The organism is Planotetraspora sp. A-T 1434, assembly GCF_025420585.1.
Classification (GTDB): Bacteria; Actinomycetota; Actinomycetes; order Streptosporangiales; family Streptosporangiaceae; genus JAOEGB01.
In genome coordinates, this window is record NZ_JAOEGB010000007.1 from 1 (window position 1) to 113,149 (window position 113,149).

At 70.4% G+C, this 113,149-nt stretch carries 104 protein-coding genes, 1 pseudogene and 2 riboswitches; of the genes and pseudogenes, 44 read left to right on the plus strand and 61 right to left on the minus strand.

What is annotated here, in order from left to right:
* Positions 1-241 (plus strand): annotated as a pseudogene (locus N5079_RS10870) (aldehyde dehydrogenase); the annotation flags it as partial.
* A 184-nt stretch (positions 242-425) separates the two neighbouring features.
* Here N5079_RS10870 and N5079_RS10875 read toward each other — a convergent pair.
* The 6 genes from N5079_RS10875 to N5079_RS10900 form a co-directional block, all read right to left on the minus strand.
* Positions 426-776: a hypothetical protein gene (locus N5079_RS10875; protein WP_261583496.1), complete on the minus strand. Its 351-nt coding sequence runs from the start codon at positions 774-776 to the stop codon at positions 426-428.
* Positions 777-885: 109 nt separating this feature from the next.
* A complete protein-coding gene (locus N5079_RS10880) occupies positions 886-1,047 on the minus strand; it encodes a hypothetical protein (RefSeq protein ID WP_261583497.1) in 162 nt (53 codons plus the stop codon).
* Between the two features lie 361 nt (positions 1,048-1,408).
* Positions 1,409-3,067 (minus strand): extracellular solute-binding protein, encoded by a 1,659-nt coding sequence (locus tag N5079_RS10885; RefSeq protein WP_261583498.1) that lies wholly within the window; start codon positions 3,065-3,067, stop codon positions 1,409-1,411.
* A gap of 22 nt (positions 3,068-3,089) precedes the next feature.
* Entirely contained in the window at positions 3,090-4,031 is a 942-nt protein-coding gene (locus N5079_RS10890; RefSeq protein ID WP_261583499.1) for a carbohydrate ABC transporter permease, read from the minus strand.
* Positions 4,028-5,020, minus strand: coding sequence for an ABC transporter permease (locus N5079_RS10895; RefSeq protein WP_261583500.1), 993 nt, complete (start codon positions 5,018-5,020; stop codon positions 4,028-4,030). The genes N5079_RS10890 and N5079_RS10895 overlap by 4 nt, the downstream gene beginning before the upstream one ends.
* Positions 5,020-5,226 carry a hypothetical protein gene (locus N5079_RS10900; protein ID WP_261583501.1) on the minus strand — a complete coding sequence of 69 codons (207 nt, stop codon included), beginning with the start codon at positions 5,224-5,226 and terminating at the stop codon, positions 5,020-5,022. The genes N5079_RS10895 and N5079_RS10900 overlap by 1 nt, the downstream gene beginning before the upstream one ends.
* Positions 5,227-5,869: 643 nt before the next feature.
* Between N5079_RS10900 and N5079_RS10905 the strand changes: the two genes are divergently transcribed.
* A complete protein-coding gene (locus tag N5079_RS10905) occupies positions 5,870-6,562 on the plus strand; it encodes an SDR family oxidoreductase (protein WP_261583502.1) in 693 nt (230 codons plus the stop codon).
* A gap of 40 nt (positions 6,563-6,602) precedes the next feature.
* Here N5079_RS10905 and N5079_RS10910 read toward each other — a convergent pair whose 3' ends face one another.
* Positions 6,603-7,280 carry a cytochrome b/b6 domain-containing protein gene (locus tag N5079_RS10910; protein ID WP_261583503.1) on the minus strand — a complete coding sequence of 226 codons (678 nt, stop codon included), beginning with the start codon at positions 7,278-7,280 and terminating at the stop codon, positions 6,603-6,605.
* On the minus strand, positions 7,237-7,896 hold the full coding sequence (locus N5079_RS10915) for a molybdopterin-dependent oxidoreductase (RefSeq protein WP_261583504.1): 660 nt from the start codon (positions 7,894-7,896) through the stop codon (positions 7,237-7,239). Before N5079_RS10915 ends, N5079_RS10910 begins: the two co-directional genes overlap by 44 nt.
* Before the next feature lie 463 nt (positions 7,897-8,359).
* Between N5079_RS10915 and N5079_RS10920 the strand changes: the two genes are divergently transcribed.
* Complete coding sequence (locus tag N5079_RS10920; protein ID WP_261583505.1) at positions 8,360-8,788, plus strand: organic hydroperoxide resistance protein; 429 nt, start codon at positions 8,360-8,362, stop codon at positions 8,786-8,788.
* 574 nt (positions 8,789-9,362) lie between these two features.
* On the opposite strand, the gene N5079_RS10925 is transcribed toward N5079_RS10920, so the two are convergent.
* The 4 genes from N5079_RS10925 to N5079_RS10940 form a co-directional block, all read right to left on the minus strand.
* Entirely contained in the window at positions 9,363-9,857 is a 495-nt protein-coding gene (locus N5079_RS10925) for a hypothetical protein (RefSeq protein WP_261583506.1), read from the minus strand.
* A gap of 225 nt (positions 9,858-10,082) precedes the next feature.
* Positions 10,083-11,495, minus strand: a complete 1,413-nt coding sequence (locus N5079_RS10930; RefSeq protein WP_261583507.1) for a WGR domain-containing protein — start codon at positions 11,493-11,495, stop codon at positions 10,083-10,085.
* A gap of 100 nt (positions 11,496-11,595) precedes the next feature.
* Positions 11,596-12,576 (minus strand): SGNH/GDSL hydrolase family protein, encoded by a 981-nt coding sequence (locus tag N5079_RS10935; RefSeq protein WP_261583508.1) that lies wholly within the window; start codon positions 12,574-12,576, stop codon positions 11,596-11,598.
* Complete coding sequence (locus N5079_RS10940; RefSeq protein ID WP_261583509.1) at positions 12,554-13,633, minus strand: alpha/beta hydrolase; 1,080 nt, start codon at positions 13,631-13,633, stop codon at positions 12,554-12,556. Before N5079_RS10940 ends, N5079_RS10935 begins: the two co-directional genes overlap by 23 nt.
* A gap of 173 nt (positions 13,634-13,806) precedes the next feature.
* On the opposite strand from N5079_RS10940, the gene N5079_RS10945 reads away from it, so the two are divergent.
* On the plus strand, positions 13,807-15,021 hold the full coding sequence (locus N5079_RS10945; protein WP_261583510.1) for an SPFH domain-containing protein: 1,215 nt from the start codon (positions 13,807-13,809) through the stop codon (positions 15,019-15,021).
* 59 nt (positions 15,022-15,080) lie between these two features.
* Positions 15,081-16,193, plus strand: a complete 1,113-nt coding sequence (locus tag N5079_RS10950; protein WP_261583511.1) for a hypothetical protein — start codon at positions 15,081-15,083, stop codon at positions 16,191-16,193.
* Positions 16,194-16,286: 93 nt separating this feature from the next.
* Here N5079_RS10950 and N5079_RS10955 read toward each other — a convergent pair whose 3' ends face one another.
* Genes N5079_RS10955 through N5079_RS10965 form a run of 3 tightly spaced genes read right to left on the minus strand, consistent with a single transcriptional unit; the run spans position 16,287 to position 18,798 of the window.
* Positions 16,287-17,081 (minus strand): SAM-dependent methyltransferase, encoded by a 795-nt coding sequence (locus tag N5079_RS10955; protein ID WP_261583512.1) that lies wholly within the window; start codon positions 17,079-17,081, stop codon positions 16,287-16,289.
* Between the two features lie 47 nt (positions 17,082-17,128).
* Positions 17,129-17,617, minus strand: a complete 489-nt coding sequence (locus tag N5079_RS10960) for a PaaI family thioesterase (protein WP_261583513.1) — start codon at positions 17,615-17,617, stop codon at positions 17,129-17,131.
* 5 nt (positions 17,618-17,622) lie between these two features.
* On the minus strand, positions 17,623-18,798 hold the full coding sequence (locus N5079_RS10965) for a thiolase family protein (RefSeq protein ID WP_261583514.1): 1,176 nt from the start codon (positions 18,796-18,798) through the stop codon (positions 17,623-17,625).
* An 81-nt stretch (positions 18,799-18,879) separates the two neighbouring features.
* On the opposite strand from N5079_RS10965, the gene N5079_RS10970 reads away from it, so the two are divergent.
* Both N5079_RS10970 and N5079_RS10975 read left to right on the plus strand, forming a co-directional pair.
* Positions 18,880-20,415 carry an AMP-binding protein gene (locus tag N5079_RS10970; RefSeq protein WP_261583515.1) on the plus strand — a complete coding sequence of 512 codons (1,536 nt, stop codon included), beginning with the start codon at positions 18,880-18,882 and terminating at the stop codon, positions 20,413-20,415.
* 65 nt (positions 20,416-20,480) lie between these two features.
* The gene (locus N5079_RS10975) at positions 20,481-21,434 is read left to right on the plus strand and encodes a winged helix-turn-helix transcriptional regulator (RefSeq protein WP_261583516.1); all 954 of its coding nucleotides are present in this window, start codon (positions 20,481-20,483) and stop codon (positions 21,432-21,434) included.
* On the opposite strand, the gene paaN is transcribed toward N5079_RS10975, so the two are convergent.
* The 3 genes from paaN to N5079_RS10990 are packed head-to-tail and all read right to left on the minus strand — an operon-like array spanning position 21,409 to position 23,704.
* Positions 21,409-23,085 carry a phenylacetic acid degradation protein PaaN gene (paaN, locus tag N5079_RS10980; RefSeq protein WP_261583517.1) on the minus strand — a complete coding sequence of 559 codons (1,677 nt, stop codon included), beginning with the start codon at positions 23,083-23,085 and terminating at the stop codon, positions 21,409-21,411. The two genes, N5079_RS10975 and paaN, sit on opposite strands and share 26 nt — an antisense overlap.
* 37 nt (positions 23,086-23,122) lie before the next feature.
* Positions 23,123-23,347, minus strand: coding sequence for a hypothetical protein (locus N5079_RS10985; protein ID WP_261583518.1), 225 nt, complete (start codon positions 23,345-23,347; stop codon positions 23,123-23,125).
* 30 nt (positions 23,348-23,377) lie between these two features.
* On the minus strand, positions 23,378-23,704 hold the full coding sequence (locus N5079_RS10990; RefSeq protein ID WP_261583519.1) for a chorismate mutase: 327 nt from the start codon (positions 23,702-23,704) through the stop codon (positions 23,378-23,380).
* A gap of 130 nt (positions 23,705-23,834) precedes the next feature.
* Here N5079_RS10990 and N5079_RS10995 point away from each other — a divergent pair, with 130 nt between their 5' ends.
* The gene (locus tag N5079_RS10995; RefSeq protein ID WP_261583520.1) at positions 23,835-24,371 is read left to right on the plus strand and encodes an NUDIX hydrolase family protein; all 537 of its coding nucleotides are present in this window, start codon (positions 23,835-23,837) and stop codon (positions 24,369-24,371) included.
* 27 nt (positions 24,372-24,398) lie between these two features.
* Here N5079_RS10995 and N5079_RS11000 read toward each other — a convergent pair whose 3' ends face one another.
* From N5079_RS11000 to N5079_RS11020, 5 genes are all read right to left on the minus strand, one after another.
* Positions 24,399-26,147, minus strand: coding sequence for an MFS transporter (locus N5079_RS11000; protein WP_261583521.1), 1,749 nt, complete (start codon positions 26,145-26,147; stop codon positions 24,399-24,401).
* A 31-nt stretch (positions 26,148-26,178) separates the two neighbouring features.
* The gene (locus tag N5079_RS11005) at positions 26,179-26,655 is read right to left on the minus strand and encodes a MarR family winged helix-turn-helix transcriptional regulator (protein ID WP_261583522.1); all 477 of its coding nucleotides are present in this window, start codon (positions 26,653-26,655) and stop codon (positions 26,179-26,181) included.
* Positions 26,656-26,735: 80 nt separating this feature from the next.
* Positions 26,736-27,980, minus strand: a complete 1,245-nt coding sequence (locus tag N5079_RS11010; protein WP_261583523.1) for a cytochrome P450 — start codon at positions 27,978-27,980, stop codon at positions 26,736-26,738.
* Positions 27,981-28,118: 138 nt separating this feature from the next.
* A complete protein-coding gene (locus N5079_RS11015; protein WP_261583524.1) occupies positions 28,119-29,657 on the minus strand; it encodes an alkaline phosphatase D family protein in 1,539 nt (512 codons plus the stop codon).
* Between the two features lie 777 nt (positions 29,658-30,434).
* Positions 30,435-30,935, minus strand: a complete 501-nt coding sequence (locus tag N5079_RS11020; protein WP_261583525.1) for an ATP-binding protein — start codon at positions 30,933-30,935, stop codon at positions 30,435-30,437.
* Positions 30,936-31,021: 86 nt separating this feature from the next.
* On the opposite strand from N5079_RS11020, the gene N5079_RS11025 reads away from it, so the two are divergent.
* From N5079_RS11025 to N5079_RS11035, 3 genes are all read left to right on the plus strand, one after another.
* Positions 31,022-31,846 (plus strand): helix-turn-helix domain-containing protein, encoded by an 825-nt coding sequence (locus N5079_RS11025; RefSeq protein WP_261583526.1) that lies wholly within the window; start codon positions 31,022-31,024, stop codon positions 31,844-31,846.
* The gene (locus tag N5079_RS11030; RefSeq protein ID WP_261583527.1) at positions 31,837-32,118 is read left to right on the plus strand and encodes a DUF397 domain-containing protein; all 282 of its coding nucleotides are present in this window, start codon (positions 31,837-31,839) and stop codon (positions 32,116-32,118) included. The genes N5079_RS11025 and N5079_RS11030 overlap by 10 nt, the downstream gene beginning before the upstream one ends.
* A 257-nt stretch (positions 32,119-32,375) precedes the next feature.
* Positions 32,376-33,557 carry a metallophosphoesterase gene (locus tag N5079_RS11035; protein WP_261583528.1) on the plus strand — a complete coding sequence of 394 codons (1,182 nt, stop codon included), beginning with the start codon at positions 32,376-32,378 and terminating at the stop codon, positions 33,555-33,557.
* Positions 33,558-33,572: 15 nt separating this feature from the next.
* Here the strand turns inward: N5079_RS11035 and N5079_RS11040 are convergent, their stop codons facing one another.
* A complete protein-coding gene (locus N5079_RS11040) occupies positions 33,573-34,040 on the minus strand; it encodes an NUDIX domain-containing protein (protein WP_261583529.1) in 468 nt (155 codons plus the stop codon).
* Positions 34,041-34,133: 93 nt separating this feature from the next.
* Complete coding sequence (locus N5079_RS11045; protein WP_261583530.1) at positions 34,134-34,697, minus strand: DUF1003 domain-containing protein; 564 nt, start codon at positions 34,695-34,697, stop codon at positions 34,134-34,136.
* 158 nt (positions 34,698-34,855) lie between these two features.
* On the opposite strand from N5079_RS11045, the gene N5079_RS11050 reads away from it, so the two are divergent.
* On the plus strand, positions 34,856-35,473 hold the full coding sequence (locus N5079_RS11050) for a helix-turn-helix domain-containing protein (RefSeq protein ID WP_261583531.1): 618 nt from the start codon (positions 34,856-34,858) through the stop codon (positions 35,471-35,473).
* 32 nt (positions 35,474-35,505) lie between these two features.
* On the opposite strand, the gene N5079_RS11055 is transcribed toward N5079_RS11050, so the two are convergent.
* The 5 genes from N5079_RS11055 to N5079_RS11075 all read right to left on the minus strand — a co-directional run bounded on the left by N5079_RS11055 (position 35,506) and on the right by N5079_RS11075 (position 42,591).
* Positions 35,506-36,642 carry an alpha/beta hydrolase family protein gene (locus tag N5079_RS11055; protein WP_261583532.1) on the minus strand — a complete coding sequence of 379 codons (1,137 nt, stop codon included), beginning with the start codon at positions 36,640-36,642 and terminating at the stop codon, positions 35,506-35,508.
* Positions 36,639-37,661: an LLM class flavin-dependent oxidoreductase gene (locus N5079_RS11060; RefSeq protein WP_261583533.1), complete on the minus strand. Its 1,023-nt coding sequence runs from the start codon at positions 37,659-37,661 to the stop codon at positions 36,639-36,641. The genes N5079_RS11055 and N5079_RS11060 overlap by 4 nt, the downstream gene beginning before the upstream one ends.
* Positions 37,662-37,674: 13 nt before the next feature.
* The gene (locus N5079_RS11065) at positions 37,675-38,019 is read right to left on the minus strand and encodes a TIGR04076 family protein (protein WP_261583534.1); all 345 of its coding nucleotides are present in this window, start codon (positions 38,017-38,019) and stop codon (positions 37,675-37,677) included.
* Positions 38,019-39,677, minus strand: coding sequence for an amidohydrolase family protein (locus N5079_RS11070; RefSeq protein WP_261583535.1), 1,659 nt, complete (start codon positions 39,675-39,677; stop codon positions 38,019-38,021). The genes N5079_RS11065 and N5079_RS11070 overlap by 1 nt, the downstream gene beginning before the upstream one ends.
* A 181-nt stretch (positions 39,678-39,858) precedes the next feature.
* Entirely contained in the window at positions 39,859-42,591 is a 2,733-nt protein-coding gene (locus N5079_RS11075) for an AAA family ATPase (protein WP_261583536.1), read from the minus strand.
* Between the two features lie 373 nt (positions 42,592-42,964).
* Here N5079_RS11075 and N5079_RS11080 point away from each other — a divergent pair, with 373 nt between their 5' ends.
* From N5079_RS11080 to N5079_RS11100, 5 genes are all read left to right on the plus strand, one after another.
* The gene (locus N5079_RS11080; RefSeq protein WP_261583537.1) at positions 42,965-43,915 is read left to right on the plus strand and encodes a DNA polymerase domain-containing protein; all 951 of its coding nucleotides are present in this window, start codon (positions 42,965-42,967) and stop codon (positions 43,913-43,915) included.
* 158 nt (positions 43,916-44,073) lie between these two features.
* Entirely contained in the window at positions 44,074-44,955 is an 882-nt protein-coding gene (locus N5079_RS11085; RefSeq protein ID WP_261583538.1) for an ABC transporter permease, read from the plus strand.
* Between the two features lie 25 nt (positions 44,956-44,980).
* Positions 44,981-46,003: an ABC transporter substrate-binding protein gene (locus tag N5079_RS11090; protein WP_261583539.1), complete on the plus strand. Its 1,023-nt coding sequence runs from the start codon at positions 44,981-44,983 to the stop codon at positions 46,001-46,003.
* A 2-nt stretch (positions 46,004-46,005) separates the two neighbouring features.
* Complete coding sequence (locus N5079_RS11095; protein WP_261583540.1) at positions 46,006-46,827, plus strand: ABC transporter ATP-binding protein; 822 nt, start codon at positions 46,006-46,008, stop codon at positions 46,825-46,827.
* Positions 46,828-46,947: 120 nt separating this feature from the next.
* The gene (locus N5079_RS11100) at positions 46,948-47,088 is read left to right on the plus strand and encodes a hypothetical protein (RefSeq protein ID WP_261583541.1); all 141 of its coding nucleotides are present in this window, start codon (positions 46,948-46,950) and stop codon (positions 47,086-47,088) included.
* A 74-nt stretch (positions 47,089-47,162) separates the two neighbouring features.
* Here the strand turns inward: N5079_RS11100 and N5079_RS11105 are convergent, their stop codons facing one another.
* Complete coding sequence (locus N5079_RS11105; protein WP_261583542.1) at positions 47,163-47,684, minus strand: hypothetical protein; 522 nt, start codon at positions 47,682-47,684, stop codon at positions 47,163-47,165.
* Between the two features lie 137 nt (positions 47,685-47,821).
* On the opposite strand from N5079_RS11105, the gene N5079_RS11110 reads away from it, so the two are divergent.
* Positions 47,822-48,808 carry a helix-turn-helix transcriptional regulator gene (locus tag N5079_RS11110; protein WP_261583543.1) on the plus strand — a complete coding sequence of 329 codons (987 nt, stop codon included), beginning with the start codon at positions 47,822-47,824 and terminating at the stop codon, positions 48,806-48,808.
* Between the two features lie 3 nt (positions 48,809-48,811).
* Here the strand turns inward: N5079_RS11110 and N5079_RS11115 are convergent, their stop codons facing one another.
* Positions 48,812-52,498, minus strand: a complete 3,687-nt coding sequence (locus N5079_RS11115; RefSeq protein WP_261583544.1) for a S8 family peptidase — start codon at positions 52,496-52,498, stop codon at positions 48,812-48,814.
* A 190-nt stretch (positions 52,499-52,688) separates the two neighbouring features.
* Here N5079_RS11115 and N5079_RS11120 point away from each other — a divergent pair, with 190 nt between their 5' ends.
* The 8 genes from N5079_RS11120 to N5079_RS11155 all read left to right on the plus strand — a co-directional run bounded on the left by N5079_RS11120 (position 52,689) and on the right by N5079_RS11155 (position 58,370).
* Positions 52,689-53,081 (plus strand): DoxX-like family protein, encoded by a 393-nt coding sequence (locus N5079_RS11120; protein ID WP_261583545.1) that lies wholly within the window; start codon positions 52,689-52,691, stop codon positions 53,079-53,081.
* The gene (locus N5079_RS11125; RefSeq protein ID WP_261583546.1) at positions 53,078-53,971 is read left to right on the plus strand and encodes a BtaA family protein; all 894 of its coding nucleotides are present in this window, start codon (positions 53,078-53,080) and stop codon (positions 53,969-53,971) included. The genes N5079_RS11120 and N5079_RS11125 overlap by 4 nt, the downstream gene beginning before the upstream one ends.
* A gap of 26 nt (positions 53,972-53,997) precedes the next feature.
* A complete protein-coding gene (locus N5079_RS11130; protein ID WP_261583547.1) occupies positions 53,998-54,771 on the plus strand; it encodes a DUF2071 domain-containing protein in 774 nt (257 codons plus the stop codon).
* On the plus strand, positions 54,768-55,499 hold the full coding sequence (locus tag N5079_RS11135; RefSeq protein ID WP_261583548.1) for a class I SAM-dependent methyltransferase: 732 nt from the start codon (positions 54,768-54,770) through the stop codon (positions 55,497-55,499). Before N5079_RS11130 ends, N5079_RS11135 begins: the two co-directional genes overlap by 4 nt.
* A complete protein-coding gene (locus N5079_RS11140) occupies positions 55,496-55,918 on the plus strand; it encodes a hypothetical protein (protein WP_261583549.1) in 423 nt (140 codons plus the stop codon). The genes N5079_RS11135 and N5079_RS11140 overlap by 4 nt, the downstream gene beginning before the upstream one ends.
* A gap of 65 nt (positions 55,919-55,983) precedes the next feature.
* Complete coding sequence (locus N5079_RS11145; RefSeq protein ID WP_261583550.1) at positions 55,984-56,721, plus strand: hypothetical protein; 738 nt, start codon at positions 55,984-55,986, stop codon at positions 56,719-56,721.
* The gene (locus N5079_RS11150; RefSeq protein WP_261583551.1) at positions 56,708-57,832 is read left to right on the plus strand and encodes a helix-turn-helix domain-containing protein; all 1,125 of its coding nucleotides are present in this window, start codon (positions 56,708-56,710) and stop codon (positions 57,830-57,832) included. The genes N5079_RS11145 and N5079_RS11150 overlap by 14 nt, the downstream gene beginning before the upstream one ends.
* Positions 57,833-57,884: 52 nt before the next feature.
* Positions 57,885-58,370 (plus strand): GNAT family N-acetyltransferase, encoded by a 486-nt coding sequence (locus N5079_RS11155; RefSeq protein WP_261583552.1) that lies wholly within the window; start codon positions 57,885-57,887, stop codon positions 58,368-58,370.
* Here N5079_RS11155 and N5079_RS11160 read toward each other — a convergent pair.
* The 9 genes from N5079_RS11160 to N5079_RS11200 all read right to left on the minus strand — a co-directional run bounded on the left by N5079_RS11160 (position 58,356) and on the right by N5079_RS11200 (position 67,075).
* The gene (locus tag N5079_RS11160; protein WP_261583553.1) at positions 58,356-59,177 is read right to left on the minus strand and encodes a PIG-L deacetylase family protein; all 822 of its coding nucleotides are present in this window, start codon (positions 59,175-59,177) and stop codon (positions 58,356-58,358) included. The two genes, N5079_RS11155 and N5079_RS11160, sit on opposite strands and share 15 nt — an antisense overlap.
* Positions 59,174-60,193, minus strand: a complete 1,020-nt coding sequence (locus tag N5079_RS11165; protein ID WP_261583554.1) for a sugar phosphate isomerase/epimerase family protein — start codon at positions 60,191-60,193, stop codon at positions 59,174-59,176. Before N5079_RS11165 ends, N5079_RS11160 begins: the two co-directional genes overlap by 4 nt.
* Complete coding sequence (locus N5079_RS11170; RefSeq protein ID WP_261583555.1) at positions 60,190-61,074, minus strand: ABC transporter ATP-binding protein; 885 nt, start codon at positions 61,072-61,074, stop codon at positions 60,190-60,192. Before N5079_RS11170 ends, N5079_RS11165 begins: the two co-directional genes overlap by 4 nt.
* A complete protein-coding gene (locus N5079_RS11175; protein ID WP_261583556.1) occupies positions 61,071-62,003 on the minus strand; it encodes an ABC transporter ATP-binding protein in 933 nt (310 codons plus the stop codon). Before N5079_RS11175 ends, N5079_RS11170 begins: the two co-directional genes overlap by 4 nt.
* The gene (locus N5079_RS11180; protein ID WP_261583557.1) at positions 61,996-62,865 is read right to left on the minus strand and encodes an ABC transporter permease; all 870 of its coding nucleotides are present in this window, start codon (positions 62,863-62,865) and stop codon (positions 61,996-61,998) included. The genes N5079_RS11175 and N5079_RS11180 overlap by 8 nt, the downstream gene beginning before the upstream one ends.
* Positions 62,862-63,845 (minus strand): ABC transporter permease, encoded by a 984-nt coding sequence (locus N5079_RS11185; protein WP_261583558.1) that lies wholly within the window; start codon positions 63,843-63,845, stop codon positions 62,862-62,864. Before N5079_RS11185 ends, N5079_RS11180 begins: the two co-directional genes overlap by 4 nt.
* 3 nt (positions 63,846-63,848) lie before the next feature.
* Entirely contained in the window at positions 63,849-65,594 is a 1,746-nt protein-coding gene (locus tag N5079_RS11190; protein ID WP_261583559.1) for an ABC transporter substrate-binding protein, read from the minus strand.
* 19 nt (positions 65,595-65,613) lie between these two features.
* Positions 65,614-66,762: an ROK family transcriptional regulator gene (locus N5079_RS11195; RefSeq protein WP_261583560.1), complete on the minus strand. Its 1,149-nt coding sequence runs from the start codon at positions 66,760-66,762 to the stop codon at positions 65,614-65,616.
* 109 nt (positions 66,763-66,871) lie between these two features.
* Complete coding sequence (locus tag N5079_RS11200; RefSeq protein ID WP_261583561.1) at positions 66,872-67,075, minus strand: hypothetical protein; 204 nt, start codon at positions 67,073-67,075, stop codon at positions 66,872-66,874.
* Positions 67,076-67,243: 168 nt separating this feature from the next.
* Between N5079_RS11200 and N5079_RS11205 the strand changes: the two genes are divergently transcribed.
* Genes N5079_RS11205 through N5079_RS11215 form a run of 3 tightly spaced genes read left to right on the plus strand, consistent with a single transcriptional unit; the run spans position 67,244 to position 70,995 of the window.
* The gene (locus tag N5079_RS11205; protein ID WP_261583562.1) at positions 67,244-69,646 is read left to right on the plus strand and encodes an MFS transporter; all 2,403 of its coding nucleotides are present in this window, start codon (positions 67,244-67,246) and stop codon (positions 69,644-69,646) included.
* Positions 69,643-70,476: a YceI family protein gene (locus N5079_RS11210; protein WP_261583563.1), complete on the plus strand. Its 834-nt coding sequence runs from the start codon at positions 69,643-69,645 to the stop codon at positions 70,474-70,476. Before N5079_RS11205 ends, N5079_RS11210 begins: the two co-directional genes overlap by 4 nt.
* 36 nt (positions 70,477-70,512) lie before the next feature.
* Entirely contained in the window at positions 70,513-70,995 is a 483-nt protein-coding gene (locus tag N5079_RS11215) for a MarR family winged helix-turn-helix transcriptional regulator (protein WP_261583564.1), read from the plus strand.
* On the opposite strand, the gene N5079_RS11220 is transcribed toward N5079_RS11215, so the two are convergent.
* From N5079_RS11220 to cobN, 3 genes are read right to left on the minus strand one after another with little or no spacing between them, the layout of a single operon-like run.
* A complete protein-coding gene (locus tag N5079_RS11220) occupies positions 70,987-71,367 on the minus strand; it encodes a PPOX class F420-dependent oxidoreductase (RefSeq protein WP_261583565.1) in 381 nt (126 codons plus the stop codon). The genes N5079_RS11215 and N5079_RS11220 overlap by 9 nt on opposite strands.
* Complete coding sequence (locus N5079_RS11225; protein WP_261583566.1) at positions 71,351-72,592, minus strand: cytochrome P450 family protein; 1,242 nt, start codon at positions 72,590-72,592, stop codon at positions 71,351-71,353. The genes N5079_RS11220 and N5079_RS11225 overlap by 17 nt, the downstream gene beginning before the upstream one ends.
* Positions 72,593-72,609: 17 nt before the next feature.
* Entirely contained in the window at positions 72,610-76,200 is a 3,591-nt protein-coding gene (gene cobN, locus N5079_RS11230) for a cobaltochelatase subunit CobN (RefSeq protein WP_261583756.1), read from the minus strand.
* Between the two features lie 40 nt (positions 76,201-76,240).
* Positions 76,241-76,406, minus strand: a riboswitch (cobalamin riboswitch).
* Here cobN and cobG point away from each other — a divergent pair.
* Positions 76,407-77,696 carry a precorrin-3B synthase gene (gene cobG / locus N5079_RS11235; RefSeq protein WP_261583567.1) on the plus strand — a complete coding sequence of 430 codons (1,290 nt, stop codon included), beginning with the start codon at positions 76,407-76,409 and terminating at the stop codon, positions 77,694-77,696.
* Between the two features lie 14 nt (positions 77,697-77,710).
* On the opposite strand, the gene N5079_RS11240 is transcribed toward cobG, so the two are convergent.
* Positions 77,711-78,787, minus strand: coding sequence for a cobalt-precorrin-5B (C(1))-methyltransferase (locus tag N5079_RS11240; protein WP_261583568.1), 1,077 nt, complete (start codon positions 78,785-78,787; stop codon positions 77,711-77,713).
* Positions 78,788-78,822: 35 nt separating this feature from the next.
* Between N5079_RS11240 and N5079_RS11245 the strand changes: the two genes are divergently transcribed.
* A complete protein-coding gene (locus N5079_RS11245; protein ID WP_261583569.1) occupies positions 78,823-79,614 on the plus strand; it encodes a cobalt-precorrin-6A reductase in 792 nt (263 codons plus the stop codon).
* Here N5079_RS11245 and N5079_RS11250 read toward each other — a convergent pair.
* Together N5079_RS11250 and N5079_RS11255 are read right to left on the minus strand one after the other, a co-directional pair.
* The gene (locus N5079_RS11250) at positions 79,577-80,230 is read right to left on the minus strand and encodes a response regulator (protein ID WP_261583570.1); all 654 of its coding nucleotides are present in this window, start codon (positions 80,228-80,230) and stop codon (positions 79,577-79,579) included. The genes N5079_RS11245 and N5079_RS11250 overlap by 38 nt on opposite strands.
* Positions 80,227-81,432, minus strand: coding sequence for a sensor histidine kinase (locus N5079_RS11255; RefSeq protein WP_261583571.1), 1,206 nt, complete (start codon positions 81,430-81,432; stop codon positions 80,227-80,229). Before N5079_RS11255 ends, N5079_RS11250 begins: the two co-directional genes overlap by 4 nt.
* 132 nt (positions 81,433-81,564) lie before the next feature.
* Between N5079_RS11255 and N5079_RS11260 the strand changes: the two genes are divergently transcribed.
* The 4 genes from N5079_RS11260 (at position 81,565) to N5079_RS11275 (ending at position 84,414) form a co-directional block, all read left to right on the plus strand.
* Positions 81,565-82,530: an alpha/beta hydrolase family protein gene (locus N5079_RS11260; RefSeq protein ID WP_261583572.1), complete on the plus strand. Its 966-nt coding sequence runs from the start codon at positions 81,565-81,567 to the stop codon at positions 82,528-82,530.
* The gene (locus N5079_RS11265; protein ID WP_261583573.1) at positions 82,523-83,716 is read left to right on the plus strand and encodes an acyltransferase family protein; all 1,194 of its coding nucleotides are present in this window, start codon (positions 82,523-82,525) and stop codon (positions 83,714-83,716) included. Before N5079_RS11260 ends, N5079_RS11265 begins: the two co-directional genes overlap by 8 nt.
* 141 nt (positions 83,717-83,857) lie before the next feature.
* Entirely contained in the window at positions 83,858-84,169 is a 312-nt protein-coding gene (locus N5079_RS11270) for a DUF6247 family protein (RefSeq protein ID WP_261583574.1), read from the plus strand.
* Positions 84,166-84,414, plus strand: a complete 249-nt coding sequence (locus N5079_RS11275) for a hypothetical protein (RefSeq protein ID WP_261583575.1) — start codon at positions 84,166-84,168, stop codon at positions 84,412-84,414. Before N5079_RS11270 ends, N5079_RS11275 begins: the two co-directional genes overlap by 4 nt.
* Positions 84,415-84,666: 252 nt before the next feature.
* Here N5079_RS11275 and N5079_RS11280 read toward each other — a convergent pair whose 3' ends face one another.
* Genes N5079_RS11280 through N5079_RS11320 form a run of 9 tightly spaced genes read right to left on the minus strand, consistent with a single transcriptional unit; the run spans position 84,667 to position 93,964 of the window.
* Positions 84,667-86,226, minus strand: coding sequence for a precorrin-2 C(20)-methyltransferase (locus tag N5079_RS11280; RefSeq protein WP_261583576.1), 1,560 nt, complete (start codon positions 86,224-86,226; stop codon positions 84,667-84,669).
* Entirely contained in the window at positions 86,223-86,849 is a 627-nt protein-coding gene (locus tag N5079_RS11285; protein ID WP_410007776.1) for a precorrin-8X methylmutase, read from the minus strand. The genes N5079_RS11280 and N5079_RS11285 overlap by 4 nt, the downstream gene beginning before the upstream one ends.
* 50 nt (positions 86,850-86,899) lie before the next feature.
* Positions 86,900-87,652, minus strand: coding sequence for a precorrin-4 C(11)-methyltransferase (cobM, locus tag N5079_RS11290; RefSeq protein WP_261583577.1), 753 nt, complete (start codon positions 87,650-87,652; stop codon positions 86,900-86,902).
* A complete protein-coding gene (gene cbiE / locus N5079_RS11295; protein ID WP_261583578.1) occupies positions 87,649-88,866 on the minus strand; it encodes a precorrin-6y C5,15-methyltransferase (decarboxylating) subunit CbiE in 1,218 nt (405 codons plus the stop codon). The genes cobM and cbiE overlap by 4 nt, the downstream gene beginning before the upstream one ends.
* On the minus strand, positions 88,863-90,260 hold the full coding sequence (locus tag N5079_RS11300) for a cobyrinate a,c-diamide synthase (protein ID WP_261583579.1): 1,398 nt from the start codon (positions 90,258-90,260) through the stop codon (positions 88,863-88,865). The genes cbiE and N5079_RS11300 overlap by 4 nt, the downstream gene beginning before the upstream one ends.
* Before the next feature lie 33 nt (positions 90,261-90,293).
* A complete protein-coding gene (gene cobO / locus N5079_RS11305; protein WP_261583580.1) occupies positions 90,294-90,896 on the minus strand; it encodes a cob(I)yrinic acid a,c-diamide adenosyltransferase in 603 nt (200 codons plus the stop codon).
* A 1-nt stretch (position 90,897) separates the two neighbouring features.
* Positions 90,898-92,952: a putative cobaltochelatase gene (locus N5079_RS11310; RefSeq protein WP_261583581.1), complete on the minus strand. Its 2,055-nt coding sequence runs from the start codon at positions 92,950-92,952 to the stop codon at positions 90,898-90,900.
* A 38-nt stretch (positions 92,953-92,990) separates the two neighbouring features.
* A complete protein-coding gene (locus tag N5079_RS11315) occupies positions 92,991-93,731 on the minus strand; it encodes a CbtA family protein (protein WP_261583582.1) in 741 nt (246 codons plus the stop codon).
* 20 nt (positions 93,732-93,751) lie between these two features.
* On the minus strand, positions 93,752-93,964 hold the full coding sequence (locus N5079_RS11320; RefSeq protein ID WP_261583583.1) for a CbtB domain-containing protein: 213 nt from the start codon (positions 93,962-93,964) through the stop codon (positions 93,752-93,754).
* Positions 93,965-93,997: 33 nt separating this feature from the next.
* Positions 93,998-94,145: riboswitch (cobalamin riboswitch) on the minus strand.
* A gap of 13 nt (positions 94,146-94,158) precedes the next feature.
* Between N5079_RS11320 and N5079_RS11325 the strand changes: the two genes are divergently transcribed.
* Positions 94,159-94,704: a histidine phosphatase family protein gene (locus N5079_RS11325; RefSeq protein WP_261583584.1), complete on the plus strand. Its 546-nt coding sequence runs from the start codon at positions 94,159-94,161 to the stop codon at positions 94,702-94,704.
* Here N5079_RS11325 and N5079_RS11330 read toward each other — a convergent pair.
* Positions 94,694-96,235: a cobyric acid synthase gene (locus tag N5079_RS11330; RefSeq protein WP_261583585.1), complete on the minus strand. Its 1,542-nt coding sequence runs from the start codon at positions 96,233-96,235 to the stop codon at positions 94,694-94,696. The two genes, N5079_RS11325 and N5079_RS11330, sit on opposite strands and share 11 nt — an antisense overlap.
* A gap of 509 nt (positions 96,236-96,744) precedes the next feature.
* On the opposite strand from N5079_RS11330, the gene N5079_RS11335 reads away from it, so the two are divergent.
* Entirely contained in the window at positions 96,745-98,982 is a 2,238-nt protein-coding gene (locus tag N5079_RS11335; protein ID WP_261583586.1) for an RICIN domain-containing protein, read from the plus strand.
* A 185-nt stretch (positions 98,983-99,167) separates the two neighbouring features.
* On the opposite strand, the gene N5079_RS11340 is transcribed toward N5079_RS11335, so the two are convergent.
* Positions 99,168-100,406: a family 16 glycosylhydrolase gene (locus N5079_RS11340; protein ID WP_261583587.1), complete on the minus strand. Its 1,239-nt coding sequence runs from the start codon at positions 100,404-100,406 to the stop codon at positions 99,168-99,170.
* A gap of 255 nt (positions 100,407-100,661) precedes the next feature.
* Here N5079_RS11340 and N5079_RS11345 point away from each other — a divergent pair, with 255 nt between their 5' ends.
* A complete protein-coding gene (locus tag N5079_RS11345) occupies positions 100,662-101,969 on the plus strand; it encodes an ROK family protein (protein WP_261583588.1) in 1,308 nt (435 codons plus the stop codon).
* Between the two features lie 5 nt (positions 101,970-101,974).
* Here the strand turns inward: N5079_RS11345 and N5079_RS11350 are convergent, their stop codons facing one another.
* Positions 101,975-103,819 carry a ricin-type beta-trefoil lectin domain protein gene (locus tag N5079_RS11350; RefSeq protein ID WP_261583589.1) on the minus strand — a complete coding sequence of 615 codons (1,845 nt, stop codon included), beginning with the start codon at positions 103,817-103,819 and terminating at the stop codon, positions 101,975-101,977.
* Positions 103,820-104,140: 321 nt separating this feature from the next.
* Here N5079_RS11350 and N5079_RS11355 point away from each other — a divergent pair, with 321 nt between their 5' ends.
* The 4 genes from N5079_RS11355 to N5079_RS11370 all read left to right on the plus strand — a co-directional run bounded on the left by N5079_RS11355 (position 104,141) and on the right by N5079_RS11370 (position 108,663).
* Positions 104,141-105,424 (plus strand): extracellular solute-binding protein, encoded by a 1,284-nt coding sequence (locus tag N5079_RS11355; RefSeq protein ID WP_261583590.1) that lies wholly within the window; start codon positions 104,141-104,143, stop codon positions 105,422-105,424.
* A 70-nt stretch (positions 105,425-105,494) separates the two neighbouring features.
* A complete protein-coding gene (locus N5079_RS11360; RefSeq protein ID WP_261583591.1) occupies positions 105,495-106,400 on the plus strand; it encodes a carbohydrate ABC transporter permease in 906 nt (301 codons plus the stop codon).
* The gene (locus N5079_RS11365; protein ID WP_261583592.1) at positions 106,397-107,284 is read left to right on the plus strand and encodes a carbohydrate ABC transporter permease; all 888 of its coding nucleotides are present in this window, start codon (positions 106,397-106,399) and stop codon (positions 107,282-107,284) included. The genes N5079_RS11360 and N5079_RS11365 overlap by 4 nt, the downstream gene beginning before the upstream one ends.
* Positions 107,281-108,663: a GH1 family beta-glucosidase gene (locus N5079_RS11370; protein ID WP_261583593.1), complete on the plus strand. Its 1,383-nt coding sequence runs from the start codon at positions 107,281-107,283 to the stop codon at positions 108,661-108,663. The genes N5079_RS11365 and N5079_RS11370 overlap by 4 nt, the downstream gene beginning before the upstream one ends.
* Positions 108,664-108,940: 277 nt before the next feature.
* Here the strand turns inward: N5079_RS11370 and N5079_RS11375 are convergent, their stop codons facing one another.
* Both N5079_RS11375 and N5079_RS11380 read right to left on the minus strand, forming a co-directional pair.
* Positions 108,941-110,176, minus strand: coding sequence for an ROK family transcriptional regulator (locus tag N5079_RS11375; RefSeq protein WP_261583594.1), 1,236 nt, complete (start codon positions 110,174-110,176; stop codon positions 108,941-108,943).
* Positions 110,173-111,390 carry an ROK family transcriptional regulator gene (locus N5079_RS11380; RefSeq protein WP_261583595.1) on the minus strand — a complete coding sequence of 406 codons (1,218 nt, stop codon included), beginning with the start codon at positions 111,388-111,390 and terminating at the stop codon, positions 110,173-110,175. Before N5079_RS11380 ends, N5079_RS11375 begins: the two co-directional genes overlap by 4 nt.
* 216 nt (positions 111,391-111,606) lie before the next feature.
* Between N5079_RS11380 and N5079_RS11385 the strand changes: the two genes are divergently transcribed.
* On the plus strand, positions 111,607-112,764 hold the full coding sequence (locus N5079_RS11385; RefSeq protein ID WP_261583596.1) for an AI-2E family transporter: 1,158 nt from the start codon (positions 111,607-111,609) through the stop codon (positions 112,762-112,764).
* 22 nt (positions 112,765-112,786) lie between these two features.
* Positions 112,787-113,137, plus strand: a complete 351-nt coding sequence (locus N5079_RS11390) for a spore germination protein GerW family protein (RefSeq protein WP_261583597.1) — start codon at positions 112,787-112,789, stop codon at positions 113,135-113,137.
* Positions 113,138-113,149 lie beyond the last annotated feature (12 nt).

The following is a 113,149-nucleotide window of genomic DNA, read 5'->3' on the forward strand; positions in this document are numbered from 1 at the left end:
CGAGATCGCCTTCGACTACGGGATGTTCTGGTTCAAGGGCCAGACCATGGGCACCGGCCAGTGCAACGTGAAGAACTACAACCGGCAGCTCTGCGCGCTCATCCACGAGGGAAAGGCCCGGCCGTCCTGGGTCGTCTCGCACGAACTGAACCTGGACCAGGCCCCCGACGGCTACGAGCACTTCGACCGGCGGGATCTCGGCTGGACCAAGGTCGTCATCCATCCCGGCCAGCTCAGCTGATACGCGGTGCCCGGCCACCGACGCCAGTGCGCACGCCAACAGCGGCCGGCCCCGGTCGAAGGCCGGCCGCCGCGATGGCGCGTCCATCGCCGGAAGGGTCCCTCTTCGAGCCGCCTTCCACCACGTTGCGGGACCTGCGCCTCATCTCCTAGGAGGGCTGGCGGTTCCTCGACGCTGACGGCTGTCACATCAGCTCATCCAGCATGCCGTGCAGGTGGGCGGCGGCCACCTCGATGTCGTCATACTTTCTCTGCGCGGCCCGCACTTCCGCCGCGATGACGCCGCACCGGTGCACCTTGTCGAAGTCGCCGTAGGGGAACTTATAGCGTCCTTTGTTGTCTTCGTCCTGTTCGTCGTCCAACCCGAGGTACCACTTCTGGTACTCACCGAATCCGTGTTGCTCGATAAACGTGTTTTCCTGCGCAGCCGACGGCTGATGTTCGCTCCAGTCATCCATCACATCCAATACGACCCGCTTCTGCTTGATCAGGTTCTTGGCGTGATCAAACGCCCGCTGATTCAGCCTCACCGCCATGGCCCTTGCCCCGATCTATCCCGCCCAGCAGTCCCTTATTACGCCGGTTGGCGGCCGCGTGGTGGTGCTTGACCGGGATCGTCGCACCGCGCCCACGACCGCGATGCCCTCACTCCTTGGGGAGTCGCTCAGCGAGCAACTGCTTGCCCTGCTCGCCCGTCGAGTGGCAATGGGCCTGGATTCCAGCGAACCAATCGGCGAGTTCCTCGTCGCCTTCGCGCCGAGCGTCGGCGATGTAGGTCTCCAGCTTCCAGGCCATCCTCAGAGACATGTGGAGCACGGTAATCAGGTCGTAGTGCTTGTCCTTGATCGGGCCTTTCGGCTGTTGCGACATGATCGGTTCCCCCGCCTATCCGACTGGCCGTAACCAGGCTGATGCCCGCCCCTCCGTTGGATAACACTGGTCCCTGGAGATCAGCACGCCGTCCTGCACCGGCGAGGCGAGTGCGCGAGGTTCTGTTCGATACCCACGTCGGAGCAGGATCGCAGGACGATGTCTGCCGTCTGCTGGCCGCGGCGCTGCGCTCCGTCCACAGGTGATACCGCTGAACACTACGGCGCTCAGCCGGACGTTGCCGACCGGAGCGGGCTCGGCCCACTCCGCGGTCGGCGCCGGCCGGCTGAGCGCGGTGTCACTTGCCGGCCTTGTACTTGTCGTAGTCCTTCTGGTTCAGTTCCAGGTACCGCTGCAGGCCGACGCCGTCGAGACCCTTGACGTAGGCGTCCCAGTCGGTGTCGATGTTCTTCGACCCAGTGATGAAGGCCAGCTGGCCCTGGGCGACATAGCTGTCGAGGTTGGTCTTCAGCGTCGCGAGCTCGGCGCTGGCGCTCGGGTCCGTCCAGACCGAGACGGTCGGGAAGAACTGCGCCTTGTCCTCATGGCCCTCGTACAGCTTGGTGGCCTGGAACAATCGCCGCTCCAATCCCTCCTCGGAGTAGATGTCCTTCGGCACCACCTGGGCATTGCGGTAGGCGAGGGGCATGTTGTACTGCGCCATCGCCTCCCAGGCGATGTTCTTGGGGTGCTGCGTACCCGGCGTGGGCTTGTACAGCGGCGTGGCCTTGTCGTCAAGCGCGATGTCGCCGGGCCCCGGCTTGGTCCAGCCCACGCCCTCCGGACCCATCACCGCGGTCTCGGTGCCCTCGGTCGTGTAGATGTAGTCAAGCATCTTGATCGCCGCGACCTGCGCCTCCTTGCTGGCCTTGTTGGTCAGCATGAAGGTGAAGGTGCTGGAGCTCGGGTAGTTCAGACTGCTGTAGCTCTTACCGGACGGCCCGGTCAGCGGCGGCGCGGCGTCGTACTGCTTGTCGCGGCCGTCCTTGGAGCCCAGCTGCACGAAGATGCCCGGGTACAGGAGAGGCGACGAGCCGATCGTGACGGCGTCGGGGTTGTTGCCGATCGCCTGGAGTGCCTCGGCGTTCTGGGTGAAGGAGGCCTGGTCGATCAGGCCCTCCTTGACCAGCGAGTGGATGTACTTCAGGCCTTCGCGCCACTCGGGCTTGGTCACCGGAGTGGTGACCTTGTCGCCGTCGAGGGTGAGCAGTCCGAACCCGCCGTTGTTCGCACCGGCCGGGGGGTAGGCGAACGCGCCCATCAGGTAGTCGATCAGGTGACCGTCCTGTGTGTCGGTGGTCATCGGGATCTCGTCGGCCTTGCCGTTGCCGTTCGGGTCCTTGGTTTTGAAGGCCTTCAGGACCGTGCGAAGCTCCTCTGTGGTCTTCGGCATCTGCAGGTTGAGCTTCTTCAACCAGGCGCTGTTGATCCACAGCTTGGCCGGGTAATAGCAGTGGAAGCAGTCCGACCATTGCGGCAACGCGTAGATGTGCCCGTCGGGCGCGGTCGACATCTCCTTGAGCGTCGTGTTGGAGTCCAGCGCCTTCTGGATGTTCGGCGCGTTCTCCTTGATCAGGTTCTCCAGCGGCACCGCGACGCCCTGCTTGCCGAGCTTCAGCACCTCGGCCTGGCTGAATCCGTCCACCCAGGGGATCAGCAGGAACAGGTCCGGGTAGTCGCCGCTGGCGAGCGCGATCTGCCTCTTCTCCTTGGCCGGCCCCGCGTCGTATGTGGTGGTCTGCCAGTGGAACTGGATCTTGAACTTGTCACTCATCAACTTGGTGACCGGGTTCGTGTCCAGATTCACGTCCGCGCCGGCGGGCGCGAACGTGTTGATGATTACCTTGCCGTCGGCGCCAAGCTTGGGCTTTGAGTCCTCGCTGGAACTGCAGCCCGCGACGCCCAGTGCCGTGGCGACCGCCAGTGCGGCGGCTGCCCTCGTGAAGCGTATTTCCATGGTTCTTTCCAATCGTGAGTTGCTAGCCCTTGACGGCGCCGACCAGCACGCCCTTGGTGAAGTGGCGGGCGACGAACGGGTAGATGATCAGTACGGGCAGGCTCGAGACGACGATGAGGGCGTACTTCAGGACGTTGGCGAGCTGTTGCTGCTGCAGTTGCTGGGCCACGTCCGCGGCGCCGACGTTGCGCTGGTTCAGGATGAGGACGTTCCTGAGCACGATCTGCAGCGGAAAGAGATCTTGATCCTTGAGATAGACCAGGGCGTCGAAGTAGGTGTTCCACTGGAAGATCACGTACATCAGCGCGAGTACGGCCAGCAGCGGCTTCGACAGCGGCAGCACCACCGACCGGAGATAGCGAAGCTCGCTCGCCCCGTCCAGCATCGCCGCCTCGTGGAGGTCCTCCGGGATGGAGTTGGCGAAGAACGTGCGTGCGATGATGACCTGCCAGACGCCGATGGCGTTGGGGATCAGGAGCGCCCAGCGGGTGTTCAGCATGCCGAGGTCCTGGATCACCATGTACGTCGGGATCAGGCCGCCCGAGAACAGCATGGTGAAGATCAGGCCGGTCATCAGCACGTTGCGCCCGAAGAAGTTCTTGCGCGACAACGGGTAGGCGATGGCGACGGTCAGCGTGACGCTGATCAGCGTGCCGAAGACGGCGTAGATCAGCGAGTTGTAGTACCCCCGCAGGATCTGCGGATTGTTGAGAGCGACCTCGTAGGCGTGCAGCGAGAAGTCGACCGGCCAGAAGGTCACCCTGCCCGCGGAGACGGCACTCGCGCTGCTGAGCGAATTGGCGACGATGTAGACCAGCGGCAGCAGTACCAGTCCCAGGATCACCGCGAGCATGATCGTCACGACGACCACGAACACCCGGTCGCGGAACGGCTCACGGATCCGCTCCTTCGCCACCGGCTTCCGCCGCAGCCTGGACAGGGGCGACGTCGTCAGCGCGCTCATCCCCACAACCCCTTCCCGGTGATGCGCTTGGCGGCGAAGTTGACGAACAGCAGCAGGCAGAGATTGACCACCGAGTTGAACAGGCCGACGGCGGTCGCCATGCTGAAGTCCGCGTTGACCAGGCCGGTCTTGTAGACGTAGGTCGCGATGATCTCCGACTGCGCGAGGTTCAGGTCGTTCTGCAGCAGGAAGGCCTTCTCGAACCCGATCGCCATCATGTTCCCCACGCCGAGCACCAGGATGATCACGGCGGTGGGCATGATTCCCGGCAGGTCGACGTTCCGGATCCGCTGCCACCGGCTGGCACCGTCGATCTTGGCCGCCTCGTGCAGCGCCGGATCGATACCGGCGAGAGCGGCCATGTAGATGACCGCCGAGTAACCCGTGGTCTGCCACACGTCGGACCACACGTAGATGTGCCGGAAGTAGTTCGGATCGCCGAGGAAGTCGACCGCCGGGATCCCGAACAGGCCGAGCGCGTCGTTCACGATGCCCAGCCGCGGCGACAGAATGAGGATCGTCATCGACACCGCCACGACGGTGGAGATGAAGTAGGGCGCATAGGTGAGCAACTGGACCGAGCGCTTGAACAAGCCGTCGCGAATCTCGTTCAGCGCTATGGCCAGCACGATCGGGATCGGGAAACTCGCCAGCACCAGGTAGAACGCCAGGATGAAGGTGTTCTTCAGCAGCGTGCCGAAGACCGGGTTACTGAAGAACAGCTCGAAGTTCTTGAACCCGACCCACTCACTGCCCCAGATCCCCTGAACGACGTTGTAGTCCTTGAACGCGATGACGGCGTTGCTGATCGGGATGTACTTGAAGATCACGAAGTACGCCACCGGCACGATCACCAGCAGGTACAGCTGCCAATAAAGCCGCCAGGAGTGTTGCGCCTCGGCCCAGCGGCTACGCCAATAGCGCGCGGGCGCGTTCCGGCGCCGGCGGGACGGGACCGGCGGGCTCGGGCGCCGCGTGGTGACCGCCATCAGTCCACCCGCAGGTCGGCGGCGGCGTCGAGGTCACAGTCCATGCCGATACCGGGTGCGTCCGGCGGCCAGACCCTGCCGTCCATGATCACTGATCCGGTCCGGGCGATGGCGCCGAGCTGCGGGATGTGCTCGACGAACCTGCCGTTTGGTACAGCACAGGCCAGGCTCATGTGCAGCTCCATCAGGAAACGGGGTGACCTCACAGTCACACCTGGTCGAGAGGGTTGAGAGGGGATCGAGTGGTTTGAGGTGATTTGAGAGTGCGTGGGATGGTACCTGTCGCGATATGACCGGCCAGTGGCCGGATCGACGAACGGATTGAGGCCGGCGGGGTCAGGGAACGACGAGCGGACTGGAGGCTGACCGGCCGCCCCGCGCGCCCACCGCCCACAGGAAGCGAGCGGCTGGACGCGGCCGGCTCATGCGGGTAAGCCCTGTCGATGAGCGCGCGAGCGGCCCTGGTGACGGCGACGGAGAACAGCTGGAGCCGGCGCGCGAGGCTTACCCGAGTGAGTGGGCCCTGGGTCAGCATCGCTGTGATCACCGCCGTGAACACAGCCATTGCCGCCAGTGTCACAGCGGGCTAAGCCGTGCCTTGCGGGAAACATAGGCGAAACGTAGGAGCAATATTTAACTTCGTCAAGTATTGATTTCGGCTCCAGACCGGTCCTACGCTCGGCGGCACCCCTGCGCCTGTCGCCCGCCGCAGAACCGAGGACCTGATGCCCGCGTGCTGTTCGACCCCGATCACCACCTGTGGCTGCCGCGCGGCCCGGCAACCGCGTACGCCGCCCGGCTCGCCGAGGACGGCGCGTCCGCGGTGCCATCAGCTCTAGGGTGAAGTCCATGTCCGAACGACCGACGGCGCTCGTCACGGGCGCCTCACGCGGGATCGGGGCTGCCGTGGCCCAGGCCCTCGCCCCTACGTACGACCTGGTCCTTGGCGGCCGGGACCGCGCGGCACTGGACGCCCTGTGCGCCGAGCTGCCTCATGCCCGCCCGTGGGCGGTCGAGCTCACCGAGGTGACCGCAGCCGACGTCGAGGGGATCGACCGGCTCGACCTGCTCGTCCACAGCGCCGGGATCGCCCGGCTCGGCGCCCTGGCCGAGACCCCCGTGGAAGTCTGGCGGCGGACGTTGGAGGTGAACGTCACCGCTGTGGCCGAGCTGACACGGCTGCTGCTCCCCGCGCTCCGGGCGGCTCGGGGCCACGTCGTTCTGATCAACTCGGGTAGCGGGCAGCGGGCCAACCCCAACTGGGGGGCCTACGCGGCGAGCAAGTTCGCCCTGCGCGCCTACGCCGATGTCCTCCGTGAGGAAGAGCACCACGAAGGCATCCGGGTCACCTCGATCTACCCCGGACGGGTTGACACCGACATGCAGAGGGACGTCCGCGCCCAGGAGTCCGGCCCGTACGAGCCGGACAGGTACCTCGAGGCCGGCTCGGTCGCGCGTGCCGTGCTGGCCGCCGTGACCGCGACGCCCGACGCCCACATGACCGAGATCAGCGTGCGTCCCTCGGCCGGTCCTACGCGATGAACGGGCACGTGCCCCTTCTTGATCTTGTGCTGCCCTCAGACTAGTGCTGGCTCGGACGAGATCCCGCGGTGTGGTCCTCCTCCAGCCACTTGGAGTGCCACCTCTTCGCCCAGGCCCGTTCCACGTAGCCTGTGCGCATCCCCCGCCGTGCGTGCGGATCCCGGTAGGCCATTCGCATGTGCCCGATCAGGACGAGGCCGATGGCCAGGGCCGTCACATCGTGCACGAAGATGGCGCTCGTCCGGGAGATCACCGGCAGGAGTCCGGTGAACCACATCAGCAGACCCGTGACCATCATGATGGGCACAGCTCCGGCGATCCACCCGGCGTAGATCTTCTGCCCGGCATTGAACTTGCCGGCAGGCCGTTCGGCAGGCGAGGTCCAGCCTTTACGAACCGCTCGCAGCCACTCCTTGTCGTACCGCGCCAATCGGTTCAGTCTGCGTAGATCGGCGCGGAACGCGGACGAGGCCAGGCCGAGAAGGAACGGCGCCGGCAGCAGGATCCCCGACCACTCGTGGACGACGACCACCAGGTGGCGGCGTCCGACCAGTTCAGCGAGCGGCTGCAGATACAGACAGGCCGCCGCCCCGACGCACAGCAGCATGAGCCCGGCCGTGGCACGGTGGACCAGCCGCTCGGCTCGGGTGAACCGCAATATGCGCCGGGAGCGCTCAGGCGGAGCCGTGGTGCCCGTCAAGCCAACCGTCGACGTCATAGCCGTACTCCTCCCAATAACCAGGGATGACCTTGTCGGTCACCGAGATGCCGGAAAGCCATTTGGCCGACTTGTAGAAGTACATCGGCGCCGCGTACAGCCGCACGGGCCCACCATGAGCGTGAGTGAGCGGCTTGTCCTGCATCTTCAGGGCCACCAGCACATCGGAACGGCGTGCCTGCGCGAGCGTGAGGCTTTCGCTGTACACGCCGTCGAAGCAGGTGAAGCGGACCGCCTGAGCCCCAGGTCGCACGCCGGCCGCGTCGAGGAGGTGCGAGAGCAACACCCCTTCGAAGGGCGTTCCCGGGACCCCCCAGCCGTCGGTGCACCGCACATCACCGACGATCCGGGTCTGCGGCAACTCTCGCAGGGCATCGAGCGTGTACGTCCCGGGGCGGTCGACGAGGCCATCGATGGTCAGCTGGTAATTCGTATCGTCCTTCCGGGGCACCGAGCCCGCGACGCTGAAATAGCGGAAGCCACCCGGATTGGGCAGCACCCCCGTCAAACCGGTGGGGTCCTTCTGCGAGACGGCCTCGAGGACCTTCCCCCAGCCACCCTGCACGTACGGCGCGGCGACAAGGCCCGCGGCGCCGGCGCCGAGCATCGACAACATCACCCGTCGCGCGATGGGGGGGCCGCTTTCGGCTCCATTTCGTGAATCAGACATATCGCCCATTCGAGCAGGTCGCCATCCTCATGGCCAGCGGCGACGGATGGCCGTAAGACTTCCGTCAGCTTTGCTCAGGTGCCTGGCATGGCACGCGAGCGCGGGGAGGGCTACGACGGCGCGGCGCTCGCAGTGGTGAACTCCGCATGCCACCCGCCGTTCCGCAGCTCAGCGCCGAGGGCCGGTGGACCGAGGCGACCCCGGCGCAGTCGCAGGACAGCGGAGCCCGGGACCCTCTCCGGGCGAGGCGCCGATCGGCTGAGCACTCCTTCCCATGCCCCTGGCGCGGCTCGCACCGTCACCACCTTGACAGGTGACTCCCGATATGGCCAACATAGTCATCACTTAGACCGGTGACGCACGCGAAGTGTGCCAGTTCGGATGAGCTCCCGCCAGGAAGGAAACAGCCATGAGTGCCAGCTACACCGCGGTCGTCACTGTGACAGGAGAGGGCCGCAACGGAGGCCGGGCCACGGCCGACGACGGTCTGCTCGACACCACCCTCGCCATTCCCAAAGAGCTGGGCGGCGCCGGAGGAGCGACCAACCCCGAGCAGTTGTTCGCCGCCGGCTGGGCCGCGTGCTTCCTCGGCGCCGTCAGGAGGGCCGCGGCACAGCGCAAGGTGACGCTGAAAAGCACAGGCATCACGTCCGAGGTGACCCTGCACCACGGTGACGACGGCCAGTTCGGTCTGAGCGCCGTCCTCAACCTCACGCTGGGCGGCGTGGACCAGCAGACCGCCGAAGAGCTCGGCGCGGCCGCCCACCAGCTCTGCCCCTACTCCAGGGCCACCCGCGGCAACATCCCGGTCACCATCCGGGCGACCGCCGTCGCCTGAAGTCCCGCCATCGGCGGCGCCGCACCGGCGGCGTCAGACCAGGCGCTCCGCATAGCGAAGGAGCATCGTGTTGTACATGTCGAATGTCGTGAAGGCCCTGTCGGTGGCCGTACTCCTGGGGGCCGTCGCCCTCGCCTGCTTCGCCCAGGTGTGGTGAGCCTCGAAGGGTGAACGGCGGGCGCGAGGGACACCGCGCCCGCCATTCACCGATCGGCCGCCTTTTCTTTATCTTGGTGAGACAGCGCATTTTTCGCCAAGGGGGCTGCGTGCGGATCCAGTGGCTCCTCCTGCCGCAGAGTCGGTCCGACTTCGTGGCCATGACGGCTGACGGCGGATACGCCGTGATCGCCCCCTCGATGAAGCGGCGAGCGTCTGGACGCTGGCGAATGAACCGGACCGGTTCGCCACGCTGAAAGGAATTTCCGAAGACCCCGTAGTGGCGGTCGCGGGGCGAAGTGATCCCACGCCTCCTGGTGGAGCTGCCCGTCATGGGACGGCTGGTGGACATCCCTGGGCCATGCCCTCAGGTCCGGTGAGCCGCCGGAACTCACACTGCCCGCTCGTGCGGAAGAGATCAGTGGCAGCGGATGTCCCAGCCTGGATCGGTGCTGTCGAAGATCTCGACTATGAAGGACGTGGGCCAGCCGTTGTCGAACCGGCTTGAGTATTTGGGGAAGTAAACCGTCACTTGCGCGCGCTCGCCATCAACGCCGGGGATGTCGGCCTGCTTGTAGTACTTCGTGATTTCCTCCTCGGGGAGCTGCGTCGTCAGCGAGAACCTGACGAGGTAGTCACAGTGATCCCCGTTCGATCGCAGTTCGACCGAGCCTTCCGCGTCATAGTCCGCGAACTCCGTAGAGGGAGGCAGCGGGTAGGCGTAGAACCGGTCGGTGAAGTCGTCCAGCCGTCCGTCATCGGCCCACATCGGGATCTTGACGAGGAGGAACAAGCCGAGCACCGGTAAAGCCAGAGCGATAACGAGAGCGATGAGGCAGCCCTTTACCGCGTTCCTCGGAGAGGACGGAAGCCGGGGAAGGTCATCGGAGGGAACGGGTGGATCAGTCTGCATCGCACCAACTGGAAAATCAGGGGGCACCGGATGGACATCTTCCAGCTCATGAAGATCCGCAGGCAAGATCAGACCGGCCGCTTCGCGTAGCGCGGCGTAGTCGCAGCACCCACCTCAGAGCACGTCCCCGGCGCCCGCGTGGGTTGCGCGGCGCCGGAGATCGTGGAGGCGGAGTGGGGCCGGATCCCAGCCCGTCCAGGACTCGCCGCATCAACCGCTGCGCTCTCAGACCAGCCGCCTGATCTCGCCGAAGGTGCGATAGAAGCCGCCTCGTCCCGAAGGGCGCACCCCCTCGACGAGGTAGCGCGCGCCCACCTCCCGGATCTCCTTGGGGAACTGCACGTTCCACAACTCGTAACCAGGGCTGACGACGCGGACGCGCAGCCGCTCCCCTTCACGCACGCACTCGACGACCACGCCGTCCCCGGCATGGGTGACCGTCTCCAACACGACGGACGGCTCCACCGCCGCTAGCGACGCCGCCGCCTTCACATCGAGGGGCTCCGGCACGGTGCCCTCCCGGGCCGCCGCGATCGCCATCTCGCTCGCGTCGATGCAGGCCAGAGAGCCGTCGGTGGTGACGATGTACAGGCGGTCGTCAAGGAACTGCATGGAGAAGGCCGACCCGCAACCCGTGCCGAGCTTCCACAGCCGCTCCCCCGAGGCGGCGAAGCAGTACACAGAGGAGTGGCTGTCACCGGCGAAGACGTAACGTCCCTCGGGCGAGGTCGCGCAGGAGTAGACGGGACCGTCGCACCGGTAGACGGCCTCGACGGCGCCGTCGCTCTTGGACAGACGGTGGACCGTGCGGCGGGCCGTGCCGGCGTAGACCGCGTGCTCCTCCTGCCAGCCGAACAGCACCTGATCGGCCACCGGCGTCTGCCAGACGGGGCTGCCGTCGGCGGCGTCGTAACGGGCCACACCACCCGAGTGGCCGTGGTAAACCGCGTCCTCGTCGCACCTGACCATCCACCCGGCGTTGCCCTGGCCCGTGCGCGACCACTGGAACTCGTCCTCGTAGTCGATCGTGGTGATCCGCCCGTCCCGGTCGGAGACGCCCAGGATTCCGTCGTGGATGTCGAGCCAGTAGATGTCGACCTCGGCGGCGATCTCATAGGCCGCCCTTGGCACCTTGCCACTCAGGTCGTACACCTTGCCGTCGTCGCAGCCCGCGTAGATCCAGAAGTCGTCGGCCACAATGCACTTGACCCCGTCCGGCAGCCGGAAGCGGCCCGTCACGGTGCCGGAGTGGGTGACGGTGTACACGTCGCCACGCTGGTTGCCGACCCAGCATCGCTCCTCGTCCACGAAGATGCCGAACGCGGAGGCGCCGCTGTTGAAGCGCCACAGGACAGGCGCCTGCTGGGCGGTGGAGCGGGTGCTGGCGATGGTCCTGCGGGTGACCGCCCTGGGCTGCCGTACGCCGCGTACGGCCGGCGCGTACCCCTTGCGCAGCTTCTCACCGACCTTCTTGGCCGCTGCGGCCTGCGCTTTCTCCTCGGTCGGGAAGATGGTGACCTTGGTCTGACCGGCCTCGCCGATGCGCCCGTAGGTGATCGTCACCTGTGTCCCGGACACGGTCGTCTCGTAGAACTTGTGTGATCCGCCGCCGTCTTCAGACAACTCGAGGTAGGTCATGTCCGCACTCTCCGGATAGCCAAACTTGATCAATTGGTCGGGAGACTAGAGCACGGCGATGACAAAACCGGTGCCGCGAACGAGCCGGCAGTGCCTACGGCTACCGCTGAAGGGCGGAGAGCACCTGGCGGGCGATGAGCTGGTGCCCGGTGGCGGCGGGATGGTCGCCGTCGGCCGCGAGGAGGGTGGTGTCGTCCCCCGTCGCGCCGTAATCCTTGAACGGCGTGTACAGATCGACATACCGTGCGCCCCCGGCCTGGGCCGACGCGGCGAGCGTGCCGTTCACCGCCCGCGTGAGACTGTCGCTGTTGGTGACGTACTTCTCCCCCTCGGCCCTGCCCATGGCGCCGTCCACGAAGACGTTCCAGTAACCGGTCACGATGATCCGGCTCCCCTGCCGTGTCTGCAGCGCCCGCACTCTGGCCAAGATGGCGTCCATGTTCGCGCGTAGCCGTACCAGATCGTCCTTGTAGCAGGCCATGCCGGCGCTCGGCCCGCAGTCGTCGTCGTCGATGGTGCCGCTGTCGAAGTCGTTGGCCCCGATCGTGATGATCGTCAGATCGGCGGAGAGCAGGGTCTGCCGCGCGGAGTCGTCCTTGAGCTGGTCGAGCAGTCCCTGGGTGGTGAGCCCGGCGGTGGCGAGGTTGTCGCTGACGACGTCCGTGCCCTGCTTCGCCGCAAGGGCCTCGCCGATCAGCGAGACGTAGCTGCTGCAGTCGCACGCGGATCCGGCCGGCACCGAGTCGCCGAGCCCCACCACGGTCTTCACCACGGTGTTCACCGTGGCGGGAGCGTGTGACGACGGCTTCTTCGAGCTGGGTCGCGAGAGCGGGGCGGCGAAGGCCCAGTCGTGCGCGACGAATACATGGGCCGCCGTGCCGCTCCGCGTCACTCCGGCGGCCGGGAGGTCGAGCAGGACGCCCAGCATCGTCATCACCGCCAGGAAGGCCGCTCGCGCCCGGAGCCGCGCCCGGCGTGCGATTCTCGCCTGGACACGCCGTGACCGGCGGGAGCCGACGTCACGTCCGTTGACCGACAACACGTCCTCTGCCAGGTCGCTAATGGAGCCGACGGGGGTCATGCAGCTTGCTGGAGATCCACTTGAGGGCCGCCGGCAGCATTGAGCTCCATATGCCGTAGTTGTGGCCCCCGGTGGGGAGGATGGACGAGAAGACCCGGGTCGGGGCACGAACGACCTGACGCAGCCGCAAGATGTCCGGTGCCGTGTCGGAGTCCTGACGGGTGCCCATGACCAGCAGCGACACCCGCGGATGGTGCCTGCCCAGCACCTGGAGGAGATCGTTGGCCTTCAGCAGCGCGGGCGACCGGGTCACGGCCTGCGCGGTCGGCGTGAAGTATCCGGACAGGCTGACGGCGGCCGCGTATTGCCCGGGATGTTGGACCGCGAGTTTGGCCGCGCAGAAACCGCCCTCCGAATATCCCATCGCGGCCCAGCCCGCCCCGTCCCTGCGGGCGCGGAAGTTGGCGGTCACCATGTCGCGGACGTCTTCGGCGGCCCAGGTCTCCGCGCGGGGGCCGCCGGGGATGTCGGTGCAGTCGGTGTCAAGACCTGGCGCCAGCTGCATCGTAGGGGCGACGAGGATGGCCGGCCGCGTCGCGCCCCTCGCCATCTCCTGAGTGAGGAGCCCGGTGATGTTGAGCATGGTGAACCAGTTGTGTACGGGTCCGGGATAACCGGGCAGCAGCTCGATCACAGGGAACAGCTCGTGCCGGTAAGCAGGCTGGCCGTACTGCGGCGGCAGCCACACGTAAACCGGTGCCCTGATGTGCGTTCTCGGCCCGTCGTAGTCGACGACCCGCACTCCGTCCTGGCCGAACGGCACGAATCTCTGGCTTGTCGAGGCCTGGAACCCGTGCCCGGGTGACGTCAGCGGCACGAGAGCGTCTCCCGCGTCACCAGTGCTGGAACCGGCCAGGTCGTCCCACGTGGCGTAGAACTCGAACTGGTCGTTGACGACGACCGCGACGGTGAGCACCGCGCATACCTGACAGAGGAGGACCAGAGCAGCTCGCCGCACGCCCTGCGACAGCGCCGGCCCGCGCAGCCGGCCACCGATCCACACGGACGCGACCGTCACCGCGACCGTCAGCACGATCGTCCCGACGAGAAGTGGCACCCCGAGAAGGCTCATCACAGCCTCACACTCTCTTGGCCCGCCCGGCTGAACACGACGGGACCTGTGCACGCTACTACAACCCCCGTCAAGTCCTCCTAAGTGGCGGCGCCTCGATCACCAGGCGCGTTGACCCTGGTCATGGCGAGCCGGAAACAGGGGTCTGGTCGTTGTTTGTGGCACTTGTTATGGTCGGCGGCGACGCCGAGCACGGGCCGCTCGGCATTCGTCAGGTGACGGCCGGGGGAAACGTGGGCTTCATGGACCGCATCCGCGGTGAGTTCGTCGACATCGTGGAATGGACGGACGACAGCAGGGACACCGTTGTCTGGCGTTTCCCGCGCTACGAGAACGAAATCAAGATGGGCGCCCGGCTGGTGGTCCGGGAATCGCAGACGGCCGTCTTCGTCAACGAGGGCCGCATCGCCGACGTTTTCACCCCCGGCACCTACGTCCTCGAGACGCGGAACCTCCCGCTGCTGGCGACGTTGAAAGGCTGGAAGTACGGCTTCCACTCGCCGTTCAAGGCCGAGGTCTACTTCGTGAGCACCCGCCAGTTCACCGATTTGAAGTGGGGCACCCAGAATCCGGTCATCGTCCGCGACCCGGAGTTCGGCATGGTGCGGCTGCGGGCGTTCGGCGCGCTCTCGGTACGGATCACCGACGCGGCCGGTCTCCTGCGGGAACTGGCCGGGACCGACCCCCAGTTCCGCACCGAGGAGGTGCGGGAATACCTGCGGCAGCTGATCGTCGGCCGGCTGGCCAACGCCCTGGCCACCGCGAACGTCCCCGTGCTCGACCTGGCGGGCCGACAGGACGCTCTGGGCGCCCGGCTGGCGGCCGTCCTCAGTGAAGAACTGGCCCCGGTCGGCGTATCGGTGCCGACGTTCGTCATCGAGAACATCTCCCTGCCCCCGGAGGTCGAGGCGGCGATCGACACCCGCACCCGGATCGGCATCGCGGGCGATCTCGACCAGTACACCCGGTTCCAGACCGCGAACGCGATCGCTGACGCCGCCCGCAACCCCGGAGGCGCCGGCGAGGGTATCGGTCTGGGCCTGGGAATGGCCATCGGGCAGCGCCTGGCCGCCGGAGCAGCGCCAGAAGCGGTTCCGGGAGTGGTCCCGGGAGCGGTTCCGGGAGCGGTTCCGGCCAATCCGGTCGCCGCGGCAGGCGGCCCGCCGCCGATTCCATCGCAGGGGGAGTGGTACGTCGCGGTGGACGGCCGCCAGCAGGGGCCGTACGACCTCGCTTCGCTCCCCGGCCTCGCGCTGACCGGCGCCACCCTGGTCTGGCGGGCGGGCATGCCCGCCTGGCTCCCGGCCGGCCAGGTGCCCGAGCTCACCCAGCTGATGGCCCGCATCCCGCCGCCCCTGCCCCCGCAGGTCTGAGGCCCGGCCGCGGCGAACGGCCACCTTGCTCTCACCCGCTTCCCTCCGGAGGACCGGCCTTGTCCGACCCTGACACCACCGGCCCCGCGACCGCGCGCTCCTACCCGTGCCAGTCGTGCGGGGCCAGCCTGGAATACGCCCCGGCCACCAACGCCATGCGCTGCCCGTACTGCAAGCAGGGACAGCCAATCGCGCCCGCCGCGCGGGGAGTGCGCGAGCACGGCTACGCCGAGTTGGCCCAGATGCCGCTCAAGCCACGGGAAGCCGCCGAAGCGGCGCGGCTGTTCATCTGCCCAGGCTGCCAGGCGCGTACGGAAAGCGACACGCTGTCCGAACGGTGCCAGTTCTGCGCCACGCCGCTGGTGGCCGACGCGGGGGCCACCGAGCGGATCACGCCCGAAGCGGTCGTCCCCTTCGGCATCGACCGGAACGGCGCCCGCGCCGCGCTGCGCACCTGGACGTCGTCTCGTTGGTTCGCCCCTTCCACCCTCAAGAGGGTGACCGAGGCGGAGACCTTCAAGGGGAGCTACCTGCCGTACTGGACATACGACGCGGACACGGTCTCTGACTACACCGGCCAGCGGGGCGACCACTACTGGGAGACCGAGACGTACACCGTCACGACGAACGGCGAGAGCCGGACGGAGACCCGTGAGATCATGCGGACCCGCTGGTCGCACGCCTCCGGCACGGTTTCGCGCGCCTTCGACGACGTGCTCGTCGCCGGTACGACCCGAGTGGCCTCGAAGCAGTTGGAGAAGCTCACCCCCTGGCCGCTGGACGAGGCCATTCCGTACCAGGAGCAGTATCTGGCGGGTTTCCAGACCGTGCGCTACGACATCGAGCCGGAGGACGGCCTCGATCTGGCCAAGGAACAGATGTCCCCGGTCATCAGGGCCGACTGCCGCGACGACATCGGCGGGGACGAGCAGCGGGTCCACTCGGTCGACACCCGCTACTCCGGCCTCAGCTTCAAACTGGTGCTGCTCCCCGTCTGGTTCCTGAGCTACCTCCACGGCGGCAGGAGCTGGAACGTGATGGTGAACGCCCACACCGGCGAGGTGATCGGGCAGCGGCCGTACAGCACCGCCAAGATCCTCGCCGTCACACTCACCGCTGTGGCGATCGTCACCGTGGTAACGCTGATCCTCATCAGGAACAGCGCCAGGTAGGCGGCCGGAACAGCGAAGGCGGCGGAGCCTTCACTCTCCGCCTGGTGCTGAACTGACCCATACGCGCCCCGGAGGCCGGTCGCACGCGGCTGGCTAGGGTTTGCGGCCCACACCGCCCTCCACGACCATCAGCGTGGGGACGTGGTCCATGAGCGGACGCCATTCCTGGACCGGGAGCAGGCCGGGCTCCACCAGCTCGAATCCGTCGAAGAACCGCATGAGCTCGTCGTGGGTGCGGAACGTCGAGTGCGCGGGGGTGTTCGCCGTCATCGCCCGCAGGTTGCGGAGGGCCTCCGGATCGCTGCCGGCGGTCATGTTGGAGATGACGACATAGCTGCCGGACGTCATTTCCTCGCGCCACCGCGCCACGATCCCCCGGGCGTCCTCCTCGTCGGTGACGAAGTGGAGGACCGTGAGGAACAGCACCCCGACCGGCGCGCTGAAGTCGATCAACGCACGCAGGCGCGGGTCGGCGAGGATCACCTCGGGGCGGCGGACGTCCGCTTCGACGGTGATCACGCCTTCGTCGGTCGCCAGCAGGGCGTCGTTGTGCACCTTCACCACGGGATCGTTGTCGACGTAGACCACTCGCGCGGACGGGTCGGCCTCCCGGGCCAGCTCGTGCACGCTGGGGGGCGTCGGGATGCCGGTGCCCAGGTCGATGAACTGGCGGATTCCCTGCGCGGCCAGGAACCGTACGGCTCTGGCGAGGAAGGCGCGGTTGGCCCGTGCCACGGAGCGCGTGTCCGGCGCCACGGACAGGAGCTTCTCCGCGACCTTCCGGTCGACGGCGTAGTTGTCCTTGCCGCCGAGAAGATAGTCGTAGACCCGTGCGGAACTCGGCACCGAAACGTCGACACCCTTGGGAACCCGCTCCAGCCCAGCCATGGCCGCTCCACAATTTCAGCAATCGCCCTCGGCGATCATAGCCGCCATCAGGAGCCGGTCGAGGGCCAGAGGATGAGCTGGGTGCAGCGGAACAGCGCCAGCTTGCGTCCGGACGCGTCGGTCACGGTCGCGTCCCAGACCTGGGTCAGCCGGCCGCCGTGCATGAGCGTGGCATGGGCGCGTACGGTCCCCTCGCGGGCCGTGGCCAGATAGGAGGTCTTGAGTTCGAGCGTGGTGAAGCCACTGGCCCCGCGTGGCAGCGTCACCCGGCAGCCCAGACCGCAGGCGGTGTCGGCGAGCGCGACCACGGTGGCCGCGTGCAGGTAGCCGTTCGGGGCGAGCAGGTCGGGACGGACGTCCAGCTCGGCGACGAGGCTGCCCTCGGCCACCTCCACGACGCGGAACCCGAGGAGACCGGGCAGCCGTCCCACCGTGATCTCGGTGAGGCTCTCCGCGCTGGGCAGGGCGGACTCGTCATGAGGGCCGGGTGTGGGGCGGGGGGCGCGGTCACCGGCCGGGTCCGGATCGCTGTTCACGACGATCATCCTTGCGGTCCTTCGAGGACCAGCGCGATGCCCTGGCCCACTCCGACGCACGCGGCCATGACCCCGACACCGCCGCCCCTGCGGCGGAGCTCGCGCGCGCAGTCCACGACCGCGCGGGCGGCCGAGGCGCCGAGCGGGTGGCCGTACGCGATGGCTCCGCCGTGGGGGTTCACCCGCGCCTCGCCGACCTCCGTCAGCTCGTCGAGGCAGGACAGGACCATGGCGGCGAACGCCTCGTTGAGCTCCAGGACGTCGATGTCGGAGAGCTCCCGCCCGGCTCGTTTTAGCGCGGCGTGGATGGCGGGCACGGGCGCGAGAGCGAACCGGTCCGGCGCCACGGCGGCGACCGCGGAGGAGACGATCCGGGCGATGGGCCGCACGCCGAGCTCGTCGGCGGCCTGCCGGGATCCGACGAGCACGGCGATGGCGCCGTCGTTGATGGGTGAGGAGTTCCCAGCGGTGACCGTGCCGGTGGGGGTGAACGCGGGACGGAGACCGGCGAGGGCCTGCGCGGTGGTGGCCGGGCGGATCGACTCGTCCCTGGTGACACCGGCGCACTCGACCACGGCGTCGTCGTGGAGGCCGGTCTCCCATGCGGCATGCGCACGGGTGTGGGACCGCAGGGCCCACTCGTCCTGCCTGGTCCGGGAGATGCCCTTCTCGTGCGCGATCCTCTCGGCGGAGACGCCCAGAGCCTCCGTCCACTGGCCGGGGAACGCCGGGTTGGGCATCCGCCAGCCGACCGTCGTGGGCAGGAGCGCCAGGTCCCGAGGGAGTGCCTGGTCGATGGGCGGCAGCACGTACGGCGCGCGGCTCATGCCCTCGACTCCCCCGGCGATGACGATGTCCGCCTCCTCGGTGGCGACGAGCCGGGCCGCCTGGGCGATCGCCTCGGCTCCGGAGCCGCACAACCGGTTGACGGTCACCGCGGGCACCGTGACTGGCAGCCCGGCCAGCAGGACGGCCATCCTGGCGACGTTGCGGTTGTCTTCTCCGGCTCCGTTGGCGTTGCCGTAGATGACCTCGCGGACGCGCGCCGGGTCGAGTGCCGGATGGCGCCGCACCAGCGCGGCCAGCGGGTGTCCCGCCAGGTCGTCGACGCGTACGCCGGACAGCCCGCGGCGATTCCCGCCGAACGGCGTGCGTACCGCGTCGAGGATGTACGCGTCCATCGGCCCCCTCCATCACCTCGCCTGACTTCGCCTACAGTAGTAGATTCCTCTCCTGTCCGCATCAGAACCCGGAGGTCCTCGATGCCTGTAAGCCTGTTGGTCGAACGGGCCGCGGCTCGGTACGGTGGCCGGGTCGCGCTGGAGGGGCCGGACGGCAGGCTGACCTTCGCCCAGTTGGACGACCGGGTGACCAGGCTCGCCCGGGGGCTGCTCGGCCTGGGGCTCCGCCCGGGTGACCGGGTGCTCGAACTCCAGCCCAACGGCTGTGGCGCGGTGGAGTCGGACCTGGCCCTGGCGGCCGCCGGCCTGGTCCGGGTGCCGCTCAATCCGCGGCTCGACCCCCGGGAGTGGGAGGCGATCGCGGACGACTCCGGGGCGCGCGCCCTCATCTACGACGCGTCCTTCACCGAAACGACCGAGGCGCTTCGCTCCGGGCTGGGCGCGGGGTTCACGGTGGTGACCGGTGACGGTCCGGGGCGGCCCCGGGAAGAGCTGATCAACGACAGCCCGCCGAACCGGTTACGGCTCGACCACGCCGCCGACGACCTTGTGGGCCTGGCGTACTCCTCGGGCACGACCGGCCGCCCGAAGGGCGCCATGCGCACCCAGCGCAACCGCATCGCCTCGGCGCTGGCGATGACGCATGAGGTGCTCGGCGGCCGGCCGCGGCCGGACAGCGCGTTCCTGCACGCCGGCCCGGTCATCCACACGAGCGGGCTGTTCGTGCTGCCCTTCCTGGTGGCGGGAGCCCGCCAGGTCCTGCTCGAACACGCCGACGCGGCCACCCTCGTGGAGACGATCGAGGCGCACGGCATCACGCACACCGCTCTCGTGCCGACCATGATCAGCCGGTTGCTGGCGGTGCCCGGTGTCGAGCGCGCCCGGCTGGCGTCGCTGCGGATGCTCGCCTATGCCGGCGCTCCGATGCCGGAACGCCACATCCGGCAGGCGGCCGAGCTTCTGACCCCGCACCTCGTCCAGTACTACGGCCTCGTCGAGGCGATGCCTCCGCTGACGGTGCTCGACGAGGCGGATCACGCCAGGGGCCTCGACGAATGGCCTGAGCTGCTGCGATCGGCGGGCCGTACGTGCCTCGCGGTCGGGCTGCGGATCGTGGACGGCGACGGCGCGGTGCTGCCCGAGGGTGAAACGGGCGAGGTCGAGGTGCGCGGCGACCCCGTCATGCCCGGGTACTGGAACGCGGAGCGCCGCGACGATCTCGGCAAGGCGCTGACCGGCGGGTGGCTGCGGACCGGCGACATCGGACGGCTGGGCCCCGGCGGCCACCTCTGGCTGACCGACCGCAAGAACGACATGATCATCACGGGCGGCTACAACGTCTATCCGCGCGAGGTCGAGGAGGTCGTCAGCGGGATCGAGGGCGTCGGCGCGGCGGCGGTCGTCGGCCTGCCGGACGCGGACTGGGGGCAGCGGATCGTCGTCGCCTACACCGGCCAGGTCGACCCCGGTGACGTCCTGGCCCGGTGCCGTACGGCGCTGCCGCCGCACAAGCGGCCCAAGCAGGCATACCTCTACCCCGCGCTGCCGCTCAACGCCACCGGCAAGATCAGCCGTCGGGACGTGGTTGAGATGCTGGAGCGGCGCGAGATCCTATAGGAGAAGCCAGATCGCAACGGCCCTACCATGTGACCGTCAGAGCCGATCGATTCGGAGGTGCGGGAGTGGACACGGCCGGGGAGCCGCGCGGCGGCATCGGGCAGGCGCTGCTCGCCCTCGGCGACCAGTGGTCGCTGCTCATCCTGCAGCGGGCGTTCCTCAAGCACACGCGGCGTTTCGCGGAGTGGCGGGACGAGCTGGCCATGTCCGACTCGGTGCTCGCCGGGCGGCTGAGGGAACTGGTGGCCGGAGGTCTGCTCGAACCGTCCCCTTACCGGGGGGAGGGCCGCACGCGCTCCGAATACCTGCTCACCGACCGGGCCCGGGAGCTGTGGACCTTCCTGGTCGCGATCTGGTCCTGGGAGCGGACGTGGGTCGAGCGGCCCGGCGGGCTGCCGGATCTGGTCCACGAGCGATGCGGCGCGCGCACCGACGCCGAGCTCGGCTGCGCGGCCTGCGGCAAGACGCCGGTCACCGCCCGGGACACCCGGACCGAGCGCGGCGCCGCCAACACGTTCTCGGACGTCGCGGTGCACCGCCTGCACCGCCGTACGGTCCGGGAACGCGCGCCCCGCGACCCGCTGTCGTACTTTCCGGAGACGCTCGAAATCCTGGGTGACCGGTGGAGCACGGTCATCCTCGCCGCGGCGTTCCTACGGGTCCGGCGATTCGCCGCGTTCCAGAGCGAGCTCGGGGTCGCCCCGTCGATATTGAGCAACCGCCTGCGGCGCTTCAGCGAGCTGGGCATCTTCGTCCAGTCGGACATCGCGGGCAAGGGCCACGAATACCGGCTGACCGACAAGGGCCTGGCATTCTTCCCGGTCTTCGCGTTCCTCGTCGACTGGGCCCAGCGCTGGCACTCCGGCCCGCCGCAGTCGGAGATCACCATTGTGCACACCGCCTGCGGCAAGCCGATGATCCCGTTCCTGCGGTGTCTGAACTGCCACGAGCCGCTGGTCCGCGACGAGATTCACTTCGACCTGACGGGGACCGTCAGGCCGGGCGCCGCGACTGGGTGACCCGGAAGCGACCGGCGATGAACGACTCGTCGGTGAGCGACGCGTTGCCCGCCGGGTTCAGCCCGGTGACGTGGTAATCGCTGTAGGCGGCGGAGAAGTTCAGCGGCATCGGCCCGGTCACGTTGGAGGTCAGCGCCGCCCCGGCCACCGCGTACGCGGACTCGGCGCGGTCGAGGAAGTCCTCGCTGGTGGAGTAGGCGAACGCGGTGATCGCTCCATGCTCGGCGGCATCCCCGGCGGCCCGCTCCAGGGCCTGGTCCGAGCCGTCGGCCGTGATGACGAACGCGGCCGGCCCGAAGCGCTCCTCGCCGAAGAGATCATGGTCGGCGACGTCGATCATCCCCAGCAGCGGCCCACTCGTCCGCGCCACCGGGAACTCCGGATGGGCGTACGGCTCGGGCTCCAGGATGACCTGCCCGCGAGCGGCGGTCAGGTCGCGGACCTGGTCGAGCAGGCGCAGCGTCTGGGCCGACTGCACAGTCGCCATGACAGAAGCGGCCCGGCGCGGCACGGTGCTCACCGCGCGGATCGCCTCCGCCAGGGCTCCCGCGAACTCGTCGGGTTTCATCCGGCCGGCCGCGGTCGGGATGCCGTCGCGGGGGACGTAGATGTTCTGCGGGCTCGTGCACATCTGCGCGGAGAACAGGCACAGCGACCCGGCGAGCGCGCGCAGAACCGGCCCCGGGTCGTCCATGGAGTCGATGAGCACCGAGTTGACGCCGGACGTCTCGGTGTACGCCACGGCGGGGAAGGCATTGGCCTCCACCCACGAGCCGAACGCGGCGGAGCCGGTGAAGTCGACGATCCGGGTCTCCGGGTGCTCCACGAGCTGCTTGGCCACCGGCTCGGCCACGCTGTCGACGGCCAGGCCGACCAGGCCGGGAGAGAAGCCGGCCTCGCCGAGCACCCGGCGGCAGATCCGCACGGCATGCGCCATCTGCAGCACCGAGGTGGGATGCGGCTTGAGGATGACCGGGTTGCCGGTCGCCAGGCTGGCCAGCAGCGCGGGATAGACGTTCCACGCGGGGAAGCTCGCGCAGGCGATCACGACGGCGATGCCCCTGGGCGCCAGCCGGTAGCGCTTGGCCAGCGTGACCGTGCTCGTGCCGAAGTCGCGTGACCAGCGGGCCTCTCCCGGCACCCGGTCCATCGCGCTGTACGCCTGGGCGACCGCCTCGATGCCCCGATCCAGGGCGTTGGTGCCGCTGCCGGTGTAGCTCATGCCGAAGCTCTGCCCGGCCGTGTGCATGGTGGCGAAGGCCAGCTCGAACGCCTGCTCGTAGATCCGGGAGCAGATCTCCAGGCACACGCCCACCCGCGTCGTGGGGGCGGCGTCCCGCCAGGCCGGCCAGGCCCGCTTCGCGGCGCCGAACAGCGTGTCGGCCGGGGCCGCGGGATAGGAGATGCCCAGGGGCTCCCCCGTGTACGGCGAGACCTCGTCGGCCTGCCGTACGAGCGGGCCGGGGTGGTCCATCTCGAACGGACGCCCGAGCTGGGCGCGGAACGCCTCCTCGCCGGCTCGGCGGGCGTCCTCACCACCGGGATGGGCCCCCGGCGCGTCGCTGTAAGCGCTCCAGCTGTGCCGGGTCCGGCACGCCTCCACCGCTCGGTCCAGTGTCGCGCGGTGCTTGTCGAACAGGTCCTCGGACACGTCGCTGCTCCGTAAAGATGGGCTCTCATAGTAGAAGTCAGGCTTGCCGCCGAACAAGCCTTGCGAGCTGACTTCGCCTAACGTAGCACCAGTCCGCGATCAGGCGGGGTCCGTACGCTTCGAACTCGCGTCGCCGCCGGACGACGTAGACTCCGGGCGCGCATCCCGTGGGGCCGTCCTCGGGATGCAGTAGATAGGCGACGGCCCGGGTCTCGAACACGCCGGTGGCCAGCCCCTTGGCGTCCGGCACGTACGGCGTCACCGGCAGCGGTCCTTGCGCGGACACCTGGCTTCAAGGCTTTCGCGCGGCCATCTCGTGATGACGGATCACTTCCTGGATGATAAATCTGAGGAATTTCGTGGCGAATTCCGGATCCAGTCTGGCGTCCGCCGCCAGTCTTCGAAGCCGCTCTATCTGCGCGGCTTCACGCGCGAGGTCGGCCGCCGGCAGGCCGTGGGCGGCCTTGAGTTCGCCGACTTGCTGGGTGCACTTGAATCGCTCGGCGAGCAGGTGAATGAGCGCCGCGTCGATATTGTCGATGCTTTCCCGGAGACTCCCCAATCGTGTGGCTGCGGGCTCCGGGCTCCCGTGCCCTTCGTCGGCTGATCGCTGACTCATTCCGTCTCCGTTGTCGTCGCCAGGCGGTGACAAATCCTCTCAGATCGCCGAGACGGTCGATGCGAACGCCCTGACCCGCGATGGCCGTCCAATCTCGCGAGGTGAGCGGGCCGGGAAGTACCATCAGGCAATGACCGAAATGACCGAAACCGCGCCCGGTTGGCTGAGTCCCGAAGAGCTCGAACTGACCCGCGCGCGGATGCCGATCCTCTACGTCGACGCCGTGCCGGTGAGAGTCGACGAGGCGGGAGTGGTCACGCATGTCGGCCTGCTGCTGCGCATCGGATCGGACGGGACGGTCAGCCGTGCCCTCGTCTCCGGCCGGGTGCTGCACCACGAGCGTGTCCGTGACGCGCTCATGCGCCACCTGGAGAAGGACCTCGGCCCGACGGCCCTTCCCCGGGTTCCTCCTTCTCCCCAGCCGTTCACCATCGCCGAGTACTTCCCGACACAGGGTGTCACGCCGTACCACGATCCTCGGCAGCACGCGGTGTCCCTGGCCTATGTGGTGCCGGTAGCGGGCGACTGCCGTCCCCGGCAGGACGCTCTCGACCTCGTCTGGTTCACCCCCGAGGAGGCGGCGTCGCCCATGGTGCAACAGGAGATGACCGGCGGGCACGGCGTCCTGCTCAAGCAGGCCCTCGCGCACGTCGGCTGCCTTTCCTGACGTCTCAGGGCCGGGCGCGCTGACCTCTCAGGCACCGGGCGCGGAGGCCGCCACCAGACCGGGCCTGACGATGAGGATATGGCTGTTGGCATGCCGTTCCAGCTGGTGGGCGGCGCCGGCGTCCATCATGGCCGCGATCCCGCCGTGGGTCGGCGCGCCGATCACGATGACCCGTGCCCCGATCTGGTTGGCGTGGTCGGCCACCATCCGTCCCGCTCCCCCGTGCTGAACCGAGCCGAGGAGCACGTGGCCGACGGCGGGCACGTCGCCGGCCGCCAGCTGCTCAAGGTGCGTCCGCACGGTGGCCCGGGCCGCGTCGAGGCTCTCGCCCTCGTCGGCCGCCTCGCTGGTCACGGCGCCCTCCCTCGCGTGGATCAGGTGGACGGGCCGTCCGGTCAGCGACGCGAGCCGAGCCGCGGCGGCGGTGACCTCCGTGGCGATCGGGGTGTCGTCGATGGCGGCCACGATCGGGGCCGTGATCAGGGGCGCGGCGCCCTCGTGGCGGCCGCCGCCGTACGGCATGCCGCCGTCCACGGCGACGAGGCGCACCGGCGGGATGGGGGGCTCGATCACTTCGTCGACGCCCTCGGCCTGTACGCGCTCGGCCTGGACGAGATGCTTGTGCGCGGTGGTGAGGATCAGGATGCCGACGACGAGCACCCCGGCTCCGATGTAGAAGGGGACGTGCAGGTTGGTGTGCTCCACCAGCTTGCCGGCGACGAAGGGGGCCAGACCTCCGCCGATGAAGCGGACGAACCCGTAGGCAGCCGAGGCGATCGGGCGCTCGACCGAAGAGACGGTCATGACGGCCTGCGTGGTGACCGTGTTGTTCACGCCGATGAAGATGCCCGCCACGACGACGGCGGCGATCAGCACGGCCGGGTGCGTCGTCCAGATCGCGATGACCAGCACGGTGACGGCGAACAGAGCAAGATTGACGTACAGCGTGCGGGCGATGCCGAACCGGCTCTGCAGCCACGGGGCTCCGAAGACGGCGAAGATCGCGACCAGCACGCCCCAGCCGGTGAAGACGAAGCCGAGCTGGATGGCGTCGAGGCCCATCGGGAACGGCGCGTAGCCGAGGACGGTGAAGAACGCCCAGTTGTAGCAGAGCGCGGTCAGAGACATCGTGAGCAGGCCGCGGTGCCGCAGCGCGCGCAGGGGCGCCACCAGGCTGGTCTTGTGCGCCGGACGCGGTGTCGGGCTGACCAGCACGACCGTCGCGATCGCCGCGATGGCCATCAGGATCGCGACCCCGTAGAACGGGCCGCGCCAGCTGATGTTGCCGAGCAGTCCGCCGAGCAGCGGGCCGACCGCGATGCCCAGCCCCAGCGCGGCCTCGTACAGGATGATCGCTCCGGCGAACCCGCCGCTGGCCGAGCTGATGATCACGGCCAGGGAGGTGGCGATGAAGAGCGCGTTGCCGACTCCCCATCCCGCGCGGAATCCGACGATCTCGCCGATGCCGGGCGAGGCGCCGGCCAGCGCGCTGAAGACCACGATGAGCGCGAGGCCTGCCAGCAGGGTGCGCTTGGCGCCGATGCGGCTGGAGACCCAGCCGGTGATCAGCATGGCGACCGCGGTCACGACCAGGTAGCTCGTGAACAGCAGCGTGACCTGGCTGGGCGTCGCGTTCAGCTCATGGGAGATCGCCGGCAGGATCGGGTCCACCAGCCCGATCCCCATGAACGACACCACGCAGGCGAAGGCGACCGCGAACACCGCTTTCGGCTGCTTGAACGGGCTCACGCCCGCGCCGGCGGCATGACCACTCATCAGCACGCTCCATATCGAGAACTTGGGGGAATCAACGCGTCGGGCCGGTGCCCGGGCGCTCGTCGGGGACCAGGCGCGCGAGGCCGGAGATGGCGGGCAGGGCCGCGACGAGGCCGGCGCGCTCGGCCTCGTCGAGCTGGGACAGCAACTCCGCCAGCATGGCCATGCGAGCCTGCCGTCGCTTGGTGTTCACGGCGCGACCGGTGTCTGTGATGTGCACCAGCACGACCCGTCCGTCCTCCGGATCACGTGCGCGTACGGCGAGGCCGGCCTCCTGCAGGCGGGAGACGAGCTGCGTCATGGCGGGCTGGGTCACGCCCTCCCGCGCCGCCAGATCGGTCAGCCGCCACGGCCCCGACCGCTCCAGGCTGGCCAGCGTCGCAGCAGCGGTGAGCGACAGGTCGCCTCGCGAGCCGAGCCGCAAGAACAGGCGGGCGAGTTGTTCCAGCGCCGCGCTGATCTCCGCGACGGGAAGGTCGCCCGGGCTGCCACCCGTCTCCATATCCATAAGTAACTTATATCAGTAGGTTATGTATATGGCGACGGGGGAGCAGGGAACATGGCGGTGTGCGGGGGCAGAAGTTGTGATCACCAGGTCACCGGGAGCTCGTACACGCCGTAGACCAGCCCGTCGTGCTTGAACGGCACCTGATCGAGGTCGACGGCGAGCCGCAGGCCAGGGACGCGCCGGAAGAGCGTGCCGTACGCGACCTGAAGCTCGACTCTGGCCAGCGCCTGCCCCAGGCACTGATGCACCCCGAAGCCGAAGGCCAGGTGGCCGCGCGCGTCGCGCTGGACGTCCAACCGGTCGGGATCGGTGAACACCTCCTCGTCCCGGTTGCCCGCGTCAGAGGGGAAGATGACCCCGTCCCCCGCGTGGATGAGCTGGCCGTGGAGGTCGATGTCCGCAAGGGCGACCCTGCGCCGTCCAGACTGGAGGATGGTCAGATAGCGCAGCAGCTCCTCGACCGCGCCGGCGATGAGCGTGGGGTCGTCGCAGTCGCGCAGCGCGGCGAGCTGACCGGGGTGCTCCAGGAGCGCCAGCGTGCCGAGCGCGATCATGTTCGCGGTGGTCTCATGGCCGGCGACGAGTAACAGCATGCCCATGGCCGCCGCTTCGCGCTGCGGCAGGTTCCCGGTCGCGACCTGCTCGACGGCCAGCTTCGACAGCAGGTCCTGCGTGGGGTTGGCCAGCTTCGTGGCGACCAGGCGGTCCAGGTAGCCGATCAGCTCGCTCTGGGCCGCCGCGCTCCTTTCCGGCGCCTGGTCACGGCTGACGAGAATCCTGCTGTTGTGCTGGAAGAAGCCGTGATCGGCGTACGGCACGCCGAGCAGTTCGCAGATCACCTTCGACGGCACAGGCAGGGCGAACGCCTCGACGAGGTCGACCGGCTTCGGGCCGGACAGCATGTCGTCGATCAGGCAGTCCGTGATCCGCTGAATCACCGGCCGCAGCGTCTCGGCCCGCTTGACGGTGAACAGGGCCGTCACCATGCGGCGCAGCCGGGCGTGCTCGGGGTCGTCCATGCCGACGAAGCTTCGCGTCTGCCCTGTCCGCGCGGCGAGGCCCGCACTGGGGTGGGGGTAGCCCGCCAGTGTGATGTCGGCGCTGATCCGCGGATCGGCGAGCAGGGCTCGCTGGTCGGCGTAACGGGTGACCAGCCAGGGGGTGCTGCCGTCCCACAACCGGACCTTGGTGATCGCCGTCTCGGACTGTACGGCCCGCAGCTCAGGGGGCGGGTCGAAGGGGCAGCGGGCCGTCCGTGCCATCGGATAGTCCGGGATGGCTCCCGCTGACGCGGGCAACCCCAGTTCGACGGATTCTGCGTGCATCTGTTCCACCTTTCACGAGGCTGTTCGGTGGTGATCCACTTCGCGGCGGATGCCCTATGCACCCGGATACGGCATGCACCCGGATACGGCATGCACCCGGATACGGCGGCCCACTCAATGAGAGCGCGGGTGCTGAGATCAGTCCAGGCGCTCGGCGTAGTGATCTCCGTCCAGCACCTCGAAGACCGCTTGCGTCATAGCGGGCGCGGCGGATGACGCGGGATCGACGACGACCCGAAGCGTCATGGTGACGCGACCGTGCGTCAGGTCGCATCGGATATATCCTCGCCAGTCACCGCTGTAGTAGCGACAGTGGGGGTTGGCGCTGAGCTGCTCTTCGGTGAGCAGTTGGCCTTTGGCCGGAGAACTGATCGATGTGCCGACGAACTCGGGAGCCACGATGTCCCCCGGCCCGAACCGGAGATCGTTCACGAAGTTGGCGTGCGCGTCGCCGGTGATGACGACGGGATTGCTGACGCGGTTGTCCCGCAGGTAGCGCAGAAGGCGGCCGCGAGCCGCCGGGTAGGCGGCCCACGTGTCGCCGGACAGGCGCGGGCTCACCGGGCCGCCGGTGGAGAAGTCGGCCATCATCACACTGTTGGCGAGCACATTCCACCGCGCCCGGGAGTCGGCGAGCGAGCGCCGGAGCCACTGCTCCTGGTCCGCGCCGAGGATGTGACGATCGGGATCCTCCCGGCCCGTGCATACGGGAACGGCGAGACTGCCGTCGATCGAGGGCCCCATCCCTGGCGCGCAGGGCGGCGCGTCGCGATGCTGGCGCGTGTCGAGCACATGAAAGGCCGCCAGGTCGCCGAACCCTATCCGCCGATGCACCCGCAGCTTCGATCCGTACGGCAGGGCGGTCGCGGGCACCGGCATGTGCTCGTACCAGGCCCGGTACGCGGCCGCCCGTCGCCGGCGCAGGGCCATCGTGTCCGCCGCGTTCAATGAGTGGTAGCCGGCGTAGTTGTTCTCCACCTCGTGATCGTCAAAGGTCACCACGAAGGGACAGGCGGCGTGGGCGGCCTGCAGGTCAGGTGAGCTCTTGTAGAGCGCGTACAGGGCTCGGTAGTCGGAGAGCTCGCGGATGTCCCGGTTCTCGTAGATGTAGTCACCGAGATGGACGACCAGGTCGACGCCCTCGTCGATCAATCCGAGGTAGGAGGAGTATCTCCCACTGGCGGTGCGCTTCTGGCAGGACACGAACGCGAACGCCAACGCCTGGGCGGATCGATCTGGCACTGTACGGAACCTGCCGGTAGCGCTGATCTCCCCTGCCGCCCGGAATCGGTAGAAGTGCTCCGTGTCCGCCGCAAGCCCGGCCACCTCGGCATGGACGGAGTGGGCCAACTCCGGGAACGCGGCGGCGGTGCCCTCCCGGGCGATCCGGCTGAACGCGGAGTCGGTCGCCACCTGCCAGTCGACGTTGACGGGCCCGGAGATGGGCTCCGCTCCGAAGGGGGCAGGGGCCAGCCGCGTCCACAGCACCGCGCCATCGGGCCTCGGATCGCCGGACGCCACCCCCAGCGTGAACGGGTAGCCGGTCAGGCGACGCCGGGCGAAGATCGCCGGTCCCGCCTGACTCGTGGCCGCGAGGACGGCCAGGCCAGAGAAAGCATGGATGAGCTCACGACGACTGGCGAACCGCTCAAAATCCGCATCAATGCCCCTTTCCACGACCTTCTCCCCTATGCCCCCGCCCCATTGCATCGAGAAGCATTGCAGGCCGAAGGGCTGATTCCCAGGAAGCCGCACGTTGGAGCGAGGCCGTGCCGCGGCAGGAACTGGAGCATCAGGCGCCTGCGATTCGGAAAGTCAAGAGACGGCCTCGAACTCTCAACTAGAGTTAACGATCATCTAATCCGGCACCCGACATGCAGGTGATCAATGGCTCCGCCGCCACTGAAAGCGGACTACGGCTTCTCACCGATCTCCGTGACGAGTTCGTACAGCGGATGGCTCAGCCTGAACCGCTGGAGTGACCCGTCGCTGACGGCCCGCCGGGCACGCTGAGCGCATCAGAAGCGAAAGAAAGAGGAAACTTGACCAGAATTTTCTGGATTATCGTAGCGCTACTGTTAGCCGCCTTCCTATGGTGGCTCACTTCGAGTCCTGAACCGGCATCCGAAGTACATAAGGGCATCTTTGCCACCAAATTAGCAAATTAACGGAAATTCCGACTCCTAGGTCTTTCTGGCCGCGCGCCACGCTCGCCAGTTGACCGTTCATCCTCGCTTGAGAACTATTCGCACAGCTTGTGTGGACCCGCGGTGACACCTCGGCCGGATATATCCCGATATGCGGCTAGGGTGGAAGGTCTGCATTCTCTGGTCACGCCGTCTTTCGTGTGCTGACCGGCCGCGCTGGGGGCACGAGCGAAATCGACCATGACAATAGTGCTGTTATTTCGCGCGGATGACAGCACTATCGTCATGATCGATGCGGGAAGAAACCTCAGGAGTCCAGGCCATGCGATGGCCCTCCGCCGGAGGTCGTTGGCCAGGCGACGAGCTGGAACCAGACGGACTTGCCGTAGGGGGTGAGCGCCCAGCCCCAGAGGTGGGAGAACGTCTGGACGATGGCGAGCCCCCGGCCACGGAGGTCGAGCTCGCCGGCCTGGCGTAGCCGGGGAAGCTTGCTGCAGGGGTCGTGGACGTCCACGACGAGTAGTTCCTTCTCCCGGCTGACCGTGACGCGGATCGTGCTCGTCGCGGGGACACCGACTGAACCGTGTGTGAGCGCGTTGGTGATGAGCTCCGACGCCAGGAGTTCGGCGACTTCCGGGACGTCTTCAGCCGCGTCCCAATCGACGGCCACATCGCGCACGAACCGCCGAGCGGACGCTACGCATTTCTTGTTACGCGGCAGCCACTTCTCGCCCAGGACGGGAACGAGCCGGTCCGGCGTGTAGCGATATTCGGCCGGCACCATGCGGGCCACGATTGCCTCTGTCATCGACGTTCTCCCAGTCTCGGAATTTCACATCCAGACTGCCGAGACCCGACTACTGTGAGTACGGATTTCGTTACCAAGGCCGACATTTGAAGGCCGAAGCCATGTCGTTGAACTCCGACGAGGGAGGCATTGTGGTCGATTCCTACTCGCCACAGGCGATATGGGGCAGGGAGCTGCGCCATTACAGGCAGGAGGCGGGGCTGACACAGGCTCAGCTCGCCCAGAAGGTCCATTTCAGCGAGTCCCTGATCAGCGGCATCGAGACCGGCCAGCTTCCGGCCAGCCCCGAGTTCGCCCAGTGCTGTGACGAGGTCCTCACGACGGGTGGCTCCCTGCATCGCCTGCTCGACTGGCGGAAGGGGCAGGTCTTCCCCTCCTGGTTCGGAAAGTGGCGAGACAAGGAGCAGATCGCCACCACACTACGGACCTACGAACCGCTCGTGATCCCCGGCCTGCTCCAGACCGAGGCGTACGCCCGGGTCTTGCTGCGCGGTAACGAGGCAGCCGTGACGGCACGCCTGGATAGGCAACTCATCCTCACGCGTGAAGACCCACAACCACCGACTTTCCGGTGCGTCATTGACGAGACCGTGCTGTACCGGCCGATCGGCGGGCCGGAGGTAATGCGTGGGCAGCTTCATCACTTGATCTCGATGGCCGGTTCACGGCTGAGCGTCCAGATTGTCCCGCAGGGGATGCACTCGGGGTTGCTCGGAGGGTTCGGCATCGCGACGCTGGATGGCGGAAGCGACGTACTCTACGCGGAGACCGCCGTCCGGGGCATCACCACCAGCGACGCGGAGGATGTCACGGCAGCGATCGAGCGTTTCGAGGCCATCCGGACCGAGGCGCTACCGCTGAACATGTCCCTTGACTTGATTAAGAGAACGGCGGAGGAAAGATGGACCTGAGCATGGCGCGCTGGCGCAAGTCGAGCTTCTCCGGTGACAACGGCGGCAACTGTGTGGAGATCGCGGAAGTGGCCGATGTGACCGACAGTTCTGATCAAACGGTCGGCCACGTCGATGGTCCTGGCCATAAGAGTGACCACAGCAGGCTGATCGCCGTACGGGACTCGAAAAACCCCGACGGCCCCAAGCTGTTCTTCACCCCGTCCGAATGGGCCGCCTTCGTCCAGGGCGTGAAGGCCGACGAGTTCAACGTCGCTCCCGGCGGATCGTGACGAGGGTTCACCTCTGGCCGGGCGCTACCTGCCTCTAAATCAGATCGGAGCCGCGCGCCGAGCCCCGCTAGGCCATGCTGGGTGGCGGGCAGGTCGGCCTGATGACCGGACGGTGGATGTCTGGTAGCGCTCGATGAGTTCCCGGACGTACAAGTCGGTCTCGGCGGCGCACGGGCAATGCCGTGCGACCGGCGCGTGTGGTGGGCAGTGCGCCGGAGGTGTCATGATGCACGCACCCCCGACCGAGGAGTCCATCCGTGTCAGCTACTGAAGCGGCGCAGGCGGCGCCAGCGAGGCGATCGCTGCGGCCGTTGCTGTTCGGCCTGACGGTCATCGCCATACTGGCGCTGCTGTTCGGTGTGCCGTGGTGGACGTTGGTCATCGCGGACACGCGGTGGCCGGCCGCCGTCGTGGTCGCCGGCACGATCGTCTTCGCCGGCGCGCTCGTCGCGTTACCCGCGCTCATGTACCTCGGACACGGCAGCCGCCACCGTGACTGGGCCGCACGCATCGGCGACACGATCCTCGGCGCCATCTGGGTGATGTTCGTCTGGGCGCTGCTCGGCAACGTGCTGCGGCTCGCACTCGTGATCGCCGGTGTCGCCGACCCGGTCCTGTCCCGGATCGTCGCCGCCGCGACCGCCGCCGTGTCGCTCCTGCTGATGCTCTGGGGGTACGCCGAGGCGATGCGCGTGCCCCGAATCAAGCGGGTGGACGTCGCCATTCCCCGGTTGGGTGCGGGCCTGGACGGCGTCCGGGTCGTCCTGCTGACCGACACGCACTACGGCCCCATCAACCGGGCGCGCTGGTCGGCCGGGGTCGTCGCCGCCGTCAACGAGCTTGATGCCGACATCGTCTGCCACACCGGCGACATCGCCGACGGCACCGTGTCCGAACGACAGGAGCAGGCCGCACCGCTCGGCGACGTCCGTGCCCGGCTCGCCAGGACGTACGTGACCGGAAACCACGAGTACTTCGGCGAGGCCCAGGGCTGGCTCGACCACATGCGGGAGCTCGGCTGGGAACCCCTGCACAACCGGCACATAGTGGTGGAGCGCGACGGCTCCCGGCTCGTCGTCGCCGGCGTGGACGACGCGACCGCCGCGTCCTCGGGGCGCCCCGGTCACCACGCCGACCATGCCGCCGCGCTCGCGGACGCCGACCCGGACCTTCCCGTACTGCTGCTCGCCCACCAGCCGAAGCAGATCGACGCGGCCATCGCGCGCGGCGTCGACCTGCAGATCTCCGGGCACACCCACGGCGGCCAGATCTGGCCCTTCCATTTCCTCGTGCGCCTCGACCAGCCCACGGTCCACGGGCTGAGCCGGCACGGCGACCGGACCCAGCTCTACACCAGCCGGGGCACCGGCTTCTGGGGGCCGCCAATGAGGATCTTCGCGCCGAGCGAGATCACCGTGCTCACGCTGCGCGCGGCGTAGCCCCCTCGGACTCCATCACCGCTTCAAGAGGAGCTTCTGCCACCTCTGTATCGTCCGTTTGTACGGCTCCGGCATGTGGAGAGCCGGCACTTCGGCGTATTCGAAGAGCCCAAGCTGCTTGTGCTCATTGGAGTTGCGGATCTCTTCGTCACCGATGTAGGTCGTGCCGTAACTGACGATGAAGCAGTGACTTCGTGGTGTGATCTCGTAGACCCAGGTGTCGATGATTTCCTCGACCATCACGGTGAGGTTGAGCTCCTCGAAGACCTCCCGGCAGGCGCAGACTTCCGGAGTCTCACCCACCTCCAGCTTCCCGCCGGGCAGCTCCCACTCGTCGCGTTCGTTCATGAGCAGGGGGATCCTGCCGCCCATGTCGACGACAAGTTTGACCGATATCGGGAGCCGATATGAGACGTAGCCCGGTTTGTGCTCGACCGGATGTTCCGGCATGCCGTCACCGCGAGGACTGTCAGGGCTTTCCATGTTCCATCTCCCTTTCGTTCATGGGAAGGTTCGTAGCCCCCAGCGGCGGGGGTCAACGGGCCGTCGACGGCCGCCGCGACCGACGATGGGCTGTCATGAGGCGGCCGGGTTGACCTGACCGGCGTGCCCGGGTGACTCGGCGTCGCCCGGACCGGATCCCGACCGGGCGTGGGACGCGACGACGGCGGCGTGGATCTCTACGGTGAGCGCGTGGATGAGCTGGGTCAGCTCCGTGTTGTGGTGCAGCTCGACTGTCTGGGCCTTGTAGTCGTGGTCGGCCTTGCGCCGGGCGAAGTCGCCCTGGCGGTTCTGGCCGATCATGACGAAGGTGGACAGGAAGATGGCTTCCAGCGAGACGACCAACGTCAGCGTCGGCCAGGGGCTTGCCTCCACGAAGATCATCCATAGGGCGAACCCGAGCGCGTGGATGTAGACGAACTGCATAGACCCGGCGAACCTGGTGATCGCGTCGGCCACGCGCAGCTGCACGTCGGCCGCGCGCTTCGCCTCGTGTTCGATGATTGCCGGGTGCACGTGCTCGATGAGCGCCGGACGCGTGTGCCTGTCACGCGCCGGACGCGTGTGCCTGTCACGCGCCGGACGCGTGTGCTCGTCACGCGGCGGACGCGCGCGGGACACGGCCTTCTTGATCTTCACGGGGCTCCTTTCCAACCCGGCCGCGATCGGCACCGGGACGATGTGAGCTGACGCTGGCGGATGAACGCTACGCCCTCCTGCCAAGCGAGAGCCCGGTGACTCCGGCGTTCGATAGCATCGAACAAATCGCATGGACGGACCCGGCGTCGGGAGGTCAGGTGGGCAGGAGTGACCGGCGTGCCACGGCGGCCGGCGGCGAGCAGGAACGCGTCGGCGCCCACATCCGCCGGTTCCGCAACGAGCGGGGGCTCACGCTCCGCGGGCTGTCCGCCAAGTCCGGCCTGTCGATCGGCTTCCTCTCCCAGGTCGAGCGGGGCGTGTCGTCCATCGGCCTGACCGCGCTCAACAGCGTGGCCAACGCGCTCGACCATCCGGTGGCCGCGTTCTTCGACGACGACGAGCCCGAGCCGGAGAGTGGCCTCCCGGCCTCACCACCACACCACTTCACGCTGACCCGTCGCGAGGACGGCGCCACGCAGTACGTCTCCGGCCAGCAGACCTACCGCATGCTCTCGGAGCGCGGGCCCGGCCTGGTGCTGGAGCCGATGCTCGTGCACATCGCTCCCGGCGGCCGCCGCGAGGAGGCGTACGGCCACAGGGGCGAGGAGTTCGCCTATGTCGTGCGGGGGGAGCTGCTCTACGAGGTCGACGGCGTGGAGCACCGGCTCTTCCCCGGCGACAGCGTGCACCTCCGCTCCGACGTGCCCCACCGGATGTTCAACGACACCGGCGAAGTAACCACCGTGGTGTCGGTGGTCACCCCTCGTCTGTTCTGATCCGTTGCCCTGATCAATGGCCGGTTGTTCACTCACACGTGAAGTCGCCGGTCCATCTCGGCGACCGTCGCGTGCCAGATCTCGGCCGCGGGGTCGATGACGGAGAAGTGGTCTCCGGGCTGCTCCAGGAAGACGACCTCGTCGCCCGCCTCCCGCGCCGCGGCGACGTGGCGCCGGTTGAAGTCGATCAGGTCGAGGTCGTCGTCCCGCCCCTGCACGACCAGCTGGGGGACGCCCAGCGGCAGCCGGGCCGACGGATCGGCCGCCGCGTACACCTCGGGAACCTCCTCCCGGGTCCCGCCCAGGGCCTGCGCGACGGCGCCCGCCCCGATCCGGCGCCGGTCGCCTTCGGCGAGGTCGAGCACGCCGGCCAGCGAGACGGCGAGCGCGATCCCGCCCAGGTTCTTCCCCCGGTTCTTGCCCCGGTTCCCGCTCTGGTCGGCGGCCACGCGCAGGGCCAGCTGGCCACCGGCCGAGTGGCCGATCACCGCGATCCGGTCCGGGTCGAGCGCGGGTCCAAGAGTCCCCAGCGCGGCGGCCCCGTCGGCGATGTCCGCGGTGGTGGCCCGCCAGCCGTGCCGGTCCGGGCGGCGGTATTCGAGGTTCCAGGCGGCGTAGCCCCGATCGGCCAGGTCGATGGCGAGCGCGTCCATGAGGTCGGCGCCCCAGACCGACCGCCAGAACCCGCCGTGCAGCAGGACGGCCACCGGCAGCGGACGGCCGTCATGACCTGGCGGCAGCCGCAACTCCCCCCACTGCTCGGCGGCCTGGCCATACGGTATGCGCCGCGCGGGGTGGCGCAGGCGGTGGACGGCATGCCTGATCGCCCAGGCCAGTCCCCAGACGCCCCGGCCGGCGATGTGAGCGGAGCCGGCGGCGACCTCGACCGGTCCGGTGGCGGCCAGGTCACACCACACGGTCCGGGCGGCGTGGGAGCCGGGCCGGCAGAGAGCACGGCGGGCATCCGCGTCCGGGCCGGGCAGGGCCACGATGGCACAGCCGGGACCGGCCTGTCCGAGCGCGTCCCACAGCGCGTCGCCGTCCGGAACCGTCACGAAGCGGCCGGGCACGCTGAGGAGGTCGCACTCGGTCTCGGTGAGCCGCCGGAGGAGGGCCAGGTCGGCGACCAGCTCTGGCCCGGCGACGACGAGGACGCGGGTGGCGGTCATCTCACCCTCCGGGCCGGTTCCCGGTTCAACGCGGGCAGTACGGCGGAGCCGAGCAGCCAGACGCCGAGGTCGTCGGTGAGCCCGTGCGGCGTGCCGAACTCCACCCGGTGGACGCCGGCGTCGATGAGCGCCTGAGCCTGGGCGGCGACCTGTTCCGGGGTGCCGGAGAACGCGAACAGGTCGAGCAGGTCGTCCGGGATCAGCAGCCCGGCCGCCTCGTGCCGCCCGGCGTCGGTCAGCTCCTTCACCCGGCGCAGCAGGTCGGCCGGGACCTCGGCGGTCGGGTCGAGATCGGCCACGACGGCGAGGTACATCGCGACCTCCGTCCGGGCCCGGGCCCGCGCGGCGGCGCCGTCGGTGTCCACCACCGTCACCGCGCCGACCACGATGCCGATCTCGTCGGCGGACCGGCCGGCCTGCTCGGCGCCGACGCGCAACCGGTCGCGGACCACCGGGACCATCGCCGGGTTGGCGCTACCGCCGATCTTGATCTCGCCGGCGATCCGGCCCGCGAGGGCGGCGCCGCGCGGCCCCCAGGCGCCGATCAGCAGCGGCGGGTCCGGCCGGTGTACGGCATAGCGCAGGGTTGTGCCGGAGGCCAGCCGGAACACCCGGCCCTCGAACCCTCCGGCGTCGCCGCCGAGCAGCCGGTAGACGACCTGCGCCGCCTCCTCGATGGCCGCCAGCGGTCTGGGCTGCTCGATGCCCACGGCGTCCAGCCAGGTGCCGCGGGCCAGGCCGAGATACGCGCGCCCGCGCGAGGCGAGATCGAGGGCCGCCACCTGGCCGGCGATCTCGTAGGGAGCCAGCGAGTAGGGGTTGAGGCAGGCCGGTCCGAGGCGGACCCGCGACGTGGCCGCCGCCATCTCCAGCAGCGGGAAGATGGGCGGCTGGTACATCAGATCACCGAAGACGGTGAGCACGTCGAATCCCTGCTCCTCCGCCCGGCGGGCCAGCCGGGCGTAGTCGCCCGCCCGCTTGTCGCTCTGAAGGCCGAGCCCGATCTCCACGGGTGCCACGTCAGCTCCTCTGTCAGGTCAGGTCGGCCGAGTTCATCCGGCGGCGGCGGGTGCGCTCCACACGCATGATCAGCCGCTCCTCCGGGTCCGGGCAGGCGAACAGCGCGTCCTGGGCCAGCCAGTCGCCGGCGGCCAGGTCCCGCTGCTTGGCCGCCAGGAACGGCAGCACCGACGCCAGCGCGTACACGCAGAAGTGCTTGCCGTCCGGCAGCCGCAGGTGCGCGCTGTCGGTCAGCTCGAAGTAGTCGCCGACCGCCATGCCGCAGACCGACCGGCCCTCGATCCGGTCGACGCTGACCCGCAGGTCATAAAGCTCCATGTCACCGGCGGTCTCCTCCATGCCGGGTCCTTCCCCCATCAGAGCACCAGCTCGGCGTGGTGGTGGACGATGAGCCAGCCGTCGGTGGAGTGCCGCAGCACGTCGGTCACCCGCGTGTGCTCGGCCGGGCCTTCGGCGGTCTCGGCCGCGACCAGCACATATCGGGCGACAGCGGTGTCCCCCCACACGTCGACGCGCATGTCCCGGGCCTCCAGTGAGGCCGGCGCGGGCCGGGCTCCGGCCGCGTCCCGTTGCGCGCGGTAGGCGTCCAGGTCGGCGCGGCTCCGCAGGGGGCCCGGCAGGTGCGTCTCCCACGTCGTCACCTCCGGGTGGAGGTGGGAGTCGAAGCGCCGCCGGTCGCCCGCGAGGAAGGCGTCGTACATGTCGTCGATGCCCGCGGCGACCACGGCGGCGGCGTCCCCGCCGGTCATCGCCATCCCCCATCCCATCCGGTCGTCGCGGACCACGCGGCCGCCCGACATCACCCAGCGCACGCCGCGGAACGCGGACGTCTCCGCGAGCGGGTCGCCGTCCATCGCGATGAGATCGGCGTGCTTGCCGGCCTCGACGGTGCCGAGGTCGGCCTCCGCGCCGAGCCAGCGCACCGGGCCGAGCGTCCCGGCGTAGAGCGCGCGGGCCGGGCCGATGCCGGCCTCGGACATGTACTCCAGCTCCCGCACCGAGGCGTTGGTGCCCTCGAAACCCCAGAACGGCGGCATGTCGCTGCCGAGCAGGACCTCGACTCCCGCCTCGACGGCCATCGCGTAGCTGTCCAGGTGGCGGGGGCCGGCGCCCAGAGAACGGCACTGCATCCACTCCGGCACGCCGAGCTCGTCGAAGAACTCCTTGCAGCGCGTGACCAGCAGTGTGGGCACCAGGGCGGTGCCCCGCTCCGCCATCCGGGCGGCCACCTCCGGGGTGAGCTGGTAGCCGTGCTCGACGCAGTCCAGCCCCAGCTCGACGGCCTCGGCGATGACCGGCGCGGGACCGGCGTGCGCGGTGACCTTACGGCCCCAGGCGTGGGCGGTCTCGATCACGGCCGCCAGCTCGTCGGTGAACAGCTGCCGGGTGTGGATCGCCTCGTGTTCACCGGCGATGCCGCCGGAGATCATCACCTTGATCAGGTCGGCGCCGGCCTTGACCTGGCTGCGCACCCCCTGGCGGAAGCCGTCCGCGCCGTCGCACTCGAGGGTGTCCGTGCCCTCATGGCCGTGGCCGCCGGTGCAGACCAGCGCCCGGCCCGCGGTGAAGATCCGGGGGCCGATCGCGCGGCCCGACGCGATGGCGCGGCGCAGCGCGAAGTCGGCGTGGTCCTTCTCCGCGACGCATCGTACGGTCGTCACTCCGCAGAGGAGAGTGCGCCGGGCGCCGTCGGCCATGTAGAGGGCCAGCTCGTGCGGGGCCATCCCCTTGACCGCGTCGCCTCCCTGGCCCGGCAGGGACAGGGAAAGGTGGGTGTGCATGTTCACCAGTCCCGGCGTGACGTACGCGCCGGCCAGGTCGATCTCACGGACGTCGCCGGCCGCCCTGGCCTGGGCGAGGACCTCGGCGGCGGGTCCGACGGCGGCGATCCGGTCGCCGCGTACCCATACGGCCGCGCCGGGGAGCGGGCCGACGCCGTCGAGGACCCGGCCGTCGACCACCGTGCAGTTGGTCAGCACGGTCGCCGGCTCCGCCGGCTGATGTGCGGCGCTCATGGGAGCCTCTCCAGTTCACGGGGAAGCGAGGGCCCGGGGTGGCCCCCGCATACCGGGGTGTTCTATCAGAACGAAACTCCAGTGAACAAGGGAGGGTAGGCGTTCACCTCGGCAAACTGCCGTAACAGGTCCGCTGGGCGGCGAGGATGTTCACCGGATTTCAGAATCCGGGAGGGCGTGTCTAGATCCCGTCGAGGCGGGAGGCCAGCTGGGACCGCGAGGTGATGTTGAGCTTCGGGAAGATCCGGTAGAGATGGGAGCCGACCGTGCGAGGCGAGAGGTAGAGCCGCTGCCCGATCTCCCGGTTGGACAGCCCCGCCGCGGCGAGCCTCGCGATCTGCAACTCCTGCGCGGAGAGCGCGTCCTGGGCGGCGGGGCCGTGGTCGGGGGCGCGTTCCCCGGAGGCGCGGAGCTGGAACCGGGCCTGCTCGGCCCAGTGATTCGCGCCCATGACGTCGAAAGTGATCATCGCGGAACGCAGCGGCGCCCGCGACTCCGCGATACGCCGCCGGCGGCGCAACCAGCTGCCGTACGCCAGGTCCAGGCGCGCCTTGGCCCACGGCCAGCGGACGAGGTCGCGCCCCAGCGCGGTGAGGAACAGCTCCTCCGCCTCGTCGTCGTCGGCCAGGACCGCCCGTGCGTACGACAGGTGGACGTGCAGAGTGGCCGCCGGTGTGACGGCGGCGACCGATTCGAGATCGGCGATCACCGAGCGGGCGTCGTCGCAGCGCCCGGCGTGTACGGCGGCCTCGGCCAGGAACATGACGGCGTGGAACCGTTCGGCCTGGTGGAAGCATGGGCTGCCGGGGTCGAACAGCGGCCGGAGCGCGTCGTACGCCTCGGCGTGCCGGCCCACGCCGATCCAGCCGTAGCCGCGTGCGAGCTGGACACAGGCCAGCAGGTTGGTCAGACGCCTGCCGTTCGCGGCCTGTTCGGCCTCGCGGGCCATGGCCTGCGCCCGCTCGTTGTCGCCGCGCAGGCCGAGAAGCACGGCGTTGAGGACGAGCGACCCGGTGTCCCAGATGGGCTGGCCGGTGTCCTGTGCGAGGCGGCGCCCCTCCTCCACCGCGGCGAGGGCCCGCCCCCACTCGCCCAGCTCCACGCGGTCCAGGATCTGCATGGTCAACACGTGCGACAGCAACCCGAGCCTCCCCTGCTCGCGGAGCTTGTTCTCGGAGCGGTCGAGGAAGTCGACGCTGAGCACCGGCTCGCCGATCGCGTGTGCCGCCTGGCCCAGCAGACGGAGCGCGGCGGCGTCGGCGACGGTCTCCACGGTCACCCGCGACAACAGGTCGCGGGCGGCACCGGCCTCCCGTACGGGCTCGGCGGTCGCCAGGGCCGCCACATAGCGCGGGTCGTCCTCGGCGTCCCGGAGCCGCCGGGTGGCGCCCGCCACCCGGGCGCCGGCCTCGGTTCCGGCGTCGGCCCACCAGCAGCGCAGGGACGCTCCCAGCAGAAGGTTGAGCGCGAGGTCGGTGTCCCCCGCGCCGGCGGACCGCAGCGCGAAGTCGCACAGCTCGAACACCCGTGTCGCGTCGCCGGGAACGCCGTCGTTGAAGATCTCCCGCAGCCACTCCGACCGGGCGCGGTCGAGCTCCGACAGGTCCGTACGGGCCGCCGCCTGCACGAAGTGGTCCACCATGTCGGCACGCCCCAACCCGAACGCGTGCTCGGCCGCGAGCAGCAGCCTCCGGCCGCGCTTCGCCGAGTCGGTGGTGAGCTGGGCCGAGCGTTCGAGCGACCGGATGGCCGCCGTCACCGACCCGCGGCGAACCGAGATCGCATGGGTGACCTCCAGCTCATCGGCGATCTCGTCGTCCGGGCCGATGATCGACTGCGCGCGGTGCCAGATGCGGCGGTACGGCTGGTCCTCCAGGACGGCGGCCAGCGCGGCATTGGCCGCCTGGCGGCGCGCGACGGTCTCCGAGTGCAGGACACCGGATCGGACCAGGGGATGCCGGAAGGTCACGCGCATCTCGTCGAACCGGAGCAGTCCGAGCTCCGCGGCGCTGTCCAGGACGTCGACGTTCACGGGCCGCCCGGCCAGCACCGAGGCCGCGGCCAGGATCTCCGGCAACTCGTCGACGGAGTCGACCGCCGCGATGAGCACCGCGTCGCGGGTCGGCCCGGGCAGTTCGGCGACGCGGCCGGCGAACGCCCGCTCCAGCCGGGTCGTCAGCGGCAGGAGGGAGGGGAGCTCCCCTCCGCGCTCACCGGCCGCCCGCCAGGCGGCGGGAAGCTCGACGAGGGCCAGCGGGTTGCCGAGCGCCTCCCCCAGGATCCGCTCCCGGTCCGAGAGGCTCAGGTCGGCGGCATGGGCTCCGAGGACCTCGCGCGCGGACGCGTCGTCCAGCCCGGGCACCTCCATCTCGCGCAGACCGGCGGCGGCGAAAGGGCCGGCATGACCCTTCCGCACGGCGCCCACGACGATGATCGGGTCGCGGGACACCCGGCGTGCGACGAACGCCAGCGCCTCATGGGTCGGCCGGTCGAGCCACTGCACATCGTCGACCACCACCATCACGGGCCGCGTGGCGGCGACCTCCGCCAGCAGGTTCAACGCCGCCATCGCGATCATGAAGGGCTCCGGCGGCGGTCCCCCCTCGTCGCCGAAGGCCGACATAAGGGCGCGCCGCTGCGTCGCGGGAAGAGCGTCGCGGGTGCGGAGAATCGGACGGAGCAACCGGTGCAGCCCGGCGAAGGGCACCTGGGTCTCCGCCTCCACACCGATCGTCTTCAGGACGTGGAATCCCGCCGCCCTGCCGCGCTCGGCCACGGCGCGCAGCAGCGTGGACTTCCCGATCCCGGCCTCCCCGAGGAGCAGGACGGCGCTTCCGCTCTCCCCGATCCGCTCGATGAGCCCGGCGAGCACCCGCATTTCCTCGCCCCTGCCGAAGACGTGAGTGGTCGTCATACGGCCGGCCCCGGCATCGCGGCTTCAACTGCCCGGGCGTAGGCCAGGTGAGCCTGGCCGATCAGCTTCCTGGGGGACATCCGCGCTCCATTCCTCGTACGAGTGATCGTAGGAACTCCAGCCCGGCCGCCGCTTGGGTAAAACGACTCAACCTCCCGCACAGCGCAGTCATGTGACCCAAGAGACGCGCTACCGGCGCGTCCTACGGTCGAGTCACTCGCGTTGGTCCCGAACGGAAGGTAAGGACGTGAAGTCAACGGCTGCGCCCGCACGGTACGACGGGCTGGCACGATGCCCATCGGAGGCGCTGGCGCGCCGGCCACTCGGCAACCGGGGAGTTGACCCCGTGCTCTGACATGGGCATGGTGGGCTGATGGCCAGCGATGAGGCGCGGGACGGGGTTGAGCTCACCAATCTCGACCAGCCGCTGTTCGACGGGGCGGAGGCGACCAAGCGCGATCTGGTCGACTACCTGGACGCCGTCCGTGACCGCGTCATCCCGGCGTTGCGGGATCGGCCGCTGTCGGTGGTCCGGGTGCGGCAGGGCCAGGCGCCGTTCATGCAGAAGAACATCCCCAAGTACGCCCCGGCGTGGATCAGGACGGTCCCGCTGTGGGCGGAGACCTCGCGGCGGCAGGTGTCGTACGCCCTGTGCGATGACCGCCGCACCTTGCTGTGGTTCGCCAACCAGCGGGCGGTGGAGTATCACCCGACCCTGGTCCGCGCGGGGCAGTGGGAGCACCAGACCCATCTGGTGCTCGACCTCGATCCGCCGCTCGCGGACGCGTTCCCGCTGGCCGTACGCGCCGCGCTCCTGGTCCGCCAGGCCCTGGCCGACGCGGGCCTGAAGGGGGCGGTCAAGACAAGCGGCGCGAAAGGCCTGCACGTGTTCGTGCCGATCGAGCCGCACGCGGCCATGGCCGACGTGGCGGCGGCCACCCGGGCCGTCGCCGCGCGCGCCGAGCGCCTTGACCCGGTCCTCGCCACCACGGCGTTCATCCGGGAGGACCGCGGCGGCAAGGTGTTCCTCGACTCCACCCGGTCCGGCGGGGCTACGGTGGTCGCGGCCTACAGCCCGCGCGTACGGCCCGGCGTGCCGGTGTCGTTCCCCGTGGCCTGGGCGGATCTGGACAGGGTCACGCCGGCCGACTTCACCGTGCACACCGCGGCGCGGCTGCTCGGCGACGGCGATCCGTGGGCGGAGCTCATGCCGGAGCCGCAGCGGCTGCCCGCCGATCTGATCGAGGAGGGCCACACGATCCCGGTCGCCCGCGTGCAGGCGATGCACGAGGGCAAGCGGCGCGCCCGCGCCCGCAGAGCCTGAAGGCTCACCCCGCTCGCGGCCCGCCGTACGCGCCGGCCGCTTCTGCGAAGTCCTCCAGCGTCACGTGGATCCGGTCGCGCATCACTCTCCTGTTTCTTGACTGGTGAACTCACCCGCGGTTACGGTAACTGCCAGAAAGCGCTTTCCAAAGGGGGGCCATGGTTTCGCGAAGCTCGACCCGCCGACTCCAGCCGCCAGGGGCGCAGGCGGCGAGCGGCGTGACCGCGCGGAACCGGCCCGGTCCGGCGGAACGACTGGCCGCCGCCACTGCCCGGACCTGGCGCCCGGTCGCCGTGCTGGCGGCGCTTTTCGTGATCTGGTGGGCCGTCACCGCCGCGGGCCTCATCAAGCCCTATCTGGTGCCCTCGCCGGCACGGACCCTCGACGCGGTCCTCAGCCAGTCGGCGTACTTCGCGCACAACACCTGGATCACGACGTACGAGACGGTGCTGGGTTTCGCGATCGCCATCGTGGTGGGCGTGCTCGCCGCGGTCGTCATGGTCTACTCCCCCACGGTCGAGAAGAGCCTGTACCCGCTGCTGCTGTTCGCCCAGGTCATCCCGAAGATCGCCATCGCGCCGCTGTTCGTGGTGTGGCTCGGGTTCGGCCTGTCACCGAAGATCGTCGTCGCGGTCCTGATGGCCTTCTTCCCCATCGTGATCTCCGCGGTCACCGGTCTGAAGACGATCGACCCCGAGATGCTGCAACTGTCGTCCACGATGGGTGCGGGGACGGGCCAGACCTTCTGGAAGATCCGCTTCCCGGCCTCCCTGCCCCACCTGTTCTCGGGGCTCAAGGTCGCCGCGACCATGGCCGTCACCGGCGCGGTGGTCGGCGAGTTCGTCGGGGCCAACGAGGGCCTCGGCTACGTGATCCTGCAGGCGAACGGCAACCTCGACACCCCGGTGCTCTTCGCCGGGCTGCTCATCATGTCCCTGCTCGGCGTGGTGCTGTTCGCGCTCGTCGAGCTGCTCGAGAACTTCGTCCTCCCCTGGCACGCCAGCCGCCGCCGCACCGACATCGCCACGACTTCCCTCTAGGAGGAGACCCCCAATGAGACCCCCGATGAGACTGCGCGTGCTCGTCGCCGGACTCGTGCCGGCGCTCCTGCTCACGGTCGCCGGCTGCGGCTCACCGGCGACGGAGAAGACCAAGGACGCCCAGGGCCGGGAGCTCGACAAGGTCACGCTCACGCTCAACTGGTACCCGTACGGCGAGCACGCGCCGTTCTACTACGGCAAGAAGCAGGGGATCTTCGCCAGGCACGGCATCGACCTGACCATCCGGCCGGGGCAGGGCTCGCAGAAGACGATCCAGGCGACCGCCTCCGGGCAGACCGATTTCGGCTGGGCGGACACGCCGGCCCTGCTCGCGGGGGTGTCCCAGGGGCTGGAGGTGAAGAGCCTCGGCGTCTTCCTGCAGACCACGCCCTCGTCGGTGCAGTTCTTCGACGACAAGAACATCAAGTCTCCCGCCGATCTCAAGGGCAAGTCGATCGCCTCCACCGCCGGAGACGCGCTGAGCAAGACGTTCCCGGCCTTCCTGAAGGCCAACGGGCTGAGCCCCGGCGATGTCACGCTGCAGAACACCGACCCGGCGGGCAAGATGGCGGCGGTCATCTCCGGCAAGACCGACGCCCTGCTCGGCTTCGCCACCGACCAGGGCCCCACGATGCAGGAGAAGTCCGGAAAGCAGGTCTCCTACCTGCGCTTCGCCGACTACGGGCTCAGTTTCTACAGCAACGGGCTGCTTACCTCGACCGGCACCATCGCGGACAAGAAGGACCTGGTCAAGCGGATGGTCGAGGCCACCAGCGAATCCTGGACGGCGGCGGAGAAGGACCCCGGCGCCGCGGTCCGCGCGATGGCCGGCGCCTCCCAGCAGCTTCCCTCGGAGAAGGTCCTCACCGAGCAGTTCAGCGCCACGCTGAAGCTCCTCCACACCGACGCCACGAAGAGCCGGCCCCCGGGGGCGAACGCCGAGGCGGACTGGGCCAAGACCATCGCCACCTTCACCCAGGCGGGCGTGATCACCAAGGCCGAGCCTCCCGCGACGTACTGGGACGCCAGCTTCGCCCCGAAGGGATGAGGATGCGGACGGGCAACGGCATCGCCCCGCCGTACGACCCCGAGGTCACGACCGGCGCTGCCGTGGAGATCGACGACGTCGAGGTCCGCTTCCGCACCAGGAAGCAGGATGTCACGGCCCTGCGGGAGGTCTCGCTGCGGGTCGAGCCCGGCGAGTTCGTGGCGATCGTGGGCGCCTCCGGATGCGGCAAGTCGACCCTGCTCAAGCTGGTGTCCGGCCTGCTGAGCCCGTCCTCGGGCCGGGTCCGGCTGCACGGACAGGACGTCCGGGGGCCGCGGCGCGACATCGGGTACGTCTTCCAGCGGGCCGCCCTCCTGGAGTGGCGGACCGCCCGGCGGAACATCCTGCTCCAGGCGGAGATGCGCCGGATGCCGAAGGAAGGGGCACGCGAGCGGGCCGACGAGCTGATGGCCATGACCGGCCTGACCGGTTTCGAGGACGCCTATCCGCATGAGCTGTCCGGCGGGATGCAGCAGCGGGTGGCGCTGTGCCGGGCGCTGCTGCACCAGCCGCCGGTGCTGCTGATGGACGAGCCCTTCGGGGCGCTGGACGCGCTCACCCGCGAGCAGATGAACGTCGAGTTGCGCCGGATCTGGCGCGAGACCGGCACCACCGTGCTGCTGGTCACGCACTCCATCGCCGAAGCGGTCTACCTCGCCGACCGGGTGATCGTCATGACCCCGCGCCCCGGCACCGTCGCCGAGATCATCCCGGTGGCCCTGCCCGCCGAGCGGAAGTACGGCGAGACCATGGCCGAGCCGGAGTTCGCCAGGGCGACGGGCCGGATCCGCGATCTCCTCGGAGCGGCGCCGGGCGCCGAGTGACCTGCGGTTACGCTCGCGTTCTTTGTGAGTCGTCACGTATCCTCCTCGGAAGCGCAGCGACTCGTTCTGCGACTGGTCAAACGCATCGCGTATCTGTGTTCCCGACGGAAGCCGATTCCCATGAGTCAGCATGTTCACGTCCGCCTCAGTCACGGCCTGGCCATAACCGAAGAGGGCGACCTGGTCGAGAAGACCGGCTGCCAGTGCGGCGCCACATGGACCGACACCTACCGCGTCGAGGACGGGCAGCCCGAGCCGTAACAGCGTCAGCCAGCGTGCGGGCCTTCGGAGTGAATAGCCGCACCGGGCCGGGTCTGACGACGGGGCGGGGCCGCTCAGGACGGCTCCGCCCCGTGGTGGCCTTCCTGGTCCGCGGCGACGGACATGGACCCGAGCAGGCGCTGGGCGGCCTTCTTGAGCGCCGCGGCCACGGAGCCGGCGCGGACCCGTTCGAACAGCGGCGTCTGGGCGTCTTCGGCGACCGTCCGGAGCCTGGTCTCCTCCTCCTGGAAGAGGTCGTGGAACGCCGCGACCGGGCCGTCGGCCAGGCGGCGCCGGGCATCGCTGTGGCGCTGCGACACGCGGCCGGGCGTCACCCCGAGAACGCGGGCGATCTGCTTGTTGTCGACCTCGCGGGTGCGGCGGGCGCCACTGAGGATCCGCGCGATCTCCAGGTCCTCGAGGTGGGTCAGGAAGTTGATCTCGCCCTGCTTGGCCCGTTTGACCGCGGCGACGAGCCGGAGAAGGGCGACGGGGTCGTCGGTGTGCCGATCAGAGGCGATCTCGGTGAGGAACTCGAGCAGGAGACCGACATGGGTGTCGCTGGTGTCCGCCTTCGGGGGACGACCGACTGGCATTGGCGCCTTTCTCTTTCGTTTCACGTGCGGACGGGGAACGGTACAGAGAGAAGGTCAGCAAGAGGTTTCCACCCGGTTATCGGGCGGCCAGTTCCGTCATGCCCAAATAGCGGTATTTGGGATGTCATGATTAGACAATGCTGGAGGTTGCGGGGCTCAGTCCCGTGGAGGAACGTACCTATCGGTTCCTGGTGTCCGCGGTCGAGGCGGACGTAGCCGATGTCAGCGCGTATCTGGGTCTCCAGCCGGCCCAGGTCGAGGAGACGCTGCGGTCCATGCGGCGCAAGGGCCTCGTGCGGGAGGTCTCCCTGGAAGGGCGGAGATTCGCGCCGGTCACTCCCGAGATCGCCCTGGGCGCGTCGCTGCTACGGCAGCGGCAGGCGCTGGACTGGGCCCGCCGCGCCGTGGACCAGCTATCGGAGGAGTTTCGCGGCAACGCCCGCCGCAACGACGCCCGCGAGCTGGTCGAGGTGGTGCCGGACCGGGCCGGGATCCGGGAGCAGATCGTCCACCTCCAGGACAACGCGCGTGACGAGGTGCTCTACTTCTGCCGGACCGGCCCTGTGGTGATGACGGCGGACGAGAACGAGGAGCCGGAGCTGGCCGCGCTGCGCCGCGGAGTCACCTACCGGGTGATCTACGAACGCGCGCTGCTCGAAGAGGCCGGCATGCAGGCCAACGTCGCCTTCGGGATCAAGCTCGGAGAGCTGGCGCGAGCCGTCCCCAGCCTTCCGGTCCGGATGACCGTCGTGGACCGGAAGATCGGCCTGCTGACCCTGGTCCAGGACGCCGGCCCGTCGGAGCCGACGGCCGCGCTGATCCGGGACAGCACCCTGCTGGACGCGTTGCTCGCCCTGTTCGAGAACTACTGGGAGCGAGCGACGCCGCTGCGGGTCCTCGACGACGGCGGGATCTCCGTGGAGTCCGTTCCCTGCCCGCTGGACTCCCCCGACCTCTATCTCCTCTCTCTGCTCGTGGCGGGCGTGCCCGACAAGTCCATCGCCAGCCAGCTGGGGATCAGCCAGCGGACCGTCCAGCGCCGCGTCTCCCACATCATGGAGGCCGCGGGCGCTCAGACCCGGATGCAACTCGCCTGGCACGCCGCCCGTGAACGGTGGCTCTGACGGCTACTTCACGCCGTAGGCCCGGATGACGGTCTGCTCGATCCTGCCTCCCGCGGCGTCCTCGGCCGAGACCCGCAGCGACACCTGCTTGAGCGGCGGGTGAGCGACCAGGGTCGTGTAGCGGCCGCCGCCGGTCGGCACGGTGACCAGGCGCGTCCAGGTCTTCCCGTCGTCGTAGGACACCTCGGCCCCGAACGTCTTCACGGCCGCCGGGCCGGCGGAGGGGGTCCGTACGGCGAAGCTCAGCTTGGCGAGGCCACGGGAGACCTGACCGTTGAGGTCGGCCGGCACGTCGTAGTCGACCTGCGGCAGGTCGAGCGCCGCCTGTCCGGCCTTCGATCGGAAGGTCCACGCCGTCTCGGTGGCCGTGGCGTGCGTCCACTCCTCGGACGACCGCCGCGTGGACAGCTCCAGGCGGTATTCCGCCTCCTCTGGCACCGCGGGGAAGTCGCCCCGGATCTCGCTCCGCTCCTCGACCAGTTCGCCGTTCCGGTAGAACCGGGCCGACGTCGTGTCCTGCTCGTCGCTGCCCCCGGCGTACCCGAAGTGCCCGGAGGAGTCGGCGAACTCGGGGACCACGACGCTCAGCGCGTCCCCCGACCGCGTGGGTGCGGGCACAGCGGCCGGGATCGCCGGCCGTACGACCGGTCCGAACCACGTCTCACGCACGACCTCACCGGGCTTGTAGCCCCGCGGCCGCTCGGTCAGGCCGCCCCGGAGGGAGAACATGTTGTCCCAGGTGAACATGTGCTGCACGATGTGCCGCCACTGCGTGTCGCCGGTGCTGACGTACTCGGCCCGCTCCAGCGGAGTCCGGACGATCCGCTGCTGCTCCATCTGGAAGCCCAGGCCGTAGATCTGCCAGGGCCGCCAGCCGAACCGCTGCTCCTTGGCCCAGGCGAACCCGCCGGACTGCGCGTACGCGGTGTCGACGCGGGCCGTGTTGCGGTCGGTGACCTCGTGCACGATGTGCTCGGGAACCTCGCCGGGGGAGACCTGCATGATGTCGTAGTAGTAGGGGCTCACGACGTTCACGGACACTTCGAGTACGGCCCGGCCCGCGCCGTACAGCTTCCGCGCGTGGTCATGGGCGACCGCGAAGGTCGGCAGCGGATAGCGGTCGCCATCCGGGGTCCACGGCTGCCAGACGCTGCCGTCCTTCTCCCCCACGACGATGACCGCCGCGGCGCCGGCCGCCCCAGCCGCCGCGATCCGGTCCTCCCAGTAACCGCGGTCGGGAGGCGAGACGATCACCGCGCGGCCGCGCAGCTTGAGGCGGGAGAGCTCCTCGGGGGTGCCGGCGCCTCCGTCGACGAGCGGCCATCGCCGCACGCCGTCCATCTGGGGCGACCTGGCGAGCAGGCTCATCGTCACCGGCTCGCCGGAACCGGCCAGCCTGGCGGACACCTTCGGCGCGGCGAGCTGCCAGCGGGAGGCGAACTCGAAGCTCCCCTCCTTGACGGGCTGGGTCGGGGTCACGGCGAGCTGCTCCACGACCGGGTAGTCCATGACGCCCTGCGAGATCTTGCGGTTGCCGATGGTCCGATGGGTGAAGTAGGTGAAGATGCCGTCCTGCACCACCGGCCGGGGCGTCTTGATGGTGATCGGGTTCGCCTTGCGGGCGTCCAGCACCACGTCCATGTCACCGGTCACCTGGAGCTCGGGCATGACGACCAGGCTGTCCACGGGGTGAGCGCTCTGGGTCGGGTCGAAGACGCCCTGCGTCATGTAGGTGCCTTCAGACACCCTGACGGTGATCCCTGTGTCGGCGTGCTCGCGGTCGATGTAGGCCCACACGTCGTCCAGCGACGAGGCTCCGTACATCGTGATGACGGGGATCGGGGTCGGCTTGCCGTTCCGGTCCACGGCGGTGAAGTGCACGTTGTGGAGACGGCCGCGCTTGAACAGCGCCAGGGTCGTGTGCAGCGCGACCGTGCCGTCCGCGGAGACGGCGCTGACGTAGCCGCCGTACCGGCCGGTCGGCACCTTGGACAGGGCGGCCCTGACCGGGACGGCGACCGACGCGCCGGCCTCCACGGTGACCTCGGAGGAGCCGAGGCTGATCGCCCCCTCGGGGGACGGGCCGCCGTCGACGTTCGCCAGGCCGGCGGTGAGCGTGAGCTTCACCGAGGTCCCGGTGCCGTTGGTGTAGGTGATGTCGCCGCCCGGCTGGTCGTCGTCGCCCTCGTGGTATCCCAGGTCGACCGCCCCGGTGGCCGTCACGCCCTGCCGTACGGCACGGGCCACGTCGAGCCGTCCGCCGCCCTGCTGGTAGACGGTCTGATCGGCCGCCGTCTTGGCGGTGGAGACCAGGATGTCCTTGATCTGCCGGGCCTTCCAGCCGGGGTGCTCCTGCTTGAGGATCGCCGCCGCGCCCGCCACGTGGGGCGTCGCCATGGACGTGCCGGACAGGGTGGTGTAGGCGTCGCCGACCGGCGTGCCGATGCTGGTCCCGGCCGCGCGGGCGGCGATGATGTCCACGCCCGGGGCGGTGATGTCCGGCTTGAGCCCCCCGTCGAGCCGGGGACCGCGGCTGGAGAAGCCGGCCAGGGCGTCCGCTCCGTCGACCGCGCCGACGGTCAGGGCGGAGGTGGCGGCGCCCGGAGTCCCGACGCTGTACTCCTTGCCCTCATTGCCGGCGGCGATCACGAAGAGGGCGCCGGTCTGGTCGGTGAGGTTGTCCACGGCGACGCTGAGCGGGTCGGTCCCGTCGGTCGGACCGCCGCCGAGGCTCATGTTGACCACGTCGGCGCCGGAGGCCGTGGCCCACTCCATCCCCTGGATGATCTCGGACTCGGTGCCGGAGCCGCTGTCGTCCAGCACCTTGCCGACCATCAGCTGGGCACCGGGCGCCACGCCCTTGCGAAGGCCCTGGGAGGCCGTGCCCAGACCGGCGATGATCGAGGCGACATGGGTGCCGTGCCCGAATCCGTCCTGGACGGAGGGGTCCTCGGTGAAGTTGCGCGTCTGGGCGATCTTCCCGGCCAGGTCGGGATGGTTCTGGTCAATGCCCGTGTCCAGGACGGCGACCTTGACGCCCTTCCCGTCGAACCCGGCCTTCCACGCCTCCGGCGCGCCGACCTGGGGGACGCTGTGCTCCAGTGAGGCCCGGACCTTCCCGTCGAGCCAGATCTTCTTGATCCCCTGGGGGAGCGCCGGCTGGGCCTGGGCCGCGCGGGCCGAGGGCTCCACGGTCCGCCACAGGTCGGACAGCTTGCCCTTGTCCGCGGCGACCGCCCGCGCGTTGACGCTCGGCAGGGCCGTGCCGTCCTGGACACCTGGCAGGGCGGCGGACTTCCTCGCAGCGCCGTCGTAGACGAACAGGAGCGGCAGGGTCGCGCTGCTCGCGTCGTCGTATCCCTGCTCGATCAGCTCGCCGACGTCGAACAGGCGCTTGTCGACCAGGTTCTTGGCCAGGTAGGGGACCATGTCGGCGGGCGTGATCCGCAGCTCGCCGTCGACCTCCTGGGAGTAGAACCTGATCCCCTCCCGGCCCTTGCCGGGCTCGACCGTGGCGGTCTGCTTCCCTCCGGCGAGTCCCTCGACCGTCACGACATCACCGGTGATGAGGGTGACCCGATGGAGCGCCCCGGGCGATGCCGGTGTGGCCTCGGCCGCCGAGGGCAGCGCCGGTAATCCGGCCATGGACAGGGCCACTGTGGCGGCCGTAAGACTCGCGAGCCAGCGCATGGGTCTGTAGACCTCTCGTGATCAGGGGTGATGCCGTTCACGAGAGTGGGGGACGGGCATCGCTCCCGTCACGACCACAGGCCTGCCCAAACCGCGACATGTCGCCAAAACGACAAGCTCGCTTGACAACCACGGCAACGCTCATCATACGATTTAATCGAGTGATTAAACCGAGCGGTGAAGGGTTCCGATGGCACGGTCCTGGCTTACCGCGGCCCCGGTCGCGTTGTTGTGGCTCTACGAAGGCCTGTGGTGCAAGGTCTTTCCCGGCAGGGAGGACCAGCGCGCGATCGTGGCGGGAGTCCCGTTCCTTCCCGCCGGCGCGGTGACCCCGCTCCTTGTCGCGATCGGGCTCGCCGAGGCCGGCATCGGGGTGTGGGCGCTGAGCGGGTGGCGCCCCCACATGGCCGCGGTCGTCCAGACGGCCGTGGTCGCGACGGTCAACCTCGGCGGCCTGCTCTGGGGGTCGGACCACATTCCCGAACCGGCCCGGCTGGTCATCCAGGACATCGCGTTCATCGCGCTCGTCTGGATGGTCGCGGCCCAGCGGAGGCGACCCCTCCATCAGCGGGAGGCGCGGTGAGCGGCAATCCGTGGGCCCAGGGGCGCATCCTGGCAGGCGGCGCGCGCCCGCGCGTGCTGTTCGGCCGCATGTATGAAGACCCCGGCGTCGAGCTCTCCGTCTTCCCCCCACCGGGCGCCCGGGTCCTGTGTGTCGCCTCGGCCGGGGACACCGCCGCCGCCCTCGCCGGCGCGGGCTACGAGGTCACGGCGGTCGACGTCAACCCGGTCCAGCTCGAATACGCGCGTGGCCGCCTTGAGCGGGGCGCGCCCGCCGTGGACGGCACGGCCGAGCGGATGCTGGCGACGGGCCGCGCGGCGGCGGCCGCTCTGCTCCCCGCGTGGCGCCGCCCGTCGCTGGAGCGGTTCCTCCGGCTCGACGATCCGTTTGAGCAGGCCCGGCAGTGGCGGACGAGCCTCGACGGCCCGGGCCTGCGGCTGCTGATGGGCGCGGCGCTCCGGCCCGCCGGTGCGATGGCCGCCGCGCTGCGGCCCGCCTTCCGCGGCGTCGTTCCGGCCAGGTTCGACCTGGCGCTCCGCCGCCGCATCGCGGGCGGCGTGAGCCGCCATCCCAACGCGCGCAATCCGTGGGCGTGGCGGCTGCTGCTCGGCCACGAGATCCTCCCGGCCGCGAAGCCCGCCGGGCCTCCGGTGAAGCTGGTGGAGGCCGACGTGGCCGGCCATCTCGAACGCGTGGCGCCCGGCACGTACGACGCGGTGACCCTGTCCAACGTCCTCGACGGCCCGGGCCCGGCCTTCGCACGGCGCCTGCGGGCCGCCGTCCGGCATGCCGTACGTCCGGGCGGGGTGGCGGTGCTGCGCAGCTTCCGTGAGCCGGCCGCCTCCGGGCCGGGCCGGGCCGCCGACGAACGGTCGATGCTGTGGGGCGTCGTGCGGGTGATCGGGCTGTGAGATACCTGGCTGTGAGAGACCTGGCTGTGAGAGAACTGCTGCGGCGCCATCCACTGCCGATCCGGGCCCGGTTCGCGCACTCGCTCGTGCTGACCTACGCGCTGCCGCCCGAGGTGCTCGCCCCCTTGGTGCCGCCCGGGCTGGCGCTGGACACCTACACGGACCGGTCGGGGGTCGAGCACGGGTTCGTCGCCGTCGGACTGGTGGACACCCGCCGGCTGCGGCCCGCCTTCCTTCCCTTCGGCGGCGACCATCTGCTGACCGGCTACCGGATCTTCACCCGGTTCCGCACGCCCGGCGGCCGGACCATGCGCGGCCTGCGTATCCTGCGGAGCGACACGGGCAGCCGCCTGATGGTCATGGGCGGGAACCTGCTCACCCGCTATCACTACCGGCTCGCCCGGATGGTCTCCCGGGCCGGGGACGGCGCCCTGGAGTTCGAGGTGGTCAGCGCCGACGGCCGCGCGGACCTGCGGGTCCGGGCCGACCTGGCCGGAGCCCCGGCGCCGCTGCCCGAGGGGAGCCCGTTCGCCTGCGCGCGGGACGCCCGGCGCTTCGCCGGGCCGCTGCCGTACACCTTCGAGCACGAGCCGCGGACCGGCGCGATCGTGGTGGTCAAGGCTTTCCGCACGCGCTGGGAGCCCGAGCCGGTCGCGGTCGAGGTCGGCGGGCTCACCTTCTTCGACCACGGGCCGTTCGCCGGGAGCGCGCCCGTCCTCGCCAACGCCTTCCATGTCGCGGATGTCGAGTACGGCTGGCATCGCGGCGTGCGCCGCACCCCTGACGGAGGAGAGCTGTGACCCATGGACCATCCGGCGCCCGGGAGGTCGTCGTCTACAACTGGCCGCTCTACGCGGCCGGCGCCGCCTGCGCGGTGGCGGGGGCCGCCGCAGCACGCCGGCTGCCGGGCGCCCCGCGAGCAGCGGCGCGCGGGGGCGCGCTGCTCGCGGCGGGCTGGCTGCTCAGCAGCGTCGCCGCGAGCTGGTGGGTCTACGACCGGTCCGGGCTGCACGCTTACACCTGGCTGCCCGATCTGCTGCCGGACGGGCCGGGGGACCACCTCGTGGTCTCCGGAGGACTCGACGAGGCCAGCCTGCCGCTCTCCGCCCATGGCAGGCAGACCGTGGCGGACCTGGGCCTCGCCACCACGGGCTCGCTCCGGCGTGCCCGCGACCGGGTTCCGCCGTCGCCGCGGGCAGTGGCCGCTCGCCCCGATCGCCTGCCGGTGGAGTCCGCGTCGCAGGACACGGTGTTCCTGGTCTTCGCCGCGCACGAGCTGCGCCGGCCGCGTGACCGGGAGAGCCTGTTCGCCGAATGCGCCAGGGCGCTCCGGCCGGGCGGCGCGCTGATCCTGGTCGAGCATCTGCGGGACGCCGCCAACGCGGCCGTCTACGGCCCCGGCTCCTTTCACTTCTTCCCGCGCGCGGAGTGGCTTCGGGTGGCGGGCCGCGCCGGACTGCGGACTTCCGCCGAGCGGCGGATCGGCACGTTCGTCACCGCGTTCGCCTTCCTTCGGGACCCGGCGTGAGCGGCCTGCTGGAGCTGGAGACCCAGCTGCGCCTGGTCGGCGTCGCGCTGCTCGGCATGGGCGCGTTCCACGCGGTGCTCCCCCGGCTGATCGGCTGGCCCGCCGACCTCGCCCCCACCAGCCTGCTGACCCGCCAGATCGCCTACGCCCACACCTTCTTCATCGGCCTGACCTGTGTGTGCCTGGGGTTGCCGCCGCTCCTGCTGACCGCCGACCTCCTGTCTGGCTCCCGGCTGGGGACCGCGCTGCTGGCGGGGCAGACGGCCTTCTGGGCGACCCGCCTGGTGTTCGAGTTCGCCGTGTTCTCTCCCCGCATCTGGCGAGGGGACCGCTTCCGGACTGCCGGTCACATCGCGTTGTCGATCCTCTGGACCTGGGTTACGGCGATCTTCGCCACGGCCCTGCTACAGGCGCTATGATGCCCGGAAATGAAGTGCCGGCGATGATCGTCTGATGCTGGGCCAAGTGGAAACGGGGGTTGCCGATGAGCTTCGAAACGTCCTCATGGGCCGTGGGGCGCTTCGGCGACCGCGCCGACTTCGTGCGACAGCAGCTCGTCACGTCGCTGCTGGAGGCCATGGGCAACGCGCAGGACGCGCAGCGGTGGTCCCGCAGCGACAAGCGCTTCCCTTATGGGCAGACCATGATGACCAGGCGCTACGAGGCGCTGGTCGAGGGCTTCCGCAACGAGCCGGGCTTCCAGATGGTCAAGCCCTACGGCTCGCCGCATCACCTGGTGGTCCTCGACGGCAACCTGCTGCTGCCGTTCCGCTACGGCGAGGACGACACCACGCCCATCACGGAGGCCCGGGTCACCGACGGCCGCATCTCCGCGCTGGCCAGAGAGCTGTTCACCCGGTACGGCCCGGCGGCGTCCTACCGGCAGCTGACCCTCGAGGACGAGGCCGAGCTCGCGGAGGTCCGTCCCACTCTGGCCGGCCTCCCGGACGACACCCGTCTCGTCCCCGTCGCCTACGCGGGCAACGCCCAGGCGGGGCTGCTCCGGCTCTACTGGGGCGAGGCGGAGCTGATCGACGAGTTCGGCAGGCTCCGATGGCATCACTACGAGCCGATCCCGCTCCTGACGGCTCACACCGCGACCCTTCTACCGGCTCAGCCCGGCACCGCCACGCGCTTCGACCACGGCGCCGTTCCGGACCTCGGCCTGAGCCCGAGGGAGTCCCAGCGGACCGCGGTCGCCGGCGGCGATGAGCGCCCCTAGCCCGCAGGCCGTGGCGGACGCCTTCGACCCCGCGCGGCTCACCCAGGCCCGGCGTCTGGCCGGGATGACGAAGAAGGACCTCGCCGAGCGGATCGGTGTCACGCCCGCCGCCGTGGGACAGTACGAGACCGGCATGACCCGCCCGAGGGGCGACCTGGTCCCCCGCCTCGCCGGCGTTCTCGGCGTCCCGTTGGCGTTCTTCCTGATGGGCCGCCCGCACGGCAAGCTCGACGGGTCCATGGCCCATTTCCGGAGCCTGCGCTCGACCCGGGCCCACCAGCGGGCCAAGGCGGTCGCGTTCGTCGAGCAGGTGTGGGAGCTCGCGCACGCCCTCGAACGACGCGTACGGCTGCCGCACGTGGACCTGCCCGGATTCTCGGGCGGCGAGGTCCACCCCCTGGCCCGTGACCCCGCCGAGGCCGCCCGCGCCCTGCGCCGGCTCTGGGGGCTGGGCGCCGGGCCGCTGTCCCACATCGTCCGGCACCTGGAGGCCCACGGGATCATCGTGGTCTTCCCGCCCCCGGACGAGGACGCCGCCACGGTCGACGCGTTCTCCACGTCCCAGCTGCCCCGGCCGATCGTCGTCCTCACCGCCAACCGGTTCGACGACATCCACCGCTACCGGTTCACCGCGGCGCACGAGCTGGGCCATCTGGTCCTGCACGGGGACACCGCCTCCGGAGACACCCAGCAGGAGCGGGAGGCCGACGTCTTCGCCGCGGAGTTCCTCACCCCGCGCGACAGCATCCTCCCGGAGCTGCCCAAACGGCTCGACCTGCGGAGGCTCGTCGAGCTCAAGCACACCTGGGGCGTGTCGGTCGACTCCCTGCTGTACCGGTGCCGGGAGGTGGGCCTGATCTCCGACTCCGCCGCGGGCCGGGCCTACCAGCGGCTCAAGACGCTGCGCGACCAGCCCGGATTCGCCGCCGAGCCGATAAGCGGCTATCCCGGCGAGCAGCCGATGCTGCTCCGCCAGGCGTTCGACCTCGCCGTCGCCGAGACCGGCCTGACCATGCCGCGGCTCGCCGCCCAGCTGGCCTGGCCGATTCCCCGGGTCCGCGAGCTGCTCGGCATGCCCGACCAGCGGCCCGCTCTGCGCATCGTCCCGTGACGCCAAGCGGTCACCCAGCCCGCGCCAAGACGGCCGGGCCAGGCTGGGCCGCATGCCGTTCCTACCGAGAACCCATGAGATCCCGGCCGGTGTGGAGCACGAGCGCTTCCACATCCGGCCGATCACCGTGCACGACGCCGTGCGCGACTTCGACGCCGTGATGAGCAGCGCGGCCCGGCTGCGGGAGCGCTTCCCGCTGTGGGGCTGGCCGCCCCCGGCCATGACGCTGGAGGACAACCTCGTCGACCTGGCCTGGCACCAGAAGGAGGCCAGGCTCCGCCGGTCGTTCAACTACGCCGTGGTGAGCCCCGACGGGTCGCGCCTGCTCGGATGCGTGTACATCGACCCTCCCGAGAAGCGGGGAGCCGACGCCGACGTGTCGTTCTGGGTACGCGCCGACGAGGAGGACACCGGCCTGGAGGAGGAGCTGGAGCGGGTCGTCCGCGCCTGGCTCCGCGATGCCTGGCCGTACGCCGAGGTCCGCTGGCCGGGGAGGGACCTGTCCTGGGAGGAGTGGGATCTCCTACCCTCCGAATAGCGGCAGCAGCCGGCGGATCTCGGCGTCCGTGGCCTGGCGGCCGTAGCCGGCGAGCTTGAACGTCTCGGCGTGGCGGACCTTCTCGGCGTGCTCGTCCCCGTAGAAGCGGGCCAGGGCCGGCCGCATGGGGTCTCCGGCCAGCATGAACTCCGCCCAGTGGGTCAGCACGAACTCGCGCCGCTCCGGCCAGGAGTCCTCCGGGGGCACCTGGTCGAGGAACCCGCGCTCGAACGGCGCGAACTCGAAGAACTGCGTCGCGTGGGCGGCGCACGCGAGGAGCTTCTCCTCCATCACGCCGTCCACGTCGACGGCCACGTCGTGCCGGTGGCAGTCGCCCGTGCCGTAGTCGGTCATCAGCAGGCACAGCGGCGCGCGGTCGAGCGCGGGCTTGTCCGGCACGACGTTCGGCACGGAGCAGAACGCGACGGCGTCCCGCACGACGCGCCCGGCAGCCCGGTTGTCGGGGTGCCCGGCGCAGTCGTCGTGGAACGCGATGACCACGTCGGCGCGCCAGTCGCGGATCACCTCGATCACCCTCTTGCGAATTTCGATCGAGGCTTCCAGCTCGCCGTCGTGGGTGTCCCAGATCTGGTATTCGAGGACGCCGAGGTGCTCGGCCGCGCGGACCGCCTCCTTGGCGCGGCGCCGGGCGAGGGTGATGCGCTCCAGCGCGAAGTGACCGGCGTCGCCGTTGGTCAGCGACAGGAACTTGACCGCGTGACCCTCCCTCGCGAGCGCGGCCGCCGTCCCTCCGGCGTACATGTCCGCCTCATCCGGGTGGGCGCCCACAACGAGGACCTTGGTCATTGGGTTTCCTTTCTGATCGCGCGCAGCGTCTCGGCGGAGCGCGCGATGAACGCGAGCTGCCGGTCGACGCCGTAGGGGTCGGTGTAGTAGTCGTCGGGCCCCGGCATGACGCCTTCCCGGACCCGCTCCTCGCACAGCCGCGCGAGGCGGACCAGTTCGAGGAGCTCTCCAACGTCGAGGTCGGGATGGGCCCGCCGCCAGGAAGGGTCGTAGATCGGGATGTCGTTCCAGTCGCGGGACGTGGCGTTCTCGATGGTGAGGTTGACCGATGGGTCCAGCTCCGCCAGCACGGCGTGCCAGTCGATGACCCCGTCGCCGCAGGCGCGGATCTGGCGTTCGAGGCCGCGCGGCGTCTGGAACAGGGTCACGTCGCGCATGTGGGTCTTGCGGACGAGCGGGCCGAGGCGCCGGGTCGCGGCGACGGGGTCCTCCCCGCGGACGACGACGTTGGCGAGGTCGAGGGTCACGCCCAGGACGTCGACGGCGTCCGCCAGGCGCAGGATCTCGGTGGTGGTGATCTCCTCGTGGGTCTCCATGGCCAGCCAGGCGCCGTGGTCCCGCACGACGGGCGCCAGCCTGAGGAGGAACTTCCGCGTCGCCTCCAGCTGGTCCTCCCAGACGACGTCGGTGCGGAACCGGTCGTTGGCCTGCAGGCCCCACTCGTGCCGCTGGTAGTTGGCGGTGTCGCACCACAGCGACACGCATCCGGCCGCCGCGCACGCCTCGACCATCCGGGTCATCCCGAGGAGGTAGTCGCCGTCGCCGGCCGCGCGCACCTCGGGCGCCTCCGCCGTGTTGTACGGATTGACCTTCCCGAGCCCCATCTCCAGATAGAGGCCGAGATCGCCGGCGAGGTCGCGCAGGTCGGCCAGCAGCCCCTTGTCCAGGGCCGGCGTGACGTCGAGGACGGTCCGGAAGAACACCCCGTCGTATCCCAGCTCGTGACAGCGGACGAGCAGGTCGAGCGGGCCGCGCCCCTCGGCGGGGAACTTGCGGCCGTCGATCCCGACCTTCATAGCGGGGCTCCTTCCACGTGGCAGCGGAGCCACCGGCCCGGGGAAGGCTCGGTGGCGAGTGGCGCGACCGGGGGCATGGTGCGGCCGCACTCGGCCACGGCGACCGGGCAGCGCGCGGCGAACGGGCAGCCCGCCTCCCCGGCCTGTACGGTCCCCGCCGCTGGCGCCGGGTCCAGGGACGATCCGGGAACCGACGCGAGCAGCAGCCGCGTGTACGGGTGCCGGGGGTCGTCGAGCAGCTCCTCCGCCGGCGCCGACTCGACGGCGTAGCCCGCGAACATGACCACCACCCGGTCGGCGAGGTAGCGGGCGCTGACCAGGTCGTGGGTGATGTAGAGGAGCGCCACGCCCTCGTCGTCACGCAGGCGGGCCATGAGGTTGAGGATCTCCACCCGGACCGACATGTCGAGCATGGAGACGGGCTCGTCGGCGACGATCAGCCGGGGCGCGGACGCGAGCGCGCGGGCCGTGCCGACGCGCTGGCGCTCGCCTCCGGAGAGCTCGTGCGGGCGCCGCCGGACGAACCGCTCCCCCAGCCCGACGCGCTCCAGGAGCGTGACCACCTCCCTGTCCACGTCCGGGACGCGCCGCCCGGACCGGATCACGGCCCGGCGGAGGTGGTGGCCGATGTCGTGGGCCGGGTTGAGCGACCCGAAGACGTCCTGGAAGATCATCTGTGGCCGTCCGGAGACCGTCACCGATCCCTCGGACGGGCGCGTGAGGCCCACGATGATCCGGCCGAGCGTGGTCTTGCCGCTCCCCGACTCCCCCACAACCGCGACGATCTCGGCGGGATCGACCGCCAGGGAGACGTCGCGGACCGCCTTCACCGGGCCGAAGTCCTTCCTCAGCCCGCGCGCCGTCACAACGGCCTCGCTCATGACGCCTCCCAACACGCGACCACGCGGTCCCCAAGCGGAAGCAGCGCGGGCTGCTCGGTCCGGCAGACGTCCACCGCGACCGGGCAGCGGGGATGGAACCGGCAGCCGGGCGGCGGAGCCTGCGGGTCGGGCGGCCTGCCGGGCAGCCCGGCTATCCGCCCCTTCCCGAGGCCGGGCACCGACGCGACCAGCCTCCGCGAGTAGGGGTGTTCCTGGCTCAGCCGGAAGTCGGCGGCCTTCGCCACCTCGCAGAGCCTCCCGGCGTACATGACGGCGACCCGATCGGCGGTCTCCAGGAGGAGCGGCAGGTCGTGCGTGATGAACAGCACGGCGAAGCCGAGCTCGGCCTGGAGCGCCCTGATCTGGCCGATCAGCTCGTGCTGGACGACGACGTCCAGCGCGGTGGTGGGCTCGTCCATGACGACCAGGCGGGGACGGAGGGCGAGGGCCATCGCGATGGCGACCCGCTGCCGCATCCCGCCGGACAGCTCGTGCGGGTACGCGCGGACCCTGCGCCGGTCGATGCCCACCAGGTCGAGCAGGTCGGCGGGGCTCCGGCCGGGCGCGTGTCCCCGCCCGAGGGCCTCGGCGAGCTGCCGCTCGATCCGCAGCACGGGGTTGAGCGCGTTGAGCGAGTTCTGCATCACCATCGAGACCACCCGCCAGCGGAGGTCCCTCACCTCGGCGTCGCTCATGGTGAGGACATCCGCGCCGTCGACCAGGACCTGGCCGCCCGTGATGTAGCCGGGCGGGCGCAGCAGGCGGGTGAGCGCCTGGGCGACGGTCGACTTGCCGCAGCCCGACTCCCCCGCCAGGCCGAGGAACTCGCCCTCGGCCACGTCGAGGTCGAGGCCGTCGACGACGCTCACGGACCCGGACTCCGCGGCGTACCGCACCCGCAGGTCGCGGACTCGCAGCAGATCAGGCATCGCGCACCACCGGAGTCACGAGCACGGCGCTCCGCTGCCGCATGCCGATGGCCTGGCGGAGCAGGTCGGAGGCCCGGAGCCGGGGGTTGGTCCGCTCGTCCACGGCGTGGTTGATCAGGGCGAGCGAGAAGGCCGTCAGCGCGATGCCGAGGCCGGGGATGACGAACGTCCACCACGCGCCCTGCAGGAGCGCCGAGCCGTTCTGCGCCCAGAACAGCATGGTGCCCCAGGTCACCTGACCGCTGTCGCCGAGTCCGAGGAACTCCAGCGACGCCTCGGCGCCCACGGCGAAGATCACCTGGTTGACGAAGAAGGCGGCGACGATCGACAGCATGTTGGGCAGCAACTCGACCGCGAGGACGCGCCACCGCGACTCCCCCGCCAGCCGCGCGGCGGCGATGAACTCCCGCTGCCGCAGGCTGAGCGCCTGCGAGCGGAACAGCCGCGCGCCGAACGCCCATCCGGTGAGGCTCAGCACCGCGACGATCGTCACCGGCCCGGGAGGGAGGAACGCGGCCAGCACCACGATGAGCGGCAGGCCGGGCAGCACGAGGAACACATTGGTCAGCGACGAGAGCACGTCGTCGGTCCGGCCGCCGGCGTAGGCCGCGAGCAGGCCGACCGCGAGGCTGATGAGCGTCGTGATCAGGGCGACCGCGAACGCGATGAGCAGCGAGACGCGGCAGCCGTACAGGAACTGGCTGAGCACGTCCTGCCCCTGGCCGGTGGTGCCGAACAGGTGGGCCGCCGACGGCGGCTCGTTGATGCCGCCCACGCCCTTCGCGGGGTCGTAGGGCGCCAGCGGCGGGCCGAGGGCCGCGCAGAGCGCCAGCAGGACGAGGGTGACGACCCCGAACCTCATGCCGCCACCACCTGCCGGACGCGCGGGTCGAGCAGGGCGTACAGAGAGTCCACGATGAAGTTCGCGGCCAGGACCGACAGTGTGATGATCAGAAAGAGCGCCTGCATGAGCGGATAGTCCACGGTCGTGACGGCCTGAAGGAGCAGGAAGCCGAGGCCGGGATAGGAGAAGACGATCTCGGTGAGGATCTGCCCGCTGAAGACCATGCCGACGGCCATCCCCAGCATGGTCACGTTGGGGAGCAGCGCGTTGCGCACCGCGTGCCGCAGCAGGATGTGCCGGGGCGCGAGGCCCTTCGCCTCGGCGAGCGTCAGGTAGTCCTCGGACAGGACGCCGACCATCGCGTTGCGCATGTTCAGCGTCCAGCTTCCGACCGACACCAGCACGATGGTGAAGACGGGCAGGGCCAGATGGGTGGCCACGCTCCCGGCGAACTCCAGCGTGAGCGCCGGCTCCAGGCCGTCGTCGTAGGCGTGCCCGAGCGGGAACACGCCCCAGTCGAACGCCAGCAGGTACATCAGGAGCAGCGCCAGGAAGAAGTAGGGAAAGGAGCCGACGAAGATCAGGCTCGGCGGCGCGACCCGGTCGACGATCCCCGACCTGCGCCAGGCGGCCACCGCCCCGAGCGCGCAGCCGATGACGAAGCTCGCCGCGACGCTCACCACGCCGAGGAGGATCGACCAGCCGAGCCCGGTCGCGATGACGTCGGTCACCGGTGACGGGAACTGCGACAGCGACACCCCGAGGTCGCCGTGCAGGAGGGCCCACAGGTAGCGGCCGTACTGCACGACGAGCGGGTCGTCGGTGAGCCCGTACGCCTCCCGGAGCCCGTCCAGCGCCGCCGGGGTGAGCTGGGTCGAGTAGTTGGCGAACATCGTGCTCGCCGGATCTCCGGGGGCGAGCCGCGGGAGGAAGAAGTTCACGCTGACCGCGACGAAGGCCGCGAGCGCGTAGAAGCCCAGCCTGCGCAGGAGGTACACCGGCTACACCGACCGCAGCTTCGGGTAGACGAGGAACGTCGACGGGGTGCTCTGGAGGGTGAGCGGCGCGTACGGATCCTTCTCGGTGGGGAAGCCGGTGACGCGCCGGGTGTTGTACAGCCCCCAGTCGGGCTGCTCGTAGAGCGGGACGACCGGGGCCTCGCGGGAGAACAGGGCCTCCAACTGCTTGGAGAGCGCCTGCTGGGCGGCGAGATCCGGAGTGGCGGCGAACTCCGCGAGCAGCTTGTCCGCCTCGGCGCTCTTGTACCGCTGGACGTTGAGCGCGGAGGCCGTGCCGACGGGCTTGTAGGTCGCGCTCGACATCATGCCGCGGAAGAACTCGAACGGCGTGGCCGTCCGCTCCGCGCTGCCCAGGGTCAGGTCGAACCTGCCCTGGTAGGTGGAGTCGGTCCAGGTTTCGTAGGCGATGGTCTTGAGCTCGACCCGGATGCCGACCTCCTTGAGGTTGTCTGCGACGCACTGCGAGGAGGAGATCCAGTCGTTCCAGCCGGTCGGCACGATGATCGAGAGCTTGAGCGGCGTGCCGTCGGGCAGCGTGCGGAATCCGTCGGCGCCCTTCTTGAGCCCCGCCTCGTCGAGCAGCGCGCCCGCCTTCGCGGCGTCGTGGCCGACCCACGACGCGCCCTCCTGGACCACGGCGGGGTCGATCCAGTCCTTGTACGGCCCGCTCGGCAGGCCCGTGGCGTTCGCCGGGGCGCTCTTGCCCCAGACGGCGATGTCGATCATCCGCTGCCGGTCGAGCGCCAGGCTGACCGCCTTGCGGACGCGGACGTCGTCGAACGGCTTCTTCTCGGTGTTGAGCATGAGATAGACGCAGGTCGTGCGCGGCCACCAGTAGCCGAAGTGCTGGGGATCGCGCGAGACGAAGGTCTTGTCCGGGTCGGGGACCAGGCCGCCCCAGTCGATCTGGCCGCCGATCGTGGCCGCGCTGATCTGGTCGTTGCCGGAGAAGGCCGGGATGTTGAGGCCGCCGACGCCGAGCTTCTGCCAGTAGTGGGGGTTGGCGGTGAGCTGGTACCGCTGGGGCTGGAAGCTCTTGACGACCGTGAACGGGCCGGTGGCGACGGGGTCGGGATTGGTGTGCTTGACCGGGTCGGGGATCGACGACCAGACGTGCTCGGGCACCACGAACTGGCTGACCAGGATGTAGAGCGCGGGCGAGTACGGCTTCGTCAGGGTGAAGCGCACGGTCGCCGGGTCGACCGCCTCGACCGAGGCGAGGTAGTCCTCCCAGGCCCCCGACGCGGGCCCGATCAGGCCCTTGTTCCGCTTCATCAGCTCGAACGTGAACACGACGTCGGACGCCTGGAACGACTTCCCGTCGGACCACTTCACGTCGTTCCTGAGCGTCAGGTCGAGCCGCGTGGGGCCGTTCCACTCGGCCTTGCTCGCGATCCAGGGGTCCAGCTTGCCGGTGGCCGAGTTGTTGATCATCAGCGGCTCGTACATGGCCTTGAGGGCGGCCCAGCGCGAGGTCGGGGAGAACGGGTTGAAGTTGCGGGTGAAGTTGCGGCTGCTCTCGGCGACGAGCGTCACGAGCGCGGTTCCGGCCGGCCGGCCGGAGGGCGAGGTCTTCGACGGGGTGGTGGATCCGCAGGCGGTCGCCGCGACACCCAGGGCGAGGACGCCCGCGCCTCCGATGAAGGCGCGACGGGTAACGGGGCGGGAGACGGGCTCGCGGGAGACGTGGGGGCAGAAGGCGGGGTGACGGGTGACGGTGTGGCGCATGTCTACCTCATTGGGGGTTCTACCGACCGGCTGTGCCGGCGGTGAAGAGCTGCTCACGGGCCAGGGAAAGGGCGAACTCGACCGCGCCCGCCCGTACGGCGTTGCCGCTCACCGTGCTGGTCGCGAGCGGGGTCTGAGCCAGCGGCGTGCCCGCGAGCCGGGCGGCGACCCGCTCGCGTAACGCCTTGCCGCCGGCACGGCACAGTGGCCCCCCGAGAACCACCAGGTCGGGGTCGAGGACCCCGATGACGCCGGTCAGCGCGACGGCGACACGGGCGGCGAGGTCGGCGAGGAAGGCGGGGTGACCGCCCGTTATCGCGTCATCCGCCCCGAGACCGTGTGCCTGGGCCAGCGCGGCGACGGCCTCCGCGCCGAGGATCTGGTCGAGCGGGCCGCCCTCCGGCCCGAAGACGCGGCCCACCTCCACGGGGTCGGGCACCACGACCGAGCCGATCTCGCCGCTCCGGCCGGTGGCGCCGCGCCAGAGCGCGCCCTTGAGCACGACTCCCGCGCCGATCCCCTGGCCCAGCCAGAAGAGCACGAAGTTCTCGGCGCCGACGGCCGCGCCCTTGACCATCTCCTCCACGGCGACGAGGTTGACGTCGTTCTCCATGTGGACCCGGTCGTTGCCGAGCGCGGCGCGGAGCGGACCGAGCGGGTGCACGTCGCTCCAGCTCGGCACCTGGATCGCCGAGGCCAGCCGGTCGCCGTTGACGTCCACGACTCCGGGCATCCCGATGATGATCCGGTCGAGATCGCTCACCTGGATGCCCGCGGCCGTGGTGGCGTCCGTGAGGGCGGCGGACAACGTCTCGATCGCGTCGTACGGCTCCGGCGTCGGTATGCGGCGCTCCCCGACGATCTCGCCGGTGAGATCGGCCACCGCCACGTCGAGGGCGGACGGTGTGACGTCCACTCCCGCGACGTAGGAGGAGGACCCGTCCAGGGTCCACATGTGGGCGGCCGGGCCCGCGCTGCCCGGCTTCCGGCCGCCCTTGCGCACGAGCCGAGCCGACTCCAGACGCCGGAGCACCTCGGCCGTGGCGGCTTTCGACAGGCCGGTGAGGCTCTCCAGTTCGCCACGGGTGAGCGGCCCGCGGCCCAGGAGCAACTCCAGGGTGGCGCGCTCGTTGAGGGTCCGCAGGAATCGGGGGCTACCGGCCGGCATCGGCTTCATCCTTAATCGTCTGGATAGTTTCTAGACGGTTAGCGGGATGCTAGAAGCTGCGGCTTTGCGCGTCAATGCCCACGAAGGAGGTTCCGAGAGGAGTTCGGACCTACAGGGGATCCACCCGGCGGAGGAACCCGCGCGCGTCGAGGAAGTCGGCGAGCGACTGGCGGTGGTCCTCGCAGGCCATCCAGACCTTCTCCCGCTCGGGCGGGTGGATCTTGGGGTTGTTCCAGACAACGGCGTACACCGCCACGGCCCCACAGCCCCTCGCCGAGCAGACCAGCGGCTCCCCCATCGGCAGCCCCGCCATGAACCAAGCCTAGTGGAGCCGGATTTGTCCTATTTGCCCCGATCCAATAAGTTGCCTCAGGAAACCATCCCGTATGATTGCCTTAGGCAACTATTGGGCGAAAGGACATTGATGCCAACCGCGGTACCAGAAAGAGTGCGGACGACGGCGCCTGAATCGGGCGCGCCGATGACGCACCGGCAGATCCTGGAGGCGCTGTCGGGCCTGCTCCTCGGCATGTTCGTGGCGATCCTGTCGTCGACCGTCGTGTCGAACGCGCTGCCGACGATCATCGTCGATCTACACGCGAGCGAGACCACCTACACCTGGGTGATCACCGCGGCCTTGCTCGCGACCACGGTCTCTACTCCGATCTGGGGCAAGCTCGCGGACCTGATGAGCAAGAAGCTGCTCGTCCAGGCCGGCCTCGTGGTCTACGTCATCGGCTCGGCCATCGCCGGGCTGTCGCAGAATCCCGGCATGCTGATCGCCGCCCGGGTCGTCCAGGGCCTCGGCGCGGGCGGCCTCACCGCCCTGGCGCAGGTCATCATGGCGGTGATGATCGCGCCGCGTGAGCGCGGCCGCTACTCCGGCTATCTGGGGGCCGTCTTCGCCCTCGCCACCATCGGCGGCCCGCTCATCGGCGGCGTCATCGTCGACACCTCGTGGCTCGGCTGGCGCTGGTGCTTCTACGTCGGCGTGCCGTTCGCCGTCATCGCGCTGGTCGTCCTGCAGAAGACGCTGCACCTCCCGACCCGCACGCGCGAGGTCAAGGTCGACTGGATCGGCGCGGCGCTCATCGCCGCCTCGGCATCCCTTCTCCTCGTCTGGGTGTCCTTCGCCGGCAACAAGTACGACTGGCTTTCGTGGCAGACCGCCGCCATGGTCGGCGGCACAATCGTCCTGGCGCTGCTCTTCCTGCTGGTGGAGTCGAGGGCCGCCGAGCCGATCGTCCCGCTGCGCCTGTTCCGCAACCGGACGATGAGCCTGGCCGTGGTGGCGAGCCTTCTCGTCGGCGTCGCGATGTTCGGCGCGACGACCTTCCTCAGCCAGTACTTCCAGCTCGCCCGTGGCGAGACGCCCACGATGGCCGGCGTCATGACCCTGCCGATGATCTTGGGTCTCGCCGTCTCGTCCACCGTGGCGGGCCAGATCATCACCCGCACCGGACGCTGGAAGGTCTTCCTGGTCATCGGCGGGCTGTTCCTCACCGCCGGATTCGCCCTGATGGGAACCCTGCGTTTCGACACCGCCTACTGGCAGGTGGCGATCTACATGGTGTTCCTCGGCATCGGCGTCGGAACCACCATGCAGAACCTCGTCCTGGCGGTGCAGAACCAGGTCAGGCCGAGCGAGCTCGGCGCGGCCAGCTCGGTCGTGGCCTTCTTCCGCACCCTCGGCGGCGCGATCGGCGTCGCGGCGATCGGCGCCGTGCTCGCCTCCCGGATCACCGGGTATCTGGAGGAGGGCCTCGCGAGACTGGGAGTCCACAGCACGCCGGGTGGCGGCTCCCTCCCCAAGATCTCCACGCTGCCCGCCCCCGTCCGCGAGGTCGTCGAGAGCTCCTACGGCCACGGCATCGGCGACGTGTTCCTCTACTCGGCGCCCTGTGCCCTCATCGCGCTGATCGTCATCCTGCTCGTCAAGGAGGTCCCGCTGCGCACGGCGCACACCGAGCAGGCGACGGCCGAAGCACCCGCGCCCGTCCGGAGCCCCGTCCCGCACGGCCGCCACGCCCACAACGGCGACCGCGGCCCGCTGCCCCAGCGCGTACGGCGGGAGCCCCAGCCTGTTCCCAGCGCCGTCATGCTGGAGGCGGCCGACCACCTCGCGCAGCTCACCCCCGGCGGCAGCATCCGCGGCTTCATCCGCAACGGCGAGGGCGTCCCGGTGCCCTACGCAAACCTGACGCTGATCGACCTTCGCGGGCACCAGCTCTCCCGCGCGACCGCGCAGGCGGGCGGCCGGTACGACCTGTGGACTCCCGGCAGCGGCACATTCGTCCTCATCGCCTCGGCGGCCGAGCACGAACCACAAGTGGCGACCCTCGTGGTCGGTGACCAGCCGCTCGACTTCGACCTGACGCTCACCAGCTCGGGCGGGCTCGCCGGCACCGTGCGCGACAGAAACGGCGTGCCCGTCCCGGACGCGATGGTGATCCTCACGGACCTGCGCGGCGAGGTGGTCGTCTCCTGCACGACCGGGGCCGACGGCGGCTTCTCCTTCACGGGAACGGCGGCCGGGACCTACACCCTCGCGGTCAGCGCCACCGGCCACCGGCCCGCCGCGTTGCCGGTGGAGGTGGGAAGCGGGCAGAACAGGCAGGATGTCGAGCTGCTCCCCGGGGCCAGACTCCGCGGCACGGTCCGCGTCAAGGGCGGCGGCCCCCTGCTCGACGCCCGCGTCACGCTGCTCGACCCCGCGGGCAACGTCGTCGGCACCGCGACCACGGGCGAGGACGGAGAGTACGGCTTCGCCGACCTGGCGAACGGCCAGTACACCGTCATCGCGACCGGCTACCCGCCCGTGGCCGACACCGTCAACCTCACCGGCGAGGACGCCCACGACATGTGGCTGGGTCACCTGGCATGAGCACCGACATCCGGCGCGGCCTGCAGGCCGTCGTCCGAACCAGAGACGGCTGGGCCGTACAGAACGCCGTCGTCACCGTGACCGACATGTCCGGGCAGCAGGTCGCCAGGGTCGAGGCGGACACCGACGGCACGGTGATGAGCGGCCCGCTGCCGCCCGGCGTCTACACCGTTGTCGTCACCGCGATCGGTTACGCGCCCGTCGCGTCGACCGCGATGGTGACCGCCTCCGGCGCCGCCGAGCTGGGCGCCCTCGTGCTCGCCCGGCAGGGCGGCAGGGAACTGCCGCCGCCCGGCGTGTGGATCGTCGACCCGGCGCACTCGACGGTCGCCGCGACGGCCCAGCACCTCGGGCTGTCCAGCGTGCGGGGACGCTTCGGCGACTTCGCCGCGCGCATCGAGATCGCCCCCGACGTCGAGAGGTCCACCGTCAGCGCCCAGATCAACGCGACGTCGATCGAGACCGGCAACGGCACACGCGACGATCACCTGCGCTCGGCCGACTTCCTGGACGTCGAGCAGCACCCCGCCATCACCTACCGTGGCAGCGGCGTCTCCGCCGCCGGCCCGGACCGGTGGACGGTCCACGGCGAGCTGACCCTCGGCGGCATCACCCGCCCGGTCGACCTCGACCTGTCCTACCTCGGCACGGGCCCCGACCTGTGGGGCGGCCTGCGCGCCGCGTTCCACGCCGTCGCCGAGCTGCGCCGCGACGACTTCGCGATGAACTTCAACCAGATCGTGCAGGCCGGAATCGCCCTGGTCGGCGCCACACTGAAGATAGAGCTCGAAATCCAGGCCGTGCATGAGACGACACTGCCGCCGGCCTGATCGTCTTCGATACATTGGGCCGGCACTGGAGGAACGATGACGAAGGCCCAGACAACCACGATGGCCACCACCGCGAGCGCGCGGGAGGCCTACTGCTCGGTCGAGCAGCAGCTCAGCGTTCTCTTCCGGCGGGCCCGTGCGCTCTCCGCCGAGATGGGCCGCCGGGTCCATCCCGACCTGGAGCCCGGCGCGTACGGCCTGCTGATCCGGCTTGACGATGTGGGTCCGGCGCGGCCCAGCGACCTCGCGACCTATTTCGGCGTCGGCAAGGCCACCATCAGCCGCCAGCTCAAGGCGCTTGAGGAGCTCGGCCTGATCAGGCGTGAGCCAGACTCCCTCGATGGCCGCGCCCATCTGCTGGCCCTGACCGAGGAGGGGCGGCAGCGGCTCCACCGGGCCCGGGACGCGCGCCAGAAGGCGTTACGTGAGCGGCTCGACACCTGGCCGGAGGACGAGGTGTGGCTGCTCGCGCGGATGCTCGCCCGGCTCAACGCCCTGACCGCGGACGACCTAATCTAGGACGATCCGCACGCCGATGGTTCCCTGAGGGCCGCGCCGCAGCCTGCTCGTCCAGATCGTCAGCCGGCCGGCCAGGCCGTACTTGCCCATGACGAGCCGGCCCACATGGTAGATCCGCTCGTCGGGCAGCAGCTCCGCGCGACCTCTGACGGCCTCACCCCGCAGCCTGCCCCGGATGTCGCAGGGCGCGACGGTCACCTCGGGGTTGTTGCGGATCCGCTTGACCTTGCCGGAGTCGCGGACCGTCCAGACGACCAGGGCGTCACCGTCCCGCACCGCCCAGACGGGAGTGGCGACGGGCGTGCCGTCCCGTCGGAAGGTCACGACTGACACGTACTTCTCAGCGCCGAGCCGCTCAACCGGTGTTGTCATCGCCCGACTCTAGCCTGACCGGCAGCCGTGCGAGCCGCCAGGAGCCGGGCAGGAGCTGACGTTCCAGTTTGTCCGGCTCCACGGCCAGGGCCAGGCCGGGGAAGCGCCGGAGAAGCGCCTCGAAGGCCACCTCCGCCTCCTGCCGGGCCAGCGCCGCGCCCAGGCAGTAGTGGAGGCCCTGCCCGAATCCGACATGGGCCTCCGTCCGCTGACGGGTGAGGTCGAGCCGTCCGGGGTCGTCGAACTCGCGGGGGTCGTGGTTGGCGGCGACGAGCACGGCCATGACCGCCTCGCCCCGCCTGACCGGCATGCCGCCGATGTCGAGGTCCTCGGTCGCGTAACGCATCCGCGTCGCCTGAACGGGGCCGCACCAGCGCATGAGCTCGTGTACGGCTCTCGGCAGGAGGCCCGGCTCGCCGCGAAGCCGGGCGAGCTGGTCGGGATGCGTGAGGAGGGCGACGACGCCGTTGCCGATCAGATGCGCGGTCGTCTCGTGCCCGGCGAGGACGAGCGTCAGGACCATCGTGATCATCTCGGTGTCGCCGAGCCGGTCGCCGTCCTCGTCCTGGGCGCGGATCAGCCCGGTGAGCAGGTCGCCGGTGGGCTCGGCGCGACGCCGTACGATCAGCTCCTGGACGTGCGCGACCATCTCCCGCAGCGGCGCGGCGAAGGTCCCGGGTTCGAGCGACACGAGGGCTCTGCCCCACTCCCGCCACCGGGGACGGTCCTCCTCGGGGATGCCGACCAGCTCGCAGATGACCGTGATCGGCAAGGGATAGGCGAATCGCTCCATCAGATCGACCACGCCGTCCAGCCCGTCGAGCAGGCTCTCGGTGATTTCCTCCACGCGTGGCCGCAGCTCGGAGACCCGGCGGGCGGTGAACGCACGCGACACGAGCTTGCGCAGCCGGATGTGGTCGGCGCCGTCGACGTCGAGGACACCGTCCAGGACATACTTGGCGTATTCCGGAGGGATGCCACGCGCCCGGATCATCTGGTCGCGGAGGTCGCGCACGTCCATGCCGGGGACGCCGGCGGGGTTGTTGACGAAACGCGGGTCGCTCAGCACCACCTTGACGTCGTCGTATCGGGTGACGAGCCAGATCGGCGCATCGACGCCGGGGAACGTCGCGCGCGCCATCGGCGCCTGCTCCCGCAGCCGTGCGAATCCCCCGAACGGGTCGCCCATCAGTTCCGGGTCCATCAGATCGACCGATGCACTCATGCCCCACCCCCATACGGCTATACCCAGGTATCGGTGCCGCCTTCGATGTCGCCTTCGACCTTGAGGTAGACCTCCCGCAGGTCCTGGAGGATGTCGGGGTCGGGGTGCGCCCACATGTTCCGGTCGGCCGCCTCCAGCAGGCGCTCGGCGATGCCGTGCAGGGCCCACGGGTTCGACTCGGTGAGGAACCGCTGGTTCTCCGGGTCCAGCACGTAGGTCGCGGCGAGCGTGTCGTACATCCAGTCGGCCACCACGCCTGTCGTCGCGTCGTATCCGAAGAGGTAGTCGACGGTGGCGGCCAGCTCGAAGGCGCCCTTGTACCCGTGCCGCCGCATCGCCGCGACCCATCGGGGGTTGACCACGCGGGCGCGGAAGATCCGGGCCGTCTCCTCCGACAGGGTCCGGGTGCGGACCGCGTCCGGCCGGGTGCTGTCGCCGATGTACGCCGCCGGAGCCTTGCCGGTGAGGGCGCGGACGGTGGCGATCATCCCGCCGTGGTACTGGAAGTAGTCGTCGGAGTCCGCGATGTCGTGCTCGCGCGTGTCGACGTTCTTCGCGGCCACCGCGATGCGCCGGTAGGCGGCCTCCATGTCCTGCCGGGACGGCGTGCCGTCCATGTCCCTGCCGTAGGCGAAACCGCCCCACACCGCGTAGACCTCGGCGAGGTCGGCGTCGTCGCGCCAGTTGCGGCTGTCGATCAGCGGGAGCAGGCCGGCGCCGTACGCCCCGGGGCGGGAGCCGAAGATCCGTGTGGTGGCCCGCCGCTCGTCCCCGTGGACGGCCCGGTCGGCCATGACGTGGGCCCGCACGTAATTGAGCTCTTCGGGCTCGTCCAGGCCGGCGACCAGCCGTACGGCGTCGTCCAGCATGACCACCACGTGGGGGAACGCGTCGCGGAAGAAACCGCTGATCCGGACGACGACGTCCACGCGGGGACGGCCGAGCTCGGCCGCCGGGATCGGCGTGAGACCCGTGACCCGGCGGGACGCCTCGTCCCACTCGGGGCGGACGCCGAGAAGCGCGAGGACCTCGGCCACGTCGTCCCCGGCGGTGCGCATCGCGCTGGTGCCCCAGATCGACAGCCCGACCGAGCGCGGCCAGTCGCCCGTGTCGGCCCGGTAGCGCTCCAGCAGCGACTCGGCCATCGCCTGCCCGGTCTCCCAGGCGAGGCGGCTCGGCACGGCCTTGGGGTCGACCGAGTAGAAGTTCCTGCCGGTGGGGAGCACGTTCACCAGGCCGCGCAGCGGCGACCCGCTGGGCCCCGCGGGAACGTAGCCGCCGTCGAGCGCGTGCAGCACCGCGTCGATCTCGCCGCTCGTCTTGGCCAGCCGCGGCACGATCTCGGTGGCGGCGAACGTCAGGATTTCCGAAACCCGGGACGGTACGGCCATCGCCTCGCAGACCTCCCCGGCCGCGGCCGGATCCCAGCCACGGGCTTCCATCCCTTCGACGAGCGCCGCCGCCACCGTCTCGGCCTGATCGGTGTCGACGCGCCCGGCGGTGCCGTCCTCGCTGAGGCCGAGCGCCTCACGCAGCCCAGGAAGCGCCTCGCTCCCCGCCCAGATCTGCCGGGCTCTGAGCATCGCGAGCACCAGGTCCACGCGCGCCTGCCCGGCCGGAGCCTCGCCGAGCACGTGCAGGCCGTCCCGGATCTGCACGTCCTTGACCTCGCACAGCCAGCCGTCGACGTGCAGCAGGAAGTCGTCGAACTCCGCGTCGTGCGGCCGGTCGTCCAGGCCCAGGTCGTGGTCGAGCCGGGCGGCCTGGATCAGCGTCCAGATTTGGGCCCGGATGGCGGGCAGCTTGGCCGGGTCCATCGCGGCGATGGAGGCGTGCTCGTCGAGGAGCTGCTCCAGCCGGGCCATGTCCCCGTAGGTGTCGGCGCGCGCCATCGGCGGCACGAGGTGGTCCACAAGCGTGGCGTGCGCGCGCCGCTTGGCCTGGGTGCCCTCCCCCGGGTCGTTGACGAGGAACGGGTAGATCAGGGGCAGGTCGCCCAGCGCGGCGTCCGGCCCGCAGGACGCGGACATCCCGGCGGACTTGCCGGGCAGCCACTCCAGGTTGCCGTGCTTGCCGACGTGGACCACCGCGTGCGCGCCGAACCCGTCGGCGAGCCAGCGGTAGGCCGCCAGGTAGTGGTGGCTGGGCGGCAGGTCGGGGTCGTGGTAGATGGCGATGGGGTTCTCGCCGAACCCGCGCGGCGGCTGCACCATCACCACGACGTTCCCGGCCCGCAGCGCCGCCAGCACGATTTCCCCGTCGGGGTCGCGGGACCGGTCGACGAACAGCTCGCCCGGCGGAGGGCCCCAGTGCCGCTCCATGTCCGCGCGCAGGTCCTCAGGCAGCGTGCCGTACCAGGCGCCGTAGCTCTCGGCGGAGATCCGTACCGGATTCCCGGAAAGCTGCTCCTCGGTGAGCCAGTCCTGGTCCTGGCCGCCCGCGGCGATGAGAGCGTGGATGAGCGCGTCGCCGTCCTGATCAGCCACGCCGGGCAGCTCCCCTATGTCGTAGCCCCGCTCGCGGAGGGCGGCCAGCAGGCGGACCACGCTCTTCGGCGTGTCGAGCCCGACCGCGTTGCCGATCCGCGCGTGCTTGGTGGGATAGGCCGACAGCATGACCACGACGCGCCGGTCCGCCGGAGGCACGTGGCGCAGCGTGGCATGCCGTACGGCGATGCCGGCGACGCGGGCGGCGCGCTCCTGGTCGGCCACGTAGACCGTCAGCCCCTCCTCGTCGACCTCCTTGAAGGAGAACGGCACGGTGATGATCCGGCCGTCGAACTCCGGGATCGCCACCTGCGAGGCGGCGTCGAGAGGCGACAGCCCGTCGTCGCTGGCCGCCCACGTCTCCCGGTCGCCGGTGAGGCACAGGCCCTGCAGGATCGGAATGTCGAGCCGGGCCAGCGCCCCCACGTCCCACGCCTCGTCGTCCCCGCCCGCCGACGCCGTCGCGGGACGGCTGCCGCCGGCCGCGAGCACGGTGACGATCAGCGCGTCCGCACGGCCGAGCACGTCGAGCAGCTCCGGCTCGGCGGTGCGGAGGGAGGCGCAGTAGACCGGCAGGGGGCGGCCGCCCGCGTTCTCGATCGCGGCGCACAGCGACTCGACGAAGCCGGTGTTCCCGGCCACGTGATGAGCGCGGTAGTAAAGGACCCCCACGACCGGGCCGTCGCCGGTCGAGTCGCGTTCGAGGACGCCCCAGCTCGGCAGCGGAGCCGGAGGGGCGAACCCGTGCCCGGTGAGCAGCACCGTGTCGGACAGGAAGCGATGCAGCTCGGCCAGGTTGTCCGGGCCGCCGTGGGCGAGATACGCGTGGGCCTCGGCGCACACGCCGCCGGGGACGGTGGACAGCTCCATCAGCTCGGCGTCGGGGGCCTGCTCGCCGCCGAGCACGATGACGGGACGGGGACCCGCCAACAGGGCGTCCAGGCCCTCCTCCCAGACCCGGCGCCCGCCGAGCAACCGGACCACCACGAGCTCGACGCCGTCGAGCAGGGGCGGAAGGTCGGCGACGGCGAGCCGGGCGGGGTTGCCCAGCCGGTACGGCGCACCGCTCGCGCGTGCACTGAGAAGGTCGGTGTCCGAGGTGGACAGCAGCAGGATGGGCAGCTCGCGCACGGCACATGTCCTCACTCGGGGTCCGCGCCCCGGGTCGTGGTCCAGAACGGCCAGGAGTGTTCTGGCTCCCGGACCTGGGCTGACGCCCTCGTCCGGTGACAGTGGCGGGACCGCGCCGGATTCGCACCGGCTTCCCTCCTCGTGCCGTCGCCCCCATTATGCGGGTTTGTTGCGTAAGCCGGACTAACATCATCGACGTGGGTCTTACCGACGTTTCGGAACGATCCGGGCCAGACGCATGCCCGGGGGCGTTTCAGACGCATTCGGCCGCTGACGGCGCCGTCGCTCGGATCCGCGTACCGGGCGGCATCCTCACCGCCCGGCAACTGCGCGAGCTCGGCCACACCGCCGCGTCCCTCGGCTCGGGCGTCATCGAGCTGACGTCCCGCGCCAACGTCCAGATCCGCGGCCTGCACGGCGAGGCGGAGCGGAGCTTAGCGACGCGGATGGCCGCCGCCGGGCTGCTCCCCTCGGCGACCCATGAACGCGTGCGGAACATCCTGGCCTCCCCAATGGCGGGGCTGGACGGTCAGGGCCTCATCGAGGTGGCCCCGCTGGTCCGCGAGCTCGATCTGGCCATCCGCTCCCGCCCGGTGCTCGCGGATCTGCCCGGCCGGTTCCTGTTCGCCGTGGACGACGGCAGAGGCGACGTGGCGGCCCTCGGCGCCGACATCGCCCTCCTCCCCCCCTCCTTCGTGCTGATCGCGGGCCAGGACAGCGGGCTGCGCGTCAGCCCGGAGGAAGCCGTACCCGTCATGGTGGCGGCGGCCGAGGCGTTCCTCGCCGAACGCGGGTCGGCCGACTCCAAGGCCTGGCGGATCGCTGAACTCCCCGATGGCCCCGCGAGGATCGCCGCCCGCCTCGGCGGCCACGCCGCCGCGTCACCCCTCCTCCAGCCGGGAGACGGAGGCGTCGCGACAGTCGCCGGAAAGCAGCTGGGAGCGCTGGCGCAGCCCGGCGGCTGGACCGCGCTGTCCGTCATGCCGCCGCTCGGCCGCCTGTCGGCCGCTCAGGCCCACGCCGTCGCCACCGCCGCCGACACAGGCGATGGGGAGATCCGCCTCACCCCGTGGCGCGGCGTCATCGTGCCCGGCTTGACGTGGGCCGACGCCGAGCTGTGGCTCCCCCGGCTGGCGGACGTCGGCCTCATCACCGACGCCTCCTCCCCGTGGACGGGAGTGACGGCCTGTACGGGACGGCCCGGCTGCGCCAAGTCCCTGGCCGATGTCCAGGCCGACGCCATTCGAGCGATGGCGGGCGCCGGTGCCCGGGGCGCGGCGGAAGCTCTCCCGGTGCACTGGGCCGGTTGCGAACGCCGCTGCGGACGGCCGAGCGGGCCCGCCGTGCTCGTCGTCGCCACCGGCCACGGCTACCGGGTGGACGCCGGTGGGCGGAGCGTGTCATGCACGGGCATTGAGGAAACGGCTTCCGCGATCAGCACGACGCGCACGACAGCCGATGGGCCGGCGGGCACGACAGAGCCATGAGCCCCGCCCCACCCTCACCCGGCTCGGCCGACTATGATCCCCGCGCGGTCGATCACCACGACGTCGACGTCGACTGGGGCGCCGCGCAGGACCCCGAGGGCGGCGACCCTTGCCCGTTCCGCGACCAGGTCCCCCAGCGGCAGACCGGTCTCCTGGCAGAGCTGGAGCGCCTGCAGTGCCGTGTTGGCGTGCCTGACCCGATCGGCCAGGTCCTCGGCGCCGCCCGCCTTCCTCACCAGCGCGGCGAGCGCCTCCGTACTGACCTGCGAGCGGCCCGAATGCAGATCCAGGTGCCCGTCCGCGAGCTTGGAGAGCTTGCCGATGCCACCGGCGACCGTCAACCGGGGAATCGGGTGCCTGCGCAGGTATTTCAGCACGGCCCCGGCGAAGTCGCCCATGTCCAGGAGCGCGTCTTCGGGCAACCCGTAGAGCTCGGTGGCCACATTCTCCGACGTGCTGCCGGTGCACGCGGCGACGTGCCGATGCCCCGCCGCCCGCGCGACGTCGATCCCGCGCCGGATGCTGTCGATCCACGCCGAGCACGAGTACGGCACCACGATGCCGGTGGTGCCGAGGATGGAGAGCCCCCCGAGGATGCCCAATCGGGGATTCCAGGTGTGGCGCGCCAACTCCTCCCCGCCCTCCACGGAGATCTCCACGATGACGTCGCCGCTGCCGCCGTACAGTCCGGCGATCCGCTCGACGTGCTCGCGCATCATCTGCCGGGGCACCGGGTTGATCGCCGGCTCGCCCACATCCAGCGGCAACCCCGGCTTCGTCACCGTCCCCACGCCCGGCCCGGCGCGGAACGTGACGCCGGTCCCCGGAGCGCCGTGCCGTACGGTCGCGGAGATCAGCGCGCCATGAGTCACATCGGGGTCGTCCCCGGCGTCCTTGACCACCCCGGCCCGCGAACCTCCGCCAGGGGTCAGCTCCTCCACGGCGAGCGCGAACGCCGGACACTGACCGCGTGGCAGCACGATCTCCACGGGATCGGGGAACGACCCTGTGAGGAGTGCCGTGTACGCGGCCGTGGTGGCCGCCGTGGCACACGCGCCAGTGGTCCAGCCGTGCCGAAGACCGGTGCTCATGCGTCAAGGATGTACCAGTTTGGGCGGAGCCTCCCATGAGGGCGGGCGTCCTGATCCTGGGAGGGACCGGCGAGGCACGGCGACTGGCGGAGACGCTGGCACGAGAGCCGCGGCTTCGCGTGATCTCCTCACTGGCAGGCCGGGTGCGCGACCCCAAGCTCCCGCGGGGAGAGGTACGCGTCGGGGGGTTCGGGGGCCCGGACGCCATGGCGGACTGGCTGCGTGAGCAGGGCATCTCCGCCGTGGTGGACGCGACCCACCCGTTCGCCGAACGGATCACCGCCTCGGCGGTGCGGGCCACGTCGGCGGCCGGGGTCCCCCTGCTTGTCCTCCGCCGGCCCGGGTGGCGGGAGGAGCCGGGCGACGACTGGCACTGGACGGCGTCACTGCCGGAAGCGGCCGCGCGGCTTCCCACGCTGGGCCGCCGGGCGTTCCTCACCACGGGACGCCAGGGCCTGCCCGCCTTTGCCGGCCTGGACGACCTGTGGTTCCTCATCCGTACGGTCGACCCGCCCGAGCCGCCGCTTCCATCGAGGTTCCGCCTGCTGCTCGACCGGGGCCCTTACACGCTGGACAGTGAGCTGTCCCTCATGCGGGAGCACCGCGTCGACCTGCTGGTCACCAAGGACAGCGGAGGAACGATGACCATGCCGAAGCTCACCGCCGCCCGGGAGCTCGGCCTGCCCGTCGTCGTGGTGCGGCGTCCCGCCCTGCCCGACGTTCCCACGGCCGGGACCGTCGAACAGGCCCTGGCCTGGCTCGACGGCCTCCTCCATCTGGACGAACGGGTCAAGATCCGGGAGCGAGCCCCGCATCGTAGGCGATGATGACGAGCTGAACCCGGTCGCGGGCATCCAGCTTGGTCAGCAGCCGCGTCACGTACGTCTTGACGGTGGCGACGCTGACGAACAGTTCGGCGGCGATCTCCGTGTTGGATCGGCCACGTGCGACCAGTGTCAGGACTTCGCGTTCCCGCCCGGTGATGCCCTTCAGCACGGGGGACGCGAGAGCGGGCAGGGGGCGGCCGGCGAACTCCCCGATCAGCCGTCGGGTGACACTCGGCGCGATCAGGGCGTCACCGGCGGCGACCACGCGGATCGCCGCGAGGATGTCGTCCAGAGCCATGTCCTTGACGAGGAACCCGGACGCGCCGGCGCGCAGCGCGCCGTAGACGTAGTCATCGTCATCGAAGGTGGTCAGGATGACCACCCGTGCCCCGCTGGGACCGGAGATGATCAGCCGGGTGGCGTCGATGCCGTCCATTCCGGGCATGCGGATGTCCATCAGGACGACGTCGGGGCGCAGGTCCTCGGCGAGCCGTACGGCTTGCGCGCCCGTCTCGGCCTCACCGGCGAGCTCAAGGTCGGGAGCCTCGGTGATGACCATCCGCATCGCGGCGCGGATCAGCGCCTGGTCGTCGGCGAGCACGATGCGGACGGTCATCGCACTCCCTCCGGCAGGGGAAGACGGGCCGTCACTCGGAAACCACCTTCGGGACGAGGCGCGGCGGAGAACTCCCCACGCAGGAGGCCGACCCGCTCGCGCATTCCGACCAGGCCATATCCGCTTCCCGCCGGACGGCCACGACCGTTCCCCCCGTCGATCACCTCAATGGACAGCTCGTCGTCCCGGAAGTCGATGAGCGCCTCGCAGGAATGGGTTCCGGCGTGGCGCACCACGTTGGTGACCGCCTCCTGGATGATCCGGTAAGCGGAGATATCGATATCAGCAGGCAGCGGGCGCCGCTCGCCCAGCCATCGCACATCGACGCGGACTCCGGCGTCCGTCACGGTCGCCGCCAGCCGGTCGACGTCGGCCAGCCCCGGCGCCGAGCCGGACGCCGCCGGCTGTGGGGGCTGCCCCGGCTCGGCTTGCCGGAGCGCGGCGACCATGCGGCGCAGCCCGGACAATGCCTCCCGGCCGACCGTCTCGATCTCGCCCAGCGCCTCCCGCGCCCGTCCGGGCTGGGTCTCGATAACCCGCCCTGCCGCGGCGGCTTGCAGGGCGATGACGCCGATGCTGTGCGCGACGACGTCATGCAGCTCACGCGAGATGCGCAGCCGTTCGTCGGTGACCGCCTGGGCGGTCGCCAGTGCGACCAGTTTCCCGGCATGCTCGCGAGCCTGGTGCACAGAATGCCCTACCAGCCAGGCGATGACCGTCGTCATCGCCACCGCCAGTTCCGCGGAGGTTCCGACGCTCCAGCCGCACAACAACCGGGTGGTCAGATAGCCGGCGAGTACGGCGAGCGCACAGGCCACGGCGACGACCCCTGTCCGGCGCGCTCTGGTGGACGCGATGAAATAGAGCGCCACGTCGACGGCCAGGAACTGGGCCAGCGGGATCTCCCCGACTCCCAGAGGGAGAGTCTCGATCACGGAGGCGGCGAGGAACAGGGTGAGGGCGCGCAGCGGCCGGCGGGGCAGCAGAGCGCTTCCAGCCAGCACGAGGCCGGTCGCCACTCCCAGGTAGGTCAGCCCGTCCCACCGGAAGACGAGGACACCGGCCGGCACGGCGGACATGGACTCGCCGGGCAGCCTGACACGGATGAGAACCGTAAAGGCCACCCCCGCGCACCAGGTCACCGTCGTCCAGACACCCGGCGGCACCCGCTTGAGGAAAGGCGGAGGCGGTGCGACGTGCATGATCAGAGGGTAACGGCTCGGTATTGAACCGGCATCGGACCAAAGTCGTACATCCACGGTCTACAGACGCCCCGAGGAATGCCACCGGCGGTCCGACGCGGCGTCGATGCCCCGTCCGGCACCGTCTGCGGGGTGAGCGAATCCGACCGGCTCCGGCTCAGCCGTACCCCCCTCGCAGCCCTCATCGCCACATTGGTGGTGCTTCCGGTGACGCATGTGGCACGCGCGGCGGCCGTCCCGGCGCCCACCCCTGCGGCGCTGGGCCCGTTCCGGGCCGCGACCCACGAAGCCCTGGCCCAGAGATACGCCGTGAGCCGGGCCGGCATCCTGGCCGCCGAAGAGACGGCCTCGGCCCACGGAGACCAGTGGCGTGCGACGATGCTGCACGCGATGGCGGATCCCACCCGCCGGTTCCTGTCGTTCGACGGCCGCGACGGCGGCCGGGCCATGGAGGTGTTCGGGGACCTGGCGACGGCGGACCGGATCGCGGTGGTGGTCCCCGGCGCCGACACCAACCTCGACAAGTACGGAATCCTGCGCGGCAGTTCGCTGAGGCTCTCCCAGGCGCTCGGCCAGCGATCCGCTGTCATCGCGTGGCTCGGCTACCACACGCCCAGCACGGTGAGCGCCGAGGCGCTGACGACCGGCCGGGCCGACGCGGCCGTCCCGCACCTGCGCGCGTTCGTACGCCAACTGCGCGCCGCGAGGCCCCACGCCCGTGTCACCCTCCTGTGCCACTCGTACGGCGGCGTCGTCTGCGCCCGGGCCGCCTCAGACATGGACGTCGCCGACATCGTCCTGGTCAGCAGCGCGGGCACGACCTTCGACAACGTTGCCGCGCTGCGCACCAAGGCCACCGTCTGGGCCGGCCGGGGCAGCGGCGACTGGATCGCCTACGTGCCGCACGCGCGGCTGCGCCTTCCCTTCGCGACCATCGGATTCGGTGCGGACCCGCTGTCCCCGCGGTTCGGCGCACGGCTTTTCGAAGCCGGCGACGGCGGCCACAGCGACTACCTGAAGGCCGGCTCCCCGTCGCTGAGGAGCATCGTCGCGATCGTTGCGGGACAGGCTCCCGCCCAGGTGGGCCGCGATGCGTGACCTCATCCGGCGCATCGAGGCCGCGACGCCCTCCGGCCGTGACCGCGGCGTCGATGGACTGCGGGCCGCAGCCATCCTGGGCGTGGTGCTCGGCCACTGGCTGGTGACCGCCCTGGTCGTCGACAGTGGCACGATACGCGTCGGCAGCCCGCTACGGAGCATGCCGCACCTCGCCCCCGTCTCCTGGGTGTTCCAGACCATGGCGGTCTTCTTCGTGGTGGGCGGGCAAATGGCCGTGAAGAGCCGTTCCTCCGCCCGCGTCAGGGGCGAGAGCTACACCCGGTGGCTCGGCATCCGAATGGCCCGCTTGTTCCGGCCGGTCGCCGTCGTGCCGGCGGTGTGGAGCATGGTGGTGGTCACGATGCTCGCCTTGGGCGCCGACCTGCGAACCGTATTCGCCCTGGCCAAGCTGGTGTGGTCGCCAATGTGGTTTCTGCTGGTCTTCGCAGGGCTGACGGCCGCGACGCCGCTGGCCGCCAGGACGCATCCGCTTTGGCCGCTCGCCGTCGTCGCGCTCACCGACCTGGTCCGGTTCGGCCTGGGCGGCCCCGCGTGGCCGGGGTGGATCAACTACATGGCCGGTTGGCTGGTGCCGTACTGCCTCGGCGCGTCTTGGGAACGCGGCCGCCTCTGCGGGCGCGCGACCGCGTGGGGGCTGCTGCTCGGCGGCGCCGCCGCCACTGCCGCGCTGGTCCTGTGGGCCGGCTATCCGGCCTCCATGGTCGGCGTGCCGGGTGCCCGCGTCTCCAACCAGGCCCCGCCCACCCTGGCGGCCGTCACCTTCGGCCTGGCCCAGTGCGGGGCGGCGCTGCTGCTGGTTGGCCCGCTCCGGCGGCTGCTGCGCCGCCCGGCCGCCTGGGCGGTGGTGACGGCGGCCAACCTGTCCGCCATGACGATCTTCCTTTGGCACCAGACCGCCCTGATCGCGGTCACCGCTACCGGCATGCTGACGGGCGAGGCCCTGCCGGGCCTGCACACCGTCCCTGACACCCCCGGCTGGGTGTTCGCCCGGCTCGCCTGGCTGCCTGCCTTCATGGTTGCCCTACTCGTCTGCTGCGCCGCGTTCCTTTCGTACGAGCGGGGACGTCCGCGGCAAGAGGTGCCGTACGAAGTGTCAGGCCGGATGGCGGCGGGGGGTGAAGACGACGGGCCGTCCCTCTCGCTCGACGACGCGTGTCGTCGATGAGCCGATCACCAGCAGGCAGCGCAGTCGACATCGGCCGGGTCGAGGAGCACCGGGCAGTACATATATGCGCCGCTGCGTCGAGTCGACGTCGATGCAGGCGACCGTCCCCCTCGAAGCCGAGCCCTGAGGTAGCGTCGTGTCATGAGCGCCCAGCCCATCCACGATCCGTGGCAAGATCCCGAGGCCATCCTTCGCGGCCTTCCTGAGCAGTACCGGCCCCTTTTCTTGGAGCAATACCAGGAGGCGTGGGAGGCCGCGCGAGAGCCGGGCAAGTACCATCTCCTGCCCGAACTGTTGCACACGTGGTGGCTGAGCTCGATCGCTTACAACGACCCCCGCCATGAGGAGGCGGTGCGCGAGATCCTCGAGGAGAAGGGTGAGCGGATCCCCATCGAGGAGGCCATCCCTGATTGGGAGGAGCGCCTGGCGCAGGCCCAGGTCCGGCGCCGGTGAGCTACCGCGTCGAACTGCGCGGGCTGGCCCTGACCAAGATGAAGGACTTCCCTACCGAGGCGCTCACCGCGCTGGTAGCGCGGGCCGCCGACTTGGTGCGCGAGCCCTGGGATGCCAGGGTGGCCAGACCGGGCACGGCCGATTTCCGCCAGACGACGTTCGGCGACGGCATGGGCATCTTGTGGTTCCACCTCGACGCGACGGCCGAGCTGATCGAAATCTATGACCTGATCTGGGCGGGCTAGGCCGACCCGCGCACGCTGTTCCTAGGCGAGATCGCCGTGACCACCTTGGATGCCTTACCCCCCGCCACGCCTCCAGGTCCTCGTCCAGCACGGCGCATACCCTCGGTCACGTCCCGTACCGGCCGGACATGCTCGTGTCCTCGTGGCCCATCCGCTCGACCTTCAGAGCTTGTAAGCATGCCGGGAAGCGCCATGAGTTCACTGCGGCGACGGTTACAAGGCCGTTCCATCCTTCCCGGTTGGGGGGCAGCACTAATGAGCCGGATAGCGGCGGGGGGTGAAGACGACAGGCCGTCCCTCTCGCTCGACGACGCGTGTCGTCGACGAGCCGATCACCAGCAGGCACCGCATGTCGACATCGGCCGGGTCGAGCTTTGCCAGAGTGGTGACGCGCAGGGTCTCCGCCGGTCCCCCGACGTCCCGCCCGATGACCACCGGCGTGTCCGGGCCGCGATGCCGTAACAAAAGGTCCCTCGCCGCGGCCACCTGCCACGTACGGCTCCGCGACGCCGGGTTGTAGACGGCGATCACGAGATCGGCCGCCGCGGCGGCGGCGAGGCGGTCCGCGATCACGTCCCAGGGCTTGAGCCGGTCGGACAGGGAAAGGACGCAGTAGTCGTGCCCCAGCGGCGCCCCTGCCCGGCTCGCGACCGCCTGGGCGGCGGTGAGCCCGGGGACCACGCGGACCGGCACATCCGCGTACTCGGGCTCGCATGCCACCTCGAGGACCGCGCTCGCCATGGCGAACACCCCAGGGTCTCCCGAGGACACCACCGCGACCCGGGACCCCTCCTTGGCCAGCCGCAGCGCGTGCGCCGCCCGCTCGGCCTCCACGCGGTTGTCCGTGGGATGCCGGCGCTGGCGGGGGTTGGGCGCCACCCGGTCGAGGTACGGGCCGTACCCGACGAGATCATCCGCGGTCGCGAGGGCGTCCTGGGCTTCGGGCGTGAGCCAGGGACGGCCCGCCGGGCCGAGCCCCACTACGACGACCTCCCCCCGAGACGCCGCCGCCGGCCCATCGGCAGCCGACTCCACCCGGACGGCGGACGGCGTGTCGATCCTGCTGGGGAGGATGGCCACCGAGAAGTACGGAACCTCCTCGGGGGCCACGTCGGCGAGCCGTTCGATCCGCTGACGGTCAGTGGTGGCCCGCTCGACGTACCAGGCGTCGTCCAGGCGGCCCGCCTGCTCCAGCGCGTCCCGCACAGACGTGAACGTACGGCCCAGCTTCAGGATCGCCGCCGAGTCCGTGGCGGCCAGCCGTACGGCGAGCTCTTCGGGCGGCAGCGTCCCGGGCAGGACGGTGAGGGTCTCGTCCCGCTCGACGAGCGGGCGGCCGAGCACCGCGGAGGCCGCGCTGACGGACGTGACGCCGGGGACGACCTCTGTCGGGTAACGGTCCGCCAGGCGCTTGTGCAGGTGCATGTAGGAGCCGTAGAAGAGTGGATCTCCCTCGCAGAGCACGACCACGTCACGTCCGGCGTCGAGGTGCGCCGCGAGTCGCTCGGCGCACGTGACGTAGAACTCCTCGATGGCCCCGCGGTAACCGCCCGGATGGTCGGTGGTCTCCGTGGTGACGGGATAGATCAGTGCTTCCTCGATCTGGTCGCCGCGAAGGTACGGCGCGGCCACCGCGCGGGCGATGCTCCGGCCGTGCCGGGCACTGTGGTAGGCGATCACGTCCGCCTCACGGACGAGACGCGCGGCCTTCACCGTGACCAGTTCCGGATCCCCGGGCCCGAGCCCCACGCCGCGCAAACGCCCCACCGGCGCAGGCTCCCGGCCGCCGGGCTCGCTGATCTTGTCGCTCATTCTTCCTCGCTCGCGATCGCGTTGAGGGCCGCCGCGGCCAGCGCGCTCCCACCTCGGCGCCCGTGCACCACCAGGTAGTCGAGGCCGCCGTGCTCGGCCAGCGCCTGCTTGGACTCGGCGGCGCCGATGAAGCCGACCGGCACGCCGAGGACGGCGGCGGGCCGCCCGGCGCCCTCCCCCACCAGTTCGAGAAGCCGGAACAAGGCAGTGGGGGCGTTGCCGATCGCCACCACGGCGCCGTCGAGCCGGTCCCGCCAGAGCTCCAGCGCCGCCGCGCTGCGGGTCGTCCCGAGTTGGCGGGCCAGGTCGGGCACGCGGGGGTCGCCGAGGGCGCACAGCACCTCGTTATCGGCCGGCAGCCGCCGGCGGGTCACTCCGGAGGCCACCATCGTCGCGTCGCACAGAATCGCCGCGCCCGCTCGGAGCGCCGCCCGCCCGGCGGCCACCACGCCGGGGGACCAGGCGAGATCGGCGACGAGGTCCACCATCCCGCAGGCGTGGATCATCCGCACGGCCACCCTGGAGACGTCCTCCGGCAGGCCGGCGAGATCCGCCTCAGCGCGGATGGTGGCGAAGGACCGGCGGTAGATCTCCGCGCCGTCCCGGATGTAGCCGTCCCGGATGTAGCCGTCCCGGATGTAGTCGTCCTGGATGTAGTCGATGACGAGCTCCTTCAGTCGATCGCGTCGCGGTGCCGCGCGGCGGAGTAGAGGTGGCTGTCGGGGAACTCGGAAGCGGTCAGCACCGCGCCGACGATGACCACGGCCGTGCGGACCACGCCCGCTTCGCGCACCCGCCCGGCGATGTCGGCCAGGGTGCCCCGCAGGACCACCTCATCGTCCCTGCTCGCGCGGGCCACCACCGCGACCGGGCAGCCCGCGCCGTAGTTGGGGGTCAGCTCCTCCACCAGCGTCTCGATGCGCTGGACCGCCAGGTGCAGCACCATCGTGGACCGGCTGCGGCCGAGCGTGCCGAGGTCCTCCCCCGGAGGCATGGGAGTGGCGCGCGCCGACGTCCGGGTCAGCACCACCGTCTGGCCGACTCCGGGCACGGTGAGCTCGCGCCCGAGGGACGCGGCCGCGGCGGCGAAGGCCGGGACACCCGGTGTCACGTCGTACGGCACGCCCTCCGCGTCAAGGTGGCGCATCTGCTCGGCCATCGCGCTGAAGATCGACGGGTCGCCGGAGTGCAATCGGGCCACGTCATGCCCGGCGGCGTGGGCGGCCAGCATCTCGGCGACTATCTCGTCCAGCGTCATGCGGGCGGTGTCCACCAGCCGCGCGCCGGGGGGCGCGTGCTCCAGCAGCTCCTTGGGCACGAGCGACCCCGCGTAGAGGCAGACCGACGAGGCGGCGATCAGGTCGCGCCCGCGCACGGTGATGAGGTCGGCCGCACCCGGCCCGGCCCCGATGAAGTGCACCGTCATGATGCCGCCTCTCTGGTCGCCGTCCACACCAGGACGGGCATCGCCGGCCGCCATGCGGTGAATCCTCCGACCGGCGCGGCCCGGTCGACCGCGATCCGGACCAGGTCGCCGCCGACCTTGCCGTGCCAGGCGGCCACGACCGACTCGGACTCCAGGGTCACCGCGTTCACCACGAGCCTCCCGCCGGGGCGCAGGGCCTCCCAGCACGCCTCGACGGTGCCCGGCACCGTGGCGCCGCCGCCGACGAAGACCGCGCCGGGTGGTTCGAGGCCCGCGAGAGCCTCCGGAGCCGTGCCGTGCACCACCCGCAGTCCGGGCACGCCGAGGGCCGCCGCGTTCCGCGCGATCCGGGCCGCGCGTTCGGCGCGGCTCTCGACCGCGACCGCCCGGCAGGCGGGATGGGCGCGCATCCACTCGATGGCCACGCTCCCGGCCCCTGCGCCCACGTCCCACAGCAGCTCACCCGGCTCGGGAGCGAGCCGCGACAGCGTCACCGCGCGGACCTCGCGCTTCGTCAGTTGCCCGTCATGCTCGAACGCCTCGTCCGGCAGCCCGGGAACGCACGGCAGCGGCGACACGCCCGGCTCGGGCCGGAACTCCACGGCCACGACGTTCAGCGGGCCGATCTCCGCGACCTCCGTGTCCCACCGTTCGGCCGTGCTCGTCACCTGGCGCTCGCCCGGGCCGCCGAGCTGTTCGAGCACGGTCATCACGCTGCGGCCGTACCCCCTGGCGACCAGCAGAGCCGCGACCTGGCCGGGAGTGGCGGCGTCGGCGCTCAGGACGACGACCCGGCCCCGCACGAAGGGGTGCAGCGACTCCACCGGGCGGCCGACCAGGCTCACGACCGCCGTTTGCTCGACCGGCCAGCCCATCCTGGCGCAGGCCAGCGAGACCGACGAGGGATGCGGCAGCACCCGGACCCGGTCGGCCCCGAGCAACCGCACGAGCGTCGTGCCGACCCCGTAGAACATCGGATCGCCGCTGGCCAGCACGCATACGGCCTGGTGGGCTCGCTCGGCGAGCAGCCCTTCGACGGCCGGCAGCATCGGCGAGGGCCACGCGACGCGCTCCGCGCCGGTGTCCGGCACGAGCGCGAGCTGCCGCGCGCTGCCCATGAGGACCTCCGCGGCGTCTATCTCCCGCCGGGCGACCGGAGACAGCCCGGCCCAGCCGTCGGCGCCGATGCCGACGACGGTCACCAGGCCGCTCATGCGCCGGCAGCCGCTCGTGACCGCCCGGCTTCCGACACCAGCCTCCGGGCGAGGTGAGGGCTTCCGGCCCAGTGCAGGTGCACGTAGGACGCGGCCAGCCGCGGCCCGCCGTACCCGTCGGCCCCGTCCCGCCATCGGTAGAGCGGCGGCACGTCACTCGCCGGGCTGACGCGCGTGCGGTGGAACTCGTGGCCGTCGTAGCGCTCGCCCTCCCGGGTCAGCACCGAGTCGCGTACGGCCACGGCCCGCCGATAGCCGAGCGTGAGCGTGCCCGTCATGGTGGCGGTGGCGTCCACGACCCCGCACATGGGACGGCCGTCCAGCTCCCGGCACAGATAGAGCAGCCCGGCGCACTCGGCCACGATGGGCCCGCCGAACGCGGCGACCTCCCGCCGGAGCGGCTCGTTGGCCGACAGCTCGGCCGCGTACACCTCGGGGAACCCACCGGGCAGCACGAGGGCCGACGAGCCAGTGGGAAGGGTCTCGTCGCGCAGCGGGTCGAAGACGGCCACGGTGGCCCCGGCCGCCTCGATCAGCTCGGCCTGCTCCGCGTACCCGAACGTGAACGCCTTGCCCCCGGCCACCGCCACGACCACCTCACCGTCACCGTCACCGTCAGGGCCTTCCTCGGCAGGAATGCCGGCGAGGGCCTCGCGCGGGTTCCACGAGGGGGCGTTGAGGGGGGACGCGCCGCGGGCGAGCCGTACGAGCGCCTCCAGGTCGCAGGTGGCCGTCACCAGCTCGCCCAGCGCCGCCACCGCGCTCACCGCTTCCGCCGTCCGCTCGGCGGCAGGCACGAGGCCGAGATGGCGGGAGGGCGTCGCGGCCACTTCGGCACGGGGGATCGCCCCGAGCACCGCGACCCCCGTCTCGGCGAGCGCGTCGCGGCAGATCTGCTCATGCCGGGGCGAGCCGACCCGGTTGAGGATCACGCCGCCGATCCGCACGCGGGTGTCGTAGGAGGCGAACCCGTGGACCAGCGCGGCCACCGATCTCCCCTGCCCCGACGCGTCGACGACCAGCACGACCGGCGCGTCGAGCAGGCGCGCGACATGGGCCGTGGACGCGAGGTCGCCGCCAGAGGCGCCGTCGTACAGCCCCATCACACCCTCGATGACGGCGATCCCGGCCCCGGCGGCACCATGCGGTCCGGCGGCACCGTGTAGGAGCAGGGGCTCGATCAGCGCCTCGCCGACGAGCCAGGGGTCGAGGTTCCGCCCCGGGCGCCCCGCGGCCAGCGCGTGGTAGCCGGGATCGATGTAGTCCGGCCCCACCTTGTGCGGCGAGACCGTGAAGCCCTTGGCCGTCAGGGCCGCCATCAGCCCGGTGGCCACCGTCGTCTTGCCGGATCCCGAGGAGGGCGCCGCGATGACGAGGCGCGGAAGCTCAGGCACTCCTGCCCCTCCCCCGTGAACGGGTCGCGCCGATCACCATTCGATGCCCTTCTGACCCTTCTGACCCGCGTCCATGGGGTGCCTCACCTTGGCCATCTCCGTGACCAGGTCGGCGGTCTCCAGCAGGCGCGGATGGGCGTCCCTGCCGGTGATCACCACATGCTGGATGCCGGGACGGCCCGCGAGAGCGGCCACCACGTCCTCCACATCGATCCACCCCCATTTGATGGGGTAGGTGAACTCGTCCAGCACGTACAGCCGGTAGGTCTCGGCCGCGAGGTCGCGCTTGATCTGCTCCCATCCCTCACGGGCGTCGGCGGCGTGGTCCTCCTCGGCGCCCGCCTTCTTGATCCACGACCAGCCCTCGCCCATCTTGTGCCACGCGACCGTGCCTCCCGCGCCCGACTCGCTGAGCACGGCCAGGGCCCGCTCCTCGCCCACCCGCCACTTGGCCGACTTGACGAACTGGAAGACCCCGACCGGCCAGCCCTGGTTCCACGCGCGGAGGGCGAGACCGAACGCCGCGGTCGACTTCCCCTTGCCCGGGCCGGTGTGGACGAACACCAGCGGCCGGGTGCGCCGCTGCCTGGTCGTGAGGCCGTCGTCCGGCACCGCCGCCGGCTTACCCTGAGGCATGTCAGGCCGCCTTCCTGCGCTCCCGGACGAGCTCGCGCAGCCCGTCCGCGGCCAGTTCCTCCAGCCGTACGGCTTCGCCGCCCAGCCGTCCGGCCAGCCGTCCGGCGAGGCCGAGCCGTACGGGCCCGCTCTCGCAGTCGACCACGACGGCGGTCACGCCGCGCAGCAGCGCGGCGGCGCGGTCCACGTCGGCCGTCGCGCCCGACGTGACGCGCCCGTCGGTCACCACGACGAGCAGCGGCCTGCGTGACGGGTCGCGGAGCCGCTCGACCCGCAGCACCTCGGCGGCCCGGCGCAGGCCCTCGGCGAGCGGCGTGCGCCCGCCCGTGGGCAGGGAACGCAGCCGGGCCGCGCCCGCCTCCACCGAGGAGGTCGGGGGAAGCACCAGCTCCGCGGCGGAACCGCGGAACGTCACGAGGCCGACCTTGTCGCGCCGCTGGTAGGCGTCGAGGAGCAGGCTCAGCACGGCCCCCTTGACGGCCCCCATCCGGCGGCGAGCCGCCATCGACCCGCTCGCGTCCACGGCGAAGAGCACGAGGTTGCCCTCGCGGCCCTCCCGTACGGCTTCGCGCAGGTCGCCGGGCCGCACCACCAGCCCGGGCCCGGTCCTGCCGCGTTCGCGCTGGTGAGGGGCCGCCGCGCGGAGGGTCGCCGTGAGATGGGGCGAGGTGAGGCGGCCCACCGGCGCCCGCGAGCCCGAGACCCGGCCATACGGCGTGCGGGCTCGTGACCGCCGTCCGGGGCTGCCCGTGCCGAGCCCCGGGACGGTCAGCGCACGCACCCGGTACGGCTCGCCCGGCCGAGCGGTGGACGTGGCCGCCTGGCCGTTCCCCGCGCCGCCGGCTTCGCCATCTTCTGCGCCGCTCGCGGGCGCATCCGCCTGGCCGTTCTCCGCGCTGTCCGACTCGCCGAGCCCGCCGGCGGGCTCCTGATCGCCGTCCCGCCGGGAGCCCGAACCCGGGTCGGGATCGGGATCGGCGTCGGGATCGGCGTCGGGATCGGCGTCGGGGTCGGCGTCGGGGTCGGGGTCGGGTTCCGGCTCGGAGTTGTCGAGAAGCTCGTCCAGCTCTGACTCGTCGAGGCCGGGGGCGTCGAAGGGATCGCGGCGGCGCCGGTGCGGCAGGGCCAGGCGGGCCGCGGCCCGCACGTCCTCGGCGGTGACCTCCGTACCGCCTCGCCAGGCCGCGTGGGCGACGGCGGCGTGGGCGGTGATCAGGTCGGCCCGCATGCCGTCCACGCCGAACGCGGCGCAGACGGTGGCGATCTGCCGCAGCGCGGCGTCGGAGAGCGCCACGTCGCGCAGGCGGCCCCGGGCCTCGGCTATGCGAGCGGCCAGCGCCCGCTCCTCCGCCGTCCATCGGGCGGCGAAACCCTCGGGGTCGTCCTCAAAGGACAGCCGCCGCCGCACCACCTCGGCGCGCTCGCCGGGGTCGCGTGACGCGGTCACCTCGACGGTCAGCCCGAATCGGTCGAGGAGCTGGGGCCGCAGCTCCCCCTCCTCCGGGTTCATCGTGCCGACCAGCAGGAAGCGCGCCGGGTGCCGTACGGACACCGCGTCGCGCTCGACGTAGCAGGTGCCCAGCGCGGCGGCGTCGAGAAGCAGGTCCACCAGGTGGTCGTGCAGCAGGTTGACCTCGTCCACGTACAGCACGCCCCGGTGGGCGGCGGCGAGCAGGCCGGGCTCGAAGGACTTCACGCCTTCGGTCAGCGCGCGTTCGAGGTCGAGCGAGCCGACCAGGCGGTCCTCGGAGGCTCCCACGGGAAGCTCGGCCAGCCTCGCGGGCCGCACCGACGCGTCGGGCCGGGGTCCGTGCGGCCCGTCGGGACAGGCGGGCTCCGGCGCGGCGGGGTCGCAGGAGAACCGGCATCCGGGTACGACGGCGACCGGCGGCAGCAGCGCCGCGAGCGCCCGCACGATGGTCGACTTGGCGGTGCCCTTCTCGCCTCGGATGAGCACCCCGCCGGTGCGCGGCGACACGGCGTTGAGGATCAGTGCCAGCTTGAGCTGATCGAGCCCCACGATCGCCGTGAACGGATAGTGGCGCGCGTCAGGCATCTGGCCTCGTTCTGTCATGAGTCATCGGTCGCTCCCGCTCACGCGGGGAGCGCGGGAGCCGGAGCGTAGCGGGACGTGAGCACGCGCTCGGCCAGCGGGCCGAAGATCAGTCCGACGCCCGCCCACAGGGTGACCTGCGTGCCCAGCGAGGCGAGCCGGAACCTCCACAGCAGAACGGCCGGGAAGTGGGCCGGCACCCCGTCGATCACCGGGAGCAGCAGGCACGCGACGGTCACGGCGACGAGGAACGCGGCCACGGCGAGCAGCGTCGCGTTCCAGCCGCCGTAACGGGGGGCGAGGCGGCGGCGCAGGTAGAGCGCCACAGCGGCGAGGGCCACCGAGCCGGCGACGAGCGCGAAGTACACGACGGTCCGCTCCCGGATGGAGTCCGGGTCGCCGACCCCCGGCGGGTTCGCCGGGTACTTCAGGAACGGCACCAGCGCGACGGTGACGAACGCCCCGAGCGCGATCAGGGCCGCGGTGGCTCTCGCGCTCAGGGCTCCGAGGCGCCCGTAGGCGAATGCGAACACGAGCGCGAAGACACCGCCGATCGCGACGCCGTAGACGCCGACGGCCGTGGCGAGCCCCACAGTCGACTGCACGGCGCGGCTGAACGGCTCGGGTTCGGCCGCCTCCTCCGCCGCGTGCCCGACATGGGCGCCTTCCAGGACGATGGCACGCCCGAGCTCCGGCTCGCCGAAGACCCAGGCGAAGACGAGGGCGAGGACAGCGGCGACCAGGCCCGCGAGCATGCCGCGGACCAGCAGGTTTCTCACCATTGCGGTGACTCGTCCCCTTGTCAGTGACAGGGGAAGCCGAGCAGGTGACGGCCGTCGTGCACGAACTCGTGCACGCCGTTCCCGGAGATCAGGGCGGTGACGCCCTGCTCCGCGCCGACGAAGTAGAGGAGGACGATGGCCAGGACGCCGGCGAAGACGGCCCAGGGGATCAGCTCGCGGACCGGAATGCTGACCGGAACGGGCTGGGAGTGGGGAACGGCGGCTTGAGCCATGGGAAGAGCCTCCTCGGGATCACGCGTCCCAATTGGGGTGGCGGTGACGATGGAGGGTCTGACTCCCGGTCCCGGAGGACCGGTCACAGTGGCGCGGCCGTGCCAGAGTCTCGCTGGCTTCCCCACATCATCATTAATGTCGCTTTACGCTACGACGCGACCCACCGCAGCGTCAATTGAGCAAAAGGTTCCGAATGACCGTCCGTCTAGTCCTTGTTTGTCACGGTTACACCGAGGCGATGCGCCGGGCGGCGTTCCCCCTCGACGAAGAACTGGACGAACGGGGGCTGCGGCAGGCCTCCGACGCCGCTCCCCTGTACGCCGCAGTGAAGAGCGCCTCCTGCGGGCCGTCGCGGTGCTGCCGGGAGACCGCCGCCGCCCTGGGGCTGCGCGCCGAGGTCGACGAGGGGCTGCGCGACTGCGACTTCGGCCACTGGGCCGGGAGGTCGCTCGCCGAGGTCCAGGCGGCCGATCCGGAGGGCGTCCGCGCCTGGCTGACCGACCCGTCCGCGGCCCCGCACGGGGGCGAGCCGGTCCTCGCCCTCGTCGATCGGGTCGGCGCGTGGCTGGCCTCGGCCGCGAGCGGGGTCGCGGTGACGCACCCCGCCGTGATGAGGGCCGCGGTCGTGCACGTGCTCCGCACGCCGGCCGAGTCGTTCTGGGCAATCGACGCCGAGCCGCTCTCCCGCGTCTCGCTCACCGGCCACGGGGGTCGCTGGCGACTGCGTTTCACTGATTGACGCCGCCTGGCGGAAGCGCCGGCAGGCCCGCGGGGGCGCCCTTCTCGATGAGCGCGAGCAGCGCGTCCGTGTCGACGTGCCGCTCGATCAGGTCGCCGAGCGCGTCGAGCTGCCGCTCCCTGAGCGCGGCGAAGGACACCCCCGCCGACGGCACGAAACCGGTCCTCCCCGCGGCGGACGCGACCTCGGCCAGGAAGGCCCGGCGGAACTCGTCGTTCTCGAGCGCGCCGTGCCAGGTCGTGCCCCAGACGGCTCCCGCCCGGCAGCCGTCCAGGAACGGCTCGGCGCCGCCGTCCCTCGACACGATCCCGTGGTGGATCTCGTAGGCCTCGACGCGGCAGCCGAACGCCTCTCCGACCGGCCGGGCGAGGGTCTTGCCCGCCGCGAACTCGACGGTGGCGGGGAGCAGGCCGAGCCCCTCGACCAGCCCCGCGCCCGACTCCACGTCGTCGCGGATCCACCGCGCGAGCATCTGGTAGCCGCCGCAGATCCCGAGGACGGGCCCGCGCCGCTCCGCGATGGCCGACGCGAAGCCGGTACGGCGGAGCCATCCGAGGTCACTGACCGTGGCCCGCGATCCCGGCAGGATCACCAGGTCGGCCTCGGCGATCTCCGCGACGTCCCCGGGTGAGCTGAGGAACCTGACCACGACGCCGGGCTCCGCCATGAGGGCGTCGATGTCGGTGAAGTTCGAGATCCTGGGATAACGCACCACGGCCACCCGCAGGCTCCGCCCCGGACCGGGCGGAGCCTGCCGGACGCCCTGGTTGTCCAGGGCGAGCGAGTCCTCCAGGTCCATCCAGAGCCCGTCGAGCCAGGGCAGCACGCCGTACACGGGGCGTCCGGTGAGATCCCGCAGCGTGTCGAGGCCGGGGGCGAGAAGCTCGGGCGCGCCGCGGAACTTGTTGATCAGGAATCCGCCGATCAGCGCCTGGTCCTCGGCGTCGAGCAGCGCGAGCGTGCCGTACAGGGACGCGAAGACGCCGCCGCGGTCGATGTCCCCGACGACGATCACAGGGATGCCGCCGGCGCGGGCCAGCCCCATGTTAGCGATGTCGCCCCTGCGCAGATTGATCTCCGTGGGGCTGCCGGCCCCCTCGCAGACGACCACGTCGAAAGCCGACCGAAGCCGCTGGTAGGACTCCAGCGCGACCTGCCTGAGGCGGTCCTTGTACGCGCCGTACTCCATGGCGTCCACATCGGCCAGCGGCCTGCCGAGGACCACGACCTGGCTCCGCCGGTCACTGCCCGGCTTCAACAGGATCGGGTTCATGTCGGCGGTGGGCTCCAGACCTGCGGCCTGCGCCTGCGCGACCTGCGCCCGCCCGATCTCGGCGCCGTCCGCGGTGACGTACGAGTTGAGCGACATGTTCTGCGCCTTGAACGGCGCGACCCGGACGCCGCGACGGGCGAGCCAGCGGCAGATCCCCGCCGTGACCACGCTCTTGCCCGCGTCCGAGGTCGTGCCGGCGACCAGCAGCGTCCCCTTGACCGTCCCCTTGACCGTCTCTTCTGACGTCCCATTCAGCACAGGCCAACGATGCCAGCACCTGGCCGGCTCCCCCTGCCCGGTAGGGGATTCCGCTCTGGACCGCTCCTTTCGTGTTTCTTCAAGAGTTAGTCAAAGAGCTGTATTGACACATAAACGTAACAGTCATAGCGTCCCCTCGGAGGCATACCACAGCCGCCGGAACGCCGGCCGTCCAGCCAAAAGCGGGGCGACCGGCGGCCACCCGGCGGGCATGTGGGGGACCATCCGCCCGCACTCCGAAGAAGGGAGATCCCCGCGGCCTGCCCATTCGGTACGGCAGGCGCAGGGCGGCGACCGCTCAGTCACCGGAGCGGTCCAGGCCCGAGCCACGCCGGCGCCCGCGTCCTCAGCGGAACACGCCGGTCTCCCCCGATGGGTCTCCAACGCGCCTGTCCGCCCTGCCGGCACGTGGCATGGCCGCCCTCCTGGCACCGGACGCGGACAGCGCAGCGAGTCCATTCACCCCCCGCATTGGACAGTGATGCCGCGCCGCGGCAGAGGAGGGTTTCGTGACCCTGAACAACGACCACGTCGGCGTGGTCTCCCACCCACCACGCCGTGAGCGGCGATTGATGCCGCTCACGCTGGTCCTGGCGACGCTCGCCACGGTGGGCCTGACGGTGACGGTGATGCCGAGCGCCACGGCGGCCGTCCTGCCGACCGGCTGGACGACCGTGGTCAGCAAGAACAGCGGCAAGTGCGTGGACGCCCGGGCCGCGGCCTCGGCGAACGGCACCGCCGTACAGCAGTACAGCTGCAACGGCACCGCCGCCCAGCTCTGGCAGTTGCAGGCGACGAGCGGCGGCTACTACCGCGTCAACAGCAACCTCAACGCCGCGCAGGTCTGGGACGACACCAACGTCTCCACTGCCGACGGCTCCCCCATCCAGCTCTGGACCTACAGCAGCGGTAACAACCAGCAGTGGCTGCCGGTGGAGGAGGCCGGAGGCACCTACCACTTCGTCAACCGCCACAGCGGCAAGTGTCTCGACGTGCCCGCCGCCTCGACCGCGGACAGCGTGCAGTTGCAGCAGTACACCTGCAACGGCACGGCGGCCCAGTCGTTCACCCTGGGAGCGGGTCCGACACCGACGCCCACTCCGACGTCGGGCAATCCGGACCTCGGGCCCAACGTCAGCGTCTTCGACCCGTCGATGTCCGCCTCGGCCATCCAGAGCAAGCTGAACTCGGTGTTCAGCCAGCAGGAGAGGAACGAGTTCGGCGGCAACCGCTTCGCGTTCCTGTTCAAGCCCGGCACCTACAACGTCGACGTCAACGTCGGCTACTACACCCAGGTGCTCGGTCTAGGAGCGTCGCCCGACAATGTGACCATCAACGGCGGAGTGCACGCCGAGGCCGACTGGGACAACGGCAACGCCACCCGGAACTTCTGGCGCGGCGCCGAGAACCTTTCGGTGAACCCGCCGGGCGGCACGGACCGGTGGGCGGTCTCCCAGGCCTCGCCGTACCGCCGCATGCACGTCCGCGGCGACCTCCAGCTCGACGACGGGGGCTGGTCCAGCGGCGGCTGGATCTCCGACTCGAAGATCGACGGCCAGGTGCGGTCGGGCACGCAGCAGCAGTGGATCTCCCGGAACTCCCAGTTCGGCAGTTGGGCCGGCTACAACTGGAACATGGTCTTCGTCGGCGTGAACGGCGCGCCCGCGACCAGCTTCCCCGACCCGCCGTACACCACTGTGGGGACGACGCCGGTCGTCCGGGAGAAGCCGTTCCTCTACGTCGACCAGGCGGGCGCCTACCAGGTGTTCGTACCGGCGCTGCGGACGAACTCGCAGGCCACCACCTGGGTGGGCAGCACTCCGGCCGGGTCGTCGATCCCAATCGACCAGTTCTTCATCGCCAAGCCGGGCAACACCGCCGCCGACATCAACGCGGCGCTCAGCCAGGGCAAGAACCTGCTGTTCACCCCAGGCATCTACCACGTCAACGACACCATCAGGGTGAACCGTCCCGACACGGTCGTGCTCGGCATCGGCCTGGCCACGATCATGCCGGACAACGGCGTCACCGCGATGTCCGTCGCCGACGTCGACGGAGTGAAGATCGCGGGCCTGCTCATCGACGCCGGCCCGACGAACTCGTCGCTGCTCATGCAGGTCGGCCCGGCCGGCTCGACCGCGAACCACACGGCCGACCCGATCTCCTTGCACGACGTGTTCTTCCGCATCGGCGGCGCGGCGGTCGGAAAGGCGACCACCAGCCTCGTGATCAACAGCAACAACGTCATCGGCGACCACATGTGGCTCTGGCGCGGCGACCACAGCTACGGCGTCGGGTGGAACAGCAACACCGCGGACACCGGCCTCATCGTCAACGGCAACGACGCCACGATGTACGGCCTGTTCGTCGAGCACTACCAGAAGTACGAAGTCATCTGGAACGGCAACGGCGGCCGGACGTACTTCTTCCAGAACGAGTTCCCCTACGACCCGCCGGACCAGGCCTCCTGGATGAACGGGAGCACCCGCGGCTACGCCGCCTACAAGGTGGCCAACTCCGTCACCACCCATGAGGCATGGGGCCTCGGCAGCTACTGCTACTTCAACGTGAACCCCAGCGTCGTCGCAGAGCGGTCGTTCGAGGTGCCGAACACGCCCGGCGTGAAGTTCCACAGCATGGTGGCGGTGTCCCTTGGCGGCAAGGGAACCATCAACCGGATCATCAACAACACCGGCGGCCCGGTCAACGCCTCCAACTCGACGGTGAAGGTGTCCAACTACCCGTAAAGATCGCGGAAGTAGGCTTCACGCAGAGTCGGCCCCGCTGGTAATCAGCGGGGCCGATTCGCGCTTCCTCACCGGTGCCGATCAGCGTCACGCTCCGGACGCCGGGCTCGTGAGCCTGTGGCCGCGCGCGGCGAAGCCGCGGCGCCGTCGCGTCCTGACGGCGCCGCGGCAGCTTCGGTGCTCGGCTAGTTGATCGTCCACTTCTGGTTGGCGCCGCCGGAGCAGTCCCAGATCTGCAGGGGCGTGCCGTCGGCCGAGCTCACGTTGGTGGCGTCCAGGCACTTGCCGAGCGCGCGGAGTGTGCCGTCGCCGGGGGCCGTCCACTTCTGCGCCGCCGTGCCGTTGCAGTCGTAGAGCTGGACCTTCGTCCCGTTGGCGCTGTTGGCTCCCGCCACGTCCATGCACTTGCCCAGGGCCCGGAGGGTGCCGTCCGAGCCGACGGTCCACTGCTGGGCGGCGGTGCCGTTACAGGTCCAGAGCTGGACCTGGGTGCCGTTGACGGAATTCGCGCCCGCGACGTCCACGCACTTCCCGCCGTAGCCGGTGATCTTCTTCGCGGTGCCGCCGCCTCCACCTCCGGCGGTGTCGGTGACGCGCACGTAGTCGACGACGAGCTGCTGCGGGAAGACGGTGGTGGCGTCGGGGTCGCCCGGCCAGTAGCCGCCGACGGCGAGGTTGAGGATGACGAAGAACGGGTGGTTGTAGACCCACGTCCTGCCGCCCAGGTCGGCGGGCGTGCGGGTCTGGTAGGCGACGCCGTCCACGGACCAGGTGATGGTGTTGGGCGACCAGTCGATGGCGAAGGTGTGGAAGCCGTCGGCGAACTTCTGACCCCCCGGCAGGGTGTAGGGGGCGCCGATGCCTCCGGAGCCGAAGTAGCCGGGGCCGTGCAGGGTGCCGTGGACCGTGCTCGGCTCGAAGCCGACGTTCTCCATGATGTCGATCTCGCCGCTGTCCGGCCACTGAACGTCGCCGATGTTGCTGCCTAGCATCCAGAAGGCCGGCCACATGCCCTGGCCGCGCGGGATCTTCATGCGGGCCTCGAAGCGGCCGTAGGCCTGTGTGAACCTGCCTGCCGTGTTCAGCCGGGCCGAGGTGTACTGGCAGCTGCCGTACCAGCAGTTGTAACCCGCGGGGTTCTCCCGGCGTGCGGTGATCACCAGGTTGCCCTGGCCGTCGAGGGAGGCGTTCCTGGTGCTGTTGGTGTAGTACTGCCGCTCGTGGTTGTTGACGTTGTCGCCTGTCTCCAGCTGCCACTTGCCGCCGTCGACGGCGCTACCGGCGGGCCCGGTGAAGTCGTCGAAGAAGGTGACGGTGGCGGCGGAAGCGGGCGCCGGGGTCAGCGTGCCGTACGTCGAGACGATCGTGACGGCCGCCAGGAGCGCGAGGCCGCGCCGGCGGATCCCGGGCAGGCTGATTGACATGTGCCGGCTCCTTTCGGGGGTGAGCGGAGCGATGAGCCACTGGGCGCGCGAAAGCCGGGAGCGTCGCCAGGACCGGGCGGGCAGGCTCCACCCCTGGCGAGGACGCCGCTCCAGTGGTGTAAGGGAGGGACCCGCGACTAGCGAGGAATGGTCGACCCGGACCCTTTTACGCCACTTAGTTAATGCTATGAATTGAACCGTGATGGATCACAATGGGTCAAGAGGCTGGCGGGGACACGACGGAGAGCGCGGCACATGGCGATGAGGCGAGCGACGGCCCGCGACGTGCGCCGGGCCAACCGGTCCGTCGTGCTCACCAAGATCTACTCGGAGGGGCCGCTGAGCCGTCACGACCTGACCCGGTTGACGGCGCTGTCCCAGGCCAGCGTGAGCACTCTGGTGGCCGAACTGCTGGAGGAGGGGCTGGTCGAGGAGGCCGGGCTGGTCGAGTCCGACGGAGGCCGCCCGCGCACGCTGCTCCGGGTGTCCCCGGCGTACGGTCATGTCATCGGCGTCGATGTCGGCGAGACGCGCATCCAGGTCGAGCTGTTCGACCTGTCGATGACCGCGCTGGCCAAGACCGACCGCCCGATCGAGCCGGGCAGGATGGATCCGTCCGAGGTCGTCGGCCACGTGCTCGACGGCATCGGCTCGGTGACCGGCCAGGCGGGCGTCACCGAGTCGGCGCTGCTCGGCGTCGGCATGGCCGTCTCCGGCGTGGTCGACCAGGGTGACGACGGGCTCGTCCACGCGCAGACGCTCGGATGGGACGGCGTGCCGCTCCGGGCCATGCTGCGCGCCGGCACCTCAGTGCCCATCCACATCGACAACGGGGCCAAGACCCTGGGCCAGGCCGAGATGTGGTTCGGCGCGGGCCGGGGCGCTCAGCACGCGGTGATCGCGCTGGTCGGCTCGGGCGTCGGGGCGGCCGTCGTCGCCGGCGGGATGAGCTATCGCGGCGCGCGGAGCAGCGCGGGCGAATGGGGCCACACGACGCTCGTCTTCGGCGGGCGGCTGTGCCGGTGCGGCGCCCGCGGGTGCCTGGAGGCGTACGTCGGCGCGGAAGGCGTCCTCGACCGGTTCCGGGAGGCCAACCGCGGCCGTCCGGCGGAGGCCGCCGACGAGGAGTCGGCCATCGGAGCCCTGATGGCGGCCGCCGACGAGTCGCGGACCGCGCGGCGCGTCCTGTCGGAGACGGTGGAGTATCTGGGCGCGGGGATAGCCTCGCTGATCAACCTGTTCAACCCCGAGCGGATCATCCTCGGGGGCTGGGCGGGGCTGGCCCTCGGGGCGCGCTGGCTGCCGGAGATCCGGGCCGCCGCGGGCGAGCACGCGCTACGGCGCCCGTTCTCCCAGGCGAAGATCGAGATGTGCCGGCTCGGCCAGGACGCGGTGGCGCTCGGCGCGGCGACGCTGCCGGTGGCCGAGCTGCTCGCCACCGGCGGGACGGCGCGATCGGCCTCCACGACCCCCCTAAGCACCCTGAGCCCGGTGAGTCCAGCGAGCCCCCTGAGTCCGGTGAGCCCGGTGCGGCCCCTGGCGGGACCGCACCGGGCCGGGTGAGCGCTCTAGACGGTCCACCTCTGGTTGGCTCCGCCCGAGCAGTCCCAGATCTGCAGGGGCGTGCCGTCCGCGGAGCTCACACCCGTGGCGTCCAGGCACTTGCCGAGCGCCCGGATGGTGCCGTCGGCGCCGACGGTCCAGGTCTGCGCCGCCGTCCCGTTGCAGTCGTAGATCTGCACCTTGGTCCCGTTGGCGCTCGACCCGCCGGCCACGTCGAGGCACTTGCCGAGCGCGCGGATCGTGCCGTCGGCGCCGACGGTCCACTGCTGGGCCGCCGTGCCGTTGCACGTCCAGAGCTGGACCTGGGTGCCGTTGGCGGAGCCGGCGCCCGCCACGTCCACGCACTTGCCGCCGTAGCCGGTGATGGCCGTGGCGCCGCCTCCGCCGCCGGACTGCGTCCCCGCCCAGGTGAAGGTCGCGGACGTCTTGGTCGGCAGTGTGTAGGTGAACGACTGGCCGCCCCAGTTCACCTTGACCGACTGCGGGCCGCCGGTGTTGTTGTACGCGATGAGGGCCTTGCTCCCGTCGGGGTTCTTCCACGCGACGTTCGGCACCGAGGAGTTCGCCGTGGAGTCGATGCGGTACGCCCCGGGCTTCACGAACTTGGTGAGGTGGCCCATCGTGTAGTACTCGATCGTGTAGTCGACCTGGCCGTGCCTCGCGTCGCCGTTGTGCACGGTGATCAGGCCGGTGCACTTGTCGCAGCCGCCGGCGTGCGGGCCGTAGTTCTGGTCCACGGCGAGGCTCCACTTGACCCAGCTGCGGTCCCAGTTGCGGGTGTAGTCGACCAGGTTGAGCATGTCCTCCGTCTGCTGGTTGGCGATCCACGTGCCGCCGGAGTGCTCGGTCATGTAGTGGTTGATCGACGGGTACTGGTTGTGCACGGTGGTCTGCAGGTTCACGTCGCCGCCGTACCCGTGCCACGCGATCCCGCCGAACAGCGGGTCGCTCCGGATGGCGGAGTCGGACAGCGGCACCGAGCCGAAGTCGTTGTAGTCGCCCCAGTTCCAGTCGAGGACGAGGGTCTTCGCCGTGATGCCGGCGTCGCGGAAGGCCGGCCAGAGGTTGTTCTTCATGAAGTAGGCCAGGCCCGAGCCGTTCCAGTTCATGGAGGCGTAGGTCGTGCCGGGGCCGCAGCAGTTGGGCTCGTTGGACACCGACACGTAGTCGGTCTTGACTCCTTGCGCCTGGTAGGCCTGGACGTACTTCACGAAGTACTGCGCGTACATCGGGTAGTACTCGGACTTGAGCCAGCCCTGGTTGACGAAGCTGTTGTTGTCCTTCATCCAGGCGGGGGCGCTCCAGGGCACCGCCATGACCTTCAGGTTCGTGTTGAGCGCCTTCGCCTGCTTGGTCAGCGGGAGCACGTCGGCGAGGTCGTGCGCGATCGAGAAGTCGCCCAGGTCGCAGCACGTGTCGTCGTAGGAGTAGTTGTACCGGGCGAGGTCCGAGGCGCCCATCGGGTTGCGCAGGAACGCCAGTCCAATGCCGTCGACCGGGTCGAACAGCTTCCGCATGACGGCGTCGCGTGCCGTCGGGGTGAGCGCGCCGCTGCTGTTCATCAGCCAGGCGGCGGTGTCGGTGAACGACGCGCCGCCCCCTTCGAACTGCTGGTACGTGGTGTTCTCGTTGACGGTGACCGTCTGGTTGCCCGCCGGGCTGCTCGCCGCGAACGCGATGGGCGTCTGCGGCTGCAACCCGCGGGTGACGACCCGGCCGCCGGAGTCGGACGTGGTGGTCAGCCAGATGTTGACGGCCTCGCCCGCGGCCTGCGCCGCGGGGGCCTGGACGACGCCGAGTCCGGCGCCCGCGAGAAGCAGGGCGCCGGCCAGGGCCAGCCGTGATGGCATGGGGGGTCTCCCTTGTTGGGGGGCACAGGGGAGCGGTTACGGCCTCGGTCCGGAGAGCGCATGGCTGCGCCGACCGGTCCCGCCTCGCAGGCGAACCCGCCGTATATCTCCGCCCGTACGGCCCTGCCCGGCGACGCACATGGCGGCGATGCAGTGGTAACACGTCTGTAAAGGACGCGCAACAGGCGAAGCCCCGGGAAACGAGTCGGTAACGCAACCTTGACGCAGGTCAGACTTCGGCTCTTGAATCTCAAATCGAAATAAGTATCAAAGTTGGGCACGCCGGGGTGGCACCCAACACTTCCACGGAAGGTGGAGTTGATGCGCAGAGGGCACCGACTGGGCGCTGCCGCCCTGGCCGTCACCGCGATGCTCGCCGCGCTCGCGGCGTGCGGGAGCGGCGGCTCCGGCAACGGAGGCGGCGGAAGCCAGGGCAAGACCAAGATCGTGATCGGCACGTTCGGAGAGTTCGGCTACGAGCCTCTCTACGCCGAGTATGAGAAGCTCCACCCCGATATCGACATCGTGGCCCGGGTCACCAAGGCCGAGGACCACCACAAGAACCTGGCGGCGCATCTCGCCACGAACCAGGGCTCGGCCGACATCGAGGCGATCGAGGAAGGCTGGATCGGCCAGTTCAAGGCCCAGCCCGACAAGTTCGTCAACCTGCTCGACCTGGGCGCGGGCGACCTCAAGTCCCAGTGGCCCGAATGGAAGTGGCAGACGTCGGTCTCCAAGGACGGCAAGCAGATCGGGCTCGGCACCGACGTCGGCGGCATGGCGATGTGCTACCGCACCGACCTGTTCAAGAAGGCCGGCCTCCCCACGGACCGCGACCAGGTCTCCGCGCTCTGGAATGACTGGGACAGCTACATCGCCACCGGCAAGAAGTTCGCCGCGGCGAAGGTCCCCGGCGCGGCGTTCTTCGACGGCCCGACCGTGATGTACCGGGCGATCCTCGGCCAGGCGGACGTCGGTCTCTACGACACCAGTGACAACGTCGTCGTCGAGAGCAACCCGTCCGTACGGGGGGCGTTCGACAAGACGATCGAGGCGATCAACGCGGGGCTCTCCGCGAAGATCATCGCTTGGTCGCCGGACTGGAACGCCGGCTTCCAGAAGGGCAGCTTCGCCACCATCGCCTGCCCGGCGTGGATGCTGGCCCAGATCCAGGACCTGGCGAAGGACTCCGCCGGCAAGTGGGACGTCGCCAAGATCCCCGGCGGCACCGGCAACTGGGGCGGCTCCTTCCTGACCATCCCCAAGCAGAGCAAGCACCAGAAGGAGGCCTTCGCCCTGGCCAAGTGGCTGACCAGCCCCGAACAGCAGGCCAAGGTCTTCCGCGGCGCGGGCCTGTTCCCCTCGACCCTCACGCTGTACAAGGACCCGGTCATCACGGACTTCAAGAGCCCGTTCTTCAACAACGCCCCGGTCGGCAAGATCTTCTCCGACTCCGTGGCGACGATGAAGCCGCAGTACCTGGGCCCGAAGGCCGGTGACATCAACACCGCCATCATCAACGGCCTCACCCGCGTCGAACAGGGCAAGCAGTCGCCCGACCAGGCATGGCAGCAGGCGGTCTCGGAGATCAAGCAGATCGTCTAGCCTGCGGCATCACGGCCTCGGCATCGCGTCACCGGCGATGCCGGGGCCTGCCCCCTTGAAGGAGTTCGACGTGAAAAGCTGGCTGTACCGCGCCGATGTGAAGGCGTCGCCGTACCTCTACATCTCCCCGTTCTTCCTGGTGTTCGGCGCACTCGGCGTGTTTCCGCTGCTCTACACGGCATGGGTCTCGCTCCACAAGTGGAGCCTCCTGTCGGAGCAGCACACCTTCGTGGGCATCGACAACTACACACACCTGCTCCACGACTCGTTCTTCTGGAACGCCCTGGGCAACACGGTCTCCATCTGGGTGCTGTCCACGGTGCCGCAGTTGGTGCTCGCGCTGCTGCTGGCGCACATCCTCAACAACCGCCTGCGCGGCGAGACCATCTGGCGCACCGGCCTCCTGCTGCCCAACCTCGCCAGCGTCGCCGCCGTCGCGATCATCTTCGGTCAGCTCTTCGGGCGCGACTTCGGCCTGATCAACTGGGTGCTCGGCCTGGCGGGCGGCGGCCACATCGACTGGCACGCGGGCACGGCGACCTCGCAGCTCGCAATCTCGATAATGATCATCTGGCGCTGGACCGGCTACAACGCGCTGATCTACCTCGCCGCCATGCAGGCTGTGCCCGATTCGCTGCACGAGGCGGCCATCATCGACGGCGCCAGCTCACTGCAGCGCCTCCGCAAGATCACCATTCCCGCGATCCGGCCGACCATCATCTTCACGGTGATCGTGTCGACGATCGGCGGGATGCAGGTCTTCACCGAGCCTCTGCTGTTCGGAGCCGGAAGCAACTCACTCACCGGCGGCTCCGACCGGCAGTTCCAGACCCTGTCGCTATACCTGTACGAAGTCGGGTTCGGCCGATACGACTTCGGCTACGCCTCCGCGACCGCCTGGATGATGTTCCTGGTGATCGCGCTGGCCGCCATCGGCAACTACCTGCTCACGCGACGCATCCGGAGGGCAGGATGACCGCCACGCTCACCCGCACGCCGACTTCGACCGCGGGCAGCCGTCTCAGCCGGCTCCGCCGCGTTCGCCGCCTACGGCCCGGCCCGCTCACCTACCTCACCCTGACCGCGTTCGTGTTCTTCTCCGCGTTCCCGCTGTACTGGAGCGTGGTCGTCGCCTCGCGGGACAACTCCGTCCTCGGCCGGGTCCCCCCGCCGCTCTTCCCCGGCGACCAGCTCATCGCGAACCTCCGCCGGGTGTTCGACACGGTGCCGTTCGGCCTGGCCATGGTGAACTCGCTGATCGTGTCCTCGGTGATCACGTTCAGCGTCGTGCTGTTCTCCACGCTCGCCGGGTTCGCCTTCGCGAAGCTGCGCTTCCGCGGCCGTCCGGGACTGTACGTCGCGGTCATCGCCACAATGATGGTCCCGACCCAGCTCGGCATCATCCCGCTCTACATGCTGATGGCCAAGCTGGAGCTCATCGACAGCTTGTACGCCGTCATCGCGCCCAACCTGGTCAGCGCGTTCGGCGTGTTCTTCATGACGCAGTACCTCACCGCGGCTCTGCCGACGGAGCTCCTGGAGGCCGGTCGCGTCGACGGCGCCACCACGATCAGGCTGTTCTGGCACGTCGTGCTGCCGGTGGCCCGGCCCGCCGCGGCGGTCCTCGGCATGCTCACCTTCATGAACGCGTGGAACGACTTCTTCTGGCCGCTGGTCGTCCTCACGCCGGAGAACCCGACCGTGCAGGTGCTGCTGTCGAGCATCGCCAGCGGCTACTTCACCGACTACTCACTGACCCTGACCGGCACCGCACTGGCGACCCTGCCGTTGATCCTCGTGCTCGCGGTGCTGGGCAAGCAACTGATCCGTGGAATCATGCAAGGAGCTGTTAAGGGATGACTCAGACTGACGACCGCACCGCGACCGGGCTGGCTTTCCCGGCCGGTTTCCGATGGGGTGTGGCGACCGCGTCCTACCAGATCGAAGGTGCGGCCTCCGAGGACGGCCGGACACCCTCGATTTGGGACACCTTTGCGAGAACCCCGGGCCGTGTCCATCTCGGGCAGACCGGTGACGTCGCCTGTGACCACTATCACCGCTATGCCGACGACGTGGCGCTCATGCGAGACCTGGGGGTGGGCACCTATCGCTTCTCGGTGGCCTGGCCGCGGATCAAGCCGGACGGCACCGGGCCGGTGAACACCCGTGGCCTTGACTTCTACGACCGGCTCGTCGACGCCCTCCTGAACGCCGGCATCGACCCCATGGCCACGCTGTACCACTGGGACCTGCCGCAGATCCTGGAGGACCGGGGCGGCTGGACGAACCGGGATGTGGCCTACCACTTCGCCGACTACGCGAGCGCCGTGTACGCGCGTCTCGGCGACCGCGTCCGCACGTGGACGACGCTCAACGAGCCGTGGTGCTCCTCGTTCCTCGGCTACTCCAGCGCCGACCACGCGCCGGGCCGTACGGATCCGGGGGCGGCCTTCCTCGCGGTGCACCACCTGCTGCTCGGGCACGGGCTGGCGGCCCACGAGCTGCGCGCCGCGGGCGCGCAGGAGGTGTCCGTCACGGTCAACCTGAGCCCGGTGACCCCCCGCGACGCGGCCGACCAGCACGACGTGGCCGCGGCCCAGCTCGTGGACGGCCTGCACAACCGGATCTTCCTCGACCCGATCCTGCGCGGGCGCTACCCGGCGGACATGCTGGAGCTGGTGGCCCGCTTCGCCGGCCTGGGCCACATCTCCGACGGAGACGACGCGGTCATCGCGGCCCCGATCGACTTCCTCGGCGTCAACTACTACGCCCCGACCCACGTTGCGGCCAAGGTCGGCGCCCCGGCGACGGCCAAGTTCCCCGGCTCGGAAGGGGTCATCTTCCCCGACCAGCCCCTGCCGGTGACCGGCATGGGGTGGCCCATCGAGGCCGACGGCCTGCGCCGCCTCCTCGTACGGCTCGCGGCGGATTACCCGTCGACCCCGTTGCTGATCACGGAGAACGGGGCGTCGTTCCCGGACTTCGCCGACAACGGCCGGGTGGCCGACGACGACCGCATCGACTACCTGCGCACCCACCTGATCGCCGCCCACCAGGCGATCCAGGAGGGAGTCGACCTCCGCGGCTACCTGGCGTGGTCGCTGATGGACAACTTCGAATGGGCCTACGGCTACGAGAAGCGGTTCGGCCTGGTCCACGTCGACTACGCGACCCAGGAGCGCCTGCCCAAGGACAGCGCCCTGTGGTTCCGCGAGGTCATCGCGAGGAACGCGGTCTGACCTGCGGCGTTACCGGCTGGCCCACAGCGGGCCGCGCAGCGTGAGCTCGTGCACGGCCGGATCCTGGAGATCCGCCAGCCGGTGACCGGCTCATTGGCGTGCGCACGCCGCCGGTGACCAGCCTGGCCTCCTCCGCGATCGAGGGCTCGACGATCCGCCGGTGCACCCTGTCCCGCAGGGCCTCGGCCCTCCTGGTCACGGCCTCCACACAGCGGTCCGCGACCGATCTCACCAGATCATTTCCAGTCTTAATACAGAAAGAAAAATAAGCGGGGCGTCAGCAGGCGGAGATGGCGCGGGGGCTGCCGCCCGCGGCCAGGAAGTCGGCGATCGGCAGCGTGGCCGCCCCCAGAGCCACCGCGTCCCGGCCGAGCTGGCCGGGCTCGATCTTGACCTTGGCGTAGGCGTGGGGCAGCGCGTGCCGCCGCGCGGCGTCCCGTACGGCGGGCAGGATCTCCGGGGCCAGCAGCGCGCCGGCCCACCCGGAAAGGATCACCCGCTCGGGGCTGAGCACGTTGACGAGGTTGGCGATGCCGACGCCGAGGTATTCCGCCGCGTCGTCGAGGGCGTCCCGCGCCGCGCCGCCGTCGCGAGAGCGCGCCACGAGTTCGGCCAGCCCGCCCTCCAGATCCGTCGCGACCAGCGGCGTGCTGGAGCGGCGGCTCCGGTAGTCGGCCAGGATGGCCTCGGCCCCGACGTACGCCTCCAGGCACCCCCGCGAGCCGCACCGGCAGGGCTGACCCCGCACCACGATGACGGTGTGCCCCCACTCGCTGGCCATATTGCTGGCGCCGTGGAACGGGTTGGAGCCTGTGGTCAGCGCGGCGCCGAGCCCCGCGCCGAGCAGGGCCACGACCGCCTGCCCGGATCCGCGTCCCGCCCCCCGCCACATCTCGGCCTGGCCCAACGTCCGCGCGCAGTTGTCGATGTGGAGCGGCGCGTGGATCTCCCGCCGCAGCGTCTCGGCGAGGGGAACGTCGGACCAGCCGAGGATCGGGGCGTGGACCAGGCTGCTCGGCGAGGGTTCCACCGCGCCCGGCACGCCGACTCCGACGCCGAGCAGCCCGTGCGGGTCCACCCCGACCTGCTGGCAGACCTCCCGCACGCCGGCGATGACCAGCCGCGCCACCAGTCCGGGCTCGAACTCCTCGGACCCGATGGCGTACGACGCGGTGGCCACGGTGGACAGGGCTCCGTCGAAGAGCCCGACCTTGACGCAGGTCTCGCCGATGTCGACCCCGGCGACGTGGCCGAGGCCGGGGCGGATGGCGAGAAGCTTGTGCGGACGCCCGCCGCCGGAGTCGACGGACCCGGCCTCCGCTACGAGGCCGTCGTCCAGCAGATCGGTCACGACGTTGCTGATGGTGGCCGCGCTCAGGCCGGTGGCCCGGGCCAGCTCCAACCTGCTCGCGGGACCTTCGACATAGAGATGCGAGAGCACCATCGACCGGTTGTGGCGGCGCAGACCACGGGTTGTCGTCTGGGTCGTCGTCTGCCGGATCGCTTGCGTCACGTCAGTGAGTGTGCCAGCCCGGCCGCCGGGCGGGCGGCGCGGCCGTCCTGGCCCGAGACGAGGAAGTCCTCGACGACCAGGGTGGCCGCGCCGAGGGCGACCGCCTCCGGGCCGAGCGCGCCGACCTGGATGGACGCCTGGGAGAAGGGCCTCGGGAGGGAGTTGCGCTCGGCGGCCTCCCGGATCTCGGTCAGGAACTCCCGTCCGAGGAGATGCCCCGCCCAGCCGCCCAGGATGATCCGCTCGGGATTGAACAGGTTGATGAGGTTGCCCAGCCCGGCCCCGAGATGGCGGACGGCCTCCTCCAGCACCGGACGAGCCCCCGGGTCCGCGACCAGCGCCGCGAGAGCGCTCTCTTCGTCCACGGTCGCCAGGTCGGCGCCGGCCTGCGCCAGGATCGCCTCGGCGCCGACATACGCCTCCAGGCACCCCTTGTGCCCGCAGCGGCACGGCCGCCCGTCGAGGGCGATCGTGGTGTGACCCCACTCCCCCGCGCTGCTGGCCACGCCGCGATAGGTCACGCCGTCGGTGATGATGCTCGCTCCGATGCCCGAGCCGATGAGGGTCATGACCATGTGCCTGGCGCCCTGGCCCGCTCCGAACCAGAGCTCGGCCTGACCCATGGTCTTCGCGCCGTTGTCCACGAACACCGGGATCGAGGTGCTCTCGCGGACCAAGGCCCGCAGCGGCACGCCGTCCCAGCCGAACGCGTTGGCGTGAATCAGCAGATCGGGGCCCTGCTCGACGACGCCGGGCACCCCGATGCCCATGCCGAGCACGTCGGACTCGTCGATCCCCGCGTCGGCGAGGACCGTCTTCAGCCCCTCGACGATGTGGCGGACGACCACGCCGGGCTCGTGGTGGCCGGGGTCGAGGGCGTACTCCCTGGAGGCCTTCCGCGTCATCGCCAGGTCGAACAGCTCGACGCGGACGCGCGTCTCGCCGACGTCCACACCTAGAACGTTCCCATACGACGGGTCGACCCTGAGCATGATCCGCGGACGCCCGCCGTCGGAGTCGACGGCCCCTGCCTCCACCACGATGCCGTCCGCGATGAGGTCGCCGATCACGTTGCTCACCGTCGCCGGGCTCAGCCCCGTGACCTGGGCCAGCTCCAGCCTGCTCAGCTCTTTGGCGAAATAGAGCGTCCACAGGAGCACTGACCGGTTACCCCTCCGCACGTCGCGGAGCGTTCCCCTCTTCGGACGGCCCATCGCTACTCCCCCCGCGATTAATTCAAATGTTATTCCAACCTATCCCGTAGGTTTCGTGCGCGCGCGGCTCACCAGGCACAGTGACGGACTCGAGACCGTCCGGCGACCACCCCGTTGCCGCCGCCGCTCCCCTCCGGGGCGGATCCGTCTCGCTCCTCCCAAGGTGCAGACTTTCTGGAACGGGTAGGCATAGCCCCGAGAGAGGAAGTGGCCGCCATGGCGGACGAGAGCCCCACTGTGAAGGGGGCACCCCCGGCCCGAGCCGCCACGCCGGAGGCAGGGGGAAAGAAGGAGCAGGGCGCCGTCGCCGAGGATGACCGGCCGTTCGGGCGGCCGGGCCGGCCGTTCAACCGGCGGTCCCCGTTCTTCATCGGGATGACGGCCGCGGCCGGGGTCGCCGTCACGTACGCCGCGATCCAGCTCGTGATCAGCGCCCGTGACGTTCTCGTGCTGATCGGGCTGGCGCTGTTCCTGGCGATCGGGCTCAACCCCGCGGTGGAGTGGCTGGTGCGCAAGGGCCTGCCGCGCTGGGCGGCGGTCAGTGTGATCATCGTGACGACGCTGGCGCTGGTGGGCGGCTTCCTGGCGCTGGCCATCCCCGCCCTCGTCGAGCAGGGCAGCCAGTTCGCGGCGCAACTGCCGGAGTACGCGCGCAGCATGCAGGATCACCATTCCCTTCTGGGGAGCCTCAACGAGCGCTTTCACCTGCAACAGCGCCTGACCGAGCTCACTTCGGGAGGCGGGACCGGGATCTCCCTCGCCACCGGAATTCTGGGCGCCGGCCGGATCGTCCTGAGCACCGCCGCGGCCTTCTTCGTGGTCTGCGTCCTCATGGTGTACTTCCTCGCCGACCTGCCGCGCATCACCAAGACGCTCTACCGGTGCGTGCCGTACTCACGGCGAGCCCGGGTCACCCTCATCACCGACGAGATCCTGACGAAGGTCGGCGCGTACGTGCTGGGCAACCTGATCACGTCGGTGATCGCGGGTGTCGCCACGTTCGTCTGGCTGGAAATCTTCGGCGTGCCGTACGCCGTGCTGCTGGGGATCTTCGTCGCGCTGGTCGATCTCATCCCGGTGGTGGGCTCCTCGATCGGCGGGCTGATCGTCTGCCTCGTGGCGCTCACGGTCTCCGTGCCCGTGGCGCTCGCCACGCTGGGGTTCTACGTGGCCTACCGGTTCGTGGAGGACTACCTGATCGTCCCCAAGGTCATGGGCAAGGCGGTGGAGGTGCCCGGCGTGGTCACCGTCCTGGCCGTGCTCATCGGCGGCACGCTGCTGGGCATGATCGGCGCCCTCATCGCCATCCCCGTCGCGGCCGCCGTACGGCTGTTCCTCCGGGAGATCGCCTTCCCCCGCCTGGACAGATCATGACGGACGCCCGAACCTGGGAGCCATGGGAATCATGGAGACGATAGGCCAGGTCCAGACCGGCGCGACCGTGAAGCGCGTCTTCGGAGAGCCGATCACCCAGGACGGTGTGACGGTCATCCCGGTCGCCAAGGTGAGCGGGGGCGGCGGAGGAGGCAGCGGCAAGCAGGAGGGCGGCCGTCCCGGAGAGGGATCCGGGGGCGGCTTCGGCCTCAGGGCCACCCCGGTCGGAGTGTTCGTCATCAAGGACGGCGCGGTCCGCTGGGAGCCGGTGGTCAACCTCGACCGGGTCATCCTGGGCGGCCAGATCATCGCCATCGCGGCGCTGCTCACCGCGCGCACGATCGCGCGCCTGCGAGCCAAGCGGAAGCGGTGACCACCCGGCCAG

Excerpts from the sequence above, each read along its gene's own strand:
- N5079_RS10910 (WP_261583503.1), bottom strand. The coding sequence starts at position 7,280 with ATGACGTCGACGGTTGGCTTGACGGGCACCACGGCTCCGCCTGAGCGC.
- N5079_RS11010 (WP_261583523.1), bottom strand. The coding sequence starts at position 27,980 with ATGCACGCAGAATCCGTCGAACTGGGGTTGCCCGCGTCAGCGGGAGCC.
- N5079_RS10970 (WP_261583515.1), top strand. The coding sequence starts at position 18,880 with ATGCCTGTAAGCCTGTTGGTCGAACGGGCCGCGGCTCGGTACGGTGGC.
- N5079_RS11250 (WP_261583570.1), bottom strand. The coding sequence starts at position 80,230 with ATGACCGTCCGCATCGTGCTCGCCGACGACCAGGCGCTGATCCGCGCC.
- N5079_RS11115 (WP_261583544.1), bottom strand. The coding sequence starts at position 52,498 with ATGCGCTGGCTCGCGAGTCTTACGGCCGCCACAGTGGCCCTGTCCATG.
- N5079_RS11245 (WP_261583569.1), top strand. The coding sequence starts at position 78,823 with ATGAGGGCGGGCGTCCTGATCCTGGGAGGGACCGGCGAGGCACGGCGA.
- N5079_RS11190 (WP_261583559.1), bottom strand. The coding sequence starts at position 65,594 with ATGCGCCACACCGTCACCCGTCACCCCGCCTTCTGCCCCCACGTCTCC.
- N5079_RS11380 (WP_261583595.1), bottom strand. The coding sequence starts at position 111,390 with ATGGGCCGTCCGAAGAGGGGAACGCTCCGCGACGTGCGGAGGGGTAAC.
- N5079_RS11345 (WP_261583588.1), top strand. The coding sequence starts at position 100,662 with ATGGCGATGAGGCGAGCGACGGCCCGCGACGTGCGCCGGGCCAACCGG.
- N5079_RS11225 (WP_261583566.1), bottom strand. The coding sequence starts at position 72,592 with ATGAGTGCATCGGTCGATCTGATGGACCCGGAACTGATGGGCGACCCG.
- N5079_RS10875 (WP_261583496.1), bottom strand. The coding sequence starts at position 776 with ATGGCGGTGAGGCTGAATCAGCGGGCGTTTGATCACGCCAAGAACCTG.
- N5079_RS11200 (WP_261583561.1), bottom strand. The coding sequence starts at position 67,075 with ATGGCGGGGCTGCCGATGGGGGAGCCGCTGGTCTGCTCGGCGAGGGGC.
- N5079_RS11070 (WP_261583535.1), bottom strand. The coding sequence starts at position 39,677 with ATGAGCGCCGCACATCAGCCGGCGGAGCCGGCGACCGTGCTGACCAAC.
- N5079_RS11160 (WP_261583553.1), bottom strand. The coding sequence starts at position 59,177 with ATGACCAAGGTCCTCGTTGTGGGCGCCCACCCGGATGAGGCGGACATG.
- N5079_RS11390 (WP_261583597.1), top strand. The coding sequence starts at position 112,787 with ATGGGAATCATGGAGACGATAGGCCAGGTCCAGACCGGCGCGACCGTG.
- N5079_RS11280 (WP_261583576.1), bottom strand. The coding sequence starts at position 86,226 with ATGAGCGACAAGATCAGCGAGCCCGGCGGCCGGGAGCCTGCGCCGGTG.
- N5079_RS11215 (WP_261583564.1), top strand. The coding sequence starts at position 70,513 with ATGACGAAGGCCCAGACAACCACGATGGCCACCACCGCGAGCGCGCGG.
- N5079_RS11350 (WP_261583589.1), bottom strand. The coding sequence starts at position 103,819 with ATGCCATCACGGCTGGCCCTGGCCGGCGCCCTGCTTCTCGCGGGCGCC.
- cobO (WP_261583580.1), bottom strand. The coding sequence starts at position 90,896 with ATGCCTCAGGGTAAGCCGGCGGCGGTGCCGGACGACGGCCTCACGACC.
- N5079_RS11105 (WP_261583542.1), bottom strand. The coding sequence starts at position 47,684 with ATGCCAGTCGGTCGTCCCCCGAAGGCGGACACCAGCGACACCCATGTC.
- N5079_RS11000 (WP_261583521.1), bottom strand. The coding sequence starts at position 26,147 with ATGAGTGGTCATGCCGCCGGCGCGGGCGTGAGCCCGTTCAAGCAGCCG.
- N5079_RS11170 (WP_261583555.1), bottom strand. The coding sequence starts at position 61,074 with ATGAGCGAGGCCGTTGTGACGGCGCGCGGGCTGAGGAAGGACTTCGGC.
- N5079_RS11325 (WP_261583584.1), top strand. The coding sequence starts at position 94,159 with ATGACCGTCCGTCTAGTCCTTGTTTGTCACGGTTACACCGAGGCGATG.
- N5079_RS11100 (WP_261583541.1), top strand. The coding sequence starts at position 46,948 with ATGAGTCAGCATGTTCACGTCCGCCTCAGTCACGGCCTGGCCATAACC.
- N5079_RS10990 (WP_261583519.1), bottom strand. The coding sequence starts at position 23,704 with ATGAGTCAGCGATCAGCCGACGAAGGGCACGGGAGCCCGGAGCCCGCA.
- N5079_RS11120 (WP_261583545.1), top strand. The coding sequence starts at position 52,689 with ATGGCACGGTCCTGGCTTACCGCGGCCCCGGTCGCGTTGTTGTGGCTC.
- N5079_RS10935 (WP_261583508.1), bottom strand. The coding sequence starts at position 12,576 with ATGACCCCCGTCGGCTCCATTAGCGACCTGGCAGAGGACGTGTTGTCG.
- N5079_RS11340 (WP_261583587.1), bottom strand. The coding sequence starts at position 100,406 with ATGTCAATCAGCCTGCCCGGGATCCGCCGGCGCGGCCTCGCGCTCCTG.
- N5079_RS11320 (WP_261583583.1), bottom strand. The coding sequence starts at position 93,964 with ATGGCTCAAGCCGCCGTTCCCCACTCCCAGCCCGTTCCGGTCAGCATT.
- N5079_RS11040 (WP_261583529.1), bottom strand. The coding sequence starts at position 34,040 with ATGGAAAGCCCTGACAGTCCTCGCGGTGACGGCATGCCGGAACATCCG.
- N5079_RS11075 (WP_261583536.1), bottom strand. The coding sequence starts at position 42,591 with ATGACGACCACTCACGTCTTCGGCAGGGGCGAGGAAATGCGGGTGCTC.
- N5079_RS11005 (WP_261583522.1), bottom strand. The coding sequence starts at position 26,655 with ATGGATATGGAGACGGGTGGCAGCCCGGGCGACCTTCCCGTCGCGGAG.
- N5079_RS10890 (WP_261583499.1), bottom strand. The coding sequence starts at position 4,031 with ATGAGCGCGCTGACGACGTCGCCCCTGTCCAGGCTGCGGCGGAAGCCG.
- N5079_RS11030 (WP_261583527.1), top strand. The coding sequence starts at position 31,837 with ATGGACCTGAGCATGGCGCGCTGGCGCAAGTCGAGCTTCTCCGGTGAC.
- N5079_RS11020 (WP_261583525.1), bottom strand. The coding sequence starts at position 30,935 with ATGACAGAGGCAATCGTGGCCCGCATGGTGCCGGCCGAATATCGCTAC.
- N5079_RS10895 (WP_261583500.1), bottom strand. The coding sequence starts at position 5,020 with ATGGCGGTCACCACGCGGCGCCCGAGCCCGCCGGTCCCGTCCCGCCGG.
- N5079_RS11085 (WP_261583538.1), top strand. The coding sequence starts at position 44,074 with ATGGTTTCGCGAAGCTCGACCCGCCGACTCCAGCCGCCAGGGGCGCAG.
- N5079_RS11055 (WP_261583532.1), bottom strand. The coding sequence starts at position 36,642 with ATGACCGCCACCCGCGTCCTCGTCGTCGCCGGGCCAGAGCTGGTCGCC.
- N5079_RS11365 (WP_261583592.1), top strand. The coding sequence starts at position 106,397 with ATGACCGCCACGCTCACCCGCACGCCGACTTCGACCGCGGGCAGCCGT.
- N5079_RS11315 (WP_261583582.1), bottom strand. The coding sequence starts at position 93,731 with ATGGTGAGAAACCTGCTGGTCCGCGGCATGCTCGCGGGCCTGGTCGCC.
- N5079_RS11175 (WP_261583556.1), bottom strand. The coding sequence starts at position 62,003 with ATGCCTGATCTGCTGCGAGTCCGCGACCTGCGGGTGCGGTACGCCGCG.
- N5079_RS11145 (WP_261583550.1), top strand. The coding sequence starts at position 55,984 with ATGAGCTTCGAAACGTCCTCATGGGCCGTGGGGCGCTTCGGCGACCGC.
- N5079_RS10925 (WP_261583506.1), bottom strand. The coding sequence starts at position 9,857 with ATGCAGACTGATCCACCCGTTCCCTCCGATGACCTTCCCCGGCTTCCG.
- N5079_RS10930 (WP_261583507.1), bottom strand. The coding sequence starts at position 11,495 with ATGACCTACCTCGAGTTGTCTGAAGACGGCGGCGGATCACACAAGTTC.
- N5079_RS11150 (WP_261583551.1), top strand. The coding sequence starts at position 56,708 with ATGAGCGCCCCTAGCCCGCAGGCCGTGGCGGACGCCTTCGACCCCGCG.
- N5079_RS11255 (WP_261583571.1), bottom strand. The coding sequence starts at position 81,432 with ATGCACGTCGCACCGCCTCCGCCTTTCCTCAAGCGGGTGCCGCCGGGT.
- N5079_RS10915 (WP_261583504.1), bottom strand. The coding sequence starts at position 7,896 with ATGTTGTCGATGCTCGGCGCCGGCGCCGCGGGCCTTGTCGCCGCGCCG.
- N5079_RS11095 (WP_261583540.1), top strand. The coding sequence starts at position 46,006 with ATGCGGACGGGCAACGGCATCGCCCCGCCGTACGACCCCGAGGTCACG.
- N5079_RS11090 (WP_261583539.1), top strand. The coding sequence starts at position 44,981 with ATGAGACTGCGCGTGCTCGTCGCCGGACTCGTGCCGGCGCTCCTGCTC.
- N5079_RS10920 (WP_261583505.1), top strand. The coding sequence starts at position 8,360 with ATGAGTGCCAGCTACACCGCGGTCGTCACTGTGACAGGAGAGGGCCGC.
- N5079_RS11080 (WP_261583537.1), top strand. The coding sequence starts at position 42,965 with ATGGCCAGCGATGAGGCGCGGGACGGGGTTGAGCTCACCAATCTCGAC.
- N5079_RS11195 (WP_261583560.1), bottom strand. The coding sequence starts at position 66,762 with ATGCCGGCCGGTAGCCCCCGATTCCTGCGGACCCTCAACGAGCGCGCC.
- N5079_RS10965 (WP_261583514.1), bottom strand. The coding sequence starts at position 18,798 with ATGGACGCGTACATCCTCGACGCGGTACGCACGCCGTTCGGCGGGAAT.
- N5079_RS11265 (WP_261583573.1), top strand. The coding sequence starts at position 82,523 with ATGCGTGACCTCATCCGGCGCATCGAGGCCGCGACGCCCTCCGGCCGT.
- N5079_RS11310 (WP_261583581.1), bottom strand. The coding sequence starts at position 92,952 with ATGCCTGACGCGCGCCACTATCCGTTCACGGCGATCGTGGGGCTCGAT.
- N5079_RS11240 (WP_261583568.1), bottom strand. The coding sequence starts at position 78,787 with ATGAGCACCGGTCTTCGGCACGGCTGGACCACTGGCGCGTGTGCCACG.
- cobM (WP_261583577.1), bottom strand. The coding sequence starts at position 87,652 with ATGACGGTGCACTTCATCGGGGCCGGGCCGGGTGCGGCCGACCTCATC.
- N5079_RS10955 (WP_261583512.1), bottom strand. The coding sequence starts at position 17,081 with ATGGCTGGGCTGGAGCGGGTTCCCAAGGGTGTCGACGTTTCGGTGCCG.
- N5079_RS11155 (WP_261583552.1), top strand. The coding sequence starts at position 57,885 with ATGCCGTTCCTACCGAGAACCCATGAGATCCCGGCCGGTGTGGAGCAC.
- N5079_RS11205 (WP_261583562.1), top strand. The coding sequence starts at position 67,244 with ATGACGCACCGGCAGATCCTGGAGGCGCTGTCGGGCCTGCTCCTCGGC.
- N5079_RS11370 (WP_261583593.1), top strand. The coding sequence starts at position 107,281 with ATGACTCAGACTGACGACCGCACCGCGACCGGGCTGGCTTTCCCGGCC.
- N5079_RS11065 (WP_261583534.1), bottom strand. The coding sequence starts at position 38,019 with ATGGGGGAAGGACCCGGCATGGAGGAGACCGCCGGTGACATGGAGCTT.
- N5079_RS11165 (WP_261583554.1), bottom strand. The coding sequence starts at position 60,193 with ATGAAGGTCGGGATCGACGGCCGCAAGTTCCCCGCCGAGGGGCGCGGC.
- N5079_RS11270 (WP_261583574.1), top strand. The coding sequence starts at position 83,858 with ATGAGCGCCCAGCCCATCCACGATCCGTGGCAAGATCCCGAGGCCATC.
- N5079_RS11355 (WP_261583590.1), top strand. The coding sequence starts at position 104,141 with ATGCGCAGAGGGCACCGACTGGGCGCTGCCGCCCTGGCCGTCACCGCG.
- N5079_RS11210 (WP_261583563.1), top strand. The coding sequence starts at position 69,643 with ATGAGCACCGACATCCGGCGCGGCCTGCAGGCCGTCGTCCGAACCAGA.
- N5079_RS11385 (WP_261583596.1), top strand. The coding sequence starts at position 111,607 with ATGGCGGACGAGAGCCCCACTGTGAAGGGGGCACCCCCGGCCCGAGCC.
- N5079_RS10995 (WP_261583520.1), top strand. The coding sequence starts at position 23,835 with ATGACCGAAATGACCGAAACCGCGCCCGGTTGGCTGAGTCCCGAAGAG.
- N5079_RS11220 (WP_261583565.1), bottom strand. The coding sequence starts at position 71,367 with ATGACAACACCGGTTGAGCGGCTCGGCGCTGAGAAGTACGTGTCAGTC.
- N5079_RS10905 (WP_261583502.1), top strand. The coding sequence starts at position 5,870 with ATGTCCGAACGACCGACGGCGCTCGTCACGGGCGCCTCACGCGGGATC.
- N5079_RS10880 (WP_261583497.1), bottom strand. The coding sequence starts at position 1,047 with ATGTCTCTGAGGATGGCCTGGAAGCTGGAGACCTACATCGCCGACGCT.
- N5079_RS11110 (WP_261583543.1), top strand. The coding sequence starts at position 47,822 with ATGCTGGAGGTTGCGGGGCTCAGTCCCGTGGAGGAACGTACCTATCGG.
- N5079_RS11180 (WP_261583557.1), bottom strand. The coding sequence starts at position 62,865 with ATGAGGTTCGGGGTCGTCACCCTCGTCCTGCTGGCGCTCTGCGCGGCC.
- cbiE (WP_261583578.1), bottom strand. The coding sequence starts at position 88,866 with ATGAGCGGCCTGGTGACCGTCGTCGGCATCGGCGCCGACGGCTGGGCC.
- N5079_RS10885 (WP_261583498.1), bottom strand. The coding sequence starts at position 3,067 with ATGGAAATACGCTTCACGAGGGCAGCCGCCGCACTGGCGGTCGCCACG.